Origin of the sequence: Streptomyces caniscabiei, from assembly GCF_014930365.1 — a bacterium.
Classification (GTDB): Bacteria; Actinomycetota; Actinomycetes; order Streptomycetales; family Streptomycetaceae; genus Streptomyces; species Streptomyces caniscabiei.
This window is the reverse complement of record NZ_JABXWI010000014.1, coordinates 1-115343: the sequence shown is the minus strand read 5'-3', so window position 1 is coordinate 115343 and position 115343 is coordinate 1. Positions and strand designations below refer to the sequence as shown.

General features: G+C 71.7%; 85 protein-coding genes and 1 other RNA gene (1 of these 86 running past the window's edge). 37 read left to right on the top strand and 49 right to left on the bottom strand.

What is annotated here, in order from left to right; all coding sequences use genetic code 11:
- From HW837_RS34070 to HW837_RS34030, 9 genes are all read right to left on the bottom strand, one after another.
- Nucleotides 1–1376, bottom strand: partial view of a xanthine dehydrogenase family protein molybdopterin-binding subunit gene (locus HW837_RS34070; RefSeq protein WP_193381146.1) — the 5' portion only. It extends 940 nt beyond the left edge of the window; 1376 of the gene's 2316 nt are visible here — the first part of the coding sequence; the start codon lies at nucleotides 1374–1376; the stop codon falls past the left edge of the window.
- Nucleotides 1373–3286 carry a 2Fe-2S iron-sulfur cluster-binding protein gene (locus HW837_RS34065; RefSeq protein ID WP_193382538.1) on the bottom strand — a complete coding sequence of 638 codons (1914 nt, stop codon included), beginning with the start codon at nucleotides 3284–3286 and terminating at the stop codon, nucleotides 1373–1375. The genes HW837_RS34070 and HW837_RS34065 overlap by 4 nt, the downstream gene beginning before the upstream one ends.
- Nucleotides 3283–4176, bottom strand: coding sequence for an FAD binding domain-containing protein (locus HW837_RS34060; RefSeq protein WP_045560683.1), 894 nt, complete (start codon nucleotides 4174–4176; stop codon nucleotides 3283–3285). The genes HW837_RS34065 and HW837_RS34060 overlap by 4 nt, the downstream gene beginning before the upstream one ends.
- A gap of 290 nt (nucleotides 4177–4466) precedes the next feature.
- The gene (locus tag HW837_RS34055) at nucleotides 4467–6149 is read right to left on the bottom strand and encodes a beta-N-acetylhexosaminidase (RefSeq protein ID WP_045560684.1); all 1683 of its coding nucleotides are present in this window, start codon (nucleotides 6147–6149) and stop codon (nucleotides 4467–4469) included.
- 1 nt (nucleotide 6150) lies between these two features.
- Nucleotides 6151–6993, bottom strand: coding sequence for a carbohydrate ABC transporter permease (locus tag HW837_RS34050; protein ID WP_093791756.1), 843 nt, complete (start codon nucleotides 6991–6993; stop codon nucleotides 6151–6153).
- Nucleotides 6990–7973 (bottom strand): carbohydrate ABC transporter permease, encoded by a 984-nt coding sequence (locus tag HW837_RS34045; protein ID WP_093791754.1) that lies wholly within the window; start codon nucleotides 7971–7973, stop codon nucleotides 6990–6992. Before HW837_RS34045 ends, HW837_RS34050 begins: the two co-directional genes overlap by 4 nt.
- Nucleotides 7951–9252: an extracellular solute-binding protein gene (locus HW837_RS34040; protein WP_045560687.1), complete on the bottom strand. Its 1302-nt coding sequence runs from the start codon at nucleotides 9250–9252 to the stop codon at nucleotides 7951–7953. Before HW837_RS34040 ends, HW837_RS34045 begins: the two co-directional genes overlap by 23 nt.
- Before the next feature lie 228 nt (nucleotides 9253–9480).
- Entirely contained in the window at nucleotides 9481–9762 is a 282-nt protein-coding gene (locus tag HW837_RS34035; protein ID WP_005486786.1) for a DUF3039 domain-containing protein, read from the bottom strand.
- Nucleotides 9763–9791: 29 nt separating this feature from the next.
- Nucleotides 9792–10364: a YqgE/AlgH family protein gene (locus HW837_RS34030; RefSeq protein WP_045560688.1), complete on the bottom strand. Its 573-nt coding sequence runs from the start codon at nucleotides 10362–10364 to the stop codon at nucleotides 9792–9794.
- A 311-nt stretch (nucleotides 10365–10675) separates the two neighbouring features.
- On the opposite strand from HW837_RS34030, the gene murA reads away from it, so the two are divergent.
- Nucleotides 10676–12022 carry a UDP-N-acetylglucosamine 1-carboxyvinyltransferase gene (gene murA / locus HW837_RS34025; protein ID WP_045560689.1) on the top strand — a complete coding sequence of 449 codons (1347 nt, stop codon included), beginning with the start codon at nucleotides 10676–10678 and terminating at the stop codon, nucleotides 12020–12022.
- Nucleotides 12023–12189: 167 nt separating this feature from the next.
- Here the strand turns inward: murA and HW837_RS34020 are convergent, their stop codons facing one another.
- The 15 genes from HW837_RS34020 to HW837_RS33950 form a co-directional block, all read right to left on the bottom strand.
- Nucleotides 12190–12471, bottom strand: coding sequence for an HU family DNA-binding protein (locus HW837_RS34020; RefSeq protein WP_005486790.1), 282 nt, complete (start codon nucleotides 12469–12471; stop codon nucleotides 12190–12192).
- 270 nt (nucleotides 12472–12741) lie between these two features.
- Nucleotides 12742–14154, bottom strand: a complete 1413-nt coding sequence (locus HW837_RS34015; protein WP_045560690.1) for an NAD-dependent malic enzyme — start codon at nucleotides 14152–14154, stop codon at nucleotides 12742–12744.
- A gap of 390 nt (nucleotides 14155–14544) precedes the next feature.
- Complete coding sequence (locus tag HW837_RS34010) at nucleotides 14545–16836, bottom strand: HelD family protein (RefSeq protein WP_193381148.1); 2292 nt, start codon at nucleotides 16834–16836, stop codon at nucleotides 14545–14547.
- Nucleotides 16837–16960: 124 nt separating this feature from the next.
- On the bottom strand, nucleotides 16961–17749 hold the full coding sequence (locus HW837_RS34005) for an anti-sigma factor family protein (RefSeq protein WP_177262082.1): 789 nt from the start codon (nucleotides 17747–17749) through the stop codon (nucleotides 16961–16963).
- Between the two features lie 29 nt (nucleotides 17750–17778).
- Nucleotides 17779–18354 carry a sigma-70 family RNA polymerase sigma factor gene (locus tag HW837_RS34000; protein ID WP_013003188.1) on the bottom strand — a complete coding sequence of 192 codons (576 nt, stop codon included), beginning with the start codon at nucleotides 18352–18354 and terminating at the stop codon, nucleotides 17779–17781.
- A 290-nt stretch (nucleotides 18355–18644) separates the two neighbouring features.
- Nucleotides 18645–19235, bottom strand: a complete 591-nt coding sequence (locus tag HW837_RS33995) for a CGNR zinc finger domain-containing protein (protein ID WP_045560693.1) — start codon at nucleotides 19233–19235, stop codon at nucleotides 18645–18647.
- A 373-nt stretch (nucleotides 19236–19608) separates the two neighbouring features.
- Nucleotides 19609–20790: a uroporphyrinogen-III synthase gene (locus tag HW837_RS33990; protein ID WP_045560694.1), complete on the bottom strand. Its 1182-nt coding sequence runs from the start codon at nucleotides 20788–20790 to the stop codon at nucleotides 19609–19611.
- Nucleotides 20791–21023: 233 nt separating this feature from the next.
- Nucleotides 21024–22406 carry a nitrate/nitrite transporter gene (locus HW837_RS33985; protein ID WP_093791748.1) on the bottom strand — a complete coding sequence of 461 codons (1383 nt, stop codon included), beginning with the start codon at nucleotides 22404–22406 and terminating at the stop codon, nucleotides 21024–21026.
- Nucleotides 22407–22607: 201 nt separating this feature from the next.
- Nucleotides 22608–24002, bottom strand: coding sequence for a serine hydrolase domain-containing protein (locus HW837_RS33980; protein WP_045560696.1), 1395 nt, complete (start codon nucleotides 24000–24002; stop codon nucleotides 22608–22610).
- 189 nt (nucleotides 24003–24191) lie between these two features.
- A complete protein-coding gene (locus HW837_RS33975; protein WP_045560697.1) occupies nucleotides 24192–24599 on the bottom strand; it encodes a helix-turn-helix domain-containing protein in 408 nt (135 codons plus the stop codon).
- A 136-nt stretch (nucleotides 24600–24735) separates the two neighbouring features.
- Nucleotides 24736–25575, bottom strand: a complete 840-nt coding sequence (locus HW837_RS33970) for a hypothetical protein (protein WP_193381149.1) — start codon at nucleotides 25573–25575, stop codon at nucleotides 24736–24738.
- A gap of 118 nt (nucleotides 25576–25693) precedes the next feature.
- Nucleotides 25694–26920, bottom strand: coding sequence for an acyltransferase family protein (locus tag HW837_RS33965; RefSeq protein WP_193381150.1), 1227 nt, complete (start codon nucleotides 26918–26920; stop codon nucleotides 25694–25696).
- Nucleotides 26917–29223 (bottom strand): bifunctional polysaccharide deacetylase/glycosyltransferase family 2 protein, encoded by a 2307-nt coding sequence (locus HW837_RS33960; RefSeq protein ID WP_196789730.1) that lies wholly within the window; start codon nucleotides 29221–29223, stop codon nucleotides 26917–26919. The genes HW837_RS33965 and HW837_RS33960 overlap by 4 nt, the downstream gene beginning before the upstream one ends.
- Nucleotides 29223–30200, bottom strand: coding sequence for a hypothetical protein (locus HW837_RS33955; RefSeq protein ID WP_045560700.1), 978 nt, complete (start codon nucleotides 30198–30200; stop codon nucleotides 29223–29225). Before HW837_RS33955 ends, HW837_RS33960 begins: the two co-directional genes overlap by 1 nt.
- Before the next feature lie 160 nt (nucleotides 30201–30360).
- Nucleotides 30361–31335: a LysR family transcriptional regulator gene (locus HW837_RS33950; RefSeq protein ID WP_045560701.1), complete on the bottom strand. Its 975-nt coding sequence runs from the start codon at nucleotides 31333–31335 to the stop codon at nucleotides 30361–30363.
- 84 nt (nucleotides 31336–31419) lie between these two features.
- Between HW837_RS33950 and HW837_RS33945 the strand changes: the two genes are divergently transcribed.
- From HW837_RS33945 to HW837_RS33920, 6 genes are read left to right on the top strand one after another with little or no spacing between them, the layout of a single operon-like run.
- Nucleotides 31420–32976, top strand: a complete 1557-nt coding sequence (locus tag HW837_RS33945) for an MFS transporter (protein WP_193381151.1) — start codon at nucleotides 31420–31422, stop codon at nucleotides 32974–32976.
- Nucleotides 32928–34226 carry an ABC transporter substrate-binding protein gene (locus HW837_RS33940; protein WP_093791736.1) on the top strand — a complete coding sequence of 433 codons (1299 nt, stop codon included), beginning with the start codon at nucleotides 32928–32930 and terminating at the stop codon, nucleotides 34224–34226. The genes HW837_RS33945 and HW837_RS33940 overlap by 49 nt, the downstream gene beginning before the upstream one ends.
- A complete protein-coding gene (locus HW837_RS33935; protein ID WP_045560703.1) occupies nucleotides 34223–35176 on the top strand; it encodes a carbohydrate ABC transporter permease in 954 nt (317 codons plus the stop codon). Before HW837_RS33940 ends, HW837_RS33935 begins: the two co-directional genes overlap by 4 nt.
- Nucleotides 35173–35997 (top strand): carbohydrate ABC transporter permease, encoded by an 825-nt coding sequence (locus HW837_RS33930; RefSeq protein WP_193381152.1) that lies wholly within the window; start codon nucleotides 35173–35175, stop codon nucleotides 35995–35997. The genes HW837_RS33935 and HW837_RS33930 overlap by 4 nt, the downstream gene beginning before the upstream one ends.
- A gap of 27 nt (nucleotides 35998–36024) precedes the next feature.
- Nucleotides 36025–38310 (top strand): alpha-xylosidase, encoded by a 2286-nt coding sequence (gene yicI, locus HW837_RS33925; RefSeq protein ID WP_193381153.1) that lies wholly within the window; start codon nucleotides 36025–36027, stop codon nucleotides 38308–38310.
- Entirely contained in the window at nucleotides 38307–39320 is a 1014-nt protein-coding gene (locus HW837_RS33920) for a LacI family DNA-binding transcriptional regulator (protein ID WP_045560706.1), read from the top strand. Before yicI ends, HW837_RS33920 begins: the two co-directional genes overlap by 4 nt.
- A 55-nt stretch (nucleotides 39321–39375) precedes the next feature.
- Here HW837_RS33920 and ssrA read toward each other — a convergent pair.
- The 5 genes from ssrA to ftsE all read right to left on the bottom strand — a co-directional run bounded on the left by ssrA (nucleotide 39376) and on the right by ftsE (nucleotide 43396).
- Nucleotides 39376–39762, bottom strand: a transfer-messenger RNA (tmRNA) gene (gene ssrA / locus HW837_RS33915).
- A 110-nt stretch (nucleotides 39763–39872) separates the two neighbouring features.
- Nucleotides 39873–40415: an SsrA-binding protein SmpB gene (gene smpB, locus HW837_RS33910; protein ID WP_045560707.1), complete on the bottom strand. Its 543-nt coding sequence runs from the start codon at nucleotides 40413–40415 to the stop codon at nucleotides 39873–39875.
- A gap of 72 nt (nucleotides 40416–40487) precedes the next feature.
- Complete coding sequence (locus HW837_RS33905) at nucleotides 40488–41687, bottom strand: S41 family peptidase (protein ID WP_093791730.1); 1200 nt, start codon at nucleotides 41685–41687, stop codon at nucleotides 40488–40490.
- 67 nt (nucleotides 41688–41754) lie between these two features.
- A complete protein-coding gene (gene ftsX, locus HW837_RS33900) occupies nucleotides 41755–42672 on the bottom strand; it encodes a permease-like cell division protein FtsX (RefSeq protein WP_045560709.1) in 918 nt (305 codons plus the stop codon).
- A gap of 34 nt (nucleotides 42673–42706) precedes the next feature.
- Nucleotides 42707–43396, bottom strand: coding sequence for a cell division ATP-binding protein FtsE (ftsE, locus tag HW837_RS33895; RefSeq protein WP_009320785.1), 690 nt, complete (start codon nucleotides 43394–43396; stop codon nucleotides 42707–42709).
- A 241-nt stretch (nucleotides 43397–43637) separates the two neighbouring features.
- Here ftsE and HW837_RS33890 point away from each other — a divergent pair, with 241 nt between their 5' ends.
- Nucleotides 43638–43829 carry a hypothetical protein gene (locus HW837_RS33890; protein ID WP_033524968.1) on the top strand — a complete coding sequence of 64 codons (192 nt, stop codon included), beginning with the start codon at nucleotides 43638–43640 and terminating at the stop codon, nucleotides 43827–43829.
- A gap of 117 nt (nucleotides 43830–43946) precedes the next feature.
- On the opposite strand, the gene HW837_RS33885 is transcribed toward HW837_RS33890, so the two are convergent.
- The 4 genes from HW837_RS33885 to HW837_RS33870 all read right to left on the bottom strand — a co-directional run bounded on the left by HW837_RS33885 (nucleotide 43947) and on the right by HW837_RS33870 (nucleotide 49788).
- Nucleotides 43947–44828 (bottom strand): hypothetical protein, encoded by an 882-nt coding sequence (locus tag HW837_RS33885; protein WP_193382537.1) that lies wholly within the window; start codon nucleotides 44826–44828, stop codon nucleotides 43947–43949.
- Between the two features lie 308 nt (nucleotides 44829–45136).
- A complete protein-coding gene (prfB, locus tag HW837_RS33880) occupies nucleotides 45137–46240 on the bottom strand; it encodes a peptide chain release factor 2 (RefSeq protein WP_045560711.1) in 1104 nt (367 codons plus the stop codon).
- Between the two features lie 266 nt (nucleotides 46241–46506).
- Nucleotides 46507–47745 (bottom strand): serine/threonine-protein kinase, encoded by a 1239-nt coding sequence (locus HW837_RS33875; protein WP_045560712.1) that lies wholly within the window; start codon nucleotides 47743–47745, stop codon nucleotides 46507–46509.
- Between the two features lie 321 nt (nucleotides 47746–48066).
- Nucleotides 48067–49788 (bottom strand): serine/threonine-protein kinase, encoded by a 1722-nt coding sequence (locus HW837_RS33870; RefSeq protein ID WP_193381155.1) that lies wholly within the window; start codon nucleotides 49786–49788, stop codon nucleotides 48067–48069.
- Nucleotides 49789–50294: 506 nt separating this feature from the next.
- On the opposite strand from HW837_RS33870, the gene HW837_RS33865 reads away from it, so the two are divergent.
- The 9 genes from HW837_RS33865 to HW837_RS33825 all read left to right on the top strand — a co-directional run bounded on the left by HW837_RS33865 (nucleotide 50295) and on the right by HW837_RS33825 (nucleotide 67460).
- The gene (locus tag HW837_RS33865) at nucleotides 50295–54326 is read left to right on the top strand and encodes an FHA domain-containing protein (protein WP_193382539.1); all 4032 of its coding nucleotides are present in this window, start codon (nucleotides 50295–50297) and stop codon (nucleotides 54324–54326) included.
- Between the two features lie 291 nt (nucleotides 54327–54617).
- A complete protein-coding gene (locus tag HW837_RS33860; protein WP_234442696.1) occupies nucleotides 54618–56024 on the top strand; it encodes an ABC transporter substrate-binding protein in 1407 nt (468 codons plus the stop codon).
- A gap of 10 nt (nucleotides 56025–56034) precedes the next feature.
- A complete protein-coding gene (locus HW837_RS33855) occupies nucleotides 56035–57399 on the top strand; it encodes a carbohydrate ABC transporter permease (protein WP_045560716.1) in 1365 nt (454 codons plus the stop codon).
- The gene (locus HW837_RS33850; RefSeq protein WP_045560717.1) at nucleotides 57396–58283 is read left to right on the top strand and encodes a carbohydrate ABC transporter permease; all 888 of its coding nucleotides are present in this window, start codon (nucleotides 57396–57398) and stop codon (nucleotides 58281–58283) included. Before HW837_RS33855 ends, HW837_RS33850 begins: the two co-directional genes overlap by 4 nt.
- Nucleotides 58284–58653: 370 nt before the next feature.
- Nucleotides 58654–60900, top strand: coding sequence for a bifunctional glycosyltransferase/CDP-glycerol:glycerophosphate glycerophosphotransferase (locus tag HW837_RS33845; RefSeq protein ID WP_045560718.1), 2247 nt, complete (start codon nucleotides 58654–58656; stop codon nucleotides 60898–60900).
- A 185-nt stretch (nucleotides 60901–61085) separates the two neighbouring features.
- Nucleotides 61086–63308: a bifunctional glycosyltransferase/CDP-glycerol:glycerophosphate glycerophosphotransferase gene (locus HW837_RS33840; protein WP_193381157.1), complete on the top strand. Its 2223-nt coding sequence runs from the start codon at nucleotides 61086–61088 to the stop codon at nucleotides 63306–63308.
- A 4-nt stretch (nucleotides 63309–63312) separates the two neighbouring features.
- Nucleotides 63313–65535 carry a bifunctional glycosyltransferase/CDP-glycerol:glycerophosphate glycerophosphotransferase gene (locus HW837_RS33835; protein ID WP_193381158.1) on the top strand — a complete coding sequence of 741 codons (2223 nt, stop codon included), beginning with the start codon at nucleotides 63313–63315 and terminating at the stop codon, nucleotides 65533–65535.
- Nucleotides 65532–65807 carry a hypothetical protein gene (locus HW837_RS33830; RefSeq protein ID WP_234442697.1) on the top strand — a complete coding sequence of 92 codons (276 nt, stop codon included), beginning with the start codon at nucleotides 65532–65534 and terminating at the stop codon, nucleotides 65805–65807. Before HW837_RS33835 ends, HW837_RS33830 begins: the two co-directional genes overlap by 4 nt.
- Nucleotides 65808–65846: 39 nt before the next feature.
- Nucleotides 65847–67460, top strand: a complete 1614-nt coding sequence (locus HW837_RS33825) for a hypothetical protein (RefSeq protein WP_237270491.1) — start codon at nucleotides 65847–65849, stop codon at nucleotides 67458–67460.
- Nucleotides 67461–67534: 74 nt separating this feature from the next.
- Here HW837_RS33825 and HW837_RS33820 read toward each other — a convergent pair whose 3' ends face one another.
- Entirely contained in the window at nucleotides 67535–67948 is a 414-nt protein-coding gene (locus HW837_RS33820; RefSeq protein WP_045560721.1) for an organic hydroperoxide resistance protein, read from the bottom strand.
- Nucleotides 67949–68077: 129 nt separating this feature from the next.
- Between HW837_RS33820 and HW837_RS33815 the strand changes: the two genes are divergently transcribed.
- The 7 genes from HW837_RS33815 to HW837_RS33785 all read left to right on the top strand — a co-directional run bounded on the left by HW837_RS33815 (nucleotide 68078) and on the right by HW837_RS33785 (nucleotide 75876).
- Nucleotides 68078–68593, top strand: a complete 516-nt coding sequence (locus HW837_RS33815) for a MarR family winged helix-turn-helix transcriptional regulator (protein WP_045560722.1) — start codon at nucleotides 68078–68080, stop codon at nucleotides 68591–68593.
- 134 nt (nucleotides 68594–68727) lie between these two features.
- Complete coding sequence (locus HW837_RS33810; protein ID WP_045560723.1) at nucleotides 68728–70347, top strand: glycosyltransferase family 2 protein; 1620 nt, start codon at nucleotides 68728–68730, stop codon at nucleotides 70345–70347.
- A 63-nt stretch (nucleotides 70348–70410) separates the two neighbouring features.
- Nucleotides 70411–71406, top strand: a complete 996-nt coding sequence (galE, locus tag HW837_RS33805) for a UDP-glucose 4-epimerase GalE (RefSeq protein ID WP_193381159.1) — start codon at nucleotides 70411–70413, stop codon at nucleotides 71404–71406.
- Nucleotides 71407–71556: 150 nt separating this feature from the next.
- Nucleotides 71557–71991, top strand: coding sequence for a DUF6507 family protein (locus HW837_RS33800; RefSeq protein ID WP_045560725.1), 435 nt, complete (start codon nucleotides 71557–71559; stop codon nucleotides 71989–71991).
- The gene (locus tag HW837_RS33795) at nucleotides 71988–74429 is read left to right on the top strand and encodes a hypothetical protein (RefSeq protein ID WP_193381160.1); all 2442 of its coding nucleotides are present in this window, start codon (nucleotides 71988–71990) and stop codon (nucleotides 74427–74429) included. The genes HW837_RS33800 and HW837_RS33795 overlap by 4 nt, the downstream gene beginning before the upstream one ends.
- Nucleotides 74429–74806 carry a toxin-antitoxin system YwqK family antitoxin gene (locus HW837_RS33790; protein ID WP_045560727.1) on the top strand — a complete coding sequence of 126 codons (378 nt, stop codon included), beginning with the start codon at nucleotides 74429–74431 and terminating at the stop codon, nucleotides 74804–74806. Before HW837_RS33795 ends, HW837_RS33790 begins: the two co-directional genes overlap by 1 nt.
- 113 nt (nucleotides 74807–74919) lie before the next feature.
- Nucleotides 74920–75876 carry an ADP-ribosylglycohydrolase family protein gene (locus HW837_RS33785; protein ID WP_193381161.1) on the top strand — a complete coding sequence of 319 codons (957 nt, stop codon included), beginning with the start codon at nucleotides 74920–74922 and terminating at the stop codon, nucleotides 75874–75876.
- A 10-nt stretch (nucleotides 75877–75886) separates the two neighbouring features.
- Here the strand turns inward: HW837_RS33785 and HW837_RS33780 are convergent, their stop codons facing one another.
- Nucleotides 75887–76357: a DUF6174 domain-containing protein gene (locus HW837_RS33780; protein ID WP_045560729.1), complete on the bottom strand. Its 471-nt coding sequence runs from the start codon at nucleotides 76355–76357 to the stop codon at nucleotides 75887–75889.
- 116 nt (nucleotides 76358–76473) lie between these two features.
- Entirely contained in the window at nucleotides 76474–77112 is a 639-nt protein-coding gene (locus HW837_RS33775) for a TetR/AcrR family transcriptional regulator (RefSeq protein WP_045560730.1), read from the bottom strand.
- A 199-nt stretch (nucleotides 77113–77311) separates the two neighbouring features.
- On the opposite strand from HW837_RS33775, the gene HW837_RS33770 reads away from it, so the two are divergent.
- Both HW837_RS33770 and HW837_RS33765 read left to right on the top strand, forming a co-directional pair.
- Nucleotides 77312–78244 carry an ABC transporter permease gene (locus HW837_RS33770; protein ID WP_193381162.1) on the top strand — a complete coding sequence of 311 codons (933 nt, stop codon included), beginning with the start codon at nucleotides 77312–77314 and terminating at the stop codon, nucleotides 78242–78244.
- Entirely contained in the window at nucleotides 78237–79094 is an 858-nt protein-coding gene (locus tag HW837_RS33765; RefSeq protein ID WP_045560732.1) for an ABC transporter ATP-binding protein, read from the top strand. Before HW837_RS33770 ends, HW837_RS33765 begins: the two co-directional genes overlap by 8 nt.
- Before the next feature lie 89 nt (nucleotides 79095–79183).
- Here HW837_RS33765 and HW837_RS33760 read toward each other — a convergent pair whose 3' ends face one another.
- The gene (locus HW837_RS33760) at nucleotides 79184–80302 is read right to left on the bottom strand and encodes a glycosyltransferase (protein WP_193381163.1); all 1119 of its coding nucleotides are present in this window, start codon (nucleotides 80300–80302) and stop codon (nucleotides 79184–79186) included.
- Nucleotides 80299–83262, bottom strand: coding sequence for a bifunctional glycosyltransferase/CDP-glycerol:glycerophosphate glycerophosphotransferase (locus HW837_RS33755; protein WP_193381164.1), 2964 nt, complete (start codon nucleotides 83260–83262; stop codon nucleotides 80299–80301). The genes HW837_RS33760 and HW837_RS33755 overlap by 4 nt, the downstream gene beginning before the upstream one ends.
- A gap of 145 nt (nucleotides 83263–83407) precedes the next feature.
- Here HW837_RS33755 and HW837_RS33750 point away from each other — a divergent pair, with 145 nt between their 5' ends.
- Together HW837_RS33750 and HW837_RS49700 are read left to right on the top strand one after the other, a co-directional pair.
- Nucleotides 83408–84451, top strand: coding sequence for a serine/threonine-protein kinase (locus HW837_RS33750; protein ID WP_193381165.1), 1044 nt, complete (start codon nucleotides 83408–83410; stop codon nucleotides 84449–84451).
- 326 nt (nucleotides 84452–84777) lie between these two features.
- Nucleotides 84778–86739 carry a serine/threonine-protein kinase gene (locus HW837_RS49700; protein WP_305729300.1) on the top strand — a complete coding sequence of 654 codons (1962 nt, stop codon included), beginning with the start codon at nucleotides 84778–84780 and terminating at the stop codon, nucleotides 86737–86739.
- Nucleotides 86740–86820: 81 nt separating this feature from the next.
- Here the strand turns inward: HW837_RS49700 and HW837_RS33740 are convergent, their stop codons facing one another.
- Nucleotides 86821–91794, bottom strand: a complete 4974-nt coding sequence (locus tag HW837_RS33740) for an NAD-glutamate dehydrogenase (protein ID WP_193381166.1) — start codon at nucleotides 91792–91794, stop codon at nucleotides 86821–86823.
- 594 nt (nucleotides 91795–92388) lie between these two features.
- Here HW837_RS33740 and HW837_RS33735 point away from each other — a divergent pair.
- Nucleotides 92389–92955 (top strand): DJ-1/PfpI family protein, encoded by a 567-nt coding sequence (locus HW837_RS33735; RefSeq protein WP_033524942.1) that lies wholly within the window; start codon nucleotides 92389–92391, stop codon nucleotides 92953–92955.
- A 32-nt stretch (nucleotides 92956–92987) separates the two neighbouring features.
- On the opposite strand, the gene HW837_RS33730 is transcribed toward HW837_RS33735, so the two are convergent.
- Both HW837_RS33730 and HW837_RS33725 read right to left on the bottom strand, forming a co-directional pair.
- The gene (locus HW837_RS33730; RefSeq protein WP_045560737.1) at nucleotides 92988–93656 is read right to left on the bottom strand and encodes an HAD family hydrolase; all 669 of its coding nucleotides are present in this window, start codon (nucleotides 93654–93656) and stop codon (nucleotides 92988–92990) included.
- 291 nt (nucleotides 93657–93947) lie between these two features.
- Entirely contained in the window at nucleotides 93948–94463 is a 516-nt protein-coding gene (locus HW837_RS33725; protein WP_045560738.1) for a DUF6912 family protein, read from the bottom strand.
- 348 nt (nucleotides 94464–94811) lie between these two features.
- Between HW837_RS33725 and HW837_RS33720 the strand changes: the two genes are divergently transcribed.
- A complete protein-coding gene (locus tag HW837_RS33720; protein ID WP_045560739.1) occupies nucleotides 94812–95327 on the top strand; it encodes an Rv3235 family protein in 516 nt (171 codons plus the stop codon).
- 185 nt (nucleotides 95328–95512) lie between these two features.
- Here HW837_RS33720 and secA read toward each other — a convergent pair whose 3' ends face one another.
- Nucleotides 95513–98359 carry a preprotein translocase subunit SecA gene (gene secA, locus HW837_RS33715; RefSeq protein WP_045560740.1) on the bottom strand — a complete coding sequence of 949 codons (2847 nt, stop codon included), beginning with the start codon at nucleotides 98357–98359 and terminating at the stop codon, nucleotides 95513–95515.
- A 348-nt stretch (nucleotides 98360–98707) separates the two neighbouring features.
- On the opposite strand from secA, the gene HW837_RS33710 reads away from it, so the two are divergent.
- Both HW837_RS33710 and HW837_RS33705 read left to right on the top strand, forming a co-directional pair.
- Nucleotides 98708–99277, top strand: coding sequence for a GNAT family N-acetyltransferase (locus HW837_RS33710; RefSeq protein WP_045560774.1), 570 nt, complete (start codon nucleotides 98708–98710; stop codon nucleotides 99275–99277).
- Nucleotides 99278–99372: 95 nt separating this feature from the next.
- Nucleotides 99373–100569 carry a winged helix-turn-helix domain-containing protein gene (locus tag HW837_RS33705; protein WP_045560741.1) on the top strand — a complete coding sequence of 399 codons (1197 nt, stop codon included), beginning with the start codon at nucleotides 99373–99375 and terminating at the stop codon, nucleotides 100567–100569.
- 3 nt (nucleotides 100570–100572) lie between these two features.
- Here HW837_RS33705 and HW837_RS33700 read toward each other — a convergent pair whose 3' ends face one another.
- The 7 genes from HW837_RS33700 to mtnA form a co-directional block, all read right to left on the bottom strand.
- Nucleotides 100573–101322, bottom strand: a complete 750-nt coding sequence (locus HW837_RS33700; RefSeq protein WP_045560742.1) for a response regulator — start codon at nucleotides 101320–101322, stop codon at nucleotides 100573–100575.
- A gap of 205 nt (nucleotides 101323–101527) precedes the next feature.
- Entirely contained in the window at nucleotides 101528–102220 is a 693-nt protein-coding gene (gene hpf, locus HW837_RS33695; RefSeq protein ID WP_371272061.1) for a ribosome hibernation-promoting factor, HPF/YfiA family, read from the bottom strand.
- Between the two features lie 315 nt (nucleotides 102221–102535).
- On the bottom strand, nucleotides 102536–103339 hold the full coding sequence (locus tag HW837_RS33690) for a ComF family protein (RefSeq protein WP_045560775.1): 804 nt from the start codon (nucleotides 103337–103339) through the stop codon (nucleotides 102536–102538).
- Between the two features lie 335 nt (nucleotides 103340–103674).
- A complete protein-coding gene (locus HW837_RS33685; protein ID WP_045560744.1) occupies nucleotides 103675–105498 on the bottom strand; it encodes an LpqB family beta-propeller domain-containing protein in 1824 nt (607 codons plus the stop codon).
- On the bottom strand, nucleotides 105488–107584 hold the full coding sequence (gene mtrB, locus HW837_RS33680) for an MtrAB system histidine kinase MtrB (RefSeq protein WP_045560745.1): 2097 nt from the start codon (nucleotides 107582–107584) through the stop codon (nucleotides 105488–105490). Before mtrB ends, HW837_RS33685 begins: the two co-directional genes overlap by 11 nt.
- 1 nt (nucleotide 107585) lies before the next feature.
- Nucleotides 107586–108275 (bottom strand): two-component system response regulator MtrA, encoded by a 690-nt coding sequence (mtrA, locus tag HW837_RS33675; RefSeq protein ID WP_189823911.1) that lies wholly within the window; start codon nucleotides 108273–108275, stop codon nucleotides 107586–107588.
- Nucleotides 108276–108283: 8 nt separating this feature from the next.
- Nucleotides 108284–109429, bottom strand: coding sequence for an S-methyl-5-thioribose-1-phosphate isomerase (gene mtnA, locus HW837_RS33670; protein WP_086784793.1), 1146 nt, complete (start codon nucleotides 109427–109429; stop codon nucleotides 108284–108286).
- A gap of 140 nt (nucleotides 109430–109569) precedes the next feature.
- Here mtnA and HW837_RS33665 point away from each other — a divergent pair, with 140 nt between their 5' ends.
- Genes HW837_RS33665 through HW837_RS33645 form a run of 5 tightly spaced genes read left to right on the top strand, consistent with a single transcriptional unit; the run spans nucleotide 109570 to nucleotide 115183 of the window.
- The gene (locus tag HW837_RS33665; protein ID WP_093792488.1) at nucleotides 109570–110964 is read left to right on the top strand and encodes a DUF7847 domain-containing protein; all 1395 of its coding nucleotides are present in this window, start codon (nucleotides 109570–109572) and stop codon (nucleotides 110962–110964) included.
- A gap of 4 nt (nucleotides 110965–110968) precedes the next feature.
- The gene (locus tag HW837_RS33660) at nucleotides 110969–111694 is read left to right on the top strand and encodes a DUF4129 domain-containing protein (RefSeq protein WP_177262148.1); all 726 of its coding nucleotides are present in this window, start codon (nucleotides 110969–110971) and stop codon (nucleotides 111692–111694) included.
- Nucleotides 111691–112884 (top strand): DUF4350 domain-containing protein, encoded by a 1194-nt coding sequence (locus HW837_RS33655; RefSeq protein ID WP_045560748.1) that lies wholly within the window; start codon nucleotides 111691–111693, stop codon nucleotides 112882–112884. Before HW837_RS33660 ends, HW837_RS33655 begins: the two co-directional genes overlap by 4 nt.
- Nucleotides 112884–113873: an AAA family ATPase gene (locus tag HW837_RS33650; protein ID WP_093792484.1), complete on the top strand. Its 990-nt coding sequence runs from the start codon at nucleotides 112884–112886 to the stop codon at nucleotides 113871–113873. Before HW837_RS33655 ends, HW837_RS33650 begins: the two co-directional genes overlap by 1 nt.
- Complete coding sequence (locus HW837_RS33645) at nucleotides 113873–115183, top strand: DUF58 domain-containing protein (protein ID WP_193381167.1); 1311 nt, start codon at nucleotides 113873–113875, stop codon at nucleotides 115181–115183. The genes HW837_RS33650 and HW837_RS33645 overlap by 1 nt, the downstream gene beginning before the upstream one ends.
- Nucleotides 115184–115343: the final 160 nt, after the last annotated feature.

The following is a 115343-nucleotide window of genomic DNA, read 5'->3' as shown; positions in this document are numbered from 1 at the left end:
CGCCGGACGGCACCCGGCTCGCCCGCGCCCTCGGGGCCGCCGGGGAGCAGCCACTCCTCCTCAGGGGTGTCCTTGGGCAGTGCCGGGAGCGGGAACTCCTGGACGGCCTGGAGGAGTTCGGCGACCGGGGCCGGGCAGGTCACGGACTGGCCCGTCGGCAGCACGTCGCCCGTGGACATCACGTTGCGCATGCGCAGTTCGGCCGGGTCGATGCCGAGCTTCTTCGCGAGCTTGTCCATCTGCGCCTCGTAGGCGGCGCAGACCTGCATGGCGCCCTCGCCGCGCACATGGCCCGACGGCGGGTTGTTGGTGCGCACCGCCCAGCCTTCGATGAAGGCGTTGGGAACGACATAGGGGCCGCAGGCGAAGGAGACGGCGGCGGCCAGCGCCTCCGAGGAGGTGTCGGCGTAGGCGCCCGCGTCGAGCAGGATCTGCGCCTCGACCTTGATCAACCTGCCCTCGGCGTCCGCGTGGTGGCGATAGCGCAGCAGGGTGGGGTGGCGGTGGGCGTGGCCGAGGAAGGACTCCTCGCGGGTGGCCGTGAGCTTCACCGGGCAGCCGGTCTTCAGGGCGAGCAGGCCGAGCGGGAGCTGGAAGCCCTGGTCCTCGCGGTCGGCGGTGGCGCCGGGGACACCGGTGACGACGATCTTGACGCGGTCGGGGGCCAGGCCGTAGCAGGCGGCGGCCGCGTCCCGGTCGGTGTGCGGGTCGGTGGAGGCGACGTACAGCTCGACGCCGCCGTCGGGGCGGGGCACGGCGAGGCCGGCCTCGGCGCCGATGGGGGCGGGGTCCGCGCGGCCGATGCGGTACTGGCCCTCGACGACGATCTCGCCGGCCGCGTCCGGGTCGCCGTGGCGCAGCGGGATGTGGCGGATGAGGTTGCCGTCGGGGTGCAGGGGCTCGGCCTCGAAGGCCTGCTCCGGGTCGATCACCGGGTCGAGCACCTCGTACTCGACGATGACGGCGGCGGCGGCCATCCGCGCGGTGTCGGGGTGGTCGGCGGCGACGGCCGCGATGGGCTCGCCGTGGTGGCGTACGACCTCGGAGGCGAACAGGGGCCGGTCGGCCTTGCCGCGGCCGTGCAGGGCGGCGCCCGGCACGTCCTCGTGGGTGACCACGGCCCGTACGCCGGGCATGTCGCGCGCGTGGGACGTGTCGATGGACACGATGCGCGCGTGCGGGTGCGGCGAGCGCAGCACGGCGGCCCACAGCAGGCCCTCGGCCCACAGGTCGGCCGCGTACGGGAAGGTGCCCTCGGACTTGGCCCGGGAGTCGGCGGAGGGCAGGTTCGCGCCCAGGCCGTGCGGGAGTTGCTCCGGGGCCGGCGCGGCGTCGCCGGGGCCCGCGGGCGTCGCGATGACGGTTTCGTTGCTCACGCCTGGCCTCCGTCCTGGCCGAACGACCGGCCCTGACCGCCGTACGAGTCGTCCGGACCGCCGAAGGACTGTCCCTGACCGCCGTAGGTGTCACCCGGAGCGGCGAACGACTGCCCCTGACCGCCGAAGGTGTCACCCGGACCGGCGAACGACTGGTCCTGCCCTCCGAAGGACTGGTCCTGGCCGCCGTACGACTGGTCCTGTCCGAACGACTGGCTCTGGCCGCCGAACGACTGGTCCTGACCGCCGTACGAGTCGTCCGGGCCGGCGAACGACAGCCCCTGGCCGCCGTAGGACCGGTCGGGGTCGTGCGGGGCCGGCGGGGGTGTCTGCCGGGCGTCGTACGCCGCCGGGTTGACGCCTCCCGCGCCGGGGCCGGCCTGGTGCGGGATGCGTGCCTCGTCGGCGTCCGCGGCGGCCTCGTTCTCGGCGGCCGTGTTCGCCGCGCGCTCGGCGACGACGTCACGGACGGCCGCGAGGACGCCCCGGTAGCCGGAGCAGCGGCAGAGGTTGCCGCAGAGCGCCTGGCGGGTCTCCAGGTCGGTGGGGGCGGGGTTGCCCTCCAGGAGGTCGTGCACCGTCATCGCCATGCCGGGCACGCAGAAACCGCACTGCACGGCACCGCACTTGGCGAGCGCCCGCTGCACGTCCGAGGGCTGCCCGTCGGCGGCGAGGCCCTCGACGGTGCGCACCTCGCTGCCGGCGGAGGTGACGGCGGGCACCAGGCAGGACGCCACGAGCCGGCCGTCGACCTGCACGTTGCAGGCGCCGCACTCGCCCTGCGAGCAGCCGTCCTTGGCGCCGGCGAGGCCGAGCCGCTCGCGCAGCACGTAGAGCAGGGACTCGCCGATCCAGGCGTCGCTGACGGGCCGCTCGGTGCCGTTGACGCGCAGGACGTAGGAGGCGAGGGGGTGGTCGTCGTGCGGGGGCGGGGTCGGGGCGGGCTCCTCGGCGGCGGCCGGGTCGCCCTCGGCCCCGGAGGGCTCGACGGGCCCGGCGGACGCGTCGGTCCCCGCGGCCTCGGTCTCCGCGGGCGCGTCGGTGGCCGTCTCCGGCTCCTCGCTCCGCTCGGGGCCGCCCGGGGTCTCGGCGTCGGCCCCACCGACCGGCCCAGCGGGCTCCTGGGCGCCTTCCGGGGTCCCCCCGGCGGTCCCGGGGCCCGGGCCGGCGTACGCGCCCCCAGGAGCGGCGGAGGCCTCCCGGGAAGCGTCCGGGGCCGTGCCCGGCGTGCTCTCCCCCGGCGCGTGGCCCTCGGCCGGGTGCTCGTCGGCCGTGGGCCCGTCGGTCCGGGCGGGGGGCGGCGGCGCGGTCCACGCCGTGCCGATCTCCTCCGTCGCCCAGGGCGCGGCAGCACCGCCGGGGAGCGTGGCGGGCGGGGTGCCGCCCCACTGCTCGACCAGGGCCGAGGTGGTGAACTCACCGGATTCGTCCGGAAGATCACCACCGGCGACCGGAATCGACCACTCGCCGGTCACATCGTGACCGGGAGCGGTGCCTTCCGGCGCGGCCGGCTCCTCGAAGGTCCACTGCCCCGTCGAGCCGGGGTTGTACGAGAACCCGTGCTGCGTCGGCGGCGAGGGCTGCCCGGCGTTCGGGTCGTGCCACTCGGCACCCCCGGCCGGCATCGCCCAGGTGCCCGGCACGGACGGGTCGGTCCCGGCGGTGTGGGCCGTGTCACCGACCTGTCCCGTGTGGGCCGGGTTGATGGAGTTCGTCGCTATCTGCGGCGGGACATAGCCGTGGCCGGGCGCTGCCAGCGGGCTGTCGGCGGCGAGCAGTGCGTCGATGCCCCCCTCGGGGAGCTGGACGAACGTGGTGGCGCCGTCGTCGTAGTCGCCCTGCGGCAGCCGCTCCCAGCCGCCCTGGCCCCCCTGCTGCGGGGTGCCCTCTCCGTGCTGGTCGTCGGTCACGACAGTGCCCTCCCCAGTGCTCGTCGGGCCAGCGCGGCGACGGTGCGCCGCAGATGCAGTACGGCGGGCGGAAGCGGTGCCACGGAACCGTCGACCTCGGGGGCCGGGTCCGGGATGCAGGCGGCGGCGACGTACTCGCCGAAGGCCTGGAGCGCCTCGGGCACCAGGGTGCGCTCGCCGTCCCAGTCGATCAGCTGACCCACCCACGCCTCGGCGTCCAGCGGGCGCAGCGGCATCGGCGCTATGGCTCCGACGGCGCACCGCACCCCGCGCCGGGCGGGGTCGAGGACGAGGGCGACCGAGGCGACCGCGCGGCCGGGGCCGGTGCGCCCGGTGGCCTTCAGGAAGACCTGGGGGGCGTGCAGCAGCGGCACGCGCACGAAGCCGATGAGTTCGCCGGGCCGCAGCATCTCCATGCCTGCCAGCAGGTGCGAGACGGGCATCTCACGGCGGGCCCCGCCCGGGCCCGCGATGATCAGCGTGGCCTCCAGGGCGGCGAGCACGGGCAGCGCGTCCCCGGTGGGGGCGGCCGTCGCGATGTTGCCGCCCAGGGTGCCGGCGTTGCGGATCTGCGGTGGTCCGGCGGCGCGCGCGGCCGCGGCGAGCGCCGGAATGAGCGCCGCGAAGTCCGGGCGCCCCATCCGGGCGTGCGTCAGTCCCGCCCCCAGGAGTGCATGGCCGTCCTGGTACTGCCAGCCGCGGATCTCGCTGATCCGGCTGAGGCCGACCAGCGCGGCGGGCCTGAGCTGCCCGGAGTTGACCGCGGCCATCAGGTCCGTGCCGCCCGCCACCGGAACCGCCCAGGGCATGGCGGCGAGGGCCGCCACGGCCTCGTCCAGCGAGCCGGGCAGGGTCACGGCCTGCGCCGCCTGCGGTGCGTGCGTGGTCAAACCGGCTGCCCCTTCCCGCTGCCCCACCTGGTCCCCGCCTGTGTTGCCGTACGGTACGTGCTGACAGGGCGGACGTGGCAACTCTGGCACATTCTCGCGAGGCCCGAACGCGGGGGTCCGCTAGGAGGCATTCGCCCACGTCACCCGAGAGATGGTCCGTTTTGGCACGTCATAACCAATAGGCGCGCATTGACCCCTTCCGGCGACTCTCGCACCCGTTGTCCCACTCGTTCCCCGTGCCGCCACCGTCGCAGGGCACGCGCTTTCGGTCCTACGCCTTCGCCGCCGCCTCACACGTTCGGGGGCGCCCCCTCGATCGGACGTCCGAGCACCCCGGGTCGCCGCTGCCACGGACGCGGGCCCGAAAGCGGCCGATAACCGACCCCCAGGGCGTCAAGTCGCGCGCAGTGGGCCGTCGTCCGCCGTTCGAAGTCGCCGAAGTCACGCTCGGCGGGGGCCGGCAGCCGGCTCCAGGCCACCTCGGCGAAGGCCGCCAGACGCGGGTAGGTCTGGTAGTCGACGCGCGCCTGGTCCTCCATCACCTCGGTCCACACATTGGCCTGGGTGCCCAGCACGTGCCGGGCCTCGTCGCCCGTCAACTCCGGTGGGACCGGCTCGAACCGGAAGACGTCCTCCAGGGTGCGCACCCAGCCGATGGGCACCGGCTCGTCGGGGCCGCCGTCCTGACGGTGGTCCAGATACACCTGCTGCTCGGGGCACATGACCACGTCGTGCCCCATACGGGCGGCCGCGACCCCGCCCGCGTACCCCCGCCAGGAGGACACGGCAGCCCGGGGCGCGAAGCTGAAATTTGTCGCCTCACCTCCGGCTCGGCTCCCGCCCTCCAGGATCTCGTCCCATCCGATCAGGCGACGCCCCCGCTCCGTCAGCCAGTTGTCGAAGTGCCGGACGAACCAGGACTGGAGCGCGTCCTCGTCGGCGAGCCCCAGCTCCCGGATCCGGGCCTGCGCGGCGGGCGACGCGCGCCACTGGTCCTTGGGGCACTCGTCGCCGCCGATGTGCACGAACGCCGAGAACGGCGCCGCGTCGGCCGGAAACAGCTCCAGGACCTCCTCGAACACCCCCTCGTAGAAGCGCAGGGTGCGGTCGGTGGGCGCGAGGACGTTCTTGTTGATGCCCCAGGTGTCCCAGACGCCGAGCGAGGCCGTGTCGACGACGTCGGTGTTGCCGAGCTCCGGGTAGGCGGCGATGGCGGCCTGGCTGTGCCCCGGGACGTCGATCTCGGGGACCACGGTGATGTGCCGCCGCGCCGCGTAGGCGACGATCTCGCGGAGGTCGTCCTGGGTGTAGTGGCCGCCGTGCGGCTTGTCCTCCCACAGGGGCGAGGCGCGATGGCCGAATTTGGTGCGCGCCCGCCACGAGCCGACCTCGGTCAGCCGGGGGTACCTCTTGATCTCGATCCGCCAGCCCTGGTCGTCCGTCAGGTGCAGGTGCAGGACGTTGAGCTTGTGCGCGGCCATCAGATCCAGCTGGCGCAGGACCCCGTCCTTGGGCATGAAGTGCCGGGCGACGTCGAGCAGGAGGCCGCGCCAGCGGAAGCGGGGGGCGTCCTCGACGGTGACGTACGGCACGCTCCAGACGCGGTCGCGGCCGAGCGGGGCCCTGCGGTACGCCTCGGGGCCGAGGAGCTGACGCAGCGTCTGGGCGCCCCAGAAGACACCGGCCGCGTCGCCTCCCTCGACGAGGACGCCGGAGGAGTCGCTGACGAGGCGGTACGCCTCGGGGCCGAGCCCGGGGTCGATCCGGAGCCGGATGCCGTCCCCTCGCGTGTCGTCGGGCTCGTGTCCCTCGCGCAGCGGCAGGCCGGTGGCGTCCCGCAGCACGGTGCCCAGCCAGTGGCCGACGTCCTCGGTCCCCTCACGGGCGTGGAGCCGGGAGAGCGCCGTCAGCCGTACCTCGCCGGCGGTGGCGTCGAGGGCGCGGGGCGCCGGAATCAGATCGGGGTCGCGCACATCAGTCCTTGACCGCGCCGCCCAGTCCGGAGACCAGCCGCCGCTGTACGAGTACGAAGAAGACGAGCACCGGGACGGTCATCACCGTGGACGCCGCCATCACGCCGCCCCAGTCCGGATCCTCCGGCTTGTAGAAGACCAGGAGGGCCATCGGCAGGGTCGACTGCGAGGTGTCGCTGATGATGAACGACTTGGCGAACAGGAAGTCGTTCCAGGCGGAGATGAAGGAGAAGACGCTGGTGGCGACCAACCCCGGGAGGACGAGCGGGAAAAGGATCTGCCAGAGGAATCGGGAACGGCTCGCCCCGTCGAGATGGGCCGCCTCCTCCAGCGCCTCCGGTACGGCCTTCACGAAACCCCGCAGCATCCAGATCGCGAACGGCAGCGAGAAGGCGATGTGCGGCAGGATCAGCGCGCCCAGGGTGTTGAGTTGACCGAAGTCCCGCATCTGGAAGAAGAGGGGGATGGTCAGTGCCTCCACCGGAACCATCTGGGCCACCAGGAACATGATCAGCAGGGTGGTCCGGAATCGGAAGCGGAATCGGCTGACCGCCGTCGCGGCGAGAAACGCGATGAGCGCGGAGGCGACGACCACCGTGCAGGCGACGATCAGGCTGTTGACGAAGTAACGGCCGAATTCCTGCTGCCCGAAGACCCGGCGGAAGGAATCCAGGGTCGGTGCGAGGGTCCACGGCCGGGGCTCGGACGACTCGATCTCACCCGCCGGCTTGATGGCGCTCAGCACCATCCAGTAGAGCGGGAAGGCCACCACGACCGCGATGACCAGGGCGGACGCCTCCGCGGCGAGCCGCCAGGGCCGCCGTGGGAAACCCGGTGAATTCACAGCTCCTCCCCTTGCCTGCGCAGCAGTCGCAAATACACCAGGGTGATCGCCAGCAGAATCACCAGCATCACCACACCGATCGCCGAACCGAGGCTGTACTGGGAGGACGCGAAGGCCTTCTGGTAGGCGTACACGTTCAGTACGAGGTTCTGGCCGGCGATTCCGCCGCCGCCCGTCATCACATAGATCTGGGTGAAGACCTTGAAGTCCCAGATGATCGACTGAATGGTGACGACGACAAGGATGGGGCGGAGCATCGGCGCGAGGACCGACCGCCAGATCCGCCACTGCGAGGCGCCGTCCAGGGCCGCGGCCTCCAGCACTTCCGACGGTACGGAGCGGATGCCCGCGTAGACGGTCACCATCACGAACGGGAAGGAGCACCAGACCACTTCGAGCAGGACGAGGAAGAAGGCGCTGTACCGCCCGTACGTCCAGGAGTGATCGCCCAGTCCCAGGATCCGGTTGACCGGCCCGAAGTCCGGGTCGAACAGCAGCAGCCAGACCGTGGAGCCGGTGATCGCCGGGGTCGCCCACGCGCCGAGCGCCGCGAGCATCAGCGCGAGCCGAGGCAGGGCCCGTACTCGTGTCAGCAGGACGGCGAGCGCACACCCGACGGCGAGCGTGGACACCACGCACGCCGCCGCGAAGAGGACAGTGGCCAGCAGCACCCGCCAGAACTCGGCGTCCCCGAACAGCTCGGTGTAGTTCCCGAACCCCTGGAAGGTGGCCGGTTCCCCACCACTGACCTGCGCCTGCGTGTACTCGAAAAGCGATATCAGCCCGAGCTGATAGACGGGATAAACAAGCAGCCCCCCAAGAACGACAAGAGCGGGGGCAAGATAAAGCCAAGGGGTGGCGGCGCCCCGACAGGGGCGCGAGGAACGGCGCGAGAAACCACGACGCCCCCGAGGCCGCCCACGCACCGCACCCCCCACCCCCCGAGGCGCCCCCCGCTCAACCGGCGGAGCCGAACGCATCGTTCATCCGCTTCGCCGCGTCCCCGGACGCCTTCGCCACGTCCTTCTTGCCGCTGACGACCTCCTGGAACATCGTCGGCAGCACCAGCGACGCGTCGATCTGCGCCCACGCCGGGGAGGCGGGCACGAACTTGGTGCCGGAGGACAGCGTCTTGACGAAGGGCTCGATGAACGGTTCCTTCTCGGCCGCGTCGGCCCGTACGTCCGTGTACGTCGGCAGGAAGCCCATCGCGTCGAAGAGTTCGCCCTGGGTCTCCTTGGACGTCAGCCGCTTCATCAGGTCGACGGCGAGGGTGCGGTGCGTGGTGCTCTTCAGGACGCCGACGTTGTTGCCGCCCGCGAACGCCGGGGCGACCGAGCCGGACTTCACGCCCGGCAGCGGTACGACGGCGTACTTGCCCTTGACCTTGCCGGCCTCCACGGCCGCGTGGCTGAAGTCGCCGCCGATCGCCATGCCCGCCTTGCCTGCGGCGAACGCGGTGACGGTGTCGTTGCCGCCCATGCTCGCGCACTTGGCGGCGGGGCAGTTGTCGTCGCCGAAGAGCGAGGTGTACGCCTTGATGCCCTTCTGGGCGGCCGCGCTGTCGATGGTGGAGGCGTACGAGCCGCCCTTGCCCTCGGCTATCTCGCCGCCGTTGGCCCAGACGAACGGCATGGCGCCGTAGGTGTAGGCACCGCCGACGACGAGGCCGTACAGGTCGGGCTCGGCGGCGCGGATCCGCTTGGCGGTGGTGGCCAGCTCGTCCAGGGTCTTCGGGGGTTCGAGGCCGAGTTCCTCGAACACGTCGGTGCGGTAGTACAGGGCGCGCACGCCGACGAAGAAGGGGGCCCCGTAGACCTTCCCCTCGACCGTCACGGACGTCTTGGCGGTCGGGTCGGAGGACTTGGCGTCGGACCAGGCGTTGAACTCGGTGGTGACGTCGGCGAGTCCGCCGTCCTTGACGTAGCCGGCGGTGTCCGTGTTGCCGTACTCGATGACGTCGGGGGCGCTCTCGGGATCGTTGAAGGCGGCCTTGATGCGCTGGGCGCGGGTCTCGACGGGGATGTACTCGACCTTGACCTTCGCGCCGTCGTGGGCCTTCTCGAAGGCGGCGACGACCTTGTCGACGACCTTCTGCTTCGGCTCGTTGCTCACCTCCTGGAAGAGCCACACCCGCAGGGTGCCGGTCTTCTCGTCCTCCTTGGCGGAGGAGTTGTCGGAGGTCTGGGGGGCGCAGGCGGTCAGCCCGGCGAGGGCCAGTGCCGTGACGGGCGCGGCGAGTCGGGCGGCGAGCTTCATCGAGCGAATCCTCCGGAGGGGGGAGCGGAGCGTTGCATTCTCTGCAACGGGCGTTCTGCTCTACACAACACACCGGAGGCTATGGAGTACATGAACATGACCACAAGAGGTCTCAACCACCTTGTGATCCAAAGAAGCGTTCCCTGCAACGGGGTTCAGCACAAAGGGCACGACAAAGCCCGGGGGGCGCCTGTCTCGCAGCGCTCCCCGAGCCGATCGCGCCCTGGGTTACTTCTTGCCGTCGCCCTGGTCGTCGCCGCCCGCGCCGAGGGACTCGAAGATCTCCTTGCACATGGGGCACACGGGGTACTTCTTCGGGTCGCGGCCCGGGACCCACACCTTGCCGCACAACGCCACGACGGGCGTGCCGTCGAGGGCGCTCGCCATGATCTTGTCCTTCTGGACATAGTGGGCGAAGCGCTCGTGGTCGCCGTCGCCGTGCGACGTCTGCGGCGTCGGCTCGACGAGGGTCCCCGTACCAGTACCGCGCTCGGGCTCAAGAGTGCTCATGGAGCCAAGGGTACTGAAGCGCACCCGCATCAGTTGAGCGAAGGGTCGTCCGGATAGGTGGCCACCATCGCGAGTTCGCTGCGCTGGCGGCGCAGGACCTCCCGCCAGAGCCGTTCCGGGCAGGGGCAGGAGACGTCGCCGGGTTCGGACTCGACGACGTACCAGGCGCCCTCCGCCAGTTCGTCCTCCAGCTGGCCCGGCCCCCAGCCCGCGTACCCGGCGAAGATGCGCAGCGAGCCGAGCGCGGAGGCCAGCAGCTCCGGCGGGGCCTCCAGGTCGACCAGGCCGATCGCGCCGTGCACCCGCCGCCAGCCGAGCGGGGTCCGGTCCACGGAACCGCCGCCGGGGATCACCGCGACCCCCAGCGCCGAGTCCAGTTGCACCGGACCGCCCTGGAAGACCACCCCGGGTTCGCCGGCGAGATCCGCCCAGCCCTCCAGGATGTCGCCGACGCCCACCGGGGTGGGCCGGTTGAGGACCACGCCGAGCGAGCCCTTCTCGTCGTGGTCGAGGAGCAGCACGACAGCGCGGTCGAAGTTCGGGTCCGCCAGGGCGGGCGTGGCCACGAGCAGCCGCCCTGTGAGCGAGGACACCTCGGTCATGCCAGACATGATCCCGCATCCCGCCCGTGTAGGGGGAGCCAATGTCCGCAGTGGAGTGCGCGCAGCTCACGGCGCAGGGGAGCCGACGGGGCGCACGGGCGGCGCGGTGACCCCCCGTGGCGGGTGATGAACGGTTCGTGTTGTGGCGAATCCATGACGTGGCTGAGAAGCACTTGGGCTTACGGAAGGGGGGTGGGCGGCGATTACGCTAGCTCTCCGGCTCGCGCCGCGCCGACCCCCGCACCACGGGTCCGTCGGCCGTTCGCCCACGCCGCACCCGCCTCTGCCCAACTCCACGGAACGCGAGATCCATGACCGTCAACGGCTCTGACGACGTACTGCTTGTACACGGCGGCACCCCGCTCAGTGGCGAGATCCGTGTCCGCGGTGCGAAGAACCTCGTACCCAAGGCCATGGTCGCCGCGCTGCTCGGCAGCGGTCCGAGCCGGCTGCGCAACGTGCCCGACATCCGCGACGTACGCGTCGTGCGCGGACTGCTGCAGCTGCATGGCGTAACGGTCCGCCCGGGCGACGAGCCGGGCGAGCTGGTGATGGACCCGACGAACGTGGAGAGCGCGAACGTCGCCGACATCGACGCCCACGCCGGCTCGTCGCGCATCCCGATCCTGTTCTGCGGCCCCCTGCTGCACCGTCTCGGCCACGCCTTCATCCCCGGCCTCGGCGGCTGCGACATCGGCGGCCGGCCGATCGACTTCCACTTCGAGGTGCTGCGGCAGTTCGGCGCGAAGATCGAGAAGCGGGAGGACGGCCAGTACCTGGAGGCGCCGCGGCGGCTGCGGGGCACGAAGATCCAGCTGCCGTACCCGTCCGTGGGCGCCACGGAGCAGGTGCTGCTGACGGCCGTCCTCGCGGAGGGCGTGACGGAACTCGCGAACGCGGCGATCGAGCCGGAGATCGAGGACCTGATCTGCGTCCTGCAGAAGATGGGCGCCATCATCGCGATGGACACCGACCGCACGATCCGCATCACCGGTGTGGACTCGCTCGGCGGCTACAACCACAAGGCGCTCCCCGACCGCCTGGAGGCCGCCTCCTGGGCGTCCGCCGCGCTGGCGACCGAGGGCGACATCTACGTCCGCGGCGCCCAGCAGCGCTCGATGATGACGTTCCTGAACACCTACCGGAAGGTGGGCGGTGCCTTCGAGATCGACGACGAGGGCATCCGCTTCTGGCACCCGGGCGGCCAGCTGAAGTCGATCGCGCTGGAGACGGACGTCCACCCGGGCTTCCAGACCGACTGGCAGCAGCCCCTGGTCGTCGCGCTGACGCAGGCCACCGGCCTCTCCATCGTCCACGAGACGGTCTACGAGTCCCGGCTCGGGTTCACCTCCGCGTTGAACCAGATGGGTGCGCACATCCAGCTCTACCGCGAGTGCCTCGGCGGCTCCGACTGCCGCTTCGGCCAGCGCAACTTCCTGCACTCGGCGGTCGTCTCCGGCCCCACCCGGCTGCAGGGCGCCGACCTGGTCATCCCCGACCTGCGCGGCGGCTTCTCGTACCTCATCGCGGCGCTGGCGGCCCAGGGCACGTCCCGGGTCCACGGCATCGAGCTGATCAACCGCGGTTACGAGAACTTCATGGAGAAGCTCATGGAACTCGGCGCGAAGGTCGAACTGCCGGGCAAGGCACTGGGCTGACAGCGGCGGACCGCGCCCCGTAAGGGGCGCGGGGAACTGCGCGACCAGCCACGACGGACCCGCAGCCGTGTACGCACGACGATGGGGGCGGCACCTGGTAGACCAGGGCCGCCCCCATCAGGCGTTCTACGCGCGCCACACCATCCCCGGAAGGACGGACGGCAAGGTTACTTGCCCTTCGCCGCTTCCTTGAGCTTGCTGCCCGCGGAGACCTTCACGCTGTAGCCGGCGGGGATCTGGATCGGGTCGCCGGTCTGCGGGTTGCGAGCGGTGCGAGCGGCACGGTGGGTGCGCTCGAAGGTCAGGAAGCCGGGGATGGTGACCTTCTCGTCGCCCTTGGCGACGATGTCGCCGACGACCTCGGCGAACGCGGCCAGCACGGCGTCGGCGTCCTTGCGGGTCACCTCGGCGCGGTCGGCCAGCGCGGCCACCAGCTCACTGCGGTTCATGTTGTTACTCCCGTGTTCTTCTTGCCGTTGAGGCGGACCCGGGTCCGTCGTCAGACCCTCGCGCCCAGAAACGCATCCTGCACTCACCTGCGGCGGGAAAGCCAATCCGGCACCCCTGGGGAGTCACACGAACACCCTTGGGAGTCACATGCACGCCCATGGGAGTCATGGCAGGCCTGAGCTTGGCCGCCACACTAAAGGGCGGCGCAAGCCCTCCGGCCCCGCGACGCGCCGAGGGCGCGGGGCCGTGGCCACCGTCACAGCGGGGGTTCAGGCCGAGGCCGCCGCCTTCGCGGCCTCGCGGACCGCCCCGGCGACCGCGCCCGCGACCTTGTCGTTGAAGACGCTCGGGATGATGTAGTTCGGGTTCAGCTCGTCCTCGGTGACGACGTCCGCGAGGGCGGTCGCGGCGGCGAGCATCATCTCCGTGTTGACGGTCCGGGACTGGGCGTCGAGGAGACCGCGGAAGACACCCGGGAAGACCAGCACGTTGTTGATCTGGTTGGGGAAGTCGGAGCGGCCGGTGGCCACGACGGCGGCCGTCTGGCGGGCGACCGCGGGGTCGACCTCGGGGTCGGGGTTCGCGAGCGCGAACACGATGGCGTCGTCGGCCATGGCGGCCACGTCGTCGCCGTCGAGGACGTTCGGGGCGGAGACGCCGATGAAGACGTCGGCGCCGCGCACGGCCTCCTTGAGGGTGCCCGTGAGGCCCTCGGGGTTGGTGTTGTCGGCGATCCAGCGCAGCGGCGAGTCGGCGGCGGCGTCGACCAGGTCGGCGCGGTCGCAGTGCACGACACCGTGGATGTCGGCGACGACGGCGTTCTTCACACCGGCGGCGATCAGCAGCTTGAGGATGGCCGTACCGGCCGCGCCGGCGCCCGACATGACGACGCGGATGTCCCCGATCGCCTTGCCCGCGACACGAAGTGCGTTGGTGAGGGCGGCGAGGACGACGATCGCGGTGCCGTGCTGGTCGTCGTGGAAGACGGGGATGTCGAGGGCCTCGCGCAGCCGGGCCTCGATCTCGAAGCAGCGGGGCGCGGAGATGTCCTCCAGGTTGATGCCCGCGAAGCCGGGGGCGATGGCCTTGACGATCTCGACGATCGCGTCGGTGTCCTGGGTGTCCAGGCAGAGCGGCCAGGCGTCGATGCCGGCGAACCGCTTGAAGAGGGCCGCCTTGCCCTCCATGACGGGCAGCGCGGCCTTGGGGCCGATGTTGCCGAGGCCCAGCACGGCGGAGCCATCCGTCACGACCGCAACGGAGTTGCGCTTGATGGTGAGGCGGCGGGCGTCCTCGGGGTTCTCGGCGATCGCCATGCAGACGCGGGCCACACCGGGGGTGTAGATCATCGAGAGGTCGTCACGGTTGCGGATGGGGTGCTTCGACGCCATCTCGATCTTGCCGCCGAGGTGCATCAGGAACGTACGGTCGGAGACCTTGCCGAGCGTCACGCCCTCGATGTGCCGCAGCTGCTCGACGATCTCGTCGGCGTGCGCGGTGGAGGTGGCGGCGATGGTGACGTCGATGCGGAGCTTCTCGTGGCCGGAGGCGGTCACGTCGAGGCCGGTCACCGAGCCTCCGTGGGACTCGACGGCTCCGGTGAGCTGGGAGACCGCGGTTCCGCTCGCGGGCACCTCCAGCCGGACCGTCATCGAGTAGGAGACGCTGGGCGCCGTTGCCATGGCCGACTTCCTCTGCTTTCGCGTACTTCTGCTACTGCGTTTGCTGCGTTTTGCCGTCCGATCGTCGCACCTACCGCCGAGTAGGCGTTAGCCGTCCGGGGTTGAGAACGTTTTGTTCTCAACGAGAAGAGGTCCACGTCACATTCGACGTGGACCTCTTCGTACGTTCAGTGGCACCGACCCGCCATGCTCGCCTCGCGGCAAGTGGTCGCTCGTAGCGACGAAGGTTGGGCCCGGGGGCTTGGATCGAGCCGGTGCCACCACCAAGGCTAACAGGCGCCCCGGAGTTCGGGGAGTTGCCGGTGCGTCGGCGGGTGCGGGTGGTTCGTGGTTGCTCGCGCAGTTCCCCGCGCCCCTGAGAAGCAGGGGCCGCGCCCCCTGCCTCTCGTCTCAGTCGCGCAGCAGGTCGGGGACTCCGTTCGCGTCCGGGTCGTCGCGGTCCGCGGAGACGACCGTCAGTTGCTGGGTCGCCCGGGTCAGTGCGACGTACAACACACGCAGCCCCGCCGGGGACTCGTCCGCGATCTCCGCCGGGGAGACGACCACCGTCGCGTCGTACTCCAGGCCCTTGGCCTCCAGGCTGCCGAGGGCGACGACTCGGTCGCCGAGGCCGGCCAGCCAGCGGGCGGCCTCCTCGCGGCGGTTCATGGCGACCACCACGCCCACCGTGCCGTCGACGAGGTCCAGCAGGCGCGCCGCCTCCGCGCGGGCCGTGCGGGCGAGGGTGTCGCGGGCGGCCGTGACGAAGCGCGGCTGGACGCCGGTGGAGCGGACCGCCGAGGGGGACTCGGAGCCCGGCATGGCCAGCGCCAGCACCTTCGCCGCCAGTTCGGCGATCTCGGCCGGGTTGCGGTAGTTGACGGTGAGCGTGAAGCGGCGGCGCGGGCGGGTGCCCAGGGCCTCGTCGCGGGCCTCGGCCGCCTCGTCGGGGTCGGACCAGGAGGACTGGGCCGGGTCGCCCACGACCGTCCAGGTGGCGTGGCGGCCGCGGCGGCCCACCATGCGCCACTGCATCGGCGTCAGGTCCTGTGCCTCGTCGACGATGACGTGCGCGTACTCGGTGCGCTCCTGGGCCAGCCGCTCGGCCCGCTCCCGCTGGGTCTCCTCGCGTACGGGCATCAGCTCCTCCAGGCCCGAGAGCTGGTCCAGCGGGTCGAGCTCGCGCTTCTTCCTGGGGCGGGCCGGGAGGCCGAGGATCGCCTGGAGTTCGTCGAGCACGGCGATGTCGTGGACCGAGAGGCCGTCCCGCTTGAGGGAGCGGGCGACCCGGCGGACCTCGCCCGGGTTGAGGATGCGGCGGGCCCACCGGCCGAGGCGGCGCTCGTCGGCCATGGCGGTGAGCACGCCGCGCGGGGTCAGCTCGGGCCACCAGGCGTCGAGGAAGGCGATGAACTCGTCCTCGCTCGTGATGTCCTCGTCGAAGGAGGAGCGCAGCTCGGCGGCCAGCTCCGGGTCCGTGTGGCGGCCGGCCGCGCCCGATCTGTCCCAGAGGGCGTCCAGCAGCAGCTTGCGCGCGCGGGGGCGCAGCAGGTTGACGGGGGCCGTGCCGCCGAGCGCGTTGCGGCGGACGCGCTCCAGGTCGGGGGCCTCCAGTTCGAGGCGCCGGCCGAAGGCGACGACGCGCAGGCGGGTGGGTGCCTCGCTCGACTCCAGGACGCCCCGGGCGGCCTTCCGCAGCACCTTGAGCATGCGGTACGAGCCCTTGGCGCGGGCCACGGCCGGGGAGTCGTACAGGGTGGCCTCGGCGCCGTCGACCAGGGAGCCGATGGCGCGGATGGCGACCTGGCCCTCCTCGCCCAGGGAGGGCAGGACGCCCTCGGTGTAGGCGACCAGCAGCGGGGTCGGGGAGACGATCAGGATGCCGCCCGCGTACCGGCGCCGGTCCTGGTAGAGGAGGTAGGCGGCGCGGTGCAGGGCGACGGCCGTCTTGCCGGTGCCGGGGCCGCCCTCGACGTACGTCACGGAGGCGGCGGGGGCCCGGATCACCAGGTCCTGTTCGGCCTGGATGGAGGCGACGATGTCGCGCATGGTGTGACTGCGGGCCTGGCCGAGGGCGGCCATGAGGGCGCCGTCGCCGATGACGGGCAGCTTCTGGCCGTCGAGGGTGGCCTTCAGCTCGGGGCGCATCAGGTCGTCCTCGACACCGAGCACCTTGCGGCCCTTGGAGCGGATGACCCGGCGGCGGACGACGCGGCCGGGGTCGACCGGGGTGGAGCGGTAGAAGGGGGCGGCCGCCGGGGCCCGCCAGTCGATGACCAGCGGCGCGTACTCGGAGTCCAGGACGCCGATACGGCCGATGTGGAGCGTCTCGGCGATGTCGGCGGTCCGGTCGGGGCGGACCGCGCCCTCGGCCGGTTCGACGGCGGTGTAGGCGCCGTCCGGGCCCTTCTTGCCGTCCTTGCCGAGCAACAGGTCGATCCGGCCGAAGAGGAAGTCCTCGAACTCGTTGTTCAGGCGGTTCAGATGGACGCCGGCCCGGAAGACCTGGGCGTCCCGCTCGGCGAGCGCGCCGGGCGTGCCCACCTGACCACGCTTGGCCGCGTCGTTCATCAGGAACTCGGCCTCGTGGATCTTCTCCTCGAGGCGCCGGTAGACCCGGTCCAGATGTGCCTGTTCTACGCCGATCTCCTTCTCACGCACCGAGTCGTGAGCGGAGTCGAGCGTTTCCTGCTGGACGGCCACCCGGGCCCCCTTCTGACGTGCTGGGCAGCCGTCCACCGTACGCGAAAAGGACCCCGTCAGGCTATGCGCCCGACCGGGGTCCGTCCGCTGCTTGCCGCGAGGAGTGGCGTTTCGCCTCGACGGGCTACGCCTTGACCGAGACGAGCTTCTTGCCGCTGAAGGTCAGGACCTCGAAGTGGTCGATCTCGTCGGGGGTGAAGGCGGCGCCGCCGTGGACGTAGAGCGGGTTCCTCGCCTGCTCGGTCTTGGCGTTCTTGATGCCGTAGCCCCACTCCGGGACGGACCAGGAGGTGACCGTCTCCCGCTCGCCGTTCTTGCCGACGGCGATCAACGAGCACTTCTCCGGACCCTTGACGTTCTTCAGCTCCAGGACCGCGTGCGTGCCCCAGGCCTTGGACTCCATGCCGACCGTGGCGCTGACCTGGGTGGACGCGTCGGTGGAGGAGACCTTGTCCTTCGCCTTCATGTGCGAGAAGGATTCCTGCGCCGCACTGAGCACGTTGGCGTTCTTCGGCGCCTCGTCCCCGCCGCCCGTCGTCGCGAACACCGCCGTCGGGCCGCCGACGATCAGGGCGACACCGGCCGCCAGCATGAAGAAGTTCCGTCGGCTCTTCTTCGCGCGGTGCTGGACGACCTCGCCGACCAGTCGGTCCGCGAGTCCGGTGGACGGTTTCGCCGACAGGGACTCGCCGATCGCCGGCGTGCCCTGGGCGGCGGGCAGGTCGGCGAGCGCGGCCAGCATCGGTTCCATGCCGGCCAGCTCGTCGAGCTGTTGTCCGCACCACTCGCACGTGGCGAGATGCATCTCGAACTGTGTGGCCTCGGCGTCGTCCAGTATCCCGAGGGCGTACGCGCCGACGGTCTCGTGGATGTTGTCGCCGGAACCTTGGGCTCCTTGCACAGATCCGGGCATTCCCGGTCCATACCCCCCGTAGATGTTGCTCATGCCGTCACCCCGCGCTCCTCTAGAGCCAGCTTCATCGACCGCAGGGCGTAGAACACCCGGGAGCGGACGGTGCCACTGGGGATGCCAAGCGTCTCGGCCGCCTCATTGACCGTACGCCCTTTGAAATAGGTCTCGACCAGGACCTCCCTGTGGGCAGGGGTCAGGTCGTCCAGCGCGTCCGACAGTGTCATCAGCCACAACGCCTTGTCGATCTCGTCCTCCGCGGGGATGACCTCCAGCGGCGACGGGTCGACCTCCTGCGGCCGGGCCTGCCGGCTGCGGTGGCCGTCGATGACGATGCGACGTGCGACCGTCACCAGCCAGGGGCGTACCGATCCGGTCGCTCGATTGAGCTGACCGGCGTTCTTCCAGGCCCTGATGAGAGTTTCCTGCACAACGTCCTCGGCACGCTGGCGGTCGCCCGCGACCAGACGCAGCACGTACGCGAGCAAGGGTCCAGCGTGCTCGCGGTACAGCGCGCGCATCAGCTCCTCGTCAGGCTCTGAGGGCTGCGATGCGCGATGTCGTGCCCTGTGCGGGCGTTCATCGGCCACAGCGGAATCCTTGCGCACGGCTACCTCCGGTGTCCGGGGGTTCCCCCAGTCGGTCGCTCACATCGGGATACGTAGGTAACCAGTTGTGTGTTCAGAGTTGAGCCACAACTTTCTCGATTAAACGCGGGAAAGATGAGGCTGGTGAGGGACAAGTGCATCCATATCCGCGCTTAAACCGGCACGCACGGGCGGGAATTGTGAAGACACCCGCGCCGCGATGTGAAAAACAGCACTGCTGCTTCTTTACGGCTGGCCGGGGTTTGCCCAACTTCCCGGCTGGGTAGGGCGGGTGGGCATTTCGGTGCCAACTACGCGCGGGCGCGGGCCAGGTCGGCCCGGCGGCGGTGGCGGGCCACCCGTTCCCGGTTCCCGCAGATCTCGCTGGAGCACCAGCGGCGGCGCCGGCCGCGGGAGGTGTCGACGTACACGACGGGGCAGTTGTCGCCGGCGCACTGGCGCAGGCTCGCGCAGGCGTCCGGGTCGGTGAGCAGCTCCACGGTGTCGCGTGCGATCAGGGCGAGCAGGGCGGCGCGGTCGGGGGCGCGGTCCAGTGCGCGGACGAGGGTGCCGTCGGTGGAGCGGACGGCGCGCGGGGCCGGAGTCGCCGCGCGGGCCAGGTCGTTGACCCTCGCCAGGGAGAGGTCGACGGCGCGGGGGTCCGGGGCGCGGTCGGGGGTGGGGCGGACCAGACGGGCGATGTGACCGCGAAGTTCTCTGAAGCCGAGCAGCCAGTGGGGGGTGATGTGGTCGAGGGGGGTGGCCTCGGGGACCAGGTGGGCGGCGGTGATCCAGGTGCGCAGGGCGGCCGGGGTGTGGAGTTGTTCCTCGGGGTGGGTGGTGGTGAGGAAGTCCAGGCAGAGGTGGCCGCAGTCGAAGCGAGGGGGTTGGGGGTGTGCCATGTGCCTGTCACCGCCCTTGGGTTGCCGACCGGCAGGGGTGCGCTTGAGGGGGTACCTACCCCTTACAGTGCCTGGGCGCACGTGGTGGGGGAACCTCCGGTGCGCGGTGGGGTTTGATCGCCCCCGCCGCCCCTACCCGTCCCTCCCCCACTCTCGGCTTCGCTCGAGCGGGAGGTGCCCCCACCAGGGGCTGCGCCCCTTTGACCCCCAAGCGTCCGTCCGGTGGGGCTTCTCGCGCAGTTCCCCGCGCCCCTGAAGAGCAGGGGCTGCGCCCCATGCTCTTCGGCCCGTAAGGCCGGAGGCCTTTCAGGGGCGCGGGGAACTGCGCGACCAGCCCCCACCGGACCCGCAGTCGAGTCCGCGGCTCGAACCCCTACGCGTCATATTTCGCGTCCGCCGCCGGGTCCAGGGCCAGGCGGTAGCCGCGCTTGACCACCGTCTGGATCAGTTTCGGCGTGCCCAGGGCCGTGCGGAGGCGGGCCATCGCCGTCTCCACGGCGTGTTCGTCGCGGCCGGCGCCGGGGAGGGCGCGGAGGAGGTCGGAGCGGGGGACGACCCAGCCGGGCCGGCGGCAGAGCGCCCGGAGCAGGGACATGCCGGCCGGCGGGACGGGGCGCAGGGCGCCGTCGACGAGGACCGCGTGGCCGCGGATCTCCACATGGTGGCCGGCGATGGGCAGCGTGCGGGCACGGCCGGGGAGTTCCTTGCAGAGGAGCTGGACGAGCGGGCCGAGGCGGAAGCGTTCGGGCTGGACCGTGTCCACTCCGTGGGCCTGGAGCGGCAGGGCGGTCACCGGGCCCACACAGGCGGGGACGACGTCGTGGTTCAGCGCGTTGAGCAACTCCGGGAGCAGGCCCCGGTCTTCGGCGCGGGAGAGCAGGGACGCCGCCGCGGGGGCGCTGGTGAAGGTGAGGGCGTCGACGCCGCGGGCGACCGTCACGTCGAGGAGGCGGTCCATGGGGGCGATGTCCTCGGGGGGCATCCAGCGGTAGACGGGGACGCCGACCACCTCCGCTCCCCCGGCGCGCAGGGACTCCACGAAACCGGGGAGCGGTTCGCCGTGCAGCTGGACGGCGACCCGGCGGCCCTCGACTCCGTGCTCCAGCAGCCGGTCGAGCACCTCGGCCATGGATTCGGAGGAGGGGGACCACTCCTCCGTGAGACCGGCGGCGCGGATCGCGCCCTTCACCTTCGGTCCGCGCGCCAGGACCTCGACGCCCCGCAGCCGGTCGATCAGGGCCTCGCCCAGGCCCCAGCCGTCCGCCGCCTCGATCCAGCCGCGGAAGCCGATGGCCGTCGTGGCCACCACGATGTCGGGTGCCTGGTCGAGCAGGTCCTTGGTCGCGGCGAGGAGTTCGCTGTCGTCGGAGAGCGGCACGATGCGCAGGGCGGGGGCGTGCAGGACCGCGGCTCCGCGGCGCTGGAGCAGCGCCCCGAGTTCGTCGGCCCGGCGGGCGGCGGTGACGCCCACGGTGAAACCGGCGAGCGGCCCGTGTTCGGTCCGCGCCGCCCTGTCCGTGCCTTCAGTCCGGTCCGTCCGGTCCATCCGATCCATCAGAACCGTCCTGTCTGGTCGATCGGCTCGATCTGATCGCTCGGGTCGCTGCTGTTCGTCGTACATGGCTCTCGTCCCGCAGTCGAGTCGTTGCACTCAGTCGAAGCGCTGTGCGTGCGGGTGCACCGATTGGCGCGCCCACATGCCGAACGAGCCTGTCAACGGTGCGTGACAGGCTCGGTTCGGCTTGATGTCGCTGGTGTTACGTCACACGTGTCACGGCATGGGCGATGTCACACCTCGGCGTAGCTGAGCTGCGGCTTCGACTCCGTCGTGGCGGTCGTCGCAGTGGCGTTCGAGGTCGTTCGACGAAGGTATACGGCCCAGGTCACCGCGAAGCAGAGCCCGTAGAAGGCGAGGAAGGCGACGAAGGCGCCGGTGCCGGAGCCCACGGAGAGGAAGGACTGCCGGAAGGCCAGGTTGATGCCGAGGCCGCCGAGGGCGCCCACCGCGCCGATGATGCCCATGGAGGCACCGGAGAGACGGCGCCCGTAGGCCGCGGCCTCCTCGCCCTCCAGGCCCTTGGCGAGCGCCTTGGCCTGGAAGATGCCCGGGATCATCTTGAAGGTGGAGCCGTTGCCGAGGCCGCTGAGGACGAAGAGCACGATGAACGCGGTGGTGAAGAGCGGCAGCGACTTCTGCATGGAGGCGATGACGATGATCCCGGTGGCGGCGGCCATGCCGACGTAGTTCCACAGGGTGATCTTGGCGCCGCCGTACTTGTCGGCGAGCGCGCCGCCCACCGGCCGGATCAGCGAGCCGAGCAGCGGGCCGATGAAGGTGACGTACGCGGACTCCAGGGGCGTACGGCCGAACTGGGTCTGCAGGACGAGGCCGAAGGCGAAGCTGTAGCCGATGAAGGACCCGAAGGTGCCGATGTAGAGGAAGGACATGATCCAGGTGTGGCCCTCCTTCACGGCGTCCTTCGCGGCACCGGTGTCGTTCTTCACGGACGCGATGTTGTCCATGTAGACGGCGGCGAGGACCGCGGCGAGGACGATGAAGGGGATGTAGATCCCGAGCAGGACGCGGGGGCCGCCGGAGGCGCCGATCACGGCAAGACCGATGAGCTGCACGACCGGGACACCGATGTTGCCGCCGCCCGCGTTGAGGCCGAGCGCCCAGCCCTTCTTCCTGAGCGGGAAGAAGGCGTTGATGTTCGTCATGGAGGAGGCGAAGTTGCCGCCGCCGATACCGGCGAGCATCGCGCAGATCAGGAACGTGTTGAACGAGGTCCCCGGCTCCATCACGACGAAGGCCGCGACGGTGGGGATCAGCAGCAGGCTCGCGGAGACGACCGTCCAGTTGCGTCCGCCGAAGATCGCCACCGCGAAGGTGTACGGGATGCGGACGACGGCGCCGACCAGCGTGGCCATCGAGACGAGGAAGAACTTGTCGGCCGGGGTGAGCCCGTACTCGGGGCCCATGAAGAGCACCATCACCGACCACACGGTCCAGATGGAGAAACCGATGTGCTCCGAGAGGACGGAGAAGAGGAGGTTGCGACGGGCGACCTTCTCGCCGGTCTCGTTCCAGAAGGCCTCGTTCTCCGGGTCCCAGTGTTCGATCCAGCGGCCTCCCCTGCTCGATGCGGGGGCAGTGCTAGGGGCTGTCATGACGCCTCCACGTTCTCCGGGCTCCGGTGTCGCGATGCGGTGATGAGGGGTGATGAGTCCCGAAGGTAGGGAGGGCGCGTTTCCTGGCTGTGGCACCGGGTGACCGGAAAGGAACTTTGCTCTCACGAGCGGGCGGTCCGGCCGGTGAGGAATCGGTGAGCAGGGCGTCATACCGGACGGTGCCGGGTGGATAACCCGTGGTCACGCCACCTTCGGCGCGGCCCTCATGCCAATGTAGGCGCACCGGGTGCCGTCGCTCAGCGTGGCGAAGACCACAGGCATCCAGTCCTCCGCGAACGAGGCACCGCCGCCCGCCCCGGCGAACACCGTCTCCGACAGGGGCACGAGTTCCATCTCCAGGTCCGGCGAGTAGCCGACCATGCCGTCCACGAAGGCGTACGTGAGGTGCGGTGTGCCGTTCCTCTCGCTGATCGTGATGACGACTCCCTCCCTCTTGTACGTACCGGTCCAGGGCGTGATGTCGACGGCGGGCGGCTCGGCGGGCGGGGCGAACGGGGCCGGCAGCGTGATCCCGGCCAGCTCCGCCAGCAGCTCGCGCAGCAGATCGGCGTAGAGGAGGCGGGAGGAGCCGCCGTTGGTGAGCAGCGCGACGGCGACGCCCTCGGTGGGCACCACGCGGAGGAAGGCGTACTGACCGGTCGCGGCGCCGTCGTGGCCGTAGCCCGGGACGCCGTCCCAGTCGTAGAGCGTCCAGCCGAGGCCCCAGCCGTCGGCGCTGACCGTCCACTTGTCGGGGACGTCGGTCTCGCGGGCCTGCATGGCCGTCACCGTCTCGGGGCGCAGGACGCCGGCGCCCCCGTCGAGGTGGGCCTTCGCGTACCGGACGACGTCTCCGGCGGTGGCGAGCACCCGGGCGCCCGGTCCGGCCGCGCGCGGCATCAGGTCCCAGACCGGGGCCGGGATCTGTGTCCCGTCCTCCCCGGCGAGGTGGCCCATCGCCGCGCGGAACGGCAGCGCCTCCTCCGGCAGGGTCATCGAGTGCGTCAGGCCGAGCGGCGCGAACACCCGCTCCTTGAGCGCCTGGTCCCAGGTCAGCCCGGTCAGCACCTCGACGATCCGGCCGAGGACGACGTAACCGATGCCGCTGTACGACACCGCCGTACCCGGCGGGCAGTCCATCGCCACGCCCTTCGCGGCCTCGACGTACCGGGCGATCGCGTCGTCGCCGCGCCCGGTGTCGATGTGGAAGTCGCAGGTCAGGCCGCTGGTGTGGGAGAGCAGCATGCGGGGGGTGATGACCTCGGTGGCGGCCGGGTCGACGGTCGCGAACTCCGGCAGCACCCGCACCACCGGGACGTCCAGGTCGAGTTCGCCGGACTCCACCAGCTGCATGACGAGGGCGGCGGTGTAGACCTTCGCGATCGAGCCGAGCTGGAAGACCGAGTCGGGGGTGGCCTCCACGCCGGTCGCGCGGCTCAGCACACCGCTCGCGAGTTCGTACACCTCGCCGCCGACGACGAAGGCGAGGCTCGCGCCGGGCACGTCGTGGGCGGCGCGCAGGGTGTCGAGCCGGCGCTGCCAGTGGGCGAGGTCGAGGGAGGGGGCGGGGGTGGTGGGGGCGGTGGGCTGAGACATGGCGTGTCCTCCGGGAGCGTGGTGAGGGGCTGCCGCTGTGCTGCGCGGCGACATGGAACACCGTACGCATTGCGCACAGTGTTCGCAACCTCGGAACGTCGTTCCGGCGCGGGCGTGCGAAAGGCCGCACGGCGTGACTGCTGCCGTGCGGCCTCGGTGTCCAGGGTCCAGGGGTCGGAGCGGGGAACGTCAGGAAGCAGGGGGCTGTCTGAGCCGTTCGGTGAGCTGGATGAAGTCCGTCCTGCGGTGTTCCGGGATGCCCAGGGCGGAAGCCGCCTGCTCGGGGGAGAGCGTGGGGGTGCCGGTCCCGGCCGGTGCCGGGGGCAGGGGCAGGTCCTGCTCGGTCAGCTTGCCCGAGCGGATCAGGACGTCCCGCACCGGGACGCCGAGCGCCCGGGACAGGCCGCGCATCGTCTCCAGATCGGGCATGCTGCGCCGCTGGAGCAGCCGGGTGACGGCCGCCCGGTGCACCCCCGCGTCCGCGGCCAGCCGGGTCTTCCCACCACCGCGCGGGCTGTCGATGTCGTAGCCGCGCGCCCGCATCAGGCCCTCCATCCAGGCCGCGAACGCGTCGAGGTGCCCGGCATCGCTCTTCATGGTGGACGCTCCTCCTCCGACGGCGCGGTCCGCCTCCCCCCTCAGTCGCCACCGTCCCACCACTTGGTTGCCCGGGACACAGCGATGGGGGTGGGCCACGGGCTCCGGGCCACCCCCACCGACGTACCGCAGCGCGTCAGCTCGTCGACTCGCCCACGTAGCTGAGCCGGTCCGTGCCGCCCGCCTCCCAGGTGATGATCACGTCGTCGCCGGAGCGGCGGACCGTGGCGAAGGTGACGTCCTCGTCGCTGACGTCCTTGGAGGCCATGGGGGTCAGCGCCATACGGAAGTTGTTCTCGTCGCGGTAGGCGCCGACGCCGGTCATGATGCCCTTGCCGCCGACCATGTCGATGTAGGACAGCGGGTGCTGCCCCTTGCCGTCACCGCCGGTCTGCTCGGCGCCGATGGTCAGGGTCCGGGCGTCGTCGTCCTGCCACTGACCCTCGACGCCCTCGGCGGGCGCGGTGCTCGAACCGCCGTCGTCCAGCCCGCCGTCGGGCGTTCCGGTGGCCTCCTCGCCGGCGTCGTCCCCGGTGGCCTCCTCCGTCGGGGTCGCGGAGTCGGTCTCCGTGGCCGAGACGGTCTGCTCGGGCTTGGCCGTGGTGTCGTCGTCCCCGTCGGCGGTGAGGAGGAAGACTCCCCCGCCGATCACCGCGAGGGCCGCCACCACGGCCACGATGATCAGCGCGACTTTGCCCCCGCTACCACCGGAGGGCGGGGGCGGCGGGTAACCCCCGTACTGGGGTCCGTAGTTGGGCGCCCCCGGCGCACCAGGCGCGCCCGGCATCCCCGGCGCACCCGGCGCCCCGTACGGCTGCTGCCCGCCGGCCCCGTACGGCTGCTGCGGGGCCGTCGCGTACGGGTTCGGCGGCTGGCCGGGGACCTGGCCCGGGGGCGGGTACGACCCCGGGTACGGCTGCTGCGGCGGCTGGGCTCCGTAACCGTCGTACGGCGGCTGGCCGGGAGGCTGGGTCATCGGCGGGTGTCACTCCTTGAGTCGCTTCGACGAGGCGAGAAGTGCGAGGAACACCTGCCTCAAGCGAGCCCAACATCCAACACCCGGTCAGTCGTACGCAAGTGCGTATCCCGGTTGGTTACCGGGTCAGTACACGACGGGACGGCCACCACCGCGGCCTGCGCCGGGCCGCCAGATCCTCCGCCCAGCCGAAGGCGACGACACAGCCGGCGATCAGCAGCCAGGTCACGACGAGCACGGGCCAGACGCTCTCCAGCAGCCACGGCATGTTCTGTTCGAGGAACACGACGCTCCACAGCCGGTCCCACTGGGTCGCGGCGATCAGGATGCAGGTGTTGTGCCAGAGGTAGATCGTCACCGCACGGGCGTTGAGGAGGGCGATCAGCCCGTCCCAGCGGCGCAGCCGGTCCGGCCACTCCTGCCACGACGGGCTGATGTGCAGCAGCAGCGCCACCGTGCCGGCGGACCAGAGCGACTGGGCGAACGGCATGCTGTCCAGGTCGTTGCCGGTGCCGAAGTCGTGGTTCAGGGCGTACCAGAGGCCGGTCAGGGCGACCGCCGGGGCGACGGAGGGGACGAGGTAGCGCGGGAGGCGCGCGAGGATGCCCTCCTGGTGGGCCATGCCGAGGATCCAGCAGGCGCCGAACGTGCTGAAGTCCGTCAGCCCCGACGCGAACCGCTCGCCCGGCAGTTCGAGCAGGCCCAGCTCGAACATCCCGGCCAGCGCGATCGGCGCGAGGACCGTCACCGCCGGCGCCGCCCGCAGCGCGCGGAGCAGCAGCGGGGAGAGGACGACGTACCAGATGTAGGCACGGACGTACCAGAGCGGTCCGGCGAGTTCGCCGGCCCAGTCGGCGCCGACGATGCCGTGGAGTCCGGGCAGGCCCTCGGCGTACGGCGGGTCGCTGATCGGGAGGATCCAGAACGTGAGGTGGAACCACCACCAGGCGGGGTGTCCGTCGGCGTCCGGCCCCCATCCCTGGGCCACCATCGCCGCCACGCCGACGACACCCAGGAGCCAGACCGGCGGCAGCAGTCGGCGCAGCCGGCCCCGGACCACGCCCAGGGCCGGGCGCTTCAGCGAGCGCGCCATGAGGTTGCCGGCGAGGGCGAACATCACGCCCATGGAGGGGAAGAGGAGCGGCAGCCAGGCCCAGCCGGTGAGGTGGTACAGCACCACACGGAAGAGGGCGAGGGCCCGGAGGAGGTCGAAGTAGCGGTCCCGGCCGGGGGCCTTGGCGGGCGGTCCCTGCGGGCCGGCGCCGGCCTGCGGGGGCACGCCCGGCGCGGCGGGGCCGGGCGGCGTGGAGTCGGGCGGCGTGGAGCCGTGGGCGAGGGTGCTCATCCGACCGGCCTCCGCTCACCCGTCTGCTGCTGGGGCACGGCCCCCTCCGGGGCACCGGGCAGCCCCACGGCACCCGTCCGCCGCAGTTTCTGCCAGCGCAGCCGGCCGCCGGTCAGCGCCGTGATCCAGGACTGGAGCAGGACGACGTACATGAGCTGGCGGTAGAGGAGTTGCTGGAGCGGGAGGGAGATCAGATGGGTCATGCGCTCCTTGTCGAGGTGGAACGCCAGGGCGGCGCAGACCACCTGGACGGCCAGGACGCCCAGCCAGGCGCCGATCGTCTTCTCGGTGGGGCCGAAGATCAGCCCGTAGAGCAGGAACACGTCGATGAGCGGGGCGAGCAGCGGCGCCACGACCATGAACAGCGAGACCAGCGGCAGGCCCACGCGGCCGAAGCGGCCGGATGGGCCCCGGTCGAAGAGCGAGCCGCGGTGCTTCCAGATCGCCTGCATGGTGCCGTACGACCAGCGGTAGCGCTGGGACCAGAGCTGCTGGACGGATTCCGGGGCCTCGGTCCAGGCGCGCGCGTTCTCGGCGTAGACGACGTGCCAGCCGTCGCGGTGCATGGCCATGGTGATGTCGGTGTCCTCGGCGAGGGTGTCCTCGCTCATCCCGCCGACGCGTTCGAGGGCCGTGCGGCGGAACGCCCCGACCGCGCCGGGGATCGTCGGCATGCAGCGCAGGACGTCGTACATCCGGCGGTCGAGGTTGAAGCCCATCACGTACTCGATGTGCTGCCAGGCGCCGATGAGGGTGTCCCGGTTGCCGACCTTGGCGTTGCCCGCGACCGCGCCGACGCGCGGGTCGGCGAAGGGCTGGACCAGTTCGCGGACGGTGGCCGGCTCGAAGACCGTGTCGCCGTCCATCATGACGATGATCTCGTGCCGGGCGTTGGCGATGCCCCGGTTGAGGGCGGCGGGCTTGCCCGCGTTGAGCTGCCGTACGACGCGGACGCCGGGCAGGTCCTTGCCGAGTTCCTCGACGATGCCGGCCGTGCCGTCGCTGGAGCCGTCGTCGATGACCAGCACCTCGATGGGATGGTCGCTCGCCACCAGCGAACGGACCGTCTTCTCGATGCACTTGGCCTCGTTGTACGCGGGCACGAGCACCGAGACGGGTTCCGTGACCGGTCCGTCCGGGCCCCAGCGGAAGGTGCGGCGGCGGACCTTGCGGGCGTGCGCGATCGACAGGATCAGCATCAGGCCGAAGCGGGCGAGGACGAGGACGCCGACGACCGCGAGGGCGACGACGAGGATGCTCGTGGTCTTCTCGGAGACCTGTACCAGGGTGACCCAGACCTTGCCCTTCACCAGTCCGAGGCCGGTGGCCGGGGTGTGCGCGCTGGGGGCCTTCAGGGCGCCGGTGAGGGTGTCGAACTTGTAGCCCCTGACCTGGAGTTGCGGGATGTAGCGGTCCAGCGCGGCGACGGTCTGCGAGCGGTCGCCGCCGGAGTCGTGCATCAGCACGATCGCGCCCTCACCGCGCTCGGGCGTGGACCTGCGGATGATCTCGGCGACGCCCGGCCGCTGCCAGTCCTGGCTGTCGGTGTCGCTGACGACGGTGATGTAACCGCGGCTGCCGATGTACCGGGTCACCGGCCAGGTCCGGTTGTCCATGCGCTCGGAGAACGACGAGTACGGCGGCCGGAACAGCGAGGTGCGGATGCCGGCGGCGCCCGCGAGCGCCAGCTGGTTCTGGGAGAGCTCCCAGTCGATGCGGTCCTTGGTCTGGAGCGTGAGGTCCGGGTGGTTGAAGGTGTGCAGACCGATCTCGTGGCCCTCGTCGACCATGCGCTGGACCAGGTCGGGGTAGCGGGAGGCCATGGTGCCGGTGATGAAGAAGACGGCCTTGGCGTCGTGCTTCTTCAGCATGTCGAGGACCTTGGGGGTCCACCGGGGGTCCGGCCCGTCGTCGAACGTCAGGACCAGCTCGTAGTCGGGGACGTCCAGGCTGCGCCGGCGTTCCGAGCGGGTGTCGATGACGGGCCCGCCCTTCAGTATGTCCTTCGGCACCCGGTCGTTGGAGACGGGCGGCCGGACCCGGTGGTCGGCGAGGATCTCGCTGTGCACGTATCCGCGCAGCATGAGCATGGCCATCAGGGCGAGGAGCAGCACACAGGGCAGCAGATAGCGCAGCGGCAGCCGCCGCCCGGAACGCTTCTTCGGGCTCTTGCGCGCACGCTTCGCGGAGCCGTTCCCGGAGATGCCGGCGGGGTCGCCCGAACCTGTGTTCGAGGACGGCGATGAGCGGGTGGGGCGCTTGGCGGCACGCGAGGGCGTGCCGCCGCGCTGGGAGCGGGTCATCAGGCGGGTGTCTCCGGGTTCTGCGGGTCCTGCGGGCCCGCCGACGGCTCCTGCGGGCCCTGCGTGCTCTCCGAGGTCGCCGGGGCCGGCTCGACGGGCGCCGGGGAGGCCGGACCGGCGGCGACGGTGTCCGTGCCGCCGCCCGGAGCGGGACCGGGGTCGGTGGTGTCCGAGGGCGCGGGCGAGGGCGATTCCGAGGGGCTGGGGTCGACCTTCGGCGGCTCGGACGCGGAGGCGGACGGCTCGGGGTCCTCGGCGCTGGTGCTCGGCTTCGGCCGGGGCACCACTCCGGCGCTGGGCTCGGCCGTGGGCTCGGTCCCGGCGGACGACTCCGGCCGCTTCGCCCGGCCCGCCGCGCCGGTCGGCGACTTGCCGCCGGGCGAGACCGTCGCTCCCGCGCGGCCCCCGCCCGGACCGGCGTCCGGCACGAAGCCGTCGGCCGTGTCGGCCAGGTCGTCCGACTCGACCGGCACCGGAGGTGTGTCCACCTTGCCGGCCGGCTTGTCGTCCTTCTGCATCGGCACCGGCAGCCAGGGCGCGTCGGAGTTGCCCGACACCAGGGTGCCGACGATGACCACGGCGTACGCCGCGCAGGCGGTGCCGACGGCGATGCCGAGCCGCCGGTAGAGGTTCCGGCGGCGCCCCGACTCGTCGACGAAGACCGGCCCGTCGGAGTCCTGGCCGGCACCCGCCGCGTCCCCGCTCTTGCCGGCGTGCTTGCCGGATCCCTCCTCCACCTCACGCCCGACACCGTCGAGTTGCACGGTCACCTCGTGCGGATCGTGATTGCGCCCGGGCTGGTCGGGCCGCTCCCAGGGCGCCGCCTCCACCTGGGAGACCGCTCCCGTTCTGGCGGCGGCGTCGGGCCAGACCACCTCGTCGGCCCTGCCGCTGCCACTCCCACCACGGCCCGGACCCGGGCCCTCGCCCTCGGTCCGCTTCGGCTGAATGCCGTTGGGCCAGTTCTCGACGTGCACGCACTTCCCCCCACGGGATCGTTCCAGGTGCGTGTTCGATGCCGGGCTGTCGCACTTCCTGTACCGGACCGGGCCCCCACCCGATCCGGGGCGCCCCACCCATTCACACGCACCCGGGCCAACGAATGTATGGGCGGGAAAGATGTGCATGTGTGTGACGTCAGGTGAAGGTCATCATGATGAGTGCATCTGTGGGCGGAATCCACCCGTCCTCCGGATGTGACAGCCATACTTCCGCCCGCGCCAATTCGGCGGCGGCCCGCCGCAGCGCGTCGAGCCCCGGATGGGTGAGCCCCTTCCGCCACACCAGCGAGACCGGGGACAGCGGTACGGGGTCGACGAGCGGCCGTGCCACCGTGCCCGGCATGGGCGGGAAGTCCACCACCGCCAGCACGGGTGACCTGGTCCTGGCCATGATCCGCCGGAACTCCTCCTCCCCCACGGCCAGCGGGGCGGGCGCCGCGACCTCGATCCCCCGTCCCGCGAAGAGCCGCTCCGCCAGCTCCGTCCACTCCCGCGTACGGGGGTTCCCGGCCCCCGCGTACACCCGCTCGCCCGCGAGTTCCGCCAGCGGTACGGCGTCCAGCGCGGCCAGCCGGTGGTCCTCGGGCAGGATCACCGTCATCGGCGCGTACCGCACCGGCTGCTGCGCGAGCCGCGCCCGCACCGCCGGTTCGAGCCCCGCGAACCTCCCGAACGACACGTCCAGCCGCCCCGCGAGGATCTCGGCCGCCGCATGCGTCAGCCCGCTCTCGTAGCGGGCCATCAGCTCCAGCTCCGGCGCGAGTTCCCGGGCCCGCCGCAGCACCCGCGCCCCGGTGGCCAGCCCCGGCGAGTTGAGGTCCACCAGCAGGGGCCGAGCCTGCCGGAAGGCGGCCACCAGCTCCTCCTGCGCCTCCAGCACCCGCCACGCGTGGGGCACCAGCCGCTTCCCGTCCTCGGTCAGCGCCACCTGCCGGGTGCTCCGCACGAACAACTCCACCCCCAACTCCCGCTCCAGCCGCCGCACATCCCGGCTGAGGGCCTGCTGGGCGACATAGAGCCGAGCGGCGGCCCGGGTGAAGTGCAGCTCCTCGGCGACGGCGAGGAACCCGCGGAGAAGCCGAGGATCGACGGCGTACGGGGCAGTGGACATCCGCCGAATCTACAACCGGGGTGCGTGAATGACGACGGAGCAGGTGTTGGACGGTGGATCAAGGAACGGGCGACGGTGAGTCACATGCCGAGACACGACCCTGACCACCCCCGCATGCCCCTGCTCACCGTCACCGCCGACACACTCGTGGCAGCCGACTTCTCTTCTCGCCGCCGCCCAAGGACAGCGCCCCGCAAGGGGCGCGGGGAACTGCGCGAGAAGCCCCACACACCCGCACCCGCCGACGAAACACGCACCCCCACCCCCTCAGGCGCCCTCACCCCCTACCGCGCCCTCTTCCGGCACCCGGGCACCCTCCGCTTCGCCGCAGCCGCCCTCCTCGCCCGCCTCCCCATGGGCATGTTCAGCGTGAGCGCGATCCTGATGATCGCCGGTGCCCGCGGCTCCTACGCCCTCGCCGGCGCCGTCGTCGCCACCGGCCTCGCCGCCACCGCCCTGGTCGCCCCCTGGACCGCCCGCCTCGTGGACCGTCACGGCCAGGCCAGGATCGCCGTACCCGCCACCGCCGTCGCCCTCCTCGGCACCCTCTCCCTGATCGCCTGCGTCCACTGGAACGCCCCGGCCTGGACCCTGTTCGCCTCCTACGCGGCCACCGCCACGGTCCCCAACACGGGCGGCATGTCCCGCGCCCGCTGGGCGCACCTGCTCAAGGACGACCCCGCCGCCCTGCACACCGCCAACTCCTTCGAACAGGCGGCGGACGAACTCTGCTTCATGGTCGGCCCGGTTCTCGCCGCCGTCCTCTTCACCACGCTGTTCCCCGAGGCCGGCACCCTGATCGGCGGCCTGCTCTGCATGACGGGCGTCCTGCTCTTCACCGCCCAGCGCGCCACGGAGCCGCCCCCCACCGGCCGTACGCACGCGGGGTCACCCCTGCGCGCCCCCGGCATCCCCCCGCTCCTCGCCGTCTTCCTCGCCACCGGCGCGGTCTTCGGCTCCCTGGAGGTCGTCACCATCGCCTACGCGGACGCCCGGGGCCACGCCTCCTCGGCGGGAGTGATCCTCGGCCTCCAGGCGGCGGGCTCCTGCGGGGCGGGCCTGGCCTACGGCGCGCTGCGGGTGACGGGCCCGGCGGAGCGTCGTTTCCGGCGGTGCCTGGCCGCGATGGCCGTCCTGATGGCACTCCCCTGGCTGACCGCGACCGCCACCGGGTCGCTGCTCCTCCTCGCCCCGGCCCTCCTGCTCGCCGGCATGGCCACCGCCCCGACGATGGTCACCGCGATGGCGCTGGTCCAGCAGCGCACCCCGCGGGGCCGGCTGAACGAGGGCATGACCCTCGCCGTCACCGGTCTGCTCGGCGGGACAGCGGGCGGCTCGGCCCTGGGCGGCTGGGTCGTGGAACACGACCCGGCGGCGGGGACCGGCCCGGCCGCCGGCACGACCGGCTTCGCGGTGCCGGTGGCCGCGGCCGCCCTGGCCCTGCTGATCGCGGCGATCCGGCCGAATTCCCGCGCACCCATTGACGCACTCCGAACCCACCCTTACCTTCCGTCGAAGCGCTTCGACGCCGGTCGTCGAAGCGATTCGACCACACCGTTCGACGATCCATCCGACTCCCCTGGAGGCACGGGATGTCAACGGCACGAAGGCGTATCACGGCGGTCGCGGCGGCGGCCCTGAGCGGGGCTCTGCTCCTGACCTCCTGCGGCGGTTCGGACGGCGGCGGTGGCGGGGACGGAAAAACGCTCCGCCTCTGGCACTACGAGGGCCCCGACAGCGCGATGGGCGTGGCCTGGAACGCGGCGATCGAGGAGTTCGAGCGGACCCATCCGGGCGTCGAGGTGGAGTTCGAGGAGAAGGGCTTCGAGCAGATCCGCAAGACCGCCCCGATGGTCCTCAACTCCTCCGACGCGCCCGATCTGATGGAGTACAACAAGGGCAACGCCACGGCCGGGCTCCTCTCCGAGCAGGGCCTGCTGACCGACCTCACCCCGGAGGTCACCGCGCGCGGCTGGGACAAGAAGATCGGCGCGGGCATCCGTACCACCAGCCAGTACGACACCGACGGGGTGATGGGCTCCGGCAAGTGGTACGGCGTGCCGAACTACGCCGAGTACACGATGGTCTTCTACAACAAGGACCTCTTCGCCGAGCACGGCATCGCCGAGCCCACCACCCTCGCCGAACTCACCGCCGCCATGGACGAGTTCGTGAAGGCGGGCATCACCCCGCTGGCCAACGCGGGCGCCGAGTACATGGCGCAGCAGTACCTGTACCAGCTGGCGCTGAGCAAGGCGGACCGTGCCTGGGTGAACGCCTACGAGCTGTACCAGGGCGAGGCCGACTTCCACGACGCCGCGTGGACGTACGGGGCGGAGACCTTCGCCGACTGGGTGGAGAAGGGGTACATCAGCGAGAAGTCGACGGGAACGAAGTCCGAGGACGCGGGCGTCTCGTTCATCCAGGGCAAGGCGCCGATCCTGTTCTCGGGGAGCTGGTGGTACGGCCGCTTCAAGGCCGAGAACAAGTTCGACTGGGGCACCTTCCCGTGGCCCGACACCGACCTCACGCTCGGCTCGGGCGGCAACCTCTGGGTCGTCCCCGAGGGGGCGAAGAACAAGGAACTCGCCTACGACTTCATCGACATCACCCTGTCGGAGAAGATCCAGAACCTGCTGGGCGACGAGGGCGGGGTCCCGGTGGCCGCCGACCCGGCCGCCATCACCGACCCGCGGGCCAAGGAGCTGATCGCCGACTTCAACACCCTCGCCGAGAAGGACTCTCTGGCTTTCTACCCCGACTGGCCCGTCCCCGGCTTCTACGACGTCCTCGTCGCGGAGACCCAGAAACTGATCACCGGCGACACGGACCCGGACGCCTATCTGGACGCGATCGGGGAGGCGTACGAGAAGGACGCGCCGAAGCGATGACGGTGACCGTCGAACGGGGGCCGGCGGCCGGTGCGGAGCGCCGCGCCGACCGCGGCCGCCACCGCCCGCGCCGCCCCGGTGACTCCTACGCCCTGTTCCTCCTGCCCGGCGCCCTGGCCTTCTTCGCCGTGGTCGTCGTGCCGTTCCTGATGAACACGGGGGTCAGCTTCACCGACTGGCAGGGGGTGGGCAGCCCCGAGTGGTCCGGCCTCGCCAACTACCGGGAGCTCGCGGGCGACGAGGACTTCTGGGCGTCGTTCCGGCACAGCCTGTTCATGGTGATCGCGATGGCCGCCGTGCCGACCGCGCTCGGGCTGGTGCTGGCCGCCGCCCTGTTCGACTTCGTCGGCAAGCACTTCGGCGGCCGGGTCACCGCCGTGCTGCGCGCCTGCTTCTACCTTCCCCAGGTCCTGCCGATCGCGGTCGCCGGCATCGTCTGGAGCTGGATCCTCGCCCCGGAGAACGGCTCCCTGAACGAGCTGCTGAAGGCGGTAGGGCTCGGTGGCTGGCAGCAGGACTGGCTCGGCGACCCGGACCTCGCCCTCTACACCGTCATGGCCGTGATGGTGTGGGTACAGCTCGGTTTCCCGCTGGTGGTCTTCATGGCGGGCCTGCAACGCGTCGACCCGGCGCTCTACGAGGCGGCCGAACTGGACGGCGCCGGCTGGTGGCGCCGCTTCCTGCACATCACGCTGCCGCAGATCCGCCCCGAGATCCACGTCGTCCTCCTCTGGTGCACGATCGCCGCGCTCAAGGTGTTCGGCGCGGTGTACGTCCTGACCAAGGGCGGCCCCGGCGGCGCCACGGACGTGCCGTCCTACTTCTCCTTCACCACGTTCTTCGAGAAGACCCAGGTCGGCTACGGCGCGGCGCTCTCCACCGTGCTGACCGTGCTCGTCCTCGCCCTGGCCCTGGCCGGCCTGAGGCTCCAGGAGAGGACCGACCGATGACCACCGCCCTGCGCCGCTACCCGGTGCTGATCGCCCTGTGCGTCGCGGCCCTGTTCATGGTCGTGCCGTTCCTGATCGTCGCGCTCAACGCGGTCAAGTCCCCGGCGGAGTACGCCCAGAACGGACCCCTCAGCCTCCCCGAGGGTTTCTACACGGACGGCGTCACGGACTTCTGGGAACGCGTCGACTTCGGCCAGAAGCTCGTCAACTCAGTGCTGATCAGCGGCTCGGTGGCGGTGCTCGCCGTGGTCCTTTCCGTCCTGAACGCGTACGCGATCGGCATCGGCCGGATCAGGGGCCGGACCTGGATCCTCGCCTTCTTCGTCCTCGCGAACGTGCTCCCGCAGGAGGCGCTGGTCTATCCCGTCTACTACCTCAGCAAGGAGGCCGGCCTCTACGACACGAGGCTCAGCGTGATCATCGTCTTCACGGTGATCCAGGCGGCCTTCGGCACCTATCTGCTCTCCTCGGTCCTCGCGCAGTTCCCCCGTGAGATCGTCGAGGCGGCCCGGATCGACGGCGCGACCAAGTGGCAGGTGCTGTGGCGGATCGTCGTCCCCGTGAGCCGTCCCACCCTGGGCGTACTCCTGGTCTTCTTCTTCATCTGGACCTGGAACGAGTTCCTGCTCCCCCTGGTCATGCTGATCTCCAACGACAACCAGACCGTGTCCGTGGCCCTCGGCGTCCTCCAGGGCCAGCGCCTCATGGACGCCACGATGACCAACGCGGCCGCCCTGCTCGGACTGCTCCCCGCCCTCGTGTTCTTCCTCCTCTTCCAGCGCACGCTCACCCGCGGCATCGCCGTGGGAGCCGTGAAGTAGGCCGTGACGTAAGGAGATCGCCCCCACATGAAGTTCACCGACGGCTACTGGCTGCTCCGCGAGGGCGTCACCGCCGCGTACCCGGCCGAGGTCCTCGACGTCACGGCCACGGACGGCGGCGCCCTGGAGGTGCACGCCCCGACCCAGCCCGTCCGCCACCGCGGCGACCTGCTGAAGGGACCGGTCGTGACGATCAGCGCCCACGCCCCGATGCCCGACGTCATCGGTGTCACGTTCACCCACTTCGAGGGCGAACAGCCACGCGGCCCCCGATTCGAGCTGACCACCGAGGAGTTCACCCCGCACACCTCCTACGACGACGAGCACGCCACCCTCACCGCCGGAGAGCTGTCGGTCCGGATCTCGCGCGGCGGCCCCTGGCAGGTCGACTTCCTCGCCCACGGCCGCACGCTCACCTCCAGCGGCCCCAAGTCGATGGGCATCATGCGCGAGGCGTCCGGCGCCCACTACCTGCGCGAACAACTCAACCTGGGCGTCGGCACCTCGGTGTACGGCCTCGGTGAACGCTTCGGCCCGCTGGTGAAGAACGGCCAGGTCGTGGACATCTGGAACGCCGACGGCGGCACGGCCACCGAACAGGCGTACAAGAACGTGCCGTTCTATCTCACCGACGCGGGCTACGGCGTCTTCGTCGACCATCCCGGCAAGGTTTCCTTCGAGGTCGCCTCAGAGGTGGTGTCGCGGGTCCAGTTCAGCGCGGAGACCCAGCAGCTCACGTACTACGTCATCTACGGCCCCACCCCGAAGGACATCCTCCGCAAGTACACGGCCCTCACCGGCCGCCCGGCCCTCCCGCCCGCCTGGTCGTTCGGCCTGTGGCTGTCGACGTCCTTCACCACCTCCTACGACGAGGAGACGGTGACCTCCTTCATCGAGGGGATGCGGGAGCGCCGGCTGCCGCTGTCCGTCTTCCACTTCGACTGCTTCTGGATGCGCGAGTTCCAGTGGTGCGACTTCGAGTGGGACCCCCGGGTCTTCCCCGACCCGGAGGGCATGCTGGCCCGTCTGAAACGCCGGGGCCTCAGGATCAGCGTCTGGATCAACCCGTACATCGCCCAGCGCTCCCCGCTCTTCGCGGAGGGCAAGGCCCTCGGCCATCTTCTGCGCCGCCCGGACGGCAGCGTCTGGCAGTGGGACCTGTGGCAACCCGGCATGGCGCTGGTGGACTTCACCAGCCCGGCGGCCCGCGAGTGGTACGCCTCGAAGCTGGAGGCGCTGCTCGCCCAGGGCGTCGACTGCTTCAAGACCGACTTCGGCGAGCGGGTGCCCCTGGACGTGACCTGGTCCGACGGCACGGACCCGGAGCGGATGCACAACTACTACACCTACCTCTACAACCGCACCGTCTTCGACGTCCTGCGCAAACACCGGGGCGAGGGCGAGGCGGTCCTCTTCGCCCGCTCGGCGACGGTCGGCGGCCAGCGCTTCCCCGTCCACTGGGGCGGCGACTGCGAGTCCACCTACGAGTCGATGGCCGAGTCCCTGCGCGGCGGCCTGTCGCTCGGCCTGTCGGGCTTCGGCTACTGGAGCCACGACATCGGCGGCTTCGAGGGCACCCCCTCCCCCGCCCTGTTCAAACGCTGGATCGCCTTCGGCCTGCTCTCCTCCCACAGCCGGCTGCACGGCTCGTCGTCGTACCGGGTCCCCTGGCTCTTCGACGACGAATCGGTCGACGTGCTCCGGCGGTTCACCCACCTCAAGCTCAGCCTCATGCCCTACCTCTACGAGGCCGCGCGCACCGCCCACACCGAGGGGGTGCCGCTGATGCGGGCGATGGTGCTGGAGTTCCCGGACGACCCGGGCTGCGCGCATCTGGAACGCCAGTACATGCTCGGCCCCGATCTCCTCGTGGCGCCCGTCTTCAGTGACGAGGGCGATGTCACGTACTACGTCCCCGAGGGCACCTGGACCCGTTTCCCGGAGGGCGGCACGGTCACCGGCCCCCGCTGGGTCCGCGAACGGCACGACTTCAGAAGCGTTCCCCTCCTGGTCCGGCCGGGCGCGGTCGTCCCGGTCTGCGCGACGGCGGACCGCCCGGACTACGACCACGCCGACGGGGTGACCCTGCACGCGTACGGCCTCGCGCACGGCGCCCAGGTGACGGTCCCGGTGGGCGGGGTGACGTTCACCGTCGTCCGGGAGGGCGACGTGCTGCGGGCGTCCTGCGCCGACCCGAGGGCGCCCTGGGGGCTGGCGGCGCACGGGCGCGAGGTCCGGGCCGAGGCGGGCACGGGGTTCCTGACGATGGACCTGGACGGGGAGTCCGCTCCCCCGGGAACGAGGGCGCTGTGACGGTGAAGATCACGGACGTGGCCCGGCACGCGGGTGTCTCCCCGAGCACCGTCTCGTACGCGCTGAGCGGCAAGCGCCCGATCTCGGCGGAGACCCGGGCGCGGGTCGAGGCGTCCATCCGCGAGCTGGGGTACCGCCCGCACGCGGGTGCCCGCGCCCTGGCCAGCAGCAAGTCGAACGTGCTCGCGATGGTGGTGCCCTTACGGGCCGGGATCCATGTGCCGGTGGTCATGCGGTTCGCGGTCTCGGCGGTCACGACGGCCCGCGCCCACGACCACGACGTCCTGCTGCTGACCCAGGAGGAGGGCGACGAGGGCCTGCGGCGGGTGGCGGACTCGGCCCTGGTGGACGCGCTGATCGTGATGGACGTGCAACTCCACGACCCGAGGCTGCCGTTGCTGCGCACCCTGGACCGTCCCTCGGTCCTGGTCGGCTTTCCCGCCGACCCCTCCGGCCTGACCTGCATCGACCTGGACTTCCGGACGGCGGGCGAGCTGTGCGTGGAGCATCTGGCCGGTCTGGGCCACCGCGTGGTCGGCCTGATCGGCTCCCCGCCCGAGGTCTACGTCCGCCAGACGTCCTTCGCGCAGCGGGTCGTCCAGGGCTTCACCTCCGCCGCCACCCGCAACGGCATGTCCTCCACGGTCCACCCCTGCGAGGCCACCCCGGCGGCGGCCCGCGCGGTCGCGGAACGCCTCCTGCGCGAGCAGCCGGCCCTCACGGGTGTGGTGATCCACAACGAGGCGGTCCTGGAACCCCTCGTCGACGCGTTCGAGCAGCTGGGTCTGCGCGTCCCCGCCGACCTTTCGATCACGGCCCTGTGCCCGGACGACGTCGCCGCGGCCCTGCCGGTGCCCGTCACCTCGATCGCCATCCCGGCGGCCGAGGTGGGCGAACAGGCGGTGGCCCTGCTGATGAAGAAGCTCTCCGGCACCCCCGTCCCCGAGGCCACCCTGCTCCCGCCCCGCCTGACGGTACGGGCGAGCACGGCGCGCCGGGTGACTGCCTGAGACATGACGAAAGCCCCGCTGCTGTGGCGCAGCGGGGCTTTCGCCCACATGGGAATTGTGGAGATGGCGGGAATCGAACCCGCGTCCAACGGTGCTAAATCAGGGCTTCTCCGTGTGCAGTTCGCTGTGATTTTCTCGGCCCCGGCGATCACGCGAACAAGTCGCCGACGGGCCCAGTCACTGTTTGATTTCCCATCGAACCCCGTGACCGGGCTCAATGGTTTAGTTCCCTAGATTATGCCAGGATCCGGGCCGGGAACACTCCCGGGCTGACACCCATTAGGGCCTTCGATCACTGCTTATCAGGCAGCGAGAGCGAAGGTCTGGGAATCGCGCTTGGTGTTGGCGATTATTGGTTGCGACATATGGTTAACGAGATCATTGCCGCTTCCTCGACACGCTTCCCCTGCCTCAACAGCCGCTGTCGAAACCGATCATCCCCATGTTGTTTTTTCAATGCCCCCGAGGGGGCCGGCGCACCCGCTGTGAGGTGCAGAGCCATCGTACGTGACCAACGGGAGCGCGTGCCACCGTATTCCCGGCGGCCTCGCCCTACTGGCCCCGCTGCTTCCGCTTCGCCGCCGCGATCGCCCGGTCCGACTCCCGCCGGTCCTGCTTCTCCCGCAGCGTCTGCCGCTTGTCGTACTCCTTCTTGCCTCGCGCGAGCGCGATCTCGGCCTTGGCCCGGCCGTCCTTGAAGTACAGGGCGAGGGGCACGATGGTGTGACCCGTCTCCTGCGCCTTGGCCTCCAGCTTGTCGATCTCCTCGCGGTGCAGCAGCAGCTTCCGCTTGCGGCGCGCGGAGTGGTTGGTCCAGCTGCCCTGGTGGTACTCGGGGATGTGGGCGTTGTGCAGCCACGCCTCGCCCCGGTCGATCTGGACGAAGCCGTCGGTCAGCGACGTCCGTCCCTCGCGCAGCGACTTGACCTCGGTACCCATGAGCACCAGACCGGCCTCGTAGGTGTCGATGATCGCGTAGTCGTGCCGGGCCTTCTTGTTCTGGGCGACGATCTTCTTCTTGCCGCCCTTCTCGCCGTCCCGGCCCTTGACGGCCGCCCCGCCCTGCTTGGGCTGGGATTCCTTCGGTACGTACATTCCCTTGCTCATAGTGCCGTCCATTTTGGCACCACGCGGGGGGTGTGAGGGAAGCCGATTAACGGGAGAGGCTCACTGCCCGAGTCCGCTGAGCACCGTCTCGGCCCGCCGCAGGGCGTCCTCGTCCGCCTCGAGGTCGGGGGTGATGCCCCGGCCGTCGACGCCGCGGCCGGAGGGGGTGCGGTAGTGGCCGACGGTCAGTTCGGCGACGGAGCCGTCGGGGAGGCGGCTCGGCATCTGCACCGAGCCCTTGCCGAAGGTGCGGGAGCCCACGACCACCGCGCGTCCCCGGTCCTGGAGGGCCCCGGTGAGCAGCTCGGCCGCGCTCATCGTGCCGCCGTCGACGAGCGCGACCAGGGGTCTGGTGGTGGCGCCGCCGGGTTCGGCGTGCAGCGCCCGCTGCCGGCCCTTGACGTCGTACGTGGCGACGAGGCCCCCGTCGAGGAAGGCGGAGGCGGCGGTGACGGCCTCGGAGACCAGACCGCCGGAGTTGCCACGGAGGTCGAGGACGAAACCGGCGGCGCCGGCGGACTGCTCGACGGCGGCTCGTACGAGATCGCCGGAGCCCTTGGTGAACGCGTCGACGGTGATGACGCTGACCCCGTCGGCGGTGCGGCTCACCGTCACGTCCTCGGTGGACAGGCGGGCCCGGCGCAGGGTCGCGGACCAGGTCCGGTCGGCGCGCTCCAGCTCCAGCTCCACCTTCGTACCGGCGGCCGCGCTCTCGGGGACCCGGGTGCCGCCGGAGCCCTCGTCGATCGCGTCGCCGCGGAGTAAGGAGACGACCTCGGTGACCGGGCGGCCGTCGACCTTCCGGCCGTCCACGCGGACGAGGCGGTCGCCCGCGCGGATCCCGGCGCGGGCGGCGGGCGAGCCGTCCTGCACCCGGGTCACCTCGATCCGGCCGTCGCGCTCCAGCCGGGTCCAGAGGCCGACGCCGGTGTACTCGCCGTCGAGGGCCTCCTCGAACTGCTCGTACTCGCCCTCGGAGTAGACCGCGCCCCACCGGTCGCCGCTGCGGCTGACGGCCCGCTCGGCGGCCTCCACGGGGGACTTGCCCTCGGCCATGGCCTCGGCGGCGGCGTCGGCGACGTCCTGCGCCTTGTCGGCCGGGGTGGAGCGGGAGGGTTTCGCGACGGCCGCGCTCTGCCCGCGCGGGTCGTCGAAGGAGCCGGTCGCGGCGCCCGTGGCGAGCACACTCGCGAAGACCAATGTCAGGGCGGCCCCGCGGCCGACGCGGCGGGGCTGTGAGAACAGGTCGCGGCCTGACATGACCGCGAGTCTAGGACAACGCGAAGGGCCGTACCGGCCCTTGCCGGTACGGCCCCAGGGGCGTGCGTCACACCTTGAGGTACTTGCGCAGCGCGAAGAAGGCGGCCAGCGCGGGCATCAGGAAGCTCGCCGCGAGGATGAGCGGCAGCTTCGTCAGGACCGCGTCCCAGCCCACGAAATTGATCAACGGCAGGTTCTGGGACAGCGAGACCCCGTTGTCGATCACGAAGTACTGCCCCAGGAGCAGGAAGGCACAGGCGATCGTGCCGCCGATGATCCCGGCGACCGCGGCCTCCATGATGAACGGCGCCTGGATGTAGAAACCGGAGGCGCCGACCAGGCGCATGATCCCCGTCTCACGCCGGCGGCTGAACGCCGAGACGCGCACCGTGTTGACGATCAGCAGCAGCGCCACGATCAGCATGACCGCCATCACACCGCGCGCCGCCCAATTCAGATAGCCGAGCAGCCGGAAGAGGTTGTCCAGGATGCCCTTCTGGTCCTGCACCGACTGCACACCGTCACGGCCGTTGAAGGCACTCGCGATGACCTGGTACTTCTCCGGGTCCTTCAGCTTGATGCGGTACGACTCCTGCATCTGGTCCGGGGTGAGGCTGCTGGCCAGCGGGGAGTCGCCGAACTGCTCCTTGTAGTGCTTGTACGCCTCGTCCTGCGACTCGTGGGCGACGTTGTCGACGACCGCCATCTTGTCCAGGTCGGACTTGATCTGCTTCTTCTGCTCGGTCGTGACGGCGCCCTTGGCGCAGTTGGGGTCGGACTCCGCGTCGCTCTTGTTGCAGAGGAAGATCGACACGTTGACCTTGTCGTACCAGTAGCCCTTCATCTGGCTGACCTGGTCGCTCATCAGCAGCGAACCGCCGAAGAGGGCGAGGGAGAGGGCGACGGAGACGATGACCGCGAAGGTCATCGTGAGATTGCGGCGGAGACCGACGCCGATCTCCGACAGAACGAACTGGGCGCGCATGGCGACTCGATGGGCCTTTCCGTGGACGGGGCGGTCAGTGCTGGTAGCCGTAGACGCCGCGCGCCTGGTCGCGGACGAGGCGGCCCTTCTCCAGCTCGATGACGCGCTTGCGCATCTGGTCCACGATGTTCTGGTCGTGGGTCGCCATCACCACCGTGGTGCCGGTCCGGTTGATGCGGTCGAGCAGCTTCATGATGCCGACGGAGGTCTGCGGGTCGAGGTTGCCGGTGGGCTCGTCCGCGATGAGGAGCTTGGGCCGGTTCACGAAGGCGCGTGCGATGGCCACACGCTGCTGCTCACCACCCGACAGCTCGCCCGGCATCCGCTCCTCCTTGCCGCCGAGGCCGACCAGTTCGAGCACCTGCGGCACGGACTTGCGGATCTCGCCGCGCGACTTGCCGATGACCTCCTGCGCGAAGGCGACGTTCTCGCCGACCGTCTTGTTGGGCAGCAGCCGGAAGTCCTGGAAGACCGTGCCGAGCTGGCGGCGCATCTGCGGCACCTTCCAGTTGGACAGGCGCGCGAGGTCCTTGCCCAGGACGTGCACCTGTCCCTGGCTGCACCGCTCCTCCCGGAGGATCAGCCGCAGGAACGTGGACTTTCCGGAGCCGGAGGACCCCACGAGGAACACGAACTCGCCCTTCTCCACCTCCAGGGAGACATCCCTGAGTGCGGGGCGGGTCTGCTTGGGGTAGACCTTGGACACGTTGTCGAATCGGATCACGGATGCACCACAAGCCGTCGGGGATGGATGGACGAGACTGTACCGTCCCCGGCCCCGTAAGGGGCGCGGGGAACTGCGCGACAAGCCCCCACCGACCCGCGGCCCTCCCGCAACCGCGCCCACCCCTTTCCGAGGCCCCCGCGCAACCTCCGGAGGAACCTGGCACAGTGGTGGGGAGGAACGGTCCGGTTCCACGAAGCGTTGAGGTATGTGTGAGGCCATTGCAAGGAGGGCGAGGCGCATGACGTACGACCGGTTGGTGTGCGCGAACTGCGCGTCCCCCGTCGCCGAGGGCCGCTGCCATGTGTGCCGGGCCAGCCGCGAGCGGCTCCAGCAGGAGAACCCCTTCGCGGGCCTGAGCCCCATGACCCTGATCGCCCTGCTGGCGATCCTGATAGCGGCAGTGGCGCTGCTGGCGCACCAGACGGCATAGCGGTACCGGACGCCCGACGTCACAGGGCGTGCGCGGGGCAGTACGTACGACGAAGGCCCGGGGCTGGCTGCCCCGGGCCTCACGTACGTGTGCGGTGCTGTGCGCGACCGTCTGCGATCAGGCGGCTGCGCCGCGGCCGGCCATGAGGCGCGGCAGCAGACGGAAGCCGATACCGCCGGCGATCATCGTGGCGGCGCCCACCAGCAGGAACGTGGTCTCGGCGGCACCCGTCTCGGCCAGCTCGCCGGTGCCGGCGCCCTGAGCCTCGGTCTCCGTGCCGGTGTCGGTGAGGGCCGAGGAGCCCTCCTGCTGCACGACCTCGTCGTTGCCGCCGTCGGTGTCGGTGCCACCGGAGGTGGAGCCGCCGTCGGTGGAACCGCCGGAGGAGGAACCGCCGGAGGAGGAACCGCCGGAGGAGTCCTCATCGCCGCCGGTGGTACCGGTCGTGCCCGTGGTACCGGTCGTGCCGGTGGTGCCCGTCGTGCCCGTGGTACCGGTCGTACCCGTGGTACCGGTCGTGCCCGTCGTGCCGGTGGTACCGGTCGTGCCGGTGGTACCGGTCGTGCCGGTCGTGCCGGTCGTGCCGGTCGTGCCGGTCGTGCCGGTCGTGCCCGTGGTACCCGTCGTACCCGTCGTACCCGTCGTACCCGTCGTACCCGTGGTACCGGTGGTACCGGTCGTGCCCGTGGTACCCGTCGTGCCGATGGTGCCGGTCGTGCTGACGGCACCGGTCGTGCCGGTGCTGTTGGCCTCACCGGTCGTGGTCCCGCCGTCGGTGGTCGCGCCACCGTCGGAGGCACCGATGCTGGTGTTGCCGGTGTCGTTGCCCGTCTGGACCGAGACGCCGGCCTTGACCGAACCGCCGTCGTCGGTGCTGACACCGACGCCGACTCCGAGGTCCAGCGCGGAAGCGGCGCCCGCGGCGGTCAGCGACGCGCCGGCGGCGATCACGGCACCCGCGGCTATTCGCGCCACGCGGATCCGCGTCTTCTTCGTCATATGGCTGCTACCCCCAGTAGCTATCAGTAAATGGAGCAGCGCCCGGGGCCGCGATCAACGGGAGCAGTCGGTTGGTTCGAAGTCACCCGGTTCACATGCGCCCCAGTAATGCGCATGCCATACGTCAGCCTTCCCAGTTTTTCCAGCAACGTCAAGGTCGTTGCGTACGCGATGTCCCGTTCACCGCATTTGACCTCGTCAATAACATGTGAGTGTGACGTAAGACCCAGACATCCCCACACAGACAAGGCAACTGCCTCCCAGGGGGAGGCAGTTGCCTTGTCGACAAAGCGCTGAATTCTGGAGGCCTACTTCTCCTGCTGCTTGCGCCAGCGAATTCCGGCCTCCAGGAACCCCTCGATCTCGCCATTGAACACGGCCTCGGGGTTGCCGACTTCGTACTCGGTGCGGAGGTCCTTGACCATCTGGTACGGGTGCAGGACGTACGAACGCATCTGGTTGCCCCAGGAACTGCCGCCGTCCTTGAGGGCGTCCATCCTGGCCCGCTCCTCCTGGCGCTGCCGCTCCAGCAGCTTCGCCTGGAGGACGTTCATCGCGGTGGCCTTGTTCTGGATCTGCGACCGCTCGTTCTGGCAGGAGACGACGATGCCGGTCGGGAGGTGGGTCAACCGCACGGCGGAGTCGGTGGTGTTGACGCCCTGGCCGCCGGGACCGGAGGACCGGTAGACGTCCACGCGCAGCTCGGACTCGTCGATCTCGATGTGGTCGGTCTGCTCGACCACGGGCAGGACCTCGACACCGGCGAAGGACGTCTGGCGCCGGCCCTGGTTGTCGAAGGGGGAGATACGGACGAGCCTGTGGGTGCCCTGCTCCACGGAGAGCGTGCCGTAGGCGTAGGGGACCTGCACGGCGAAGGTGGTGGACTTGATGCCCGCCTCCTCCGCGTACGAGGTCTCGTAGATCTCGGTCTTGTAGCCCTTCTGCTCCGCCCAGCGCAGGTACATCCGCTGCAGCTTCTCGGCGAAGTCGGCGGCGTCGACGCCACCGGCCTCGGCGCGGATGTTGACGAGGGCCTCACGGGCGTCGTACTCGCCGGACAGGAGGGTACGGACCTCCATCTCGTCCAGCGCCTTCTTGACGGAGGTCAGCTCCGCCTCGGCCTCGGCGCGGGTGTCCGGGTCGTCCTCCTCCTCGGCCATCTCGAAGAGGACGCTGAGGTCGTCGATGCGACCGCGCAGCGCCTCCGCCTTCCTGACCTCGGCCTGGAGGTGGGAGAGCTTGCTGGTGATCTTCTGCGCCTCGTCCGGGTTGTCCCACAGGGACGGCGCGGCCGCCTGCTCCTCGAGCACGGCGATGTCTGCCCTCAGCTTGTCGAGGTCCAAAACGGCCTCGATCGACTCCATGGTCGAGGAGAGGGACTTCAGCTCTTCGGATACATCGACGACTGCCACGCCCCCCAGCGTAACGGCTCCGCCGGGCAAGCCATGCGGGGTGGCTGGGGCATGTACTTCGGCCGCGGGTGGATGGGGCTTCTCACGCAGTTCCCCACGCCCCTGAAAAGCAGGGGCTGCGCCCCATGCTTTTCAGGCCCGCAGGGCCGTGATCTTTCAGGCCCGCAGGGGCCTGATCTTTCAGGGGCGCGGGGAACTGCGCGAGAAGCCGCACCGGAGCCGCACCCGCCGACGCACCCGAACCCCCGAGCTCTGAGGCGCCCCGGTCAAGGATTCCCCGGCGCCGAATTCTTCGTGTCCGTCGGCGCTCCCCCGTCGTCGTCCCCCGACGTCGCCGCCCACGTCCCCACCCCCACCGCCGCGATCAACGCCACCGCCGCCGCCCCCAGGGTGATCCGGCGCCGCCGCACCGCACTCCCCCGGTTCCGCGCCGAACCCGGCCGGGGCGCCCCCGTCGGCCGGGGCACCCGCGCCGTTCCCCGCGCACCCCCCGCCAGCTCGTCCGGGCCCGGCACCCGCATCGACGTATGGGTGTCCCGGTTGGAGTCCGGCTTGGCCCCCGGCACCAGCGGCACCGCCCCGCGCCGCACCCGCTCCCGCGGCGCCTCCGCCTCGGCGGGCGCCTCCTCGTACCCGTCGCCGGACTCCGTCCCCGGCTCGTCGACGTCGAGCGGCGGCATCCCCGCCAGCAGCGGCAGCTGCTCCCGCAGCCGCGCGGCCAGCTCCGAGGCCCGCAGCCGCGAGGCCGGCGCCTTGGCGAGGCACTGCACCAGCAGCTGCCACAGCTCCTCGGGGATACCGGGCAGCGGGACGACCGTCTCGGTGACATGGCGGCGCAGCACGGCGCCGGGGTGGCCGCCGCCGAACGGGGTGAACCCGGCCAGCAGCTCGTAGAGCACGGTCGCGAGGGCGTAGATGTCCACGGCCGCGCGGGGCGGCAGGCCCTCGACGATCTCGGGGGCGAGATAGTCCGGTGTTCCGATGATCTTTGTGGCGCGGGTGCGGCGGGGAGAGTCGATCAGCTTGGCGACGCCGAAGTCGGTGAGGAGGGCCGGGTGCGCGCCGCCGGGGCCGAGGGGGCCCTGCATGTCCAGCAGTACGTTCTCCGGCTTGACGTCCCGGTGGACGACGCCGGCCGCGTGCGCCGCCGCCAGGCCGTCGGCGATGTCGGCCACTATGGCGACCGCCGCCTCGGGGGCCATGCGCCGCTCCCGGTCGAGGCGGGTGCGCAGGTCCGTGCCCCGGACGAGGTCCATGACGAGGGCGAGGTCGTTGCCGTCGACGACGAGGTCGCGTACGGAGACCACGTTCGGGTGGTCGAGGCCCAGCAGCGCGGTGCGCTCCTGGACGAAGCGGCTGACGAGTTCCTGGTCGGAGGAGAGGTCCTCGCGCAGCAGCTTGATGGCGACGGGGCCCTCCGGGCCCTCACCCAGCCACACCGTGCCGGCGCTGCCCCGCCCCAGAATCTGGTTCGCGGTGTACCGGCTTCCGATCTTCCGTCCCAAGACTGCTCCTACAGGCCGCGTGTTGGCGACAAAGCTACGCGCCCGGGGACCCCAGGTTCACCGCCGCGGCGGAAATCACCCCTCGGATGTCGACAAGTCCCCATGGTGTGCGCCGTTGGGGCGGGCGGGGTGCGCGGATGGGGGTGGGGGGCTTGGGTTCGTTGGCGGGTGCGGGTGAGTGGGGGCTGATCGCGCAGTTCCCCGCCCCCCTTAAAAGCATGGGGTGCGCCCGGGTTGCCAAGGGGCGCGGGGAACTGCGCGATCAGCCCCGCCGGAGCCGCACCCGCCGACGAAACCCGCACCCCCGAGCCATGAGGCGCCCTACGAACCGGAGCCGTTGTCCAAGTCCCGCACCCACTTGCCCACTTCGCCGCCCCAGTCCGAGAGCTGGCCCCACCAGCTCTGGCCGGTGCCCACCCACTCCTGCAGCGGCGTGAACTCCCAGATCAGCCAGCCGCCGACGAAGAGCAGCACGATCATGAACAGGCATCCCTTGAGGCACCCGAGCCCCGGGATCCGCATCGGGTTGGCGCTGCGCTGACGCGGCTCACGCGGCGGCCGGGGCTCCCGCTGGGGCCGGGGCGCCGGCTGCTGCGGCTGCGGCGCGGGCGCGTACCGCTCCGGCTGCCGGCGCTGTGGCTGCCGCGCGGGCGCTGGGGCGTACGGCTGCTGTTGCTGCTGCGGATGGCCGTACCCGGGGCCGGGCCCGCCCTGCGGCGGACGCTGCTGCCGACGCGGCTGCTGCTGGGGCTGCTGCGGCGCCTGCTGCGGACGGCCCGCCTGCCGCTGGGGCCGGCGGCGCAGCGGGTCCTCGCTGGGGTCGAGGTACTGGACCTGTGTCTGCTCGTTGCGGTCGCGGGCCGCGCGGAGCTGGTTCTGCCAGGGGTGCGGCTGCTCCGGCGGCTGCCCGCCGGGGTCGTGCGACGGCACCGGCGGCATGACGGACGTCGGGTCGGCGCCGCCGGTGTGCGGGAGCACGGTGGTGGGGTCGCCCGAGCCCGCCGGTCCCGAGGTGTGCGGGAGGACGCTGGTCGCGGCGTTCGGGTCGTACGCGCCGGCGCCGTGCGGCAGCACCTGCGTCGCGTCGGCCGAGCCGAAGGGGTCCGGGGCGGCGCCCGGCACCTGTGCCGGGGCCGGGTCGGGGGCGAGGATGTGGCCCACGCCCTCGGCGGCGGCGATCTGCATGGAGTTCGCGTGCACGCCGACGCCCTCGGCGACGATGCGGAGCGCGCGGGCGAGGTTGACGGCGCTGGGCCGTTCGCGCGGGTTCTTGCGCAGGCAGCGCTCGATGACCGTCCACAGCGGGTCGGGGACGGTGGAGGGGCGGCGCGGTTCGGCGCTGAGGTGCTGGTGCAGCACTTCGAGCGCGGACTGGCCGTTGAACGGCGGGCGTCCGGTGACCAGTTCGTACATCAGGATGCCGGCGCCGTAGATGTCGACGGCGGAGGTCTGCGGGTGGCCCTCCGCGGACTCGGGGGCGACGTACGCGGGCGTGCCGACGAACTCGCTGGTGCGGGTCAGGCCCGGGGAGTCGGCGAGCCGGGCGATGCCGAAGTCCGTCAGCATCGGGTGCATCTCGCCGCCGCCCTGCTTGAGCAGGACGTTCGCGGGCTTCAGGTCGCGGTGGACGACGCCGTCGGCGTGGCTGGCGGCGAGCGCGTCGGCGATCTGGGCGGTGAGCAGGGCCGCGCCGACGGGCGAGAACGGGCCGTTCTCGCGGAGGTAGCGGTGCAGGTCGGGGCCCTGGACCAGGTCCATGACCAGGGCCAGCAGATCGCCCTCGACGACGAGGTCGCGGACGCGCACGATGTTCGGGTGGGTGAGCCGGAGCAGGACGGAGCGCTCCCGCAGGAACCGCATCACGATGTCCGCGTCGCTCGCGAGCTCCTCCTTGAGGACCTTGATCGCGACGGTCTCGCCGGGGTGGCCGGGCACGGCCGCCTCGGCCCCGGCGGTCTCCCGCTGGCGGGCGCGCCAGACCGTGCCTGTGGCGCCGCGTCCAATCGGCTCCTCAAGGAGGTACTTACTGCCTACCGGCCGCACGTCATGCGCTCCCTGTTGCTTGCTTGCCTGGTCACGCCCTGAGTTCCCGCGGACGTTCCGACCACTGTAGTGCGGCCGTCCACGGGACCGGGCTGTTCACTTCCCGACTCTTCCTGCCCACTCTGTCCGCTTGCTGTGGTTCGAGTACGTACGGGTACCCGTGTGCGTTCGATGGAAAGACGCTCCCTCGTGGGCGCTTGGTTGCCGTGCGGGGGTCGGTCGGGTTCCGGATGCGGACGGGACCGATCCCGAATGCGGCCGCGATACGGACGTGACCGATCTCAAGTGATCATCTGGTGGGCACTGGTCAGGCATTTTTGGGGGCAGAGCCGACCAATCAAGATCACTTGACGCCGGGCGGCGGGCGAGTTGTCAGTGGCAGGTGCGAGGATGCCTCCAGTACTGGCCGACGTGCCCGTGAAGCGGTGGGGGAAGTCTGCGGTGGGGACCGCGCAGTCTCGTCCTCGTCGTCGCGGGTGCCCGCGCGGAAGGGACCGCTGACGGCGATGCAGATCCGGCTGACCGTCGTAGACCCGCTGGGACCACCCTCCGAGCCGCGAGGACGTGCCACGGCCTGCGACGTGCTGGTCACGGCGCCCGCCGGGACGGCCCTCGCCGCCGTGGCCTCGGGCCTCGCCTCCGCCGTCGGGGAGGGTGGCGCGGAGCGCCTGGAGCGCAGCCGGGAGGTCGGCGGCGGACAGGTCGTGCTGTACGCCGGTGCGGAGCGCCTCGACGCCCAGCGCTGCACCCTGGGCGAGCCGCCCCTGATCGACGGCGCGGTGCTCTCCCTGGGCGCCCCCTCCGAGCCGGGCCCCGAGGTCGACGAGGCCGCCGCGCAGCTGCACGTCGTGGCCGGCCCCGACGCGGGCGGCGTCCATCTGCTGCACGGCGGCAAGATCCACATCGGCCGCTCCGCCGACGCCGACGTCCCGCTCGACGACCCGGACGTCTCCCGTCTCCACTGCGCGGTCACCCTCTCCGCCGACGGCCGGGTCTCCGTGGTCGACCTCGGCTCCACCAACGGCACCACGCTCGACGGCACCCGTGTCGGCGACCGCCCGGTCCGCCTGGCCCCGGGCGCGCTCCTGCGCATCGGCGAGTCCGCGCTCCGGCTGGCCTCGTCGTCGGGGGCGCGGGGGGTCGGTACGACACCTGACGGGGAGGGGCATGTCCGGGTCGCGGCGGGGGGCGCGGCGGCGGCGGACGACAGCGGCTCCGGCGCCGGCCCGGGTACCGGTTCGGGCGGCGGGTCCCGTACGGGTGCGGGGGCGCCGGAGGCCGAGGCCGCCGGGCACGGGCGTACCGAGCGGCGGACGGTGCCGGGGCAGGGCGGGGTGCCGGGGATCGAGCGGACCACGGGCGTCGAGCGGTCCACGGGGAGTGCGGGGTCCGGGGAGGCCGGAGGGGCGGGGCGGGGGGACGCGCCCGGTGCCGGCCGAGGGGCCGTGCGGGCGGGTGCCGGCGAGGGCGGCGGGGGCGCGTTCGAGGCGGAGGCTCATGGCCGTCCGCGCGACGGCCACGAACCCTTCGCGGGCGACGCGCGCGGCGCGGGTGACTTGCGGGGTGCGGGTGACGCGCGCGGCGCGGGTGACGCGCGTGCCGGTGAGGTCGGCGGGTTCGGTGACGACGGCATGTCCGGTGACGACGGCTTCGGGAGCGGTGGTGAGCCCCCCGAGTCCGGTACGCGCAAGGGCACGCCTCTCCGGGGCACGGACGTGCCGCGTGGCCTGCGCAAACGGAGCGGGTTCGGGGCCTGGGCACGGCGGCTGACCGGCGGGCGCACACAGTCGGGCGCCGAGTACGACCCGTACGAGTACGACACGGAGGACGACGAGGACGAGCGCGGGGCGCCGGCCTCGGTGTTCCCGGCGGCCGGGGAGCGGCTGCCCGAGACCTGGCCGGACCCGGCCGCGCTGCTGCTCACCGCGCTCGGACCCGGCGCCCGGCTGTGGGAGCGCGGGCCGGGGCACCCGGAAGCGCTGACGGTGCGGCTGGGCACGGCGGACCGGGCGGCGCCGGACGGATCAGGACTGTTGCCGGCGGTACCGGTGACCACCGGGCTGCGGGAGGTCGGCGCGCTGGGGCTGGCCGGGCCGCGCCCCCGGCTCATGGGCCTGACCCGCGCGGTCGTGGCCCAGCTCGCCGCGCTGCACTCCCCCGACACCCTGGAACTGGTCCTGATCAGCGCGGACCGCGCCCGTTCCACCGAGGAGCGCGCCGGTGACTGGTCCTGGCTCGGCTGGCTCCCCCATCTCCGCCCCGCCCACGGCCAGGACTGCCGCCTCCTCCTCGCCTACGACCGCGAGCAGACCACGGCCCGGCTGGACGAGTTGCTGCGCCGCGTCGAGGACCACGCGGCGGACGCGGCGGGCCACGCTCCCGGGAGCACACCGGGCGCGGGCGCCGGTCGTACGACCGGCGGAATTACGCCCCCCGGGGCGACGGGCCCGGCCGATCGCGGGACCGGGGCGGCTGAAGGCGGCACTGGCCGGCGGAGCGCGCGGCGGCCGTCGTGGGCCCGGGAAGACGGACCGGCGGGCGCCGGTTTCGCGGGGCCGTACACGGTGGTGATCGTGGACGGTGACCCCGGGGGCGCCGATGTGCGCGAGGCCGTGGTGCGGCTGGCGCAGGAGGGGCCCGTCGCCGGGATCCATGTCGTGTGCCTCGCCGAGACGGAGTCCGCGTCGCCGGCCTCACCGGTGACGGAGACGTACACGGCGGCCTGCGAGGTCTCCCCCGCGTTCCGCGCGTGCGGGGCCGTCGCCCTCCTCAGCGGTGACGTCGCCACGGCGCTGCGGCTCCTGCGCGTCACCTCCGCCGGGCATGGCGCGGTGAGTGGCGCCGGGGCGACGGGGCCGGCGGTCGGCGGAGTCGGTGGACGCCCGGGCGCGGCGCACGGCGGTGCGGCCGGGCAGGGCGGGGGCGCCGGTCGCCCGTCGCAGGAGCCCGTGGACCACGCGCGCGGTACGGCGTCCGACGCCTCGCCGGGTCGTCCCCGCCCCGACCACACGGAACGTCCGGGACGGCCCGACCTGGCCCGTGGTTCCGCTCAGGTGGACCCCGCCGTGGTGAGCCGTACGCACACCGCTCTCGACCTCTCGGGCGGCGCGCGCTCCGGTGCCGACGAGCGGACGCATCCCGGCACCCGGGACATCCTCTCGCTCGACGCGCGGGAGGCGCCCGGCCTGCTGAACCACGGCACGGTGGCCACGCTGGACGCGGTGTCGGCGGCGTGGGCGGAGCGGTTCGCGCGGGCGCTCGCGCCGTTGCGGACGGACGGGGCGGCCGGCGACCGGCAGGCGCGGGTGTCGGCGCCGTTGCCGCAGTCGGCGCGGCTGCTGGACGAGCTGGGGCTCGCGCGGGCCACACCGGCGTCGTTGATGGCGCGCTGGGCGGGCGCGGGCGACGACACGACGGCGCTCGGGGGGCGCGCCTGGGCCGTGCTCGGCGCCGGGCCGCGCGGACCCGTCTCCGTGGACCTCGTCGCCGAGGGCCCCCATCTGCTGATCGAGGGGCCGGCCGGCAGCGGCCGCACCGAGCTGTTGCGGGCCGTCGCCGCGTCGCTCGCCGCCGCCGAGCGGCCCGACCGGCTGGGCATGGTCCTCGTCGACGGGCGGGACGGCGGGGCCGGTGGGGGCCGTACCGGCGAGGGGCTCGGGGTCTGTACGGATCTGCCCCATGTGGGGACCCATCTCACGGCCAACGACCCTGTCCGCATGCGGGAGTTCGCCCAGTCCCTGATCGCCGAGCTGAAGCGCCGGTACGAACTGCTGGGCGGGCTCGGGTTCGTGGAGTGGCACACACGGCGTGAGGTGTCGGGCCGTATCGTCCCGCAGCGCTCGGCGAAGTCCGCGGCGCCGGGGGCGGGTTCCTCCGGGGCGGGCGGGTCGGGGCCGGGGTCCGCGCAGGCGGCTTCGGCCGGGGCCGCCGACCTCGACTCGTCCTCCAGCTCCACGCTGCGGCTGCGGCCGGGCCGGAGGGCCACGGAGGACGGCCGGGGCGGGTCCGGGAAGAGCTTCGCCACGGAGCTTCCCCGGCTCGTCGTGATCGTCGACGACCTGGACGCGCTGCTGTCGCCCCCGTTGGGTTCCACGGGGCGGCCTGCGGCGGGGTCGGTCGTCCGGGCCCTGGAGGCGGTGGCCCGGGAGGGTGAGCGGCTCGGGGTGCATCTCGTGGCGACGACCGGTGGGGGCGGGCCGAAGGGCGAGAGCGAGCTGGGGCGGGCGGCCGGCGGGCGGGTCGTGCTGAGCGCGCCGGTGCCGGGGCCCGACGAACCGGCGCCGGGGCGTGGTGAGTTGCGAGGCGAGGGGGGTCGTACGACCGCGTTCCAGGCGGGCCGGGTGACGGGGCGCATCCCGCGCACGGCCACCCTCCGGCCGACGGTCGTCCCGCTCGACTGGACACGGATGGGCGACCCGCCGGCCCGCCGCCCCGTACGGGAGTTGGGCAACGGCCCCACGGATCTGGCCCTGCTGGCCAGCGCGTTGGACCGCGCGGCCCGAGAGGTCTCGGCACCGGCCGTACCGTCCCTGCTCTGAAAGACGAGAACGGGGGGCAGGTCCCGTCAGGGGCGCGGGGAACCACCGCGGGCAACCACTACGGACCGGTCACCCGCCATCGCCGGGACGCCCCACGGCGCACAGGCGCGCCCGCCCGCGCAGAGCGCGCACCCGCGGAGCCATGGTCACGACGCCATCACGATCAAGACGTTGACGCGGCAGGCGCTCTTGCCGCCCTCGGGCACCCGGCGTAGACCAGAGCGCACGGGACAGCGCTCTACGTTCGACGACGCACGGAGAACGGGGTAAGAGATGCGCAACATCCATCGCATGGGTCGCGTGGTTCGCACAGGCAAGCCCAACCGGCGTGGCAAGTCCACCCATCCCCCCACGTCCAGAACCCTCACGGTCCTCGCCGTGGGCGTCCTCGCCCTCTCGCTCACCGCGTGCGGCGGTGACGACGACAAGGGCGACGACGCCGACAACGGCAACGACGGCGGCAACGAGGCCACCGTGCAACTCCCCAAGCTCGACGGCCAGAAGCTGGAGGTCGCGGCGGTCTTCACCGGCCCGGAGCTGGACAACTTCCAGAAGGTGCTGGACGAGTTCGAGAAACGCACCGGTGCCTCGGTGACGTTCGTGCCGACCGGCAACAACACGTCCACGTTCCTCGGGACGAAGATCGAGGGCGGCAAGCCGCCGGACGTGGCGTTCCTGCCGCAGGTCGGCGTATTGCACCAGTTCGCCGAGAAGGGCTGGGTGAAACCGCTCGGCAGCGAGGCCCAGGCCCAGCTGGACAAGAACTTCTCCGACGGCTGGAAGGACCTCGGCGCGTACGAGGGCAAGCAGTACGGCGTCTACGCGAAGGCCGCCAACAAGTCCCTCGTCTGGTACAACACCGCCGCGTTCGAGGCGGCCGGGATCACCGAGGAACCGGGGACCTGGGACGAGTTCCTGCAGACCGCGCAGACGCTCTCCGACGCCGGCTCGCCCGCCGTGTCCATCGGCGGCGCCGACGGCTGGACGCTCACCGACTGGTTCGAGAACGTCTATCTGTCGCAGGCGGGCCCGGAGAAGTACGACCAGCTGGCCAAGCACGAGATCAAGTGGACCGACCCCTCGGTGAAGGAGGCCCTCACCAAGCTGGCGGAGCTGTGGGGCAAGGACGAGCTGATCGCGGGCGGGGCGTCCGGCGCGCTGCGGACCGAGTACCCGAAGTCGATCACGCAGACCTTCACCGGGGACGCCCCGGCCGGCATGGTCTTCGAGGGCGACTTCGTGGCCGTCACGATCAACGGCGACACGGACGCCGAGATCGGTACGGACGCCAAGGTGTTCCCGTTCCCGGCGGTCGGTGACGACTCCCCCGTGGTCACCGGCGGTGACGCGGCCGTGGCGCTGAAGGACGGCAAGGGCGCCCAGGCGCTGCTCACCTTCCTCGCCTCGACCGACGCGGCGGAGATCTGGGCGGCTCAGGGCGGCTTCCTCTCCCCCAACAAGGAGATGGACCAGGCCAGTTACAAGGACGACGTGACCCGGGAGATCGCCAAGGCGCTGCTCGCGGCGGGTGACGACTTCCGCTTCGACATGTCCGACCAGGCCCCGGCGGCGTTCGGCGGCACCCAGGGCGTCGGCGAGTGGAAGGACCTCCAGGACTTCCTGAAGAACCCCGACGACGTGGCCGGTGCGCAGAAGCAGTTGGAGACCGACGCGGCCAAGGCCTACGGGAACGGCTGACGGCGACCTGATGTCGTCCGCCGGGACAACGACGAAGACGGCGGGGGGCGGCGGCGATCGGCCGGCGTCCCCCGCCGCACCGCGCAAGAGCGTGACGGGTACCCGGCTGTGGGTGGCGGTGCTGTTTCTGCTGCCCGCGCTGGTGCTGCTCGGCGCGCTCGTGGTCTACCCGATCGGGTACTCGGTCTGGCGGAGCCTGTTCGACGCGGACGGCTCGGGCTTCGTCGGCCTCGACAACTACGCGGAGATCTTCTCCGACGACGCGACGCTCCTCGCCGTGCGCAACACCGCGATCTGGGTCGCGGTCGCGCCGGCGCTCGTCACCGCGCTCGGGCTGATCTTCGCGGTGCTGACCGAACGGGTGCGCTGGGGAACGGCGTTCAAGCTGATCGTCTTCATGCCGATGGCGATCTCGATGCTGGCCGCCGGCATCATCTTCCGGCTGGTGTACGAGCAGGATCCGGACCAGGGGGTCGCCAACGCGGTCGTGACGTCCGTGCACGACGTGTTCGTGGACGAGTCGGTGTATCCGAAGGCCCGGCCCAACGCCCAGGTGAGCGATCTGAAGGCGTCCGGCGGCGGGTCGTTCACCACCGGGGAGACCGTGCGGGCGGGCACCCCCGCGCTGCTCCCCCTCGTCGGGATCGCCCCCAACAGCCTGCCCGGGGACACGGAGGACGCGAAGGCCGCCCCGGGAGGCGAGGGCGTCACCGGGACCGTGTGGCTGGACTTCCGGCTCGGGGGCGGCGGCGAGAAGGGGGCCGTCGACCCGGGTGAGAAGGCGCTGAAGGGCGTCGAGGTCGAGGCGGTGAAGGACGGGAAGGTCGTCGCCACCGCGACCAGCGGCGCCGACGGCACCTTCAGCCTGCCGGAATCCGCCGACGGGGCCCGACTGCGGCTGCCCGGTTCGAACTTCGCGGCGCCTTACAACGGCATCGACTGGCTCGGCCCGACCCTGGTGACCCCGGCCGTCATCGGGTCGTACGTGTGGATGTGGGCCGGTTTCGCGATGGTGCTGATCGCGGCCGGGCTGGCCGGGGTCGACCGGAATCTGCTGGAGGCGGCCCGGGTGGACGGGGCGAACGAGTGGCAGGTGTTCCGGAAGGTCACCGTGCCGCTGCTCGCGCCGGTCCTGGTCGTCGTCCTCGTCACGCTGATGATCAATGTGATGAAGGTGTTCGACCTCGTCTACATCATCGCGCCCCAGCCCACCCAGGACGAGGCCAACGTCCTCGCCCTCCAGCTCTATCTGGTGTCGTACGGCGGTGGGGGCGACTTCGGTCTCGGCAGCGCGATCGGTGTGGTCCTGCTGCTGCTCGTGCTGCCGGTGATGTGGGTCAACATCCGGCGCCTCAGGAAGGAGCGCCAGCGGTGACGACTGTCGAGGAACGCTCGGGAAATGTCGGGAAACGCTCCGTCGCCGCCCGGCTCGCGAGCGGCGCGGCCGGGGGCGCACTGCGGATGTTCCTGCTCCTCGTGGCGCTGTTCTGGCTGGTGCCCACCTTCGGACTGCTGGTCTCGTCGTTCCGCGACCCGACCGACATCTCCACCTCCGGGTGGTGGAAGGCGTTCACGGCCCCGGCCCAACTCACCACCAAGAGCTACGAGTCGCTGCTGGAGAACGACGGCGTCACGGACGCCCTGTTCAACACGGTCTGGATCACCGTGCCGGCGACGCTGCTGGTCGTCCTGATCGGCGCGATGGCCGGATATGCCTTCGCCTGGCTGGACTTCAAGGGCCGCGACTGGTGGTTCATGGGTGTGGTGGGGCTGTTGGTGGTGCCGGTGCAGGTGGCGCTGATCCCGTTGTCCGGGCTCTTCCGGGACCTCGGGATCTTCGGCGACATCATCGGTGTGGTGCTCTTCCATGTCGGCTTCGGACTGCCGTTCGCGATCTTCCTGTTGCGCAACTTCTTCGCGGAGATCCCGCGGGAGCTGCTGGAGGCGGCGCGGCTCGACGGGGCGGGTGAGGTACGGCTGTTCGCGACGGTCGTCCTGCCGCTGGCCGCACCCGCGCTCGCCTCGCTCGGGATCTTCCAGTTCCTGTGGGTGTGGAACGACATGCTGGTGGCGCTGGTCTTCTCCAGCTCCGACTCCCAGCCGCTGACGGTCGCGCTCCAGCAGCAGGTACGGCAGTTCGGCAGCAACATCGAGGTGCTGGCGCCGGGCGCGTTCATCTCGATGGTGATCCCGCTGGCCGTGTTCTTCGCCTTCCAACGGCAGTTCGTGTCGGGGGTGATGGCGGGCGCGGTGAAGTAACGGCAAGGGCGCCTCATGGGTAGGGGCCGCGGGTTCGTCGGCGGGTGCGGGTGCGGCGGGGCTTGTCGCGCAGTTCCCCGCGCCCCTGAAAAGCAGGGGCTGCGCCCCGTGCTTTTCACGGGCGCCGCCGGTCGCCCTTCATGGCCGCGGGGGGGCCTGGTCTTTTAGGGGCGCGGGGAACTGCGCGACCAGCCCTCACGCACCCGCACCCGCCGACGAACCGGCCGCCCCGAGCCAACAGGCGCACCCCGCACCCGAATTCGCACCCGTGCGCCCCCAACTCCCTTGAGAATCCCCCGTATGGAACACGCACCGTAACCAAATCATCCCATCGGCCGTTTCCGGGCAGTATGCCCGCGCCGACCCATGGATGTCCTCCTTGCCCAGGTTCAGTGTCATCGTTCCCGCGTACAAGGTTCAGGCGTACCTGCACGAATGCCTGGATTCTGTGCTGTCCCAGTCCTTCACCGACCTCGAGGTGATCGTCGTCGACGACGCCTCGCCCGACAACTGCGCGGCGATCGCCGACGAGTTCGCCGCCCGCGACCCCCGGGTACGGCGCACGGTGCGCCTGCGGGAGAACGCGGGGCCCGGCGCCGCCCGCAACAAGGGGATGGAGTACGCCAGGGGCGACTACCTCCTCTTCCTCGACGCCGACGACACGTTCACGCCGGGCGCGCTCCAGGCGATCGCCGACCGGGTCAAGGAGAGCGGCGAACCGGACGTCCTCGTGCATGACTTCGCGCGTGTCTCCTGGTCGGGCGAGCCGGTCCACGACACGCGTGACCGCCGGCTCACCGAGCAGGGCCCGGCCCCGTTCCGGCTCGACGACCGCCCGGGTCTGCTCACCGTCCGCTCCGCGGCCTGGAACAAGGCCTGCAAACGGGAGTTCGTCGAGGACCACGACTTCCGTTTCCCGCCCGGCGCCTACGAGGACACGGCGTGGTCGTACCCCGTCCTGATGGCGGCGGAGTCCGTCGCCACCCTCGACCGGGTCTGTGTCCACCACCGCCGTCGCCGCCACGGCAGCCTCCTCGGGTCGACTACGCACAGTCACTTCGATGTGTTCGGGCAGTACGACCGGGTGTTCGCCTACGTCGACGAGCGGCCGGAGCTGGCGCAGTGGCGTCCGGTGCTGTTCCGGCGCATGGTCGACCATCTCACCTCCGTGTTCTCGGGGGGCCACCGGCTGCCGCGCGAGGCGCGCGCCGAGTTCCTGCGCACGGTCCGCGCGCACTGCGCCCGCTACCGCACCCCTGGCGCACCCCTGCGCGCCCGCGCCCGGCTCCGGCACGCGCTCCTGCGGCTGGGCAGCCCGCGCCTCTACCGCGCCCTGTGGGCCGGAGCGCGGCTCGGCCGGGGCGCCGGACGTCTGGTGCGGGGCCTGGCCGGGCTGTTCCGCGCCGTCGGACTGCGCCTGCACTACCGCCTCCAGCGCCTGCTTCCGCTGCGCGCGGACCGGGCGGTGTTCGCCGCGTACGGGGGCCGGGGGTACGAGTGCAGCCCGGCCGCCCTGGAGAACGCGTTCCGGACGTACGTCCCCTCGATGCGCACCTCGTGGGTCGCGCGCCCGGAGCACCACCACACGCTCCCGGTGGGAACCCGGCGGGTGCTGCCCGGCTCGATGGCGTACTGGACGGCGCTCGCCCGCTCCAAGTACCTGGTGAACAACGCCGACTTCGACCGCCGGCTCGTCAAGCGGCGTGGCCAGGTGCTGTTGCAGACCCAGCACGGCACCCCGCTCAAGCACATGGGGATCGACCTGCGGGACCGGCCGGCGGCGGCGCGCGGCACGGACTTCGAGGAAGTGCTGCGCGGCAGCGACCAGTGGGACTACGTCCTGTCCGGCAACCGCCACTCCACGCTCGTCTGGGAGCGGGTCTACCCCTCCCCGTTCACGACCCTCGAATACGGCTCGCCGCGCAACGACGTGCTGCTGAGGGCGACTTCGGCGGACGTGGCCCGGGTGCGCGAGCATCTCGGGGTGCCCGAGGGGGCGGTCGCCGTCCTGTACGCCCCGACGCACCGCGACTACCGGCACTCGCAGCGCGCCCACCTGGATCTGGAGCGGGTGCTGCGCAAACTCGGGCCGCGTTTCGTCGTCCTGGCCCGGGCGCATCACGCGTACGACTCCCCGCTGACCGATCTGGCGCACGGCCGGCTGCTGGACGTCACCGGGTATCCGAGCGTGGAGAACCTCTGCCTCGCCTCCGACGCGCTGATCACGGACTACTCGTCACTGATGTTCGACTACGCCAACCTCGACCGGCCCATCGTGATCCACGCGGAGGACTGGGAGGCGTACGAGGCGGCGCGCGGGACGTACTTCGATCTGCGGGCGTGCGCGCCGGGGGCGGTCGCGCGCAGCGAGGACGAACTGATCGACATCTTCGCGACGGGGCACTGGCGGGGGTCGCGGTCGGCGCAGCTGCGGGCGGCGTTCCGGGAGCGGTTCTGTCCGTACGACGACGGGCGGGCGGCGGAGCGGGTCGTGCGGCGGGTGGTGCTGGGGGAGCGTGTGCCGCCGGGTGACGTCGTTCCGCTGGGTGAGCGGCATCCGGTTCCGTCCGCGGCGAGTGCGCGGGCGGGGGCGGCGGACGAGTTGCTGGGGACGTAGGCGTCTCCCCGCCCCCGCCGCCCCTACCCGTCCCCATCCCCAGGGGCTGCGCCCCTTCGACCCCCATACGTCCGTCCGGTGGGGGCTTCTCGCGCAGTTCCCCGCGCCCCTGATGGCCTCCGGCCATCAGGGGCGCGGGGAACTGCGCGAGAAGCCCCCACCCACCCGCACCCGGAAAGGAAAGAATGCCCCGCTTCAGCATCATCGTCCCCACCTACGGCGTGGAGGGGCGGCTGCCCCTCGCTCTGGAGTCCGTGCTCGGTCAGCCGTTCGGTGACTTCGAGCTGATTCCGGTGCACGAGGCGGCCGCCGACTCGCCGGGCGGGGCGATCAGCGCCGCGTACGCCGTCAGGGACACCCGTGTCGCCCCGGTCGAGTCACCGCCGGCGGGCGGGCTGAGCGCCGCCCGCAACGCGGGACTCGCGGCCGCGCACGGGTCGTACGTGCTGTTTTTGGACGGGGACGACACGCTCGCGCCGGGCGCGCTGCGGGCGATCGCGGACCGGCTGGACGAGACGGGCGACCCGGACGTCCTGTACTTCGCGCACGAACGGACGCACTGGTGGGAGGGCGGCACCACCGTCGTGCGCCCGGCCGGTCCGGACGCCCCGGCGTGGAGCGCGGCCTACCGCCGGGACTTCCTCGGCGAGCGCCAACTCACTTTCCCCATCGGACATTTCACCGACCTCGGCTGGAACGGCCTGGTCGCCCTCGCCGCCGACCGCACGGCCGAGCTGCCGGACACGGTCTGTGTGCGTCATCTGCTGCGCCGGCAGGGCAGCCGGCTGTACGCGCCCGGCGACCACCAGCTGGAACTCCTCGACCAGGTGGAGCTGGTGCTCGCCCGGGCGGCGGCCGGGCAGGGGCTGTCGGAGGCGCTGTTCGGGCGGCTGTTCGCGATCGTGCTGCGCGGTCTCGCGCACCCGGAGCGGCTGCCCGCCCACCACCGCCGCGCCTTCTTCCGCCGCGCCACCCACCTCTACGGCCTCCACCGCCCGGCCGGCTTCTGCCCGCCCGCCGGCCGCCTCGGACTCCAGCACCGGCTGCTGGCGCGTGGCTCGTACGCCGGGTTCCGGGTCCTGCACGCCGCCCACCGGGCCGCCTCCGTGGCGCCGGCGGCGCTCCCCCGCCCCCGTACGCCCCTGGCCCGCGCCCTGAACGCCGTCCAGCGCCGTCTGCCGCTGGACCGGAACCTCGCCGTGTACCGCGCGCACCCGGGCCGGGGCGTCGGCGGCGACCTCGTCGCCGTGCAGGCGAAGGTCCGCGACCTCGCCCCGCGGGTCCGCTCGGTGTTCCTCGTCGCGGCCGACGCGGTGGACCGGGTCCCCCGGGGCGTCGAGCACGCCGTGCTCGGCAGTCCGCGTGCCGGGCGGCTGCTGGCCCGCGCCGCGTACGTCGTCGACGACGGCGCCCTCACCGACACCCTCGTCAAGCGTCCCGGCAGTGTCCACCTCCGGATCCCGCCCGGCACCCCGCTGAAGGCGACCGGCCTGGACCGGTCCGCGTATCCGGTGGTGGCCGCCGGGGCGGACGGTCCCGCCGCCGCGAAGGCGCTCCTCGGGCAAGCGGACCGCTGGGACTTCGTCCTCTCCTCCAACCGGCACACCACCGAGACCTGGGAGCGGGCCTTCCCCGGCGGGTACGCGCACCTGGAGTACGGCTCTCCGCGCAACGACGTCCTCTGCGCGGCCACGGCCGACGACGTGGCGCGCGCCCGGCGCGCACTGGGTATCCCCGAGGGCGTGAAGGCCGTCCTCTACGCCCCCACCCACCGCGACCACGCCCCGGGGCGCGAGGCCCGGCTGGACCTGGAGGCGTTTCGCGAGGCGGTGGGCGAGGAGTTCGTGGTGCTGCTGCGGGCACCCCGCCGCTCCGCCGCCGTCGTCCCTCGCGGGAGTGGCGGGCGGATCATCGACGTCACCGCGCACCCTTGCGCCGAGGAGGTCTGCCTCGCCGCCGACGCGCTGATCACCGACTACGCGTCCCTGATGTTCGACTACGCCCACCTCGACCGGCCCATCGTGATCCTCGCGGACGACTGGGAGGTGTTCCGGGAGACCCGGGGTGTCTGCCTCGATCTGCCGGCCGCGCCGCCCGGTCATGTGGCGCGTACCGAGCGGGAGTTGGCGGACCTGTTCCGGGACGGCTCGTACGCGGACGGGGAGGCCGGCGCGCTGCGGGCCGCCTTCCGGGAGCGGTTCTGCCAGTTCGACGACGGGCGCGCGGCGGAGCGGGTGGTACGGCGGGTGTTCCTCGGGGAGCGGCCGGAGACGCTGCCGCCGGTCCTGCCGCTCGCCGAGCGCTCACCGGCACCGGCGTCGGCCCCGACCCCGACCCCGATCCCGACTCCGACCCCGACTCCGGCCCCGACTCCGACTCCGACCGCCGCGACCCTCGTCAGGAGCTGAGGACATGCCCCGATTCAGTGTCGTCGTCCCCGTCTTCGAGGTCCGGGGGCAGCTGCGCGAGTGTCTCGACTCGGTCCTGGAGCAGTCGTACGGGGACGTGGAGCTGATCGCCGTCGACGACTGCTCGCCGGACGCCGGCGGCGAGATCCTCGACGCGTACGCCGCCCGCGACGCCCGGGTGCGCGTGCTGCACCTGCCCGCGAACGTGGGTCCGGGCCGTGCCCGCAACGCCGGACTGCCCTATGCCACCGGGGACTTCGTCCTCTTCCTCGACGGCGACGACACGCTCGCGCCGGGCGCCCTGCGCGCGCTGGCGGACCGGCTGGACGAGGCCGGGGACCCCGATGTGCTGGTCTTCGACCACGTCCGCGCGTACTGGTGGGGCGAGACGCGCCGCGACGCCGGCGGGCGCCTGCTGAGCACGGTGGGCGCGGGGACCTTCACGCTCGCGGAGCGTCCGGAGATCCTCGACCTGCCCACGGTCGTGTGGAACAAGGCGTACCGGCGGGAGTTCCTGGAGGCACACGGCTTCCGGTTCCCGCCGGGCCACTACGAGGACACGGCCTGGACGTTCCCGGTGCTGCTCGGCGCCGGGCGGATCGCCACGCTGGACCGGATCTGTGTGTCCTGCCGGCAGCGGCCGCGGGGCACCCTCCTGTCCACCACCGGACGGGGCCACTTCGACGTGCTCGACCAGTGGGAGCGAGTCTTCGCCCATGTGAACGCCCGCCCGGACCTGGCGAGTTGGCGCACCCGGGTGCGCGGCGCGATGGCGGGCCACTGCCTGGACGTCCTCGCCGCGCCGGACCGGGTGCCCCCCGGCGACCGGGCCGAGTTCTTCCGCCGGGCGGCGGGGCTGTACCGCAAGCACCGGTCGGGCGACGCGTCCCCGGCCCCCGCGCACCCGGTGCTTGAGGGCGGCTGGGCCGCCTACCGTGCCCGGCGGTGGGCGGCCCGCGCCCGAACCGCCCTCGGTGTGCGCGGGGAGCGGCTGCGGGCGGCCGGCGCCGAGTGGATCGGCCGGGGCTGGTCGCTGGCCCACGAGCGGCTGCCGCTGGACCCGAACCTGGCCCTGTACTCGGCGTTCTCCCATGGCGGGGTGCTGGGGGACCCGGCGGCCGTGTACCAGGCCGCCCGTGAGTTCGCGCCGCACGTCCGGGGCGTGTGGGTGGTGCGTCCGGAGCGCGTGGCGGCGCTGCCGCCGGGCGTGGAGCATGTGACGCCGGGCTCGCCCGAGTATCTGCGGCTGGCCGCGCGGGCGACGTACTTCGTCGGCAACGCCGACTGGCCCGGCGCCCTCACCAAGCGGCCCGGCAGCGTGCACGTCCACACCCATCAGGGGACCCCGCTGAAGTTCATGGGCGCCGACCTGCTGCACAAGCCGGGTGCCCGGCTCGGCGTGGACGTGCCGGGGATGCTGCGGCGGGCCGACCGCTGGGACCACAGCCTGGTCGCCAACCGCCACTCCGAGCTGGTGTGGAGCAGGGCGTACCCGTGCGGTTTCACCTCGCTGCGCACCGGCAGTCCGCGCAACGACGTCCTGGTGAACGCCGGTCCGGGCGGCGGCGCGGCGGTCCGTGAGCGGCTGGGCGTGCCGGCCGGCCACACGGTCGTGCTGTACGCGCCCACCCCCCGTGACTACCGGCGCGGCGGCCATGTCGAGCGTTTCGACCTCGCCCGGTTCGCCGCGGACCTGCGGCGCAGCCTCGGCGAGGCGCTCACCCTCGTGGTCCGACTGCATCCGTCGCTCGCGGACGGCCCGGCGCGCGGGTTCGGGCTCGCCGAGCTGCACCGGCGGGGTGTCGTGGTGGACGCCACCGACGAGCCGCACGTGGAGGAGCTGATGCTGGCCTCCGACGTCCTGGTCACGGACTACTCGGCCCTGATGGTCGACTACGCCAACCTGGACCGCCCGATCGTCGTCCACGCCGACGACGTGGACGCCTTCGCCGCGAGCCGGGGCCTGTACGTCGACCTGGTCGCCGACCCGCCCGGCCATGTGTCCCGCTCCTACCGGGAGCTCACCTGGCTGTTCGACTCCGGGCAGTGGCGGGACCGGGAGTCGGCGCGGCTGCGGGCGGGGTTCCGGGAGCGGTACTGCGAGTTCGACGACGGGCGGGCGTCCGAGCGGGTCGTCCGGACCCTGATGCTGGGTGAGCCGGCGGGGGCGGTGCCCGCGCCCCGGCCGGCCGCCTCGCGGGCGGCCGCCGCCTTCCCGTCGTCATGAGGGCGCCCACGGCCGGCGGGCGGGCGCGGGTCCTCGCGACGCGCGCGCGGGCGTGGGTGCTGCTGCTCGCCGCCGTCTTCGCGCGAGTGGGGGCGTCGGCAGCTGACCCGGCCGCTGTTCCTCGCCGCTCTGCTGGCGGGCGCGTGGGGCGCGCTGCGGCAGCGGCCGGTGTCCGGCTGGTTCGTGCTCGCCGCCGTGTGCTCGGGCTGCCCCTGCTGCTGGAGCGGATCACCACCCCCCTCGACTCACTCGATGTGGTGACCGCGAGCTGAGCCGTTGACCCTCCCGGCACTACCGGGAATACACGGCAAATGCCTGATACAGCCCAAACCTCTCTCAATGTCGGTGCGGAGTGGCAGGTCCGGCGCAGGCGGCGTGCCGCGCTCGGGGCCACCGCGCTGCGCGGCGGCCGCACCTGGCTGTCCCGGCGACCGACCCCGTACGTCGTCGCGGGCGCACTGTTCTGGCTGGTCATGACGTGGGCGTACTGGCGCGTACCCCTGTGCTGCGACGCCGGTCAGCACGCGGCGGTCGTCGAGCGGCTGCGCTGGGACCTGCTGCACCCGGCCCACCCGACCGCCGATCTGCCGGGCGCGGGCAGCCCGTACTACTCCCCGTACACCGTCGCGCAGGGCGTGCTCGCGCGACTGACCGGGCTGAGCGGCTGGGCCCTGGTGAAGCTGGCCGGGCCGGTGAACCTGCTGGTGCTGCTCACCGGGATCGGCCGTTTCGTGCGCGTGCTGACGCCCCGGCCGTGGGCGCCGGTCCTCGCGGTGCTGTTCATGACGCTGCTGTGGGGCACCGAGCGGATCCTGTGGAGCGGCTTCCTCGGGCTGATGTCGCTGACCTTGAACCTCGGTTACCCGTCGGCGTTCGCCACGGGGCTGACGTTCTGGGCCTGGGCGTGGACGGGGGCACGCGCGCGTGGCGGCCATCGCGCCGGGCGGGTGCGGTACGTCGGGCCCGGCGGCCTGGCCGGCGTCTGGGCGTACGCGGCGCTCGGGGCGCTGTACGGGCTGATCCTGCTGGTGCATCCGATCACGGCGGTGGCCGCGCTGGCCGGGGCCGCGGCGATCGTGGCGGCCCGGCAGGGCGGATGGTCGCGGCCGGTGGCGGCCCGGTGGGCGGCGGCGGGTGCCGCCGGCCTGGCGGTGGCGCTCGGCTGGCCGTACTACGCCGTCCTGTCGCTGGCCGGGCACACCGGCCTGGACGGGGTCCACCGCCTGCTGTACGAGAGCGCGGCGGGCAACCTCTGGCTGGCGCTGCTCGGGCTGCCGGCGCTGTGGGCGCGGGCGCGCCGGTCGCCGCGCGACCCGCTGGTGCTGATGTGCGCGGCGGAGTGTCTGGTGATGGCGTACGGCTGGGTCAGCGGGCACTACACGTACGGGCGGGTGCTGGCGCTCGCGGCGGTGCCGGCGCAGGTCGCCCTGGCGGTGGAGCTGGCGGCTCCCCGGCCGTGGGGGTGGGCCCGGCGGGCCCTGGGCGGGGCCGCCGCCGTCGGTGCCTGTGTGGGCTTCCTGACCGTCCAGGCGGGGGCCGTGGTGCCCCGGGCACTGGACCCCGTCGGCTTCGCGCAGCCGCCGCGCCAGCCTTCGTACGACTGGGCGGCGCGGCATGTGCGGGCGGGCGAGGTGCTGATCACCGACGGGTACTCGGCGGCCCGCGCGCTCCCCGGGTACGGGGTGAACATGGCGGCGCCGACCTGGCCCGATCCGGCGCTGGCGGAGGACGAGCGGGCGCGGCGGCACGCGGAGGTGCGGGCGTACCTGGATCCGGCGTCGACGCGGGAGGGGCGTACGGCCGTCGCGCGGCGGTACGGGGTGCGGTGGCTGGTGCTCTCCCGGCGGCAGAAGGTGCCGGAGGAGGCGGTGGTCGTGGACTGGAGCCCACGGACGGGAGAGGTGCTGGCGCGGATCGCTCCGTAGGGGGAGTGGTACGGAGCGATCCGCGCGACAGCGGGGGATGTCACACCCGGGCGGCGGGGCCGCGTGGAAGACGACTACTCGACGACCAGCTCGACCGGCATGTTGCCGCGGGTGGCGTTGGAGTAGGGGCAGACCTGGTGGGCCTGCTCGACGAGCTTGCGGCCGGTGGCCTCGTCGACGGTGTCGGGGAGCTCGACGCGGAGGGTGGCCTTCAGGGCGAAGCCCTCGCCCTCCTTGCCTATGCCGACCTCGGCGGTCACGGCGGCGTCGCTGACGTCGACCTTGGCGGCGCGGCCGACGAGGCCGAGGGCGCTGGCGAAACAGGCCGCGTAGCCGGCGGCGAAGAGCTGCTCCGGGTTGGTGCCCTGGCCGTTGCCGCCGAGCTCCACCGGGAGGGCCATGTCGAGGTCGAGCTTGCCGTCGTTGGTGACGGCGCGACCATCGCGGCCGTGGGTGGCGGTGGCGACAGCGGTGTAGAGCGCGTCCATGGGAGAACCATCCCTTTCACAGGTCATCTCACGTCCGGCGGTCCGGTCCGACCGCCGTTCACGGACTCCAGTAGAGCACACAATTCAATTGCCCACAACTAAATGGCGGACAGGAGTTACCCTGGAGTCATGACCAAGAGCCCCGCCCCGACGCCCGAGGGGATCTCCGCGGAGATCTCCGGGCAGGTCTCCGAGGAGGACTTCCTCCGCCTCGACCGGCAGATCTGCTTCTCCCTGCACGCCGCCTCGCGCGCCTTCAACGGCGTCTACCGCGTGGTCCTCAAGGACCTGGGGATCACCTATCCGCAGTATCTGGTGCTGCTCGTTCTGTGGGAGCAGGGCGAGCTGCCCGTGAAGAAGCTGGGCGAGCATCTGCGCCTCGACTCCGGGACCCTCTCGCCGCTGCTCAAGCGCCTGGAGGCGGCCGGTCTCGTCCGGCGCGAGCGCAGCGCGCGCGACGAGCGCTCGGTGGTGGTGCGGCCGACCGAGGAGGGCGCTGCCCTGCGGGAACGCGCTCTGGCCGTGCCCCGCCGGATCGTCTCCGCGACCAGCCTGGACATCGAGGAGATCCGCGATCTGCGCGACCGCCTGGACCGCCTCACGGCCGCGCTGGACGACGCGGCACTCGCGGAGCCCGCCGGGTGACCGTCGGCACGCCGACGGAATCCGACAACGTCATACGGAACCCCAGCCTCCCGCCCGCCATCTTCCCCACGGGGCCGCGAAGCCGCCCGTAAGGGAAGATTTGCACACATACCTCTCACAGGTGCGGGGCAACCATGGCTCTTCAGCAGGCGCAGGTCTCCGTCGTCGTCATCGGGTACGACGACGCGGCCCATGTGGCGGACGCCGTGCGCTCGGCCCTCGCACAGGGGCCGGCGGTCCGTGAGGTGATCGCCGTCGACGACTGCTCGACGGACGGCAGCGCGGAGCTGCTGGAGCGGCTCGCCGAGGACGAGCCCCGGCTGCGGGTGGTCCGGCGCACGGTCAACAGCGGCGGCTGCGGCACGCCGCGCAACACCGGCCTGGACGTCGTGACCGCGCCGTACGTGATGTTCCTGGACAGCGACGACGTCCTGCCGCCCGGTGCCGTGGACGCGCTGCTGGCGGCGGCCCTGGAGCACGACGCGCCGGTCGCGTCGGGGCTGTGCGTGCGCAGGGAGCTGCCGTCGGGCCGGGAGACCCCCTGGCAGCCGGAGCTGTACGCCCGGCGCACGCTGGTGGAGCACTCCTCCCAGCGCGCACGCCTGGTGCAGGACACCCTCTGCGTCAACAAGCTCTACCGCACGTCCTTCCTGCACGAGCGCGTCATCCGTTTCCCCGAGGGCCGCTTCCCCTACGAGGACTTCGTCTTCGGCGCGCGCGTCCTGGCCGCAGCGCCGCGCGTCGCGCTCGTCCCCGACCCGGTCTACGTCTGGCACGTGCGCCGGTCGGCGGCCCGGCTGTCCATCTCCCTGGACCGCTCCGACATCGCCAACTGGCGGGCCCGCCTCGACGCCGACCGGCTGTCGTACGACATCCTGCTGGGCGCCGGCGAGAAGGGCCCGGCCCGGGCCACCCGGACCCGCTTCCTCGACCACTCCCTGCGGATGTACGCCCGCGAGCTGGACCTGCGCGGCGCGGAGTACCGGCGCGAGTGGTGGACGCTCACGCGCGGGTACCTGGCCACCTTCGACGAGGCCGACTTCGCGCCGGCGCCCGCGCCCGGCCGGGTCGTCGCCCGGGTGATCCTCGCCGCCGAGGAGCCGCGCGACCTGCCCCGTCTCAAGGAGATGTCCGCCCGCCCCGCCCGGCTGACCCCGCCCTACGCACGCGCGGGCGACGGCACACCCGTCTGGTCCGCGGACCTGCCGCAGGTGGAGCTGGACCATCTCCTGGTCCGCCCCGTCGAACTGCTGCCCGCCGCCGTCGACGCCGAACTGCGGCCCCGCGCACGGGGAACGGTGCTCCGGCTGCGGCTCCACGAGCTGTACGGGCGGATGGCGGAGGCGGGGCCCCGGACCGTGGAGGCGGAGTTCACCGAACGGACCGACGGACGGGTGGGCTTCACCGGCACGGCGCCCCTGCGGGCCGAGGCGGAGGGCGACAGCGGGCCCGACGCGTCGGACGTCGACAGCTGGACGGCGGAAGTGCCGCTGGATCTGGCGGCGTTGGGCAACGGCACCTGGGACCTGCGGCTCCGCCTGCGGTTCGCGGACGGCAGCCGCCGCGAGACCACCGCGCACGCCCTCGCGGGCGCCGGGCTGCTGCGACGGAGCGCACTGCCGAGCGTGCGCCACGGGGTGCTCCTGGTGCAGCCGTACGCGACTCACGCGGGGGCGCTCGCGGTACGACTCGCGCCCGGTTGGCGAGGTTTGACCGAGGTCGTCCGCCGTCGCCTCACACGCCTGCTTCACTGAGAGCCGACGCGATTCCACCAGCAACCCAGCAACATCGTCTTGACTACGAGGGGACGGTCGTCCATGACCTGGCTGATCACCGGTGGCGCCGGATACATCGGGGCGCACGTGGTGCGCGCGATGCTCGACGCGGGCGAGGCGGCCGTCGTCTACGACGACCTGTCCACCGGGGTCGCCGAACGGGTGCCCGACGGCGTCCCGTTGGAGATCGGCTCCACCCTCGACGGAGAGCGGCTGGCCCGGGTGATCCGCGACCGGCACATCACCGGCGTCGTCCACCTCGCGGCGAAGAAGCAGGTCGGCGAGTCCGTCGACCTGCCGCTGCACTACTACCGGGAGAACGTCGAGGGCCTGCGCACCCTGCTGTCGGCCGTCACGGACGCCGGGGTCGCGTCCTTCGTCTTCTCGTCCTCCGCCGCCGTGTACGGCATGCCGTCCGCCGCGCGGGACGGGGACCTCGTCACCGAGGAGAGCCCGTGCGCGCCGATGAGCCCGTACGGCGAGACCAAGCTGGTCGGCGAGTGGCTGGTCCGGGCCACGGGCCGGGCCACGGGCCTGTCGACGGCCTCCCTGCGCTACTTCAACGTGGCCGGCACGGCCACCCCCGACCTGGCCGACACCGGCGTCTTCAACCTCGTCCCGATGGTCTTCGAGAAGCTCTCCGAGGGCGCCCCGCCACGGATCTTCGGCGCCGACTATCCGACCCCCGACGGGACCTGCGTCCGCGACTACATCCATGTCGTCGACCTCGCGGAGGCCCATGTGGCGACCGCGCGGCGGCTGCGGGAGGCGCCGGGCACGGACCTCACCCTCAACATCGGCCGCGGGGAGGGCGTTTCGGTGCGCGAGGTGATCGACCGGATCAACGCGCTCACCGGTCACGACCTGCCGCCGGTGGTCGTGGACCGGCGGCCCGGCGACCCCGCGCGCGTCGTCGCCTCGGCGGACCGGATCGCCGCCGAGCTGGGCTGGAAGGCGCGGTACGGCGTCGAGGACATGATCTCCTCGGCCTGGGCGGGATGGACGCGGCGGACGGAGCGGCAGCAGCGCCTGCTGTGACGGAATCGACGCGGAGCGGGAACTGTCCGGTGCCGTTTGCTCGTGTGTACTAGGGGAGGCCGACGAGGAGTTGCTCGGCGGCGACGAGGAACTCCTCGGCGAACGACGTACGTACGACGTGTCCGACAGGGCGTTACGGGGGTAGCGACGATGCCGGCTTGGGACATCGATCCGATCAACGTGCAGACCACGCTGAAATCGACCGGTGAGGCGGCCGGCGGCCTGGAGAAGGCCGCCAACTCACTGGTGACGAACATGGCGAGCGCGGCCGAGTCCGCCGGGACGGCCGTACCGGGCGGGCAGTTCAGCGGCCCCATGATCGGGCCGGTGGCCACGGGCACGCCCCGGGTGCCGGTCGGACCGGTCGCGGCGGCGCTGAGCCAGTACCTCCAGGAGCGGCAGCAGAAGCTGGCGTACATGGCGCAGCGGACCATCGACTCCGTGCAGGGCGCGGCCGACGCCACCAACGCCTATGTCACCGGCGACCTGGACATGGCCGCCACGCACCAGGCCAACGCGCTCAAGGCGACCGTCGTACCGCCACCGCCGGGTGTCGACGGGAACGGCGGGCAGGGGCCGAAGTGAGCGACGACATCCCCGTCATCCCGGAGGAGGTCCCCGAGTTCACCGGCGATCTGGAGCAGCTGGACCTGGGCATCGCGGGCGTCCGCTCGGCCGGCACCTCCCTGAAGGACTCGGGCTCGGCGATCCACACCCGCTTCGGCGGCCTCTCCGCGTACTACAAGGCGCCGGAGGCGGAGGCGCTGTTCGCGACGACCGCGCCGGTGGCGACGAAGGGCGAGGAGTTCGCCACCGAACTGGAGACCGTGGCCTCGGCGCTGGACACGTACGCCGCCGCCGTCGGCCCGCTCAAGCAGAAGTTCGACCAGCTGCGGCGGGACGCGATCGCCTTCCGCGCGAAGATCGAGGGCGACGACGAGTGGCGCGCCGACGGCGACCTCGTCGAGGAGAACAACAACCGCCGCTCGGACATCAACGCCGCGTACGCCGCGTTCCAGGCCGCCGAACGCGACTGCTACAACAAGATCGTCGCGCTGGTCGGCGGCCAGGCGCTCGTCGTCAACGACGGCTCCGACAAAGAGAACATGTACGGCTACCGGGGCGAGGACCTGAACAACGCCGGTGGTCTGCCCTGGGGCGACCCGGTCGAGGAGTCCAACCCCTGGTACTACGTCCACGAGCACGTCTGGGACTTCGCGGTCGGCTTCGTCGTGGACGGTGTCTGGGGCACGATCAAGGGCCTGGGCACGCTGGTCGGGTTCAGCGGCTGGGACGCGGCCGGACAGGCGTGGGTCGGCCTCGGCAAGCTCGCCACGGGCATCCTCATCACGGCCGTACCCGTGGTGGGCACCGCGTACTGGCTGGCCCCCGACGACAAACTGCCGTCCTGGCTGCGTGACTCCCGTACGGCCGTCGTGGAGACCGGCAAGGCGCTGATCGCCTACGACGAATGGGGCAAGAACCCCTCCCGGGCGGCCGGCGCGGTCACCTTCAACGTGCTGACCACCATCTTCACGGGCGGCGCGGGCGGCGCGGTCTCCGGCGCGGGCAAGGCGGGCGCCATCGCCAAGGCGATCTCCTTCGCGGGCAAGGCCGGCAAGATCGTCGACCCGATGACGTACATCACCAAGGGCGTCGGCGCGACGGCGGTGAAGATCGGCGACGTCATGGCGAGCCTGCGCGGCATCACCGACGGCACCCACATCAGGCTCGGCGAGGGCACGTACCAGATCGCCGACGTGCCGAACATCGCCGACGACCTCCCGGCCGGCCTCACCCCCGAGAACAGCGTCCGTATGGAGACGCCCCAGGGCGAGGTCGTCTTCCTCGACACCAAGTCCCTCGTCGTCCACAACGCCGACGGCACGGTCCGCGAGTCCCTGGACGCCATCAGGCACGAGGGAACGGCGGCGGAGCGCGGCGCGGAAGTGCGCACACCGGAGCAGGAGTTGGTCGGGGCCGGCGCCCGCGTCGGCGACGGCGGCACGGGGGCTGTGGGACGGGTCGGGGACGACCTGGGCGGTACCGGCCGGGTGGGCGAGAACGGCCTGCCGGGCGGGCGTGCGGAGAACCTGCCGGGCGGGCGGACCGATGACCTGGGCCGGGGGCCTGCGGGGAGTCATGAGACGCCGGGAACCGGCGGCGGCTCACGGGGAGGCGACGGACCGACCGGCGGCGGCCACGGGCACGGCGAGACGCCGAGCGGCGGTCACCACGAAACGCCCTCAGGCGGGCGTCGAGAAACACCCGCGGGTGGTCACGGCGAGGGTGCTCCCTCGGGCCAGGGCGACCACGTCGACGGATCACACCCGGATTCCGACACCAACCACCGACCGGATCCCCCGGCGTCACCGCCCGTCGACCACATCACCGATCTCCCGGGTGGTGACGGCGTGGTGCCTCCGCCCGGCGCGGGCGAGAAGCTCCTCGCCGCGCTGGACGACACCCAGGTGACACGACAGGACGGACTCATCTCCGAGGTGAACGGACGCCCGGTCGCCGACTACCTGGACGACCTGTCCCGTGACCGGGCCGACGTGTATCTGCAGGCGAAGGACGCCAAGACCTGGCCTCGGGCACAGACCGGAGCGTGCGTCGGCGCCGTGATGGACCTGCGTACCGGGCATGTCGTCGAAGGCATCAACGGTCCCAGGCCGCCCGAATCCATTCCCCTCGCACGGCTGCACCCCACACTGCGGGCTCGCTACGACGAGATCGCCGGCAGCCCGCCGCATCACGCCCCCATCCTCAGCCATGCGGAGGTCAAGGCGGCGAACCAGCTTCTGTGGGCGCGTACGGAGGCAGGCCTCCCGGACGGCCCGGCGGCACTGGCGGAGATGCGGGCCTCGGTCCAGTTCCCGTACATGGCCGACAAGGCGACCGGGCACTACCCGCGGGGCGCGCCGTTCTGTGGTAACTGCAACCATATGTTGGAAGGGGTGCCGAGCAGCCACGGCCGCTACCTCAAGGACCCCCCTGGCCCCGAGAACTGGATTCCCTGATGACCCTTCCCCGCATCGACATCGACGATCCCAAGGTGGATTTCGACGACGGAGAACGCCTCTTCTACCAGGGCGAGCTGTTCACCGGCGAGGTCGTCGAGTACCAGGGCAGCGCGCTCGTCAGCCTGGAGACCTACCGGGACGGGATCGTGGACGGCCCGGTCAGACAGTGGTACGAGGACGGCACCCTGCGCGCCGAAGGGGTCATGCGCGCGGGATTCCCCGTCGGCGAATCCCGCAGATGGCATCCCGACGGCGCTCTCGCCGCCAAGCGGATCACGACCGAGGACGGTCATCACCCCCTGGCGGAACTCGAATGGGACGAGAACGGCGAGCAGACCCTCGCCTGGTACGCGCCGGGGTTCGATCCGGAGTGACTCGACCGCCGACCGATGACGGGAACAGGGGTGAGTCGAAAGCGACACCCCCGCCACCCGCCTCACCCCCACCCCACCCCACGCCCTCCTCACCACTCTCAAGGCAGGCACCCTTGGCCGTATCGGCCGTAGTCGACCCGCAGCGTGCCCTCGGCGCGATCCTCGGCTCCGCCGTCGGGGACGCGCTCGGCGCGCCGTTCGAGTTCGGGCCCGAGGGGGCCTTCTCCGCGCGGTTCCCGAAAGCCGGGCACGGCGGGGAGATGTGCGGCGGCGTGGGCTGGGACCCGGGCGAGGCGACCGACGACACGCAGATGGCCGTGCTCGTCGGGGAGTCGCTCGTCGAACACGGGGGGCTCGAACTGCCCGACATCTTCCGGCGGTTCCAGCGCTGGGCCGTCTCCGACCCCAAGGACATCGGCATCCAGACCCAGGACGTGCTGAACAGCGGCGACCCCTGGGACCTCGCCGCCGCCCGCCACTTCCAGGTGAACCTACGAGCCGCGGGCAACGGCGCGCTGATGCGGGCCGCCACCTCGGCCGTGTACTTCGCGAGGGACGGCCGGGACCGCACCATGGACGCGGCCCGGCGGCTGTCCGCGCTCACCCACGGCGACCCGGCCGCCTGGGAGGGCACCGCCGCCTTCCACGAACTGGTCCGGATCGCGCTGGCCGGCGGCGACCCGCTCGCCGCCGTCCCCGACACCCTCGCCGCACTCCACCCCGACCACCGCACCCGGTACGAGGTCGTCCTCGCCCCCGACTGGCACCCCGAGCAGGCCACGGAGTTCAACGGCGCGGTCTGGCCCTGCCTGGGCTCCGCCGTCTGGGCCGTACGCACGACCGGCTCCTACGAGGACGCCGTACGCGCCGCCGTGGACCTCGGCGGCGACACCGACACGGTCGCGGCGGTGACCGGCGGGCTCGCGGGAGCGGTGTACGGCGCCGAGGCGATCCCGGAGCGCTGGCTGGAGCCGCTGCACGTGCCCCTCCCGGGGTTCGGGGAGCGGGTCCTGCGCACCCCAGAACTCGGCCGCCTGGCTACGGAGTTGGCGACCGGAGCCGCCCACTGACCGTCGGGCCTCAGCCGGCGCCCGGTTCGTAGCCGCTGATGACGTACTCCGCCTCGTCGTCGATGGCGTTCTCGTCCACGTCCAGGGTGATCCGCGCGGGATGCCCGCCGGCGGCGTACTCGACCTCCGCCGTGTCCGCCTGCTCCTGCCAGGCCTTCTCCAGCATGTCCATCAGGTCACCGATCTTGGGGACGCTGCCGGGCCCCTCCCGCAGCAGCCGGCGGCTGTCCTCGTCGAGGCCGACCGCCTTGGTGACCTCGCCGTCCCTGACCGTCACCCGGAACCTCCCCGCCAGGGCCTGTGAGGTCGACGTGAGGGTGTAGACGTACGAGTCGGGCTCCTGCCACATGACGGTGTTCCGTGCCGTGGTGGGCTGCGGCGAGGCTCGGCCCTTCGGTTCGGCGGACGCCCCGCTGTCACAGGCGGCGGTCATCCCCACCGTGCCCACCGTCCCCGCGATCAGCGCGGCGGCCACGAGCACGGAACGAGCACGGGAGCATAAGCGAGTCACAGCGACCCCATTCCTGAGCGACTGTGACTAGGACGCCACCCGCTCGCGGAACGTTCAGCTCCGTAACAGCAGGCCTCCGGCTCGCCTTACAGCGCCCGCAACGCCCCCGCCGTGGCCCGCGTCAGGCCCTCCAGATAGCCCTTCGGCAGCTTCGGCGCGCGCACGACCACCGAGCGCCAGTACAGCGGGCCGGAGATCACGTCCAGCGCCAGGTCCTCGTCCACGCCCGCCCGGATCTCGCCCCGGGCGACCGCCGACGCGACGATCCCCGTGGCCACGCTCTGCTGCCCCTCCCGCAACGCCTTCTGCATCGCCTCGGCGATCTCCGGGTTGCGGGCGGCCTCGGCCTGGAGGTCGGGGATGATCTGGCCGGCGACCGGGTGGCGCAGCGCGCGGGACGTGACCTCGTAGAGCAGCCGGAGGTCGCCCTCCAGCGAGCCCGTGTCCGGCATCGGCAGGCCCTGGACCGCGACCGCCGAGACGAGGTCCAGCACCAGGTGCAGCTTGGAGCGCCAGCGGCGGTACACCGCCGTCTTTCCGACGCCCGCGCGGCGCGCGATGCCCTCGATGGACATCCGGGCGTAGCCGACGGCCGCCAGTTCCTCGAAGACCGCCGTCCGGATCGCCTCCGTCACGTCCTCGCGGAGCACGGCCGCCCCGGCGGGGGCCCGGCGACGCGGCCGTGGCGGCGGCTGCTCCTCGGAGGGTTCGGCGTTCGTCGTCATGGCTCACAGCATAGGCCGTGACGACGAAACGGTTGCGTTCCGACGTCGAATCGGCTTACTCTCGCGTTGCGACGATACGGTCCCGTCCCGACGTAAGAGCAGGGCAAGGGCGACGTAAGAAGCCAAGCCACGACACAGCGCGGCCGCGCACGCGGGACGCCCCCCCCCACCAGCGACCTCACTAGCGAAAGCAGCGGATGTGAGCCAGGTCCTCGACACACCGCCCCCGACCACGGCGGCCACCTCCCGACCCGCCCCCGCCGCCGAGACCCCGGCCCAGCTCGCCGAGCGATACGGCCTCAGCGTCAGCGGGGCCCGCCCCTCGCTCGGCGCGTACGTACGGCAGCTGTGGGCCCGGCGGCACTTCATCACCGCGTTCGCCACGGCGAAGCTGACCGCGCAGTACAGCCAGGCGAAGCTCGGCCAGGTCTGGCAGATCGCGAACCCCCTGCTGAACGCGGCGGTCTACTACCTGATCTTCGGCCTGCTCATGGGCACCAAGAAGGGCGTGCCGGACTACGTCCCGTTCCTCGTGACCGGCGTGTTCGTGTGGACCTTCACCCAGAGCTCGATCATGGCGGGCACCCGGGCGATATCCGGCAGCCTCGGCCTGGTGCGGGCCCTGCACTTCCCCCGGGCCTCGCTGCCCCTGTCCTACTGCCTCCAGCAACTCCAGCAACTGCTGTTCTCGATGGCCGCGCTGCTCGTGATCCTGCTGGCCTTCGGCGTTCCGGTGGCCATGTCCTGGCTGCTGATCGTGCCCGCGCTGACACTGCAGTTCGTGTTCAACGCCGGTGTCGCGATGGTGATGGCGCGGATCGGCGCCAAGACCCCCGACATCTCGCAGCTGATGCCGTTCGTCCTGCGCACCTGGATGTACACCTCGGGCGTGATGTTCAGCATCGACCACATGCTCGCCGACCGGAACATCCCGGCGTTCGTGCATCTGCTGCTGGAGTGCAACCCCGCCGCCGTCTACATCGACCTCATGCGGTTCGCGCTGATCGACAGCTTCCACGGCAGCCAACTGCCGCCGCACGTCTGGGCGATCGCGGCGGGCTGGGCGCTCTTCGCGGGCGTCGGCGGGTTCATCTACTTCTGGAAGGCTGAGGAGACGTACGGCCGTGGCTGACACCGTCATCAACCCCACCGTTCCCGGCACCCGGCGCGAAGCCGATCAGGCCACCGGCCCCGGCACCGCCGTCCCCGAACTCGTCCCGACCGTCGTCGTCGACGGCGTCGACATCGTCTACCGCGTCAACGGCACGGGCGCCGGGCGCGGCACCGCCACCGCCGCGCTCAACCGCATCCTGCGGCGCGAGAAGGCCGAGAAGGCGTCCGGCGTGCGCAAGGTGCACGCCGTGCGGAACGTGTCCTTCACCGCGTACCGGGGTGAGGCCATCGGGCTCATCGGGACCAACGGCTCCGGCAAGTCGACCCTGCTCAAGGCGGTCGCCGGGCTCCTCCCCGTGGAGAACGGGCGCATCTACACCGACGGCCAGCCGTCGCTGCTCGGCGTCAACGCGGCCCTGATGAACGACCTCACGGGCGAGCGGAACGTCCACCTCGGCGGGCTCGCGATGGGCATGTCCCGGGAGCAGGTCAAGGAGCGGTACGAGGAGATCGTCGACTTCTCGGGCATCAACGAGAAGGGGGACTTCATCACGCTCCCCATGCGCACGTACTCCTCCGGCATGGCGGCCCGGTTGCGGTTCTCCATCGCCGCCGCCAAGGACCACGACGTGCTGCTGATCGACGAGGCGCTGGCGACCGGGGACCGCTCCTTCCAGAAGCGGTCCGAGGCCCGGATCCGTGAGCTGCGCAAGCACGCGGGCACGGTGTTCCTCGTCAGCCACAACAACAAGTCGATCCGGGACACGTGCGATCGGGTGCTGTGGCTGGAGCGGGGGGAGCTGCGCATGGACGGGGCGACGGACGAGGTGCTGAAGGAGTACGAAAAGTTCACCGGCGGGAAGAAGTAGGTTTCGCCTGAGAGCTCGGCGGGGCCTGTGGGTCGGCGGGTGCGCGATCGTCGTGGTTGATCGCGCAGTTCCCCGCGCCCCCTCAATGCTCACCTCTCCAGAAAAGTGAACAGGGCCTCCCATCGGTCCACGATCTCCTCCGTGCCGTAGCGGCGGATGTTCTGCCTCGCCTTGTCGCCCATGCGGTCCCGCAGGGTCTTGTCGGTCATCAATCGGTCCAGCTTGCGGGCCAGTTCACCCGTGTTGCCGGGGCGGACCAGGAGGCCGTCCTCGCCGTCGCGCACGATCTCGTGGACGCCGGGCGCGCAGTCGAAGGCGACACAGGGGACCCCCATCGCCATGGCCTCCATCAGGGCGAGCGGGAAGCCCTCGCCCCGGGAGGACAGCGCGAAGACCGAGCCACCGCGCAGCGCGTCCTGCACGTCGTGCGTACGGCCCCTCCAGGACACCGATTCGTCCAGGCCGAGGGCCGTGCACTGCTTCCTGAGGAGTTCCTCGTCCTCGCCGGAGCCGTAGACCAGCAGCGTCCAGTCGGGGTGCCGGGGCGCCACCTCGGCCCAGGTGTCGAGGAGCATGTCGACCCCCTTCTCGTCACTGAGCCGGCCGATGCTGACGACGGCCTTCGCGGTGCGCGGGGACGGCTCGTCCGGCAGCCAGGGCACGGCGTTGGGCAGGTACGAGGCGTTGTTGAGGCCCTGCCCGATCCACAGGTCGGCGTCCTCGCGGGTGAGGACGAGCATGCGGTCGACGTCGCGGTAGTACGTGAGCACCCGCCGGAAGCGTGAGGAGCGGCGCGAGGTCTCGAAGGACTCGTGGCTCATCCCGATGACGGTCAGACCGCCGGTGTCGGCGAGCCTGACCCACTCCATCGCCCACACCTGGGTCACGATGACGACCCCGCCGGGGCGCGCGGCTCGGAACAGGCCGGTCAGCACGGCCGCCCGCTCCCGCATGCTCGCGTCCCGCGCCCGGCCGGGCGGAGGCGGCTGGCCGTCGTACAACCGGGTGGTGGGGTAAGGGAGTTCACCGAGCGGGTGCGGGTCCTCGGGGGTGGTGATCCCGATGACGTGGACGCGGTGGCCCCGCTCGGTGAGGAGACGGGCCAGGTGGTGGGTCCAACTGGTCACCCCGCCCGTCTCGTCGACACTGTTGGACACCAGGAAGACGTCCCGCGCCCCGGTGCCCCCTGCCTCGTCCCGCCCGGTCACGTGCGCCTCCACTCGGAGAAGAACTGGTCGACGACGTCGCGGGCCGCCGTCCCCTTGTCGTACTCGCCGAAGCCGGCCGTGAACCGCTCCCGCGCGGCGGCGTACTTGAGCGTCTGCTCCTCCAGCGAGGAGTCGCGCAGGACGGCGTGCAGCTCGTCCTCCGTGCGCACGATCGGGCCCGGCGCGCGTTCGAGGAGGTCGAAGTAGGTGCCCCGGCCCTCGTGGACGTACTCGTCGTAGTCGTACGTGAAGAAGAACATCGGGCGGTCCAGGAGCGCGTAGTCGAACATCACCGACGAGTAGTCCGTGATCAGCGCGTCCGCGAGGGCGAGGACGGGCGTCACGTCGTGGTGGTCGGACACGTCGACGACCCGGCACCGCACCGACGGCGGGAGCACCACGTGGTTGAGGTAGTGGGCGCGCACGAGCAGCACGTACTCGTCGCCGAAGGTCTCGGCGAAGCGCTCCACGTCGAAGGGGAGGGCGAAGCGGCGCTGTCCCTGGTGGCGGAAGGTGGGGGCGTAGAGCAGGATCTTCTTCTCCGCCGGGATCGCCGAGATCTCCGGGACGCCCAACTCGGCGGCGAGCCGCGCACGCTGGTCCGTCCGGTCCGTCCGGTTCGCCTCCCGGGACCGTGCGAGCGCGTCGTTCCTCGGATAGCCCACCCGCAGCAGCACCTTCTCGCGCAGCCGGAAGGCCTTCGCGAGGGTGCGCACGTCGTGCTCCGAGCGGATCAGGAAGTGGTCGAAGCGGTCCAGGGTGCGCTGCTGTTCGGCCTGCTCGGCGCGGGTCTTGAGCTTCCAGCCGGGCTCGTCGAAGCCCATCCGCTTGAGGGCGGAGCCGTGCCAGGTCTGGACGTAGGTCGTGCCGGGACGCTTGGTCAGCTTCAGCGGGAAGCTCTGGTTGTCGATCCAGAACTCGGCGCGGGCCAGCGCACGCAGATACGGCAGCGACCAGCGCCGCACGAGGGTGGCGTCGGCCGGGAACCCCTCGGGGCGGCCCGTGTACGACCACACCGCCTCGAAGTCGAGACCCTGGCGGCGCATCTCCTCGTAGATCGCCCGGGGGCTGTCGCTGTACTGCCGGCCGAGGTGGCTCTCGAACACCACCAGGCGCCGCTGCCTCGGCATGCGCAGGAAGACCTCGTGATAGAGGCGGATCTTGGCGCCTCCGGAGGTGGCCCTCTTGCGCAGCGCCTTCGCCTTGCGGTAGCCCGACTTGGCGAGTTTGCCGGGTGTGCCGCGGAGTCCCCGGGTGACGAGGACGTTGGCCTTCTTGTCGGGGACCAGCCGGAACGCGAGGTGGCCGCGGGCGGAGATCTGCGGTTCGACCCGGTCGGCGACCAGCCGGGTGAGCCGCGGCCGGACCGGCAGCGCGCCGCCCGTCAGCCCCGGTTCGGCGGCCGTCAGCCGGCTCGTGGTGCGCTCGCCGTCGACATCGAGGTGCAGGCGTACGTCCCACACGGCGTCCACGACGCCCAGCGGGCGGAGCGTCCTGGAGATGTCGACGTCGGCCCGCCAGGTGAGGTACGGACCCTCGTGCCGGACATCGGCGACCGGCACCCGGAAGGTCTGGAAGCGCACGCCGGGGCGCCGGGCGTAGAACTCCAGCGCGGCGGAGAGCCGGGCGCCGGCCGGGATCACCCCGAGCGGATTGGTGACGCGCCCGGCGAGCCGGACACCGCCGCCCCCGGCCTTGCCGGCCCCCGCCCCCGTGCCTTCCGGGTACTGCTCGTACTCCGTCAGCTCGTTGCGCAGGAAGAGCTGGCGGACCGGCCGGGCGTGGTAGCCGAGGTCGGTGACGTCCAGGATCCGGCGGGCGGACTCCCCCTCCTCCCCCGGGGCGTCCAGGTGCTCGGCGCACCAGTAGATCCGCCCGTCGCGCTCGACGAGGGGCGCGGAGACCTTGTCGCGGTTGGTGAGCGTGTCCACGGCCGGCAGCAGGTTGTCCCAGTCGCCCATCCGCAGCAGATACGCGCAGACGGCGTGGATGGGCTCGACCTCGTCGTACGCGGCCGGATCGACCGACGCCAGATAGGCGCGGGCCAGCCCGGCGAACTCCTGGCGATAGGCCGCGTCCCGGAAGGGCAGGTCACGCAGGTGCAGCACCAGGTCGTGCTTGAGGAACTTGACGTCCTTGTGGAACTTCAGCTCCGTCATGCCCTGATCGGCGAGGAGCCGGTCCACCCGGCGGTGGATCTCCATCCGGTGCGCGAAGTTGGCGATCTCGGCCCGCCGGTTGCTGATCGACTTGGACGCCGTCTTCTCGACCACGTTCCAGTCGTAGACCCGGTTGGGGATCAGGGTGATCCGGCGGGCAGCGGCGTACGCCTGGGCGGAGAAGAAGAGGTCCTCGTAGTGGATGCCGACCGGGAACCGCAGCCCGCCCTCGACCAGGAAGTCCCGGCGGTAGCACTTGTTGGTGGACAGGGTGTCGTAGACCAGCAGGTCGGGCAGCTCGGAGACGGAGTCGAGGGTACGGGTGCGGGTGTACAGCCACGGGTACCACGGGACCTCCTTCCGGTTGCGGGTGTCCACGTGGACGCGGACGCAGAGACCGGAGACGAGGTCGGCGCCGGTGCTCTCGGCGGCCTCCAGGAAGTTCCGGCAGGCGTTGCGCTCCAGGACGTCATCACTGTCGAGGAAGACGACGTACTCGCCCCGGGTCTCCCGGATGCCCGCGTTGCGGGGCGCGCCGCAGCCGCCGCTGTTCTCGGGCAGCCGGTACGCGCGCACCCGGTCCGGGTGCTCGGCGGCGAGGCGGGCGGCCACCTCGTAGGAGCCGTCCGTGCTGTGGTCGTCGACGATGACGACCTCGACTCCGCGCAACGTCTGCTCCAGCACCGAGCGGACGGCCGTGGGCAGCCTGGCCTCGTCGTTGTAGACGATCACGACGACGGATACGGCGGGTCGCTGGTCCACGTCCGCGTTCACCCCATCAGTACGGTTCGTTCTGTTCATCACTGTTTCTACCCTCTATAGACCGTGGTGCGGTTGAGGGCCACTTGGGTAGATGTCCCCGGCGGTGCACGGGTTGCCTCACCCGCCTCCGGCCGGCCCGTGCCGCGATACCCTCCGAGGACGGGCTGAGCGGAGGGGGCGGTCGATGCGTGGGGTGGTACCTGAGCCGCTGCGGACGGCGGATCCGCGGGAGATCGCCGGGTATCCGCTGTACGCCCGGATCGGTGAGGGCGGCATGGGGACCGTCTATCTCTCCCGCAGCCGGGGCGGCCAGCCGGTCGCGCTGAAACTGGTCCGCCCGGAGTACGCGGGCAGCCCCGCCTTCCGTGAGCGGTTCGCCCGCGAGGTGGCGGCCGGGCGCCGGGTCTCCGGCTACCACCTGGTGCCGATCGTCGACCACGACGCCGGTGCGGAGCGCCCCTGGCTGGCCACGCACTACGTTCCGGGTGTCCCCCTCGACCAGACGCTGGAGACCCACGGCCCGCTGCCCGTCGCCACGGTCCTGCAACTGCTGGCCTGCGCCGCGTACGCGCTGGACGCCGTGCACACCGCCGGGGTGATCCACCGCGACGTCAAGCCCGCCAACCTGCTGCTGGCCGCCGACGGGCCCTGGCTGCTCGACTTCGGCATCGCCCGCGCGGCGGGCGCGGCGACCCTGACCACCGCCGGACGCCTGATCGGCACCCCGCGCTACATGTCCCCCGAGCACGCCCTCGGCCGCCGGGTCACCTCCGCGTCCGACGTGTTCGCGCTGGGCCTGATCGCCGCGGTAGCCGCCACCGGCAGCCACCCGTACGGGCGCGGCAACCCGCTGGCCATCGCCACGCGCATCGCCGCCACGGACGTCACCCCGCCCGCGCTGGACGGCATCGGCCGCCCCCTCGTGGACGTCATCCGGCGCTGCCTCACCGCCGACCCGGCCTCCCGCCCCTCCGCGGCGGCCGTGGCCGAGCACTGCGCGGGGGCGGCCCGCCGGGACGTCCGCGACTTCGCGGGCTGGCTGCCGGCGCCGGTCGCCACGTCGGTGACCATCATCGAGACCGCCTTCCGCACGCTGTCCCTGACGGAGGCGCCGACGGCCCCGGCCCCCCACATCTCGGAGGCCCCGACGGCCCGCCGCGTCCCGCCGACGGCACCGATCACTGTGCGGGACGAGGAGTGGAGGCGCCGGGTGCGCCGGGAGCCGTGACCCTCCGGGGGGTGCCGGGTGCGTCGTCGGCTGCCGGCCCGGTGGGGCTTCTCGCGCAGTTCCCCGCGCCCCTGAAAAGCAGGGGCTGCGCCCCGTGCGTTTCAGGCCCGCAGGGCCGTGGTCTTTCAGGCCCGCAGGGCCGTGGTCTTTTCAGGCCCGCAGGGGCCTGGTCTTTTAGGGGCGCGGGGAACTGCGCGAGAAGCCCCACGCACCCGCACCCGCCATCGCACCCGAACCCCCGACCCATGAGGCGCCCTCATTTCCCCGGGAACCGCAACACCCACCCCAAGTGTCATAAGTGCCGTATAAGCTTCGGACCGCTCCAAGTGCCCGCACCGGCACAGGAGTTCGGCACCGCACCGGGGGAGGCTCCCATCAGCACCAGCACCGGCGACATCCTGAGCCCTCTGGGACCGCAGGACCCACGAGAGACGGCCGGCTACCACTTGCAGGCCCGCATCGGCGAGGGCGGCATGGGCACGGTCTACCTGTCGCACACCCGCGGCGGTCAGCCCGTCGCCCTGAAGGTCATCCGCCGTGAGTACGGCCAGGACGCCGACTTCCGCCGCCGCTTCGAGCAGGAGGTCCAGGCCGCCCGCCGCGTGCAGGGCTACCACATCGTCCCGGTCGTCGACCACGACACCACCGGCGAACTGCCCTGGCTGGCCTCGGCGTTCATCGCCGGCATCCCCCTGCACGACGCCCTGGTCGCCTTCGGCCCGCTCCCCCTGCCCGCCGTCTTCCAGCTCGTCGGCTGCGCGGCCCGCGCCCTCACCTCCATCCACGCGGCCGGAGTCATCCACCGCGACCTCAAGCCCAGCAACATCCTGCTGGGCTCCCAGGGCCCGTACGTCATCGACTTCGGCATCGCCCGCGCCGCCGACGCCACCCATCTGACCCAGTCCGGCGGCCTGATCGGCACCCCGCAGTACATGTCGCCGGAACACGCGCTCGGCGAGCAGGTCACCCCGGCCACCGACGTCTTCTCGCTCGGCCTGATCGCGGCGGTCGCCGCCACCGGACGCCACCCCTACGGCGACGGCGGCGCCATCACCATCGCCGCGCAGATCGCCAACACCTCCCAGCGCCCGCCCCGGCTCGACGGGTACGACGACCGGTTGCGCCCCCTGCTGGAGCGCTGCCTCACCGCCGACCCGGCCGAGCGCGTCGGCACGGAGGAACTGGCCGCGCTCTGCCAGGAGTCGGCGGGCCGGGACCTCGGCGACTTCACCGGCTGGCTCCCGGCACCGCTCACCGCCGAGGTCGCCCGCCGCGAGCAGTCCGCCCAGGCCCCGCCCCCGACGGCGGCACCCCAGATGCCGGCCGCGCCCCCGGCCACCGCCCCGGCGGCTCCCGCGCCCCCGCCCCACGACCCGACGGCCCAGGGCCACGCGTACGCCCAGGGCACCACCCAGGGCGTACCCCAGGCGACCCCGACACCCCCGCCGACCGGCTTCGGACCGCCGGCCCAGGGCCAGGCCCCGACCCCCGGCTACGGCTATCCGCCCCCGGCCACCGGCACCTACAACCTCAGCCCGCAGGGCCCCGCCCCCACCCCGGTCCCGCCCAAGAAGAGCCGCCGCGGCCTGAAGGCGGCCCTGGTCGCCCTGGCCCTGGTCCTCGTGGCAGGCTCCGGCGCGGCCGCCGCCGTGTACGTGATGGGCGGCGAGCAGGACGACAGCAAGAACACCGCGAGCAACGACACCAAGGACAGCGGCAAGAAGGACGGTGCCGACGGCGACAACGGCGCCACCACACCGAGCCCGTCCCCGACGAAGGCCGACACCGGCTCCGACACCGGCTCCGGCGACCAAGGCGGCGAAGGGGACGGAACAGACCCGAGCGGCACCCCCTCCATCCCCGCGAACGCCCAGTACACGGTGGTCTTCGAAGGCAAGTCCTTCACACTCCGCACGCCCGCGGGCTCGGCCTACGTCAACGTCGACTTCGACAAGCCGGAGGTCGACACCGAGGACGAGATGGTCGACACCCTGAAGGACATGTACCTCGACAACAGCTACTGGTACTTCGACACGACCATGGGCAAGAGCGCGGGCACCACGCCCCAGGAGTGCGCCGAGGGCACGGGAACCGATGTGCTGCCCTCCAGCCTGGACTCCGGTGCCTTCGGTGAGGAGGCGGAGATCGACAAGGGCGTCAGGCTCTGCACGGTCACCAAGCAGGGCAACCTCGCCATGTACGAGATCACCGGGATGACTCCGGGCGAGTACAGCTGGGAAGTCCCCACGGTGCAGGGCAAGCTGACCCTCTGGGAGATCACCGAGTAGCCCCGGCGGCACATACGGAAGGGGGCGCCCCAGAGCCTGGGGGCGCCCCCTTCGCCGTACCGCTAGGAGTTCGCCGTACCGCTAGGAGTGCGAGCGCAGCAGCGTGCGCATCGTCCGCATCGCCACCGACAGGTTGGCGAGGTCGAACGCGTCGGAGCCCTGGATCTCCTCCAGGGTCGTCCGCGCCCGGCCCAGCAGTGCCGCGTTCTTCTGCTCCCACAGCTTGAAGCGCTGCTCCGGCGTGGAGGTGCCGTTGCCCGCCGAGAGGACCTCGGCGGTGAGGGAGGCGTGGGCGGCGTAGAGGTCCTCGCGGATCGCCGCGCGGGCCATCGACTGCCAGCGGTCCGCGCGCGGCAGCTCGATGATGCGGTCCATGAGCTGGGTGATGCGCAGCCGGTCGGCGAGGTCGTAGTACACCTCGGCGACCTCCATCGGCGTGCGGCCGACCCGGTCGGCGACCGCGACGATGTCGAGCGTCGGGAAGGCCGAGGAGAAGCCCGCGACCCGCGTGGCCAGCTCCTCCGGGACCCCGCCGCCCGTCAGCTCGTCGTAGATCTGCTGGTACCACTCCAGGTCCGCGCCGCGCAGCAGCTTGGGCAGCTCGCCCCAGACCAGGCGCACGCCCTCGGAGAAGAACGCGATGGTCCCGCTGAGCTCCAGCGGCTGCGGCCGGTTGTTGAGCAGCCAGCGCGTGCCGCGCTCGACCAGGCGGCGGGAGTGCAGCCGGATCCGGGTCTGGACGGCAGCGTCGACCGTGTTGTCCAGGCCCTCGACCGCGTCCCACACCGCACCCGAGCCGAAGATCGCGCGGGAGGCGGTCTGCGCCCGGACGATCTCCTCCAGCGAGGCCCCGGTCTCCTCGCGCAGCCGGTGCAGGAAGCTCGTACCGCCCGTGTTGACCGTGTCGTTGACCAGCAGGGTCGTGACGATCTCACGGCTCAGCGGGTGGCTGTCGACATGCTCGGGGAACCGTTCGTGCAGCGCGGCCGGGAAGTACGCGTGCAGCAGCTTGCGCAGGTACGGGTCGTCGGGCAGCGAGGTGTGCAGCAGTTCCTCGGCGACGGTGATCTTCGTGTACGCGAGGAGGACGGCCGTCTCGGGACCGGTCAGGCCGTGCCCGGTGTTGAGGCGCTCACGGATCTGCCGGTCGGTGGGCAGGAATTCGAGCGCCCGGTCGAGGTGGCCCTCCCTGACCAGGTGGCGCATGAAGCGCTGCTGGGCGTGGAGCATGTCCGAGGACTGGGCGAGGGCGTTGGCGATCGCCGTGTTCTGCGCGTAGTTGTTGCGCAGGACGAGCCGGCCGACCTCGTCGGTCATCTCGGCGAGCAGCTTGTTGCGCTGCTTGACCGTCATGTCCCCGTCGGTGACCAGGCCGTTCAGCAGGATCTTGATGTTCACCTCGTGGTCGGAGGTGTCCACGCCCGCGCTGTTGTCGATGGCGTCGGTGTTGACCCGCCCGCCGGACTGCGCGAACTCGATCCGGCCCAGCTGGGTCAGCCCGAGGTTGCCGCCCTCACCGACGACCTGGACCCGGAGGTCCCGCCCGTCGACCCTGATGGCGTCGTTGGCCTTGTCGCCGACGTCGGCGTGCGACTCCGTCGACGCCTTCACGTACGTGCCGATGCCGCCGTTCCACAGCAGGTCGACCGGCGCCTTGAGGATGGCCTTCATCAGGTCGGCCGGGGTCATCTTGGCGATCTTGTCCTCGATGCCGAGGACGTCCCGGATGTGGGCGTTGATCGGGATCGCCTTGGCGGTGCGCGGGAAGACGCCGCCGCCGGTGGAGATCAGGTCGGTGTCGTAGTCGGCCCAGCTGGAGCGGGGCAGCTCGAAGACGCGGCGGCGCTCGGCGTAGGAGGTGGCCGCGTCGGGGCTGGGGTCGATGAAGATGTGCCGGTGGTCGAAGGCGGCGACCAGCCGGATGTGCTCGCTGAGCAGCATGCCGTTGCCGAACACGTCGCCGGACATGTCACCGATGCCGACGACCGTGAAGTCCTCGGCCTGCGTGTCGACCCCCAGCTCCCGGAAGTGCCGCTTGACCGACTCCCAGGCGCCGCGGGCGGTGATGCCCATGCCCTTGTGGTCGTAGCCGGCCGAGCCACCGGAGGCGAAGGCGTCCCCGAGCCAGAAGTTGTAGCTCTCGGCGACCTGGTTGGCGATGTCGGAGAAGGTCGCGGTGCCCTTGTCTGCGGCGACGACGAGATAGGTGTCGTCCTCGTCGTGCCGGACGACGTCCGCCGGAGGCACGACCTCGCCCGCGACCATGTTGTCGGTGATGTCGAGCAGCGCGGAGATGAAGGTCTTGTAGCTGCGGATGCCCTCGGCCAGCCAGGCGTCCCGGTCCACCGACGGGTCGGGCAGCTGCTTGGCGACGAAGCCGCCCTTGGCGCCGACGGGCACGATGACGGTGTTCTTCACCATCTGCGCCTTGACCAGGCCCAGGATCTCGGTCCGGAAGTCCTCACGCCGGTCGGACCAGCGCAGCCCACCGCGGGCGACCTTCCCGAACCTGAGGTGCACGCCCTCGACGCGCGGCGAGTACACCCAGATCTCGAACGCCGGTCGCGGCGCCGGGAGGTCGGGGATGGCCTGCGGGTCGAACTTCATGGAGACGTAGTCGTGCGGCTTGCCGCCGGCCGCCTCCTGGAAGAAGTTCGTGCGCAGCGTCGCCTTGATGACGGTGAGGAAGGACCGCAGGATCCGGTCCTCGTCGAGGGACGCCACCTGGTCGAGCGCCGCGTCGACCTCTTCGAGGAGCGCGTCGACGATCTCCCGGCCCGCCCGCTGGCGGTCCGGCGACATCCGCGCCTCGAACAGCGACACGAGCAACCGGGTGGTGTGGACGTTGTCGCGGAGGGTGTCCTCCATGTAGTCCTGGCTGAAGGTGGACCCGGCCTGCCGCAGGTACTTGGCGTACGCGCGCAGCACCATGGCCTGCCGCCAGGTGAGCCCGGCGCTCAGCACGAGCGCGTTGAACCCGTCGTTCTCGGCCTGCCCGGTCCAGGTGGCGGCGAACGCCTCCTGCACCCGCTCCCGGGCGTCGTCCCCGGCGTGGTCCACGCTTCCGGCCTGCGCCCTCGGCATGCGCAGCCCGAAGTCGTAGATCCACGCGGTCGTCCGGTCCGAGCAGCGCAGCTCGTACGGCCGTTCGTCGATGACCTCGACGCCGATGCGGTTGAGGACGGGCAGCACCGCGGAGAGCGAGACCGAGCCGCCCTTGCGGTAGATCTTGAAGCGGCGCTCGTCGGGCGCGGCGCCCACCGGCTCGTACAGGCTGAGCTCGAAGTCCTCGTCCTGGTCGAGCGCTTCGAGGCGGCAGAGGTCGGCGACGGCGGAGCGGGGGTTGTGGTCGGCCTTGTACCCCTCGGGGATGGCGTTCGCGTACTTGCGCAGCATCTCGGCGGCGCGTTCCTCGCCGACCTCGGCGTTGAGCGCCTCGGCGAACCCGTCGGACCAGGAGCGGGCGGCCTCGACGAGCTTGGCCTCCAGGCGGTCCTTGTCGGCGTCGCTGAGGTGCGGCAGTTCGGTGCCCGGCTCGACGCGGACCACGAAGTGCAGCCGGGAGAGGATCGATTCGGTGTTCCACGCGGTGAAGTCGACGCTGGTGCCGCCCAGTTCCTCCTTCAGGATGTCGATGATCCTGAGGCGTACGCCGGTGGTGTAGCGGTCGCGCGGGAGGTAGACGAGGGCGGAGTAGTAGCGCCCGTACTCGTCCTGGCGCAGGTAGAGCCGCAGCCGCCGGCGCTCCTGGAGGTAGAGCACGGAGGTGACGATGGACCGCAGCTCGTCGGCCGAGGTCTGGAACAGTTCGTCGCGCGGGTAGGTCTCCAGGATCTGGAGGAGGTCGCGCCCGTCGTGGCTGTTGGGTGAGAATCCGGCGCCCCGCAGGACGTCCTCGACCTTGCGGCGGACGACGGGAACCCGGCGCACGGACTCGGTGTAGGCGGCGGAGGAGAACAGTCCGAGGAAGCGCCGCTCGCCGATCACGTTCCCCTCGGCGTCGAACTTCTTCACGCCCACGTAGTCGAGGTAGGACGGCCGGTGGACGGTGGCCCGGCTGTTGGCCTTCGTCAGGACGAGGATCTTGTGTTCTCGGGCCTTGGCGCGGGCGTCGGCGGGCAGCCGCTCGAAGGAGGAGCTGACGGGATGCTGGTCCTGCCCGGCGTGGTGCGGGTCGGAGCGCAGGATGCCGAGGCCGGTACCGGCGACGGCGGCGAGCGAGTCGTCCTCGCGCAGCTCGTACTCGCGGTAGCCGAGGAAGGTGAAGTGGTCGTCGGCGAGCCAGCGCAGCAGCTCGCGGGCCTCCTCGACCTCCTCTCCGCGCAGGTCGTCGGCGGTGTGCTCGCCGGGCAGCCCGTCGGCGATCCGGACCGCCGCCTCCCGCATCTTCTCCCAGTCCTCGACGGCCTCGCGGACGTCGGACAGGACGCGCAGCAGGTCGTTGTTGATCTGCTTGAGGTCCGCCCGGTCGGTCTCGCGGTCGATCTCGACGTGGATCCAGGACTCGACGTGCGCGTCGTGCGGCAGCGTCTCCCCGGCGGCCACGGCCGCGGCCGCCGCGGCGACGGCTGCGGGGTCGATGATCAGCTCGACGAGCTTGCCGGTGACGTCCCGCCGGACGACGACCTGGGGGTGGATGACGACGTGGATCCCGCGTCCCTGGCGTGACAGCTCGTTGGTCACGGAGTCGACGAGGAAGGGCATGTCGTCGGTGACGACCTCGACGACGGAGTGGCTGCACGTCCAGCCGTTCTCCTCGACGGTCGGGGTGTGGACCCGCACGTTGGCCGTGCCCTGGGGGCGGTTCTCGGCCAGTCGGTAGTGGGAGTGGGCGGCTCCGAAGACGTCGACCGGGTCGCGGCCGCTCAGGTCCTCCGGGGCGGTGTGCAGGTAGTAGCGCTGGAGGAACGCGAGCACGGTCTCCCGGTCGGGGATGTCGGACGTACTCTCGCTCGTCGTCCCAGTCGGTAGATACCCCCCGACCGGGCTGTTCTCAGCTACCCGGGCGGCCCGTTCGAGCAGCTCGGCCTTGGCTTCGTCCAGCTTGGTCTGCATTGTCCTCTGGCTCCTGTCGCGCGCCGTTGCGTGACGTAGAAGGAAGTACGAACTCGTCCCCTCCGAAGCGCCACCACGACACGGGGTGTCCGGTCTGTCTCGACGCTATGCCGCAGGGTGAGATGAGCGGGGGGTAATCAGCCATTCTCGGTACCCGGCAGAGGTGTGACGCTGCTCTCGGCACCGTCCGCCCCCTGGGTGCACCCGGCGTCCCGGGAGCCGTCGTGGCTCCCTCCCGCCCGCGAGGACCAGCGACCGCCGCCCGGCCACGGATGTCGTCCGTGCTCACCGGGCGCAGGGCAGGGACGACGACGTCCCCGCGAGCTATCGCGCTGATCACGCCACAAGGCTATCCCTCCGGACGGGGGGCACGTCATGAGCCGTATGTGTACAAAACAGGGGGGCGAACTTTGACGTTCTGCACAGTACCCATCGCGCACTTTTGAGCTTACCTCCGCGCAACCGAGCTTATACGCGCTTTCGCCGCACCCCGCACCCGCACACCCCCTTGGCAAACCTCCGCCCCGGATGCACGTTGCCCAGGAAGCCATAGCCTGACGAAGGAAGCCCTGCGGTACCGAGGGGAGCCCCACCATGACGGCCAAGATCCTGATCGTGACCGGCGACGCGGCGGAGTCGCTGGAGGTCCTCTATCCCTACCAGCGCCTCCGTGAGGAGGGCTACGAGGTCGACATCGCCGCCCCCAGCCGCAAGACGCTCCGCTTCGTGGTCCACGACTTCGAACCGGGCTACGACACCTACACCGAGAAGCCCGGCTACACCTGGCCCGCCGACCTGGCGTTCTCCGAGGTCGACCCCGGCCAGTACGTCGCCGTCGTCGTCCCAGGCGGCCGGGCCCCGGAGTACCTCCGCAACGACCCCGAGCTGCGCAAGATCCTTAAGTCGTTCTTCGACACCGACAAGCCGGTCGCCCAGATCTGCCACGGGCCGCTGCTGACCGCCGCCGTGGACGCGCTCTCGGGCCGCCGCGTCACCGCGTACCCCGCCCTCGAACTCGACATGCAGGCCGCCGGCGCCACCTTCCAGGACGCCGAGACCGTCGTCGACGGCACCCTCGTCTCCGCCCGCGCCTGGCCGGACCACTCCGGCTGGATGCGGGAGTTCCTCACGGTGCTCCGGGCGAAGGCGCCGGTGACATAGACGCGGGCGGCGGGCGGGCCAGGTCGGTGGGGTCAGGCGGCGAGCCGCTCGGCCTCGGCGACGGCCTCCTCCAGGGTGTCCACGACGGGGGCGCCGACCCCCTCCAGGCTGGCGCGGCTGTGCGAACCCCCGGTGTAGAGCACGGCCTGCGCGCCGACGTGCCGGGCGGCGACCGCATCGTCGGCGGCGTCCCCGATCACCACGGTCCGTCTCGGCTCCACCCCCACGAGCCGACGCAGATGCCGCACCATGTGCTCGGCCTTGCTGCCGCCGGAGGGACCGGTACGCCCGTCGACCCGCACGAAATGCGGCTCGATCCCGAAGCCGCGCACCAGCGGAACCAGCTCCTCGTGCGCGTACATGCTGAGGATCGACTGGCTGCGCCCGGCCGAACCCCAGTCCGTCAGCAGACCCGGCACGCCCGCGGTCAACCCGCACACGACCCGGTGCTCGGCGTAGTACCGGTGGAAGACCACGTCCATGGCCTCCCACTCCTCGTCCGTGGGCAGCCGCCCTATCAACCGCTCGTAGAACTTCGGCACGGGTACGCAATACAGCTCCCGGTACCGCTCCAGCGTGATCGGCTCGATCCCCAACTCCGCGAACGCCGCGTTCGTCGCCCCGATGATCGCCTCGTTGTCATGGAACAGGGTCCCGTTCCAGTCCCAGACGATGTGCGCCCCGACTCCGTTCATCCCCATACCGAAAACGTACCCCTCACCACCGACAACCCAGTCCTGCCCGCCCACGGCCGTGGCCGTACTTAGCCGGCGGGCACCGCTGCCGACTTGCCTTCAGGCACCGCTGCCGACCTGTCTGCGGGCAGTCGTGCCGCTGGGGCGATGGGGGCACCTCCCGCTCGAGCGAAGCCGAGAGTGGGGGAGGGTGGGCGCAGGCGGCACCCGGCAAGCGCCGGCGAGCGAAACCCACCCCCGCCCAGCCCCAGGCGCCGCACACCAACCCGCCAAGAAGCTCACCGCACCCCGAACCGGTCAGCCCCCGAGCCCCACCAGGTTCGGAATCTCCTGCGTCGCGTACCAGAGCAGCTCATGATCATCCGCCCCGTCCACGATGAACTGCGCGTCGTCGTCCCCCTGATCCGCCGCCCCCAGCGCATCCGCGGCCTCCCCCACCTCCCCCTCGGCCTCCACCGAGTCGACATGCACCGCCGCGGCCTTGCTCAACGGCACGGGCCCCGCCACCCGCACCTCCCCGAGCGCCACCGGATCGAGCCCCCGATCGGGATCGGCCACCGCGTCCCGGTCGGCCACGTCCACGGCCACCACGACCCGCCGCCGCGCCGCCCCCGGATCCATGGCCACCAGTCGCAAGGACGCGAGCGCCGCCCGGTTCAGCGCCGCGTACTCCAACTCCTCGATGTCGTCGGACAGATACCACTCCCGCAGCGCGGGGGTGACGGCGTACGCGACGAACGACCCCTCCCCCAGCTCACCCGTCTTGTACGCCTCGGCGAGCCCGGGAAGGGTCAGGGGGACGTAGACGCGCATGGCAGTCCGCTTTCGTAGTCGTGTTCTCGGTTCACGCCGGAGCACCTCGACCCAGGTCGACGGTCCCCGCGAAGCCTCCAAAGGACCTTCAGGATACGTGCGGGCGTCCCCTATCGAGCCCCCGCCCGACCCCCCGCGGGCGTCCACCCCGGACCCGCCGCCTCACCCGGTACAACCCCGCACCACCGGGCCCGACGCCCCTCCCCGTCACCCTGATAGGTGAACTTTTCGCGGCCCCCGCCGACCCCCCGCGCTCCCTTGCGAGCGCCCCCTCGGCCCTCGTACAAGATCCCCAACGCCAAGTTACCGACCGGTACCCGCGGCCTCACCGACGAACGGGGATCCCCCATGAACAAGGTCATGACCAGGACCAAGCGCCACCCCGGCACCCGCCCGCCCGTCCGCCACGACCCCCGCCGCCCCGGCCGCACCCCGGCCCGCACGACCCCGGGAGCCGGCCGCCTCGCCACACCCCACCGCCCGGCACCCGTGCCCACGCCCCTCCCCGACCCGGTCCCCCAGCCCCGCCCCACCGACCGCTTCGCCGACCTCCTCCTCGCCGTGCTCAGCGGCCGCCGCCCGGTCCACAGCATGCTGCGCCACACCGCGGGAAGGGCCTACGACGAACTGGCCCGGCTCGCCGAGCGCGGCCCCCTGCGCAGCCCTCAGGGCGCCCACCCGGTCGTCCGGGACATCGGCTACTACGTGGCGGCCCCGGGCGCCCTGGAGGTCTTCGCGCGCATCGGCGCGGGCGACCGCACCCGCGCCATGGCCTTCCGCCTGGAACACGGCCCCGACCACCGCTGGCGCTGCACAGCGCTGGAACTCGACGGCCCGAGGCTCCCCCACCCGCACGACGACTGAGCCCCGCCCACAGCCACAACCGCGCCCACCCGCCCCCGCCTCCGCCCCTGCCGGGCCGAGACACACGAAGGGCCAGGCACCCGAAGATGCCCGGCCCTTCACTGCCTCACGGCGTGCTCTTCACCGCGCGCCCCGCACAGAACGACGCCCGCGCGGCACGCGCGCGCCCCTCCCGGGGCGGACCCTCACTTCTTGCGGCGGCGGCTCGTCTTGGCCTGCTGCTTGCGGCGCTCCGCGCGGGTGAGGCCGTCGGCCTCGGAGCGGATCGGCTCGTCCTCGGGCAGGTCGCCCTCGACGATGCCGCCCTCGCCGTCCACGGTGGGTGCGGAGAAGTGCAGACGGTCACGCCGCTGCGGAGCCTCCAGCCCCTTCGCCCGGATCTCAGGCCGCGACGCACCCGCCTGCGCGGGCACCGCGTCGCTCTTGTCCAGGGACGGCTTGGTGTCCTCGACCGGGACCTCCTCGACCTGCTGCTCGACCTGGACCTCCAGGTTGAACAGGTAGCCGACGGACTCCTCCTTGATGCCCTCCATCATGGCGGTGAACATGTCGAAGCCCTCGCGCTGGTACTCGACCAGCGGGTCCTTCTGCGCCATCGCGCGCAGGCCGATGCCCTCCTGGAGGTAGTCCATCTCGTAGAGGTGCTCACGCCACTTGCGGTCCAGCACCGACAGCACCACGCGGCGCTCCAGCTCACGCATGATCTCGGAGCCGAGCTGCGCCTCACGGGCCTCGTACTGCTCGGTGATGTCGTCCTTGATGGACTCGCCGATGAACTCGGCGGTCAGCCCGGCCCGGTCCCCGGCGGCCTCCTCCAGCTCCTCGACGGTGACCTTCACCGGGTAGAGCTGCTTGAAGGCGCCCCACAGCCGGTCGAGGTCCCACTCCTCGGCGAAGCCCTCGGCGGTCTCGGCCTGGATGTAGGCGTCGATGGTGTCGTCCATGAAGTGCTGGATCTGCTCCTGCAGGTCCTCGCCCTCCAGGACGCGGCGCCGCTCGCCGTAGATGACCTCACGCTGCCGGTTGAGGACCTCGTCGTACTTGAGGACGTTCTTCCGGGTCTCGAAGTTCTGCTGCTCGACCTGCGACTGGGCGGAGGCGATCGCGCGGGTGACCATCTTGTTCTCGATCGGCACGTCGTCCGGCACGTTCGCCATGGACATCACGCGCTCGACCATCTGGGCCTTGAACAGACGCATCAGGTCGTCGCCGAGCGACAGGTAGAAGCGCGACTCACCGGGGTCGCCCTGACGGCCGGAACGACCGCGCAGCTGGTTGTCGATACGGCGGGACTCGTGCCGCTCGGTGCCCAGGACGTACAGACCGCCGAGGGACTCGACCTCGTCCTTCTCCGCCTTCACCGCCTCCGTGGCCTTCGCGAGCGCCTCGGGCAGGGCGTGCGCCCACTCCTCGATGTGCTCCTCGGGGTCGAGGCCGCGCTGCCGCAGCTCCGCCTCGGCGAGGTCCTCGGGGTTGCCGCCGAGCTTGATGTCCGTACCGCGGCCGGCCATGTTCGTCGCGACGGTCACGGCGCCCTTGCGGCCGGCCTGGGCGACGATCGTCGCCTCCCGGTCGTGCTGCTTGGCGTTGAGCACCTCGTGCTGGACACCGCGCTTGCTCAGCTGCTGCGACAGGTACTCGGACTTCTCGACCGACGTCGTACCGACGAGGATCGGCTGGCCCTTCTCGTGCTTCTCGACGATGTCGTCGACGACCGCCTCGAACTTCGCGACCTCGGTGCGGTAGATCAGGTCGGACTGGTCCTTGCGGACCATCGGCCGGTTGGTCGGGATCGGCACCACACCGAGCTTGTAGATCTGGTGGAACTCGGCGGCCTCGGTCATCGCCGTACCGGTCATGCCGCAGAGGCCGGGCTGTTCCTTGCCGTTGTGGTCGCGGCGCTTGTAGAGGCGGAAGAAGTTCTGCAGGGTGATCGTGGCGAGCGTCTGGTTCTCGTCCTTGATGTCCACCCCTTCCTTCGCCTCGATCGCCTGGTGCATGCCCTCGTTGTAGCGGCGGCCGGCGAGGATACGGCCGGTGTGCTCGTCGACGATCATGACTTCGCCGTCCATGACGACGTAGTCCTTGTCCTTCTTGAAGAGCTCCTTGGCCTTGATGGCGTTGTTCAGGTAGCCCACCAGCGGGGTGTTCACCGACTCGTAGAGGTTGTCGATGCCCAGCCAGTCCTCGACCTTGGAGACACCGGACTCGTGGATGGCGACGGTGCGCTTCTTCTCGTCGACCTCGTAGTCGCCGGTCTCCTCGATGCCCTTGAGGGGCTGGCCGGGCTCGCCCTTCTTCAGGCGCGTGACCAGCTTGGCGAAGTCGCCGTACCACTTGGTGGCCTGGTCGGCCGGGCCGGAGATGATCAGCGGCGTACGGGCCTCGTCGACGAGGATGGAGTCGACCTCGTCGACGATGGCGAAGTTGTGGCCGCGCTGGACGAGCTCGTCCTTGGACCACGCCATGTTGTCGCGGAGGTAGTCGAAGCCGAACTCGTTGTTCGTACCGTAGGTGATGTCGCAGTTGTACTGCTCACGGCGCTGGGCCGGCGTCATGTTGGCGAGGATGCAGCCGACGCTCAGACCCAGGAACTTGTGGACGCGGCCCATCATCTCGGAGTCGCGCTCGGCCAGGTAGTCGTTGACCGTGATCAGGTGCACGCCCTTGCCCGCCAGCGCGTTCAGGTACGCGGGGAGCGTGCCGACGAGGGTCTTGCCCTCACCGGTCTTCATCTCGGCGACATAGCCGAGGTGCAGGGCGGCGCCGCCCATGATCTGCACGTCGTAGTGGCGCTGGCCGAGAGCGCGCTTGGCGCCCTCGCGGACGGTCGCGAACGCCTCGGGGAGCAGGTCGTCGAGGGTCTCACCGTCGGCGTACCGCTGCTTGTACTCCTCGGTGAGGGCGCGCAGCTCGGCGTCGGAGAGGTCGACGAAGTCCTCTTCGATGGAGTTGACCTGGTCCGCGATGCGGTGCAGCTTGCGCAGGATTTTGCCTTCGCCTGCACGCATGATCTTCGAGAGGACGGACACGGGGGTTTGTCTCCTTGCCGGTCGGGCCTGGGACGGTCGGTTTCAATGACAGTTGGCAGTTTTCAATCACAGCTTGAGCAACGGCCATCGTAAGCGAGGACCCCGCCGTGCCGGGAGGTCTGGCAGTGACAGCTACCAGGACAACGGGCGGGTGTCGCGGATGGTGCCGCGTTCCACCCACGAAATGCGCGAACTGTGACCCCCTCCTCACTCCCCGTACCGCCGTCACGCCGGCAGCCGCCGCCCTTCCCGCCCCGCGTCCTCTCCCCTCCCGCTCTCCTCCCCTCCGTCCACGGAACAACCGGGAATGACATGGCGCCCTTCCGCCCGGCCGAGCAGAATCGCCCGATGGAACCCGTCACCCTGACCACCGAGCGCCTGCTGCTGCGCACCGTGGACCGGCGCGACACCGAGACGGTGTACGCGGCCGCGCAGGACCCGGACATCCAGCGCTGGACCACGATCCCCTCCCCCTACTCGCGGGAGCACGCGGAGGGTTTCGTCGAACGGGCCGTCCCCGAGGGCTGGGCGACCGGCACGATGTTCACCTTCGGCCTCTTCCCGGCCTCGGGCGCACTGGCGGGCATGCTCGGCATCACCATGCGCTCCCTCGGCACCGGCGAGATCGGCTTCTGGGCCACCAAGGAGCACCGTCGCCGCGGCTATGTCGCGGAGGCCACCCGCGCCGCCGCGCACTGGTCGTTCACGACCCTCGCCGTCGACCGCCTCGAATGGCGAGCCGAAGTGGGCAACACGGCCTCCCGCGCGGTCGCCGAACGCACCGGCTTCACCTTCGAAGGCACCCTCCGCTCCGCCCTCGACAACAACGGAGTCCGCCGCGACTGCTGGATAGCCTCCCTGCTCCCCTCAGACCTGGGCCTCCCGTCCACGGCCCCTTATCTGCCGTCCCGCCCCTGACCACAAGCCCTCGCACCGCCCCCGCCTCAGCTGCGGGGCGCCCCGTTCTCCCAGCTCAGCCCCTCCTGTCAGTCCCCTCCCCTACCCTGCGGAGCATGACCTCCCTCCCGCGCCCCACCACAGAACTCACCGCAGACGAGGCCCGCCGCATCGCCCTCCGGGCACAGGGCTTCCTCGGCGCCCCGGACCGCAGATCCGGCGTCCGCGGCGTCCTGCGACACCTGGGCGCGGTCCAACTCGACACCATCTCGGTCCTGGCCCGCTCCCACGAACTCATCCCGTACGCCCGCCTCGGCGCGGTGGGCCGCGCCACGGTCGACAAGGCCTACTGGTCGACGGCCGCGCCCTCCACGGGCACCTCCCCGGCCCGCCCCCACGCCTTCGAGTACTGGTCCCACGCCGCCTGCATCCTCCCCATCGAGGAGTGGCCCCACTTCGCCTTCCGCCGCCGCGCCTACCGGGCCCGCCCCCTCTGGGGCCACCAACTCCCGGACGGCGCCTACGACCGCGTCGTCAAACAGCTCCGCGCCGAGGGCCCCTTGACCGCCACGGAACTGGGCGGAGCCAAACGCACCAGCGAGTGGTGGGACTGGTCCGGCGAGAAGGTCGCCGTCGAACGCGCCCTGATGTACGGCGAGGTGGTCTGCGTGGAGCGCCGCGGCTGGAAGCGGGTGTACGACCTCGCCGAGCGCGCGATCCCCGCCGACCTCCTGCACGACGAGTTGGACGACACGGAGTGCGTACGCCGCCTGGTCCGCCTGGCCGGCGAGGCCCTCGGCGTCGGCACCCGCGCCGACATCGCCGACTATCACCGCCTCAAGGGCGAGCAGTTCGACGCGGTGGTCGCCGACTCGGGCCTGGTCCCGGTGACGGTGGAGGGCTGGGCCAAGCCCGCCTGGGCCGACCCCGCGGCGCTGGCCACGCCCCCGCGCGGCCGCCACCGCACCACGCTCCTGTCCCCGTTCGACTCCCTCATCTGGGAACGGGCCCGCACGGAACGGATCTTCGGCTTCACCCACCGCCTGGAGGCCTACGTCCCCAAACAGAAGCGCGTCCACGGCTACTTCGCGATGCCGGTCCTGTCCGGCGGCCGACTGGTGGGCCGCGTCGATCCCGCCCGCGACGGCCGCACCCTGGTCGCCAAACAGGTCACCCTCGACGGCCCCAAGGCGATCCCGGCGGTCGCCAAGGCCCTGCTGGAGGCCGCGACCTGGGTCGACTGCACCGACGTCCGCGTGGAGCGCGTGGACACCCCGGAGCTGCGCGAGCCCCTCCTGCGAGCGCTCGCCTAGGACCTAGCGGATCTCCAGGATCTTCTCCCGCATCGCGTACACCACGGCCTCCATCCTGGAGTGCAGCTGGAGCTTCTCCAGGATGTTGCGCACATGGTTCTTCACGGTGTTCTCGGAGATGAACAGCTCCTTGGCGATGTCCCGGTTGTTCATCCCGGTCGCCACGAGCTTGAGCACTTCCAGCTCCCGGTCGGTCAGCCGCGGCGCCGGCACCAGGCGCCGCTCGTCGGTCCGCTGGATCATCGACTTGAACTCGGTGAGCAGCTTCGACGCCATCGAGGGGCTGATCTGCGACTGCCCGTCGGCCACCGCGCGAATGGCCGTGGCCACCTCGTCCGTGGAGATCTCCTTGAGGAGATAGCCGGTGGCCCCGGCCTTGATCGCGTCGTAGAGGTCGGCCTCCTCGTCGCTGATCGTCAGCATGATGATCTTCGCGCTGGGGGCCACCTCCTTGATGGAGGTGCACGCCTCGATACCGCCGCGCTTCGGCATCCGTACGTCCATCAGCACGATGTCGGGCAGCAGATCCGCGGCCTTGTCGACCGCCTCCGCCCCGTCACCGGCCTCGCCGACGACCTGGATGTCCTCCTCGGCGGCGAGCACGATCTCCAGACCTCGGCGGAAAAGCGCGTGGTCGTCCACCACGAGGACGCGGATCGGCTCCTTGCGCGGGGAGCCCGCGGCGGATCCCATACCGACGGAGCCGTCGTCGGCTTCCTGGTCACGCATCGGTCCGAAACTGCTGTCCGCCATCGTTCCTCCCCCTGAAGGCCGTGGCCTGTGTTTCTGTGCCATCGCCAACCCAAGGCAACGGCCCTCCGGTTGGGGCCGGTTCGGCCATGATTTCATGCCCCGCCGACACCGCGGTGACAGAGCGGGCCACAAGGGGTCGCACACCGGTGCCCCTGGGGGCGCACAAGCGCTCCAGGGGCACCGGCTCAGCTGTCACCCGGCGCGGTCAGCCACCGAGCGCGCCACCCGGGGCGTCCGCGTGCGCCTGGGCGACCATCGGGTCCGTGCTGAGGTGGATGACGCCGTAGTCGTAGGCGTGCCGCCGGTAGACGACACTCGGTTCCTTGGTCTCGGAGTCGACGAAGAGGTAGAAGTCGTGCCCGACCAGCTCCATCTCGTAGAGAGCCTGGTCGAGGGTCATCGGGGAAGCTACGTGGGTCTTCTCGCGGACGATGAGGGGGCCTTCGCCCTTCACCTCCAGCGAGCCGATCTTCTTGGTGGGCACGCCGTCCGACTGCTCCTCGTCGGCGACGTATCCGTTGCCGTTGAGAGTCGCCACGCCGGGGACGTGGTCGGCGACCTCCGCGGCCGTGAGCCTGCGCGCGCCTCGGCGCGTGTAACGCTTGTCGTGCTGCTTGCGCAGCCGGGCTTCGAGCTTGTCCGCCGCCAGGTCGAGCGCCGCATACGGATCGCTGGCCGCTGCCTCCGCCCGGATCACCGGTCCGCGGGAGTGGAGCGTGATCTCCACCCGGTCACTGCGGTCGGCCTGTCGGGGGTTGGGCTCCTTGGAGACCTCGACGTCGAGGCTGATCACCTTGCCGTCGAGCTTCTGGATCTTCTCCAGCTTCAGCTTCTCGGCCACGTGCTTGCGGAACCGCTCGGGCACCTCGGTCTTGCGGCCCTTGACGACGATGTCCACGCAGAACTCCGTTCCCGGATCGCTCCGCTCCACTGGCGGAGCATCTCCCTTGTGCACCAGGTTCCGGTGAGTCCCGGAACCGCGGACTCGGTGACTTCCACCTCCTCCTCCCCCGTGGGCAAGATCTCCACCCCACCGGCGCGGGGTGATTCAGAAAACCCGCAGCGCAGCATTCGGATATGTGGTGAACGGCCGGGGCCATTCCCTCACAACCGAACATATCTCGCTCGGACGGATGTCGTCACCCTCTACCGAGACGTACCTCCGTTCAGGTGAATTGACCCTCTCATTACCTGCAACGATGCAAGTCAGCGGTCAGTTCCGGTTTATTTGGAAAGAGTCGGGAGGCGCGGCGACCACCGCCGCCCGGACCCTGCCCGCGGCCCTGCCGGCGCCGTCCGAGCGCGCCATTCCCGTCACCCCTCGTGTTCGTACCTCCTCCTTCGCCTTTCCTCCCGCACCGCCCTTCCTCGCGACCGCCACCGCCCACCGGTCCCTCGCCACCCGCACCGCCCGGGCCGCCTCCGCCAGCGAGGCACCGGTCGTCATCAGGTCGTCCACGAGCACGACCGCGCCACCGCCCAGCAGCCGGGCGCCCCCGGCGGCCACCTCCAGGGCGCCGGCGAGGTTGTCCAGCCGCTGCCGGGAGTCCAGCCCCGACTGGTCGGCCACGGCACGCCGCTGCCGCAGCACCCCGGCCACCTGGGCCGCTGTCCCGGTGCGCCGCAGCACCCCGGCGGCCGCGAGCGCGATCCGCCGCGCCGGGTCGTGCCCCCGCGCCCGCACCGCCCGCCGGGCGGACGGCACCGGAACCAGCAGCACCGGCCCTTCGCCGCCCGCCCGTACGGCCCCCGCCAAGGCCGTGCCGAGCGGTCCGGCGAGCGCCAGCGCACCCCGTTCCTTGTGCGCGATCAGCGTGGCCCGCACCGCGTCCTCGTACGGCGCCGCGGCGTGCACCACGGGCAGCCCGGCCGGCTCCGGATCCGGTCGCACCCGACACGGCGCGGCCCCGGTCAGAGCCGCGCGGCACTCCGGACAGAGCACCGCGCGAGGCCTCCCGCAGCCTCCGCACTCGGCCGGCAGCACCAGATCCGTGAGGTCCTGCCACCACCCCCGCATGCCCACCACTGTGCCAACGCATGCGATCCCCTGCCACCCCTGTGGACAACGACCTGTGGACAACTCACCGCAACAACAAGGGGGTTGTCACCCACACGAAGGACGGGTGCCCGAAGAAGACCGAACGCCACCACAAAATGACCGGCAGCCCGAAAAAAGATCGCCGCAGCCAACCCCGCCGACGAGGAGAACCGGCCTCAAGCACCACCACCGCCCCCGTCACCCCGGCCCCCGCCGCCCCGCACACACGGCACCCCACGGCACCCCGAGCCGCACCAGCCGCGCCACACCAGAGCCACCGCAGCAGAGCCACCGCAGCTCCGGGCCGGCCTACCTCACCCGGGATAGACCGGCGCCGTTCCCTCCTTGACCACCGTCTGCCACTGCTCGCCCGGCGACAGCCGCACGATCCCGTCGGCGGAGTGCGCGACCAGCGGCTGGCTCTCGTCCTCGGACGCGGCGATCTCCTCCACGCCGGTGAGCGCGGAGGGCCCGGAGCCCGGTATCGGGGACCCGTCCACCCGGACGTACCGCATCTGCTGCACGCCACCGGATTCGCGCCCCACGACCACGAGTTGGCTGTCGCCCGCCCACGACATGGCGGTGACGTCCTCCAGCTCCGGCGTCACGGACCGCAGTTCGACGATCGAGACGGTGGTGCTCTCCGCGTCGGCGTCCCGCTCGATGCGTCCGATGTAGAGCGTCCGCTTGCCCTTGCTCTCCAGGATCAGCGCGATCCGCACACCGTCGGCGGCCACTCGCACCGCCTCGATGCGCCCGTCGAGGTGGGGCGTCCGGACCTCCAGCGGCTCACCCTTGCCGTCCGCCAGGACCAGCAGCCGGGGCTTCTCCGGATCGCGGTCGGCCACCCACAGGTCACCCCGCCCGTCCCAACTCGGCGTCGTCAGCCGGTCCTTCGCGGTGGCACCGCCACTGCGCAGCGCCGGGTCGCCGAGCGCGCTCCCCGTCGTCAGCGGTGACACGTACAGCTCACTGCCGTCGGCCGACACACCGGCCGCCCGGTCCTCGCCGCGCGACACGGCGGCGGACCGCAGCTGCTTCTCGCTCTCCCCGAGCGCCCCGGGGACGGGCGACGGCGTCGTCACCGGGTCCCGCTCGGACAGCCGTACGAGCTTGTGCTCACCATCGATGAAGTACTCGTACCCCGCGCTCCGGTCGAGGCCGCGCGAGGCGATCACGCCGTCGGCCTCCGTCTCACGGAGGCCGCACAACAGGTCTCCGGTCGACCCGTGCAGCTCCACCTCGTCCACGCCCGTGGGCATGTAGTCCTGCAGCGTGAAGAGGAGCTGGGCCGCCATCTCCTTGCACCTGCCGACCGAGACACGGTCGGCCTTCTTGTTCAGCGGCACGACCAGCCGGTTCTGGTCGTCGGGCGTCAGCGCCTTCGTGCCCTTCAGCAGCGCCGTGCCCGACGGGAAACTCGTCCTCGCGACCGGGTTGAGCCAGCTGGTGGGGCCCTTCAGCACATCCCGGACCACCTGGGTCACCGGGTCGACCTGGCTGCGCACATAGACCGGGTCGGCGACCGTCCCCGGCTCACCGGACTGCGCGGCGGAGGTGAAGTAGTACTTGTTGATGGACTTGTAGTTGCGCTCGAAGTCCGACCGGCCGAGCACCAGCCCCTGCGGCAGCTCGTCGATGCGCCACTGCTCCTTCACCCGCGTGAGATGCACGGGCTTGCGGTACTGACCACCGGCGGGCGTGTACGCGTGCTGCCCGTCGACCCGGGCGACGTTCTTCCCGGACAGCTCGAACCCGTACTCGTCGGCGTCCGACCGATCCCCCGTGACACGGGTGTACGCGGTGGGCGCCTCGACGAGGACCGTGGTCGACGCGCCCGGGTCCCAGGTCTTCAGCGCGTCACCCGTGAGGTACCTGCGGGCCGTCTCGTAGTTCGGGTCGTCGCTGGTCAGGGCCTCCAGGAAGCCCTGCACGATCTCCTGCGGCTCGGCGTCCTCCGCCGGCGGCAGCGCGAAGACGCGCACCTGGGCGTCCTGCCTGGGCCTGGACTCCACGTCACGCATGTCCCCGCTGTCCGGCATCGAGGCGCACCCAGCCAGCAGCACGGCACCGATGCCGATGTACACCGTCGCCCGCACCGGACGCCCACGGCCGCGTTTCGCGCGGTCAGCGCCCACGGAATGCCTCCCCCTGCTCGTGCCGCCGCTCCGCGTCGCTCCCGGCCGGCCTCTCCTCGGCCGGTCCCTCGCGCCCCTCGCCGTCCTCGGTCCGCCGCGCCGGCACCGCCGAGGAGGGCGACGCGGGCGGTGTGGCGGGCCGGGGCACCACGCGCGCGCCGTTGCCCGGCAGCGCCGTCGGGTCTGCCGTGGGGGCCTGTCCGGCGCCCGGCCGGGGCCCTATGGCCGCCCGCGCGCCACCGTGCTCACCGGCCTGCACCGGCACCGTGGCGAGCTTGCCCCCGCCGCCGAGCGGCAGCCCGGCCTCGTTCAGTCCCCGGTTGCGCCGGGAGTCCTTCGGTTCCAGCGGTATCGGGGACCCCCGCAGCGGCTCGTCCGCCGTCCTCGGCAGCGTGAGCCGGAACTGCGAGCCGCCACCCGGCTCGCCCCACGCCTGCAGCCAGCCCCCGTGCAACCGGGCGTCCTCCAGGGCGATCGACAGCCCCAGTCCCGTACCACCGGTGGTACGCGCGCGTGCCGGGTCCGCCCGCCAGAAGCGGCTGAACACCCGCGTCGCCTCGCCCGGCTTGAGTCCCACACCGTGGTCCCGCACCGCGACCGCCACCGCGCCACCGGCCGCCGCGAGCTTGACCACGACGTCCTTGCCCTCGCCGTGCTCCACGGCGTTGACCACGAGGTTGCGCAGCACCCGCTCCACCCGCCGGGCGTCGGCCTCGGCCACCACGGGCTGCTGGTCCCCCAGCACCCGTATCCGCGTCCCCTTGCGCTCGGCGAGCGGCTCGGCCCCACTGACGACCTTCCGCACGACCTCACGCAGATCTATCGGCTCGGCCTCCAGGGCCGCCGCGCCCGCGTCGAACCGGCTGATCTCCAGCAGGTCCGCCAGCAGCGACTCGAACCGGTCCAACTGATCGGCGAGCAACTCGGCGGAGCGCGCCGTCACGGGGTCGAAGTCCACGCGCGCGTCATGGATGACGTCCGCCGCCATCCGCACCGTCGTCAGCGGTGTCCGCAGCTCGTGCGACACGTCGGAGACGAACCGCCGCTGCATCCGCGACAGCTCCTCCAGCTGCTGGATCTTCAACTGAAGGTTCTGCGCCATCTTGTTGAAGGCCTCACCGAGCCGCGCGATGTCGTCCTCGCCACTGACCTTCATCCGCTCCTGCAGACGCCCCGCCGACAGCCGCTCGGCGATCCCCGCCGCCATCCGCACGGGCGTGACCACCTGCCGCACCACGAGCCAGGCGATGGCACCGAGCAGCACGACGACGAACAGCCCGGCCGTCGCCAGCGTCCCCTTGACCAGACTCAGCGACTTCTCCTCCTGCGTGAGCGGGAAGAGGTAGTACAGCTGGTACGGGTGGCTGTTGGGGTCGCTGACCTGCTTGCCGATGATCAGCCCCGGCTGGGACTCCTGACCGTTTTCGTAGTAAATCCGCGTATAGCTCTGTACGGCGCTGGTGCCGTCGTCGACCCGCTCGCGCAGCTCCACGGGCACGCTGAGGTCCCACTGCACGTCACCGGAGACACGCGGCCCGAGCCCCCCGGTCTCGCCGTCGGCGGAGGCGGGGCTGAGCGTCACGACGTCGAACGCGCCCTGACCGCCGCTGGAGAGGGAACTGACCAGGGTGGTCATCCACTCGACGACGTTCTGCACCCGGTCGCCGTTGGGGTCCGTGCTGTCGTTCCCGGCGGCGTTCGCCTCACTGTCCGCCTTCTGCTCGGCGACCGTGAAACCGCCGGTGGCCTGGCTCTGCGAGGCCTTGACCTTGGCGTCCAGCAGTCCGTTGCGGACCTGCCCGATGACGACGAAGCCCAGCAGCAACACGACGCTGAGCGACATCAGCAGGGTCGTCACCACGATCCTGAGCTGGATGTTGCGCCGCCACAGCCGCATCACGGGCAGCAGCGGGCGACGCACCCAGCGCATGAACAGCCTCAGGACCGGGCTGCCCTGGACCCCGCCCTGGAGCAACCCGCCCTCAAGGAGACGTTCCCAGCGGGAACCCGACGACTTCCGGCCGACAGGCCGCTCCGCGCGGGTCCCCGGCTGGCCGGGCGCCGAAGCGGCACTGCCACCGGACATGTCAGCTGGGTCCTGCCTTGTATCCGACACCACGGACGGTCACCACGATCTCCGGCCGCTCCGGGTCCTTCTCGACCTTGGAACGCAGCCGCTGCACATGAACGTTCACCAGACGGGTGTCCGCCGCGTGGCGGTACCCCCAGACCTGCTCCAGCAGGACCTCCCGAGTGAACACCTGCCACGGCTTGCGCGCCAGCGCGACCAGCAGGTCGAACTCCAGCGGCGTCAGCGCGATGGACTGCCCCTCGCGCTTCACGGAGTGCCCGGCCACATCGATGACCAGGTCACCTATGGCGAGCTGCTCCGGCGCCGGCTCCTCCGACCTCCGCAGCCGCGCCCGGATCCGGGCCACCAGCTCCTTCGGCTTGAACGGCTTCACGATGTAGTCGTCCGCGCCCGATTCCAGGCCGACCACCACATCGACGGTGTCGCTCTTGGCCGTGAGCATCACGATCGGCACCCCGGACTCCGCCCTGATCAGGCGGCACACCTCGATCCCGTCCCGGCCCGGCAGCATCAGGTCCAGCAGCACCAGATCCGGTTTGGCCTCACGGAACGCGGCCAGCGCCTTGTCGCCGTCGGCTACGAAAGACGGCTCAAAACCTTCACCACGCAACACAATGCCGAGCATCTCGGCCAGTGCGGTGTCGTCGTCGACGACAAGGACTCGTCCCTTCATGAATGCCATCATCCCATTAACTAAATCGTTACCTGGCGTGACCTGTCACACAGCCCTGCGAGCGCCTCAGCGGTCACAGGCGACACAACCCCCTCCTCGGTGACGATCGCCGTCACCAACTCCGGCGGCGTCACGTCGAACGCCGGGTTGTACGCCTGGGTCCCCAGGGGTGCCACCGCGATCCCACCTCCCGCCTCCGCTCCCGCAACCGGCACCTGCGGCGCCGTGATCTCCGTCACCTCATGACCCGCACGCTGCTCCACCTCGATGGACGCCCCGTCCGGGGTGTCCGGATCCACCGTCGTGACCGGCGCCACCACGATGAACGGCACATGGTGGTACCGGGCGAGCACCGCGAGCGGATAGGTCCCGACCTTGTTCGCCACCGATCCGTCGGCGGCGATCCGGTCGGCACCCACCAGCACCGCGTCCACCTCACCCGCGGCGAACAACGAGCCCGCGGCATTGTCCGTGAGCAAGGTGTACGCCATTCCGCTGCGCGCCGCCTCATATGCGGTCAGCCGGGCGCCCTGCAGCAGCGGCCGCGTCTCGTCCACCCACAGCCGCCGCAGCCGCCCCACCCGGTGCGCCGCGAGCGCCACCGCGAACGCCGTGCCCTCACCGCCCGATACCAGCGACCCGGTGTTGCAGTGCGTGAGCACCCGGTGCCCACCGCCCGGCAGCAGCTCGTCGAGCAGCGCCAGCCCGTGCGCGGCCATGCGGGAACTGGCCTCGGCGTCCTCCCGGTGCAGCGCCCGCGCCGCGGCGAGCGCCGCCTCCGCGGCCTGCTTCTGGTCCCCCGAGCGACCGAGCTCGGCCCGGTGCGCGGCCCGCGCCCGGCGCACACCGACCGCGAGGTTCACCGCGGTGGGCCGGGCGCCCTCCAGCGCGTCGGCGGCATCCTCCACGTCGAAGCCCCGCGCGGCGGCGAGCGCGACGCCGTACGCCCCGGCGATCCCCAGCAGCGGCGCCCCGCGCACGGCGAGCGAACGGATCGCCTCCACCAGCGCGGGCGCGTCCGTGCACACCAGCTCGACCTCCTCGGCCGGCAGTCTCGTCTGGTCCAGGAGGACCAACACGGGGCCTTCGGGTGGCTCGTCCCAACGGATCGCCGGTATCTCGGTCGGCCGGATGTCGTCGCCGGATCGCGCGTACTGATCAGCCATGCGGTCAGTCTGCCCCGTATCCGTCGGACAATTGAAGGTGCGCAGCACATACGGCCCCCGGTCACTTCGCGGAGACCGCGTGGCACGATGGGCGCCAACCTGCCGCCGCGACCGCGGACGAGCACCGTGAAGGAGCGACGATGAAGGACACTCCGGGCTGGGCCTCGCCCGGATCCGCCCCCTCGGGCGGCGAGCAGCCGGACCAGCAGGGCTCCGCAGAGCCGACGGACCCGACCGGGGACGGTCAGGCGCAGCCGACCGGCCAGCCCGGCGCCGACCAGGCGCAGTCGCCGACCAAGTGGTCCAAGGACCAGCCGCCGCCCGCCCAGTGGTCCGCTCCGACCCCGCAGGCACCCGGCCAGACCGCGCCACCGCCCCCGCCCGTCCCGGGCTGGGGCGGCCACCCCGGCCCCCAGCACCCCGGCCCCGGCGGCTACGGCCCGCCCGGCGGCCCCGGAACCCCGGGCGGCCACCCCGGCTATGGGGCCCCCGGCCCCGGCTACGGCACTCCCGGCTGGGGAGGCGGCTGGGGAGGCCCCCCGCCCGCCGCCAAGCCCGGCGTGATCCCGCTGCGCCCACTCGGCATCGGCGAGATCCTCGACGGCGCCGTCTCCACCATGCGCACCCACTGGCGCACGGTCCTCGGCATCTCCCTGACCGTCGCGGTCGTCACCCAGATCGGGGTCATCCTGCTCCAGGGCCTCGTCCTCAACGACGCCGCGAGCTCGGACGTCCTCGCAGACCCGACCGCGACACCCGGCGAGGTGGGCCGCGCCCTGGGCGACACCCTGCTGAGCACCTCCGTCGTCATGGTGATCTCCGTGATCGGCACCATCATCGCGACGGCCCTGCTCACGACCGTGACCAGCCGCGCCGTCCTCGGCAAGTCCGTCACCACCGCCGAGGCATGGCGGGACGCCCGCCCGCAACTCTTCCGGCTGGCCGGCCTGACCGTCCTGCTGCTCCTGGTCGCCGGTCTGATCATGACCACGGGCGTCCTGCCCGGCATACTCCTCGCCTCCGCAGGCACCACCGCCGGCGGCGTACTCCTCGCCTTCTTCGGCGGACTCGGCGCCTTCGTCCTCACCGTGTGGCTGATGATTCGTTTCTCGCTCGCCTCTCCCGCCCTGATGCTGGAGAAGCAGGGAGTCCGCAAGTCGATGAGCCGCTCCGTCAAACTGGTGCGCGGCTCCTGGTGGCGAGTCCTCGGCATCCAACTGCTCGCCACGATCATCGCCTGGATCGTGGCATCGATCGTCGTGATCCCCTTCTCCTTCGCGGGCGCGGCACTCGACGGCGACGGCCTCTCCGGCTTCCTCGCCACCGGCGGCACCGCCCTCGGCTGGACCTACCTCGTCATCAGCGGCGTTGGCGCGGTGATCGGATCCACGCTCACCTTCCCGATCAGCGCCGGTGTCACCGTGCTCCTCTACATCGACCAGCGCATCCGCCGCGAGGCCCTCGACCTCGAACTGGGCCGCGCCGCAGGCCTCCAGGGCTACGGCGACGCCCAGGGCGCCACCCCGGGGAGCTGATGGGGTGACACGGTCGGGGGGAGCACTGACAGCCGTACCGTTGTCGTGGCGCTCGGCGGACGAGCCACCCATCACCCTCCCGCGCGATCCCGCGCGGGAGGCGGCCCGTCGTGAGCTGTCCAAGGGCATGTACCACCAGAACGACCCCAGTTGGTACGAGCGCGCCCTGGACGCCTTCTGGGACTGGCTCGACAAGGTGTTCGGCGCCACCTCGGGCGCCACCCCCGGCGGCACGCTCGGCCTCGTCGTCATCGTCCTGGCCGTCCTCGCCCTGCTCGGGGCACTGTGGTGGCGCCTCGGCACCCCGCACCGCACCCCGACCTCCTCCGCAGTGCTCTTCGACGACCGCCCCCGCAGCGCCGCGGAACATCGCGCGGCCGCCGAGGCACAGGCCGCCCAGGGCCACTGGAACCAGGCCGTCCAGGAACGCATGCGGGCCGTCGTCCGCTCCCTGGAGGAACGCGCGCTGCTCGACGTGCGCCCCGGCCGCACCGCCGACGAGGCCGCCTCCGAAGCGGGCGCGGTCCTCCCCGCCCACGCGGACCGACTCCACACCGCCGCCCGGGACTTCGACGACGTCACATACGGCGGCCGGTCCGCCGCCGAAGGAACGTACCGCCGCCTCGCCGCCCTCGACACCGACCTCGAGCGCAGCAAGCCCGCGCTGGCGAGCAGCACCCCCAACAGTGCCAGTACGGCCCCGAGTACCCGCCCGGGAGCCGCCGAATGACCACCGGGACCACGCTCCCCTCCACCTCGGTCTCGCCCACGGCCCGTCAGGTGTGGACCCGCGCGCGCGGTGTCGTGCTCGCGGCGGTTGTCCTCCTGGCGGCCGCCGTCGTGATCGCGGTGATCCGCTCCGGCTCCGAACACGGCCGTCTGGACCCACGCTCCGCCGACACCGACGGCAGCCGCGCCGTCGCCGAACTCCTCGACGACCGGGGCGTGTCGACCCGGCTGGTCACCACCCTCGACGAGGCACGCGCCGCCGCCGGCCCGGACACCACGCTCCTGATCGCCGTCCCCGACCTGCTCACCGACTCCCAGCAGAGCCGCCTCCACGAGGCGACCGAGGCCTCCGGCGGCCGCACCGTCCTCGTCGCCCCCGGCCCCTCGTCCGTGAGCACCCTCTCCCCCGGCGTCACCACCGACGCGGCCCTCAGCCTCGATTCCACACTCACGCCCCGCTGCGAACTGCCCGCCGCCCGCCGCGCCGGCAGCGCCGACACCGGCGGGCTCCGCTACCACGTCACCGCCCGCGCCGCCGACACCTGCTACCCCGAGGACGGCCTGCCCACCCTGGTGCACGTCCCGGCAGCCGAGGGAGACGGCGACACCGTCGTCCTCGGCGCCCCCGACATCCTCCTCAACAGCAGCCTCGACGAGCAGGGCAACGCCTCCCTCGCCCTCCAACTCCTCGGCTCGCGACCCCATGTGGTCTGGTACCTCCCCTCGCTCTCCGACGACTCGGCCCCCGATTCGGGCAACCGCAGCTTTTTCGATCTGCTCCCCTCGGGCTGGTTCTGGGGCACCCTGCAACTCTTCTTCGCCGCAGCCCTCGCCGCCCTCTGGCGGGCACGCCGACTCGGCCCTCTGGTGCCCGAGAAACTCCCCGTCGCGATCCGCGCCTCCGAGACCGTCGAAGGCCGCGCCCGCCTCTACCGCAAGGCCGACGCCCGCGACCGCGCGGCCGACGCTCTTCGCTCCACCACCCGCACGCGCCTCGCCCCCCTCGTAGGTGTCCCCGTCTCCCGGGCCCACACGCCCGAGGCCCTGCTCCCCGCCCTGTCCGCCCACCTCCACGGCGACGGACAGCCCCTGCACGCCCTCCTCTTCGGCCCGCCGCCCGGCGACGACAAGGCCCTGATCGCCCTCACCGACCAACTCGACGCCCTCGAAAGAGAGGTACGCCGTTCATGATGGACCCGACCACTGACAACGCCGGGACCACCGGGGACCCGGGCACCGCCCGTGCCTCCCTGGAGGCCCTGCGCGCCGAGATCGCCAAAGCCGTGGTCGGCCAGGACCCCGCCGTGACCGGCCTCGTCGTCGCCCTCCTCTGCCGCGGACACGTTCTACTAGAAGGAGTCCCCGGGGTGGCCAAAACGTTGCTCGTGCGGGCTCTCGCATCCGCACTCGATCTCGACACCAAGCGCGTCCAGTTCACCCCGGACCTGATGCCGAGCGACGTCACCGGCTCCCTCGTCTACGACACCCGCACCGCCGAGTTCTCCTTCCAGCCCGGCCCGGTCTTCACCAACCTCCTCCTCGCGGACGAGATCAACCGCACCCCGCCGAAGACCCAGTCCTCCCTGCTGGAAGCCATGGAGGAACGCCAGGTCACGGTCGACGGCACCCCCCGCCCGCTCCCGGACCCGTTCCTGGTCGCCGCGACCCAGAACCCTGTCGAGTACGAGGGCACCTACCCCCTCCCCGAAGCCCAGCTGGACCGCTTCCTCCTCAAACTGACGGTCCCGCTCCCGTCCCGGCAGGACGAGATCGACGTCCTCACCCGTCACGCCGAGGGCTTCAACCCACGCGACCTGCGCGCCGCCGGCGTACGCCCCGTCGCGAACGCCGCCGACCTCGAAGCCGCCCGCGCCGCCGTCGCCAAGACGACGATCTCCCCCGAGATCACCGCCTACGTGGTGGACATCTGCCGCGCCACCCGCGAGTCCCCGTCCCTCACCCTCGGTGCCTCCCCCCGAGGCGCCACGGCTCTCCTCGCGGCCTCCCGCGCCTGGGCCTGGCTGACGGGACGCGACTACGTCATCCCCGACGACGTGAAGGCACTCGCGCTCCCGACCCTCCGCCACCGCGTCCAGCTCCGCCCCGAGGCCGAGATGGAGGGCGTGACGGCCGACTCGGTCATCAACGCGATCCTGGCCCACGTCCCCGTACCCCGCTGATGGCCCCCACCGGACGCGCCGCACTCCTCGCGGCCCTCGGCACCCTCCCTGTCGGCATCTGGGAGCCCAGCTGGACGGGCATCCTCGCCGTGAACGCACCCCTGGCGCTGGCGTGCGCCTGCGACTACGCCCTCGCCTCCCCCGTGCGCCGCCTGGGCCTCCTGCGCTCCGGCGACACCTCCGCACGCCTGGGCGAGACCGCGGACGTCACCCTCACGGTCACCAACCCCTCCAACCGCCCCCTGCGCGCCGACCTTCGCGACGCATGGCCCCCCAGCAGCTGGCTCCCCAGCACGGAGGTCGCAGCCTCCCGCCACCGCCTGACGATCCCCCCGGGCGAACGCCGTCGTATCACCACCCGACTGCGCCCCACGCGCCGGGGAGACCGCCAGGCCGACAGGGTCACGATCCGCTCGTACGGCCCCCTCCGCCTCTTCGCCCGCCAGGGCAGCCACCGTGCCCCCTGGACCGTGCGCGTGCTCCCCCCGTTCACCAGCCGCAAGCACCTGCCGTCCAAACTGGCCCGGCTGCGTGAACTGGACGGTCGCACCAGCGTCCTGACCCGAGGCGAGGGCACGGAATTCGACAGCCTCCGCGAGTACATCCCCGGCGACGACACCCGCTCCATCGACTGGCGCGCCACAGCCCGCCAGTCCTCGGTGGCGGTACGCACCTGGCGTCCCGAACGCGACCGCCACATCCTCCTGGTCCTGGACACCGGCCGGACCTCGGCGGGCCGCGTGGGCGACGTCCCCCGCCTCGACGCCTCCATGGACGCGGCCCTCCTCCTGGCCGCCCTGGCCTCCCGTGCCGGCGACCGCGTGGACCTGCTGGCCTACGACCGCCGCGTACGAGCCCTCGTCCAGGGCCGCGCGGCGGGGGACGTCCTTCCGTCACTGGTCAACGCCATGTCCCAGCTCGAACCCGAGCTCGTCGAGACGGACGCCCGAGGCCTCACTGCCACGGCACTCCGTACGGCACCCCGCCGGTCCCTGATCGTCCTCCTCACCACTCTCGACGCGGCCCCTGTCGAAGAGGGTCTTCTCCCTGTCCTGTCCCGCCTGACCCAACGCCATACGGTCCTGGTGGCCTCGGTGGCAGATCCGCGTATCGCTCGTATGGCGAACTCCCGGGGCACCACGGATGCCGTCTACGAGGCCGCCGCGGCCGCCCAGGCCCAAGCAGACCGCCACCGCACCGCCGATCAGCTCCGTCGCTACGGCGTCACGGTCGTCGACGCGACGCCGGACGATCTGGCGCCGGCCCTGGCAGACGCCTATCTGGCCTTGAAGGCAGCCGGACGCCTCTAGTGATCCCCCTCAATTCCCATGGATGAGGGGGATCAGGGGATGAGGCCCAAATAAAAGTTCTCGGAAATGCAGAAAGCCCCCGCCGGCAACCCGGCAGGGGCTTTCTCAAATATTGTTCGGCGGCGTCCTACTCTCCCACAGGGTCCCCCCTGCAGTACCA

Excerpts from the sequence above, each read along its gene's own strand:
- HW837_RS34045 (WP_093791754.1), bottom strand. The coding sequence starts at position 7,973 with ATGCGTTCGGCTCCGCCGGTTGAGCGGGGGGCGCCTCGGGGGGTGGGG.
- HW837_RS34040 (WP_045560687.1), bottom strand. The coding sequence starts at position 9,252 with ATGAAGCTCGCCGCCCGACTCGCCGCGCCCGTCACGGCACTGGCCCTC.
- HW837_RS34035 (WP_005486786.1), bottom strand. The coding sequence starts at position 9,762 with ATGAGCACTCTTGAGCCCGAGCGCGGTACTGGTACGGGGACCCTCGTC.
- HW837_RS34030 (WP_045560688.1), bottom strand. The coding sequence starts at position 10,364 with ATGACCGAGGTGTCCTCGCTCACAGGGCGGCTGCTCGTGGCCACGCCC.
- murA (WP_045560689.1), top strand. The coding sequence starts at position 10,676 with ATGACCGTCAACGGCTCTGACGACGTACTGCTTGTACACGGCGGCACC.
- HW837_RS34020 (WP_005486790.1), bottom strand. The coding sequence starts at position 12,471 with ATGAACCGCAGTGAGCTGGTGGCCGCGCTGGCCGACCGCGCCGAGGTG.
- HW837_RS34015 (WP_045560690.1), bottom strand. The coding sequence starts at position 14,154 with ATGGCAACGGCGCCCAGCGTCTCCTACTCGATGACGGTCCGGCTGGAG.
- HW837_RS34005 (WP_177262082.1), bottom strand. The coding sequence starts at position 17,749 with ATGCCCGGATCTGTGCAAGGAGCCCAAGGTTCCGGCGACAACATCCAC.
- HW837_RS33995 (WP_045560693.1), bottom strand. The coding sequence starts at position 19,235 with ATGGCACACCCCCAACCCCCTCGCTTCGACTGCGGCCACCTCTGCCTG.
- HW837_RS33990 (WP_045560694.1), bottom strand. The coding sequence starts at position 20,790 with ATGGATCGGATGGACCGGACGGACCGGACTGAAGGCACGGACAGGGCG.
- HW837_RS33985 (WP_093791748.1), bottom strand. The coding sequence starts at position 22,406 with ATGACAGCCCCTAGCACTGCCCCCGCATCGAGCAGGGGAGGCCGCTGG.
- HW837_RS33980 (WP_045560696.1), bottom strand. The coding sequence starts at position 24,002 with ATGTCTCAGCCCACCGCCCCCACCACCCCCGCCCCCTCCCTCGACCTC.
- HW837_RS33975 (WP_045560697.1), bottom strand. The coding sequence starts at position 24,599 with ATGAAGAGCGATGCCGGGCACCTCGACGCGTTCGCGGCCTGGATGGAG.
- HW837_RS33970 (WP_193381149.1), bottom strand. The coding sequence starts at position 25,575 with ATGACCCAGCCTCCCGGCCAGCCGCCGTACGACGGTTACGGAGCCCAG.
- HW837_RS33965 (WP_193381150.1), bottom strand. The coding sequence starts at position 26,920 with ATGAGCACCCTCGCCCACGGCTCCACGCCGCCCGACTCCACGCCGCCC.
- HW837_RS33960 (WP_196789730.1), bottom strand. The coding sequence starts at position 29,223 with ATGACCCGCTCCCAGCGCGGCGGCACGCCCTCGCGTGCCGCCAAGCGC.
- HW837_RS33950 (WP_045560701.1), bottom strand. The coding sequence starts at position 31,335 with ATGTCCACTGCCCCGTACGCCGTCGATCCTCGGCTTCTCCGCGGGTTC.
- HW837_RS33945 (WP_193381151.1), top strand. The coding sequence starts at position 31,420 with ATGCCGAGACACGACCCTGACCACCCCCGCATGCCCCTGCTCACCGTC.
- HW837_RS33940 (WP_093791736.1), top strand. The coding sequence starts at position 32,928 with ATGTCAACGGCACGAAGGCGTATCACGGCGGTCGCGGCGGCGGCCCTG.
- HW837_RS33935 (WP_045560703.1), top strand. The coding sequence starts at position 34,223 with ATGACGGTGACCGTCGAACGGGGGCCGGCGGCCGGTGCGGAGCGCCGC.
- HW837_RS33930 (WP_193381152.1), top strand. The coding sequence starts at position 35,173 with ATGACCACCGCCCTGCGCCGCTACCCGGTGCTGATCGCCCTGTGCGTC.
- yicI (WP_193381153.1), top strand. The coding sequence starts at position 36,025 with ATGAAGTTCACCGACGGCTACTGGCTGCTCCGCGAGGGCGTCACCGCC.
- smpB (WP_045560707.1), bottom strand. The coding sequence starts at position 40,415 with ATGTACGTACCGAAGGAATCCCAGCCCAAGCAGGGCGGGGCGGCCGTC.
- HW837_RS33905 (WP_093791730.1), bottom strand. The coding sequence starts at position 41,687 with ATGTCAGGCCGCGACCTGTTCTCACAGCCCCGCCGCGTCGGCCGCGGG.
- ftsX (WP_045560709.1), bottom strand. The coding sequence starts at position 42,672 with ATGCGCGCCCAGTTCGTTCTGTCGGAGATCGGCGTCGGTCTCCGCCGC.
- HW837_RS33890 (WP_033524968.1), top strand. The coding sequence starts at position 43,638 with ATGACGTACGACCGGTTGGTGTGCGCGAACTGCGCGTCCCCCGTCGCC.
- HW837_RS33885 (WP_193382537.1), bottom strand. The coding sequence starts at position 44,828 with ATGACGAAGAAGACGCGGATCCGCGTGGCGCGAATAGCCGCGGGTGCC.
- HW837_RS33865 (WP_193382539.1), top strand. The coding sequence starts at position 50,295 with ATGCAGATCCGGCTGACCGTCGTAGACCCGCTGGGACCACCCTCCGAG.
- HW837_RS33860 (WP_234442696.1), top strand. The coding sequence starts at position 54,618 with ATGGGTCGCGTGGTTCGCACAGGCAAGCCCAACCGGCGTGGCAAGTCC.
- HW837_RS33855 (WP_045560716.1), top strand. The coding sequence starts at position 56,035 with ATGTCGTCCGCCGGGACAACGACGAAGACGGCGGGGGGCGGCGGCGAT.
- HW837_RS33845 (WP_045560718.1), top strand. The coding sequence starts at position 58,654 with ATGTCCTCCTTGCCCAGGTTCAGTGTCATCGTTCCCGCGTACAAGGTT.
- HW837_RS33840 (WP_193381157.1), top strand. The coding sequence starts at position 61,086 with ATGCCCCGCTTCAGCATCATCGTCCCCACCTACGGCGTGGAGGGGCGG.
- HW837_RS33835 (WP_193381158.1), top strand. The coding sequence starts at position 63,313 with ATGCCCCGATTCAGTGTCGTCGTCCCCGTCTTCGAGGTCCGGGGGCAG.
- HW837_RS33830 (WP_234442697.1), top strand. The coding sequence starts at position 65,532 with ATGAGGGCGCCCACGGCCGGCGGGCGGGCGCGGGTCCTCGCGACGCGC.
- HW837_RS33825 (WP_237270491.1), top strand. The coding sequence starts at position 65,847 with ATGCCTGATACAGCCCAAACCTCTCTCAATGTCGGTGCGGAGTGGCAG.
- HW837_RS33820 (WP_045560721.1), bottom strand. The coding sequence starts at position 67,948 with ATGGACGCGCTCTACACCGCTGTCGCCACCGCCACCCACGGCCGCGAT.
- HW837_RS33815 (WP_045560722.1), top strand. The coding sequence starts at position 68,078 with ATGACCAAGAGCCCCGCCCCGACGCCCGAGGGGATCTCCGCGGAGATC.
- HW837_RS33810 (WP_045560723.1), top strand. The coding sequence starts at position 68,728 with ATGGCTCTTCAGCAGGCGCAGGTCTCCGTCGTCGTCATCGGGTACGAC.
- galE (WP_193381159.1), top strand. The coding sequence starts at position 70,411 with ATGACCTGGCTGATCACCGGTGGCGCCGGATACATCGGGGCGCACGTG.
- HW837_RS33800 (WP_045560725.1), top strand. The coding sequence starts at position 71,557 with ATGCCGGCTTGGGACATCGATCCGATCAACGTGCAGACCACGCTGAAA.
- HW837_RS33790 (WP_045560727.1), top strand. The coding sequence starts at position 74,429 with ATGACCCTTCCCCGCATCGACATCGACGATCCCAAGGTGGATTTCGAC.
- HW837_RS33775 (WP_045560730.1), bottom strand. The coding sequence starts at position 77,112 with ATGACGACGAACGCCGAACCCTCCGAGGAGCAGCCGCCGCCACGGCCG.
- HW837_RS33755 (WP_193381164.1), bottom strand. The coding sequence starts at position 83,262 with ATGAACAGAACGAACCGTACTGATGGGGTGAACGCGGACGTGGACCAG.
- HW837_RS33750 (WP_193381165.1), top strand. The coding sequence starts at position 83,408 with ATGCGTGGGGTGGTACCTGAGCCGCTGCGGACGGCGGATCCGCGGGAG.
- HW837_RS33740 (WP_193381166.1), bottom strand. The coding sequence starts at position 91,794 with ATGCAGACCAAGCTGGACGAAGCCAAGGCCGAGCTGCTCGAACGGGCC.
- HW837_RS33735 (WP_033524942.1), top strand. The coding sequence starts at position 92,389 with ATGACGGCCAAGATCCTGATCGTGACCGGCGACGCGGCGGAGTCGCTG.
- HW837_RS33730 (WP_045560737.1), bottom strand. The coding sequence starts at position 93,656 with ATGGGGATGAACGGAGTCGGGGCGCACATCGTCTGGGACTGGAACGGG.
- HW837_RS33725 (WP_045560738.1), bottom strand. The coding sequence starts at position 94,463 with ATGCGCGTCTACGTCCCCCTGACCCTTCCCGGGCTCGCCGAGGCGTAC.
- HW837_RS33720 (WP_045560739.1), top strand. The coding sequence starts at position 94,812 with ATGAACAAGGTCATGACCAGGACCAAGCGCCACCCCGGCACCCGCCCG.
- HW837_RS33710 (WP_045560774.1), top strand. The coding sequence starts at position 98,708 with ATGGAACCCGTCACCCTGACCACCGAGCGCCTGCTGCTGCGCACCGTG.
- HW837_RS33705 (WP_045560741.1), top strand. The coding sequence starts at position 99,373 with ATGACCTCCCTCCCGCGCCCCACCACAGAACTCACCGCAGACGAGGCC.
- HW837_RS33700 (WP_045560742.1), bottom strand. The coding sequence starts at position 101,322 with ATGGCGGACAGCAGTTTCGGACCGATGCGTGACCAGGAAGCCGACGAC.
- HW837_RS33690 (WP_045560775.1), bottom strand. The coding sequence starts at position 103,339 with ATGCGGGGGTGGTGGCAGGACCTCACGGATCTGGTGCTGCCGGCCGAG.
- mtrB (WP_045560745.1), bottom strand. The coding sequence starts at position 107,584 with ATGTCCGGTGGCAGTGCCGCTTCGGCGCCCGGCCAGCCGGGGACCCGC.
- mtrA (WP_189823911.1), bottom strand. The coding sequence starts at position 108,275 with ATGATGGCATTCATGAAGGGACGAGTCCTTGTCGTCGACGACGACACC.
- mtnA (WP_086784793.1), bottom strand. The coding sequence starts at position 109,429 with ATGGCTGATCAGTACGCGCGATCCGGCGACGACATCCGGCCGACCGAG.
- HW837_RS33665 (WP_093792488.1), top strand. The coding sequence starts at position 109,570 with ATGAAGGACACTCCGGGCTGGGCCTCGCCCGGATCCGCCCCCTCGGGC.
- HW837_RS33655 (WP_045560748.1), top strand. The coding sequence starts at position 111,691 with ATGACCACCGGGACCACGCTCCCCTCCACCTCGGTCTCGCCCACGGCC.
- HW837_RS33650 (WP_093792484.1), top strand. The coding sequence starts at position 112,884 with ATGGACCCGACCACTGACAACGCCGGGACCACCGGGGACCCGGGCACC.
- HW837_RS33645 (WP_193381167.1), top strand. The coding sequence starts at position 113,873 with ATGGCCCCCACCGGACGCGCCGCACTCCTCGCGGCCCTCGGCACCCTC.